Origin of the sequence: Paenibacillus sp. JZ16 (genome assembly GCF_015326965.1) — a bacterium.
Classification (GTDB): Bacteria; Bacillota; Bacilli; order Paenibacillales; family Paenibacillaceae; genus Paenibacillus_AQ.
This window is the reverse complement of record NZ_CP017659.1, coordinates 1153430-1268772: the sequence shown is the minus strand read 5'-3', so window position 1 is coordinate 1268772 and position 115343 is coordinate 1153430. Positions and strand designations below refer to the sequence as shown.

102 protein-coding genes, 4 pseudogenes and 1 riboswitch (2 of these 107 running past the window's edge) are annotated in these 115343 nt (G+C 48.8%); of the genes and pseudogenes, 97 read left to right on the top strand and 9 right to left on the bottom strand.

Translation table 11 applies throughout. The annotated features are described in order from the left end of the window. The 11 genes and pseudogenes from BJP58_RS05585 to BJP58_RS05535 all read left to right on the top strand — a co-directional run. Positions 1 to 748 carry the 3' portion of a hypothetical protein gene (locus BJP58_RS05585; protein WP_194543142.1) on the top strand. 122 nt of this gene lie to the left of the window's left edge, so 748 of the gene's 870 nt are visible here — the last part of the coding sequence; its start codon lies off the left edge, out of view; the stop codon is at positions 746 to 748. Positions 749 to 809: 61 nt separating this feature from the next. Next, positions 810 to 1058: pseudogene (locus BJP58_RS05580) on the top strand (alpha/beta hydrolase); the annotation flags it as partial. A gap of 92 nt (positions 1059 to 1150) precedes the next feature. After that, positions 1151 to 1623 (top strand): annotated as a pseudogene (locus BJP58_RS05575) (GlcG/HbpS family heme-binding protein). A gap of 205 nt (positions 1624 to 1828) precedes the next feature. Continuing rightward, positions 1829 to 2596, top strand: coding sequence for a DeoR/GlpR family DNA-binding transcription regulator (locus tag BJP58_RS05570; RefSeq protein ID WP_194543141.1), 768 nt, complete (start codon positions 1829 to 1831; stop codon positions 2594 to 2596). Positions 2597 to 2613: 17 nt separating this feature from the next. Further along, positions 2614 to 3765 (top strand): N-acetylglucosamine-6-phosphate deacetylase, encoded by a 1152-nt coding sequence (gene nagA, locus BJP58_RS05565; RefSeq protein WP_194543140.1) that lies wholly within the window; start codon positions 2614 to 2616, stop codon positions 3763 to 3765. Positions 3766 to 3913: 148 nt separating this feature from the next. Next, the gene (locus BJP58_RS05560; RefSeq protein WP_194543139.1) at positions 3914 to 4618 is read left to right on the top strand and encodes a hypothetical protein; all 705 of its coding nucleotides are present in this window, start codon (positions 3914 to 3916) and stop codon (positions 4616 to 4618) included. An 11-nt stretch (positions 4619 to 4629) separates the two neighbouring features. Then, complete coding sequence (locus tag BJP58_RS34100; protein WP_194543138.1) at positions 4630 to 5307, top strand: CD3324 family protein; 678 nt, start codon at positions 4630 to 4632, stop codon at positions 5305 to 5307. Positions 5308 to 5851: 544 nt separating this feature from the next. After that, positions 5852 to 8350: a GH39 family glycosyl hydrolase gene (locus BJP58_RS05550; protein WP_336245442.1), complete on the top strand. Its 2499-nt coding sequence runs from the start codon at positions 5852 to 5854 to the stop codon at positions 8348 to 8350. Between the two features lie 206 nt (positions 8351 to 8556). Further along, positions 8557 to 9798, top strand: a complete 1242-nt coding sequence (locus BJP58_RS05545; protein ID WP_194543137.1) for a PTS sugar transporter subunit IIC — start codon at positions 8557 to 8559, stop codon at positions 9796 to 9798. Between the two features lie 19 nt (positions 9799 to 9817). Beyond that, the gene (locus tag BJP58_RS05540) at positions 9818 to 12094 is read left to right on the top strand and encodes a beta-glucosidase family protein (RefSeq protein ID WP_194543136.1); all 2277 of its coding nucleotides are present in this window, start codon (positions 9818 to 9820) and stop codon (positions 12092 to 12094) included. A 278-nt stretch (positions 12095 to 12372) separates the two neighbouring features. Further along, positions 12373 to 13779: an outer membrane protein assembly factor BamB family protein gene (locus BJP58_RS05535; RefSeq protein ID WP_194543135.1), complete on the top strand. Its 1407-nt coding sequence runs from the start codon at positions 12373 to 12375 to the stop codon at positions 13777 to 13779. Between the two features lie 107 nt (positions 13780 to 13886). Here BJP58_RS05535 and BJP58_RS05530 read toward each other — a convergent pair whose 3' ends face one another. Continuing rightward, positions 13887 to 14066 (bottom strand): H-type small acid-soluble spore protein, encoded by a 180-nt coding sequence (locus BJP58_RS05530; protein ID WP_194543134.1) that lies wholly within the window; start codon positions 14064 to 14066, stop codon positions 13887 to 13889. A gap of 11 nt (positions 14067 to 14077) precedes the next feature. Further along, a complete protein-coding gene (locus BJP58_RS05525; protein WP_194543133.1) occupies positions 14078 to 14248 on the bottom strand; it encodes a hypothetical protein in 171 nt (56 codons plus the stop codon). A gap of 147 nt (positions 14249 to 14395) precedes the next feature. On the opposite strand from BJP58_RS05525, the gene BJP58_RS05520 reads away from it, so the two are divergent. From BJP58_RS05520 to BJP58_RS05500, 5 genes are all read left to right on the top strand, one after another. Next, positions 14396 to 15382: a phosphotransferase enzyme family protein gene (locus tag BJP58_RS05520; protein WP_194543132.1), complete on the top strand. Its 987-nt coding sequence runs from the start codon at positions 14396 to 14398 to the stop codon at positions 15380 to 15382. A 35-nt stretch (positions 15383 to 15417) separates the two neighbouring features. Continuing rightward, on the top strand, positions 15418 to 16056 hold the full coding sequence (locus BJP58_RS05515; protein WP_194543131.1) for a hypothetical protein: 639 nt from the start codon (positions 15418 to 15420) through the stop codon (positions 16054 to 16056). 125 nt (positions 16057 to 16181) lie between these two features. After that, positions 16182 to 16916 (top strand): class I SAM-dependent methyltransferase, encoded by a 735-nt coding sequence (locus tag BJP58_RS05510; protein WP_194543130.1) that lies wholly within the window; start codon positions 16182 to 16184, stop codon positions 16914 to 16916. Between the two features lie 179 nt (positions 16917 to 17095). Continuing rightward, entirely contained in the window at positions 17096 to 17641 is a 546-nt protein-coding gene (locus tag BJP58_RS05505; protein ID WP_233355115.1) for an RNA polymerase sigma factor, read from the top strand. After that, complete coding sequence (locus tag BJP58_RS05500; RefSeq protein ID WP_194543129.1) at positions 17638 to 18945, top strand: hypothetical protein; 1308 nt, start codon at positions 17638 to 17640, stop codon at positions 18943 to 18945. Before BJP58_RS05505 ends, BJP58_RS05500 begins: the two co-directional genes overlap by 4 nt. A gap of 230 nt (positions 18946 to 19175) precedes the next feature. On the opposite strand, the gene BJP58_RS05495 is transcribed toward BJP58_RS05500, so the two are convergent. Further along, a complete protein-coding gene (locus BJP58_RS05495; protein WP_194543128.1) occupies positions 19176 to 20777 on the bottom strand; it encodes a sialidase family protein in 1602 nt (533 codons plus the stop codon). 131 nt (positions 20778 to 20908) lie between these two features. Here BJP58_RS05495 and BJP58_RS05490 point away from each other — a divergent pair, with 131 nt between their 5' ends. The 29 genes and pseudogenes from BJP58_RS05490 to BJP58_RS05350 all read left to right on the top strand — a co-directional run bounded on the left by BJP58_RS05490 (position 20909) and on the right by BJP58_RS05350 (position 58693). Further along, positions 20909 to 21964, top strand: coding sequence for a GntR family transcriptional regulator (locus tag BJP58_RS05490; protein ID WP_194543127.1), 1056 nt, complete (start codon positions 20909 to 20911; stop codon positions 21962 to 21964). Between the two features lie 275 nt (positions 21965 to 22239). After that, complete coding sequence (locus BJP58_RS05485) at positions 22240 to 23316, top strand: GntR family transcriptional regulator (protein WP_194543126.1); 1077 nt, start codon at positions 22240 to 22242, stop codon at positions 23314 to 23316. A 118-nt stretch (positions 23317 to 23434) separates the two neighbouring features. Beyond that, positions 23435 to 24817, top strand: a complete 1383-nt coding sequence (locus tag BJP58_RS05480) for an ABC transporter substrate-binding protein (protein WP_194543125.1) — start codon at positions 23435 to 23437, stop codon at positions 24815 to 24817. A 101-nt stretch (positions 24818 to 24918) separates the two neighbouring features. Next, positions 24919 to 25812: a carbohydrate ABC transporter permease gene (locus BJP58_RS05475; RefSeq protein ID WP_071218449.1), complete on the top strand. Its 894-nt coding sequence runs from the start codon at positions 24919 to 24921 to the stop codon at positions 25810 to 25812. A 10-nt stretch (positions 25813 to 25822) separates the two neighbouring features. Continuing rightward, on the top strand, positions 25823 to 26659 hold the full coding sequence (locus BJP58_RS05470) for a carbohydrate ABC transporter permease (protein ID WP_194543124.1): 837 nt from the start codon (positions 25823 to 25825) through the stop codon (positions 26657 to 26659). A 5-nt stretch (positions 26660 to 26664) separates the two neighbouring features. After that, on the top strand, positions 26665 to 29145 hold the full coding sequence (locus tag BJP58_RS05465) for a family 43 glycosylhydrolase (protein ID WP_233354973.1): 2481 nt from the start codon (positions 26665 to 26667) through the stop codon (positions 29143 to 29145). A gap of 37 nt (positions 29146 to 29182) precedes the next feature. Continuing rightward, positions 29183 to 30949, top strand: coding sequence for a glycoside hydrolase family 2 protein (locus BJP58_RS05460; protein WP_194543123.1), 1767 nt, complete (start codon positions 29183 to 29185; stop codon positions 30947 to 30949). A 394-nt stretch (positions 30950 to 31343) separates the two neighbouring features. Further along, positions 31344 to 33461 carry a family 10 glycosylhydrolase gene (locus BJP58_RS05455; RefSeq protein WP_233354972.1) on the top strand — a complete coding sequence of 706 codons (2118 nt, stop codon included), beginning with the start codon at positions 31344 to 31346 and terminating at the stop codon, positions 33459 to 33461. After that, the gene (locus BJP58_RS05450) at positions 33448 to 34437 is read left to right on the top strand and encodes an ABC transporter permease (RefSeq protein ID WP_194543121.1); all 990 of its coding nucleotides are present in this window, start codon (positions 33448 to 33450) and stop codon (positions 34435 to 34437) included. The genes BJP58_RS05455 and BJP58_RS05450 overlap by 14 nt, the downstream gene beginning before the upstream one ends. Positions 34438 to 34502: 65 nt before the next feature. Further along, positions 34503 to 35384 (top strand): carbohydrate ABC transporter permease, encoded by an 882-nt coding sequence (locus BJP58_RS05445; RefSeq protein ID WP_194543120.1) that lies wholly within the window; start codon positions 34503 to 34505, stop codon positions 35382 to 35384. Between the two features lie 147 nt (positions 35385 to 35531). Beyond that, positions 35532 to 37082 (top strand): extracellular solute-binding protein, encoded by a 1551-nt coding sequence (locus BJP58_RS05440; protein WP_194543119.1) that lies wholly within the window; start codon positions 35532 to 35534, stop codon positions 37080 to 37082. A 152-nt stretch (positions 37083 to 37234) separates the two neighbouring features. Beyond that, positions 37235 to 39349, top strand: coding sequence for a beta-galactosidase trimerization domain-containing protein (locus tag BJP58_RS05435; protein ID WP_194543118.1), 2115 nt, complete (start codon positions 37235 to 37237; stop codon positions 39347 to 39349). Positions 39350 to 39458: 109 nt separating this feature from the next. Continuing rightward, positions 39459 to 41795 (top strand): helix-turn-helix domain-containing protein, encoded by a 2337-nt coding sequence (locus BJP58_RS05430; protein ID WP_194543117.1) that lies wholly within the window; start codon positions 39459 to 39461, stop codon positions 41793 to 41795. Positions 41796 to 41848: 53 nt separating this feature from the next. Next, positions 41849 to 42733 (top strand): NAD(P)-dependent oxidoreductase, encoded by an 885-nt coding sequence (locus BJP58_RS05425; RefSeq protein WP_194543116.1) that lies wholly within the window; start codon positions 41849 to 41851, stop codon positions 42731 to 42733. Between the two features lie 125 nt (positions 42734 to 42858). Continuing rightward, positions 42859 to 43191, top strand: a pseudogene (locus BJP58_RS33540) (DUF6157 family protein). 208 nt (positions 43192 to 43399) lie between these two features. After that, positions 43400 to 44413 carry a LacI family DNA-binding transcriptional regulator gene (locus tag BJP58_RS05415; protein ID WP_194543115.1) on the top strand — a complete coding sequence of 338 codons (1014 nt, stop codon included), beginning with the start codon at positions 43400 to 43402 and terminating at the stop codon, positions 44411 to 44413. Positions 44414 to 44435: 22 nt separating this feature from the next. Then, entirely contained in the window at positions 44436 to 45863 is a 1428-nt protein-coding gene (locus BJP58_RS05410; RefSeq protein ID WP_194543114.1) for an extracellular solute-binding protein, read from the top strand. 66 nt (positions 45864 to 45929) lie between these two features. Further along, positions 45930 to 46802 (top strand): ABC transporter permease subunit, encoded by an 873-nt coding sequence (locus BJP58_RS05405; RefSeq protein ID WP_194543113.1) that lies wholly within the window; start codon positions 45930 to 45932, stop codon positions 46800 to 46802. 8 nt (positions 46803 to 46810) lie between these two features. After that, positions 46811 to 47677: a carbohydrate ABC transporter permease gene (locus tag BJP58_RS05400; RefSeq protein ID WP_194543112.1), complete on the top strand. Its 867-nt coding sequence runs from the start codon at positions 46811 to 46813 to the stop codon at positions 47675 to 47677. A gap of 22 nt (positions 47678 to 47699) precedes the next feature. After that, positions 47700 to 49043, top strand: a complete 1344-nt coding sequence (locus BJP58_RS05395; RefSeq protein WP_194543111.1) for a CehA/McbA family metallohydrolase — start codon at positions 47700 to 47702, stop codon at positions 49041 to 49043. Positions 49044 to 49180: 137 nt separating this feature from the next. Beyond that, entirely contained in the window at positions 49181 to 50440 is a 1260-nt protein-coding gene (locus BJP58_RS05390; protein ID WP_194543110.1) for an MFS transporter, read from the top strand. A 357-nt stretch (positions 50441 to 50797) separates the two neighbouring features. Continuing rightward, the gene (locus tag BJP58_RS05385) at positions 50798 to 51073 is read left to right on the top strand and encodes an acyl carrier protein (protein WP_071220754.1); all 276 of its coding nucleotides are present in this window, start codon (positions 50798 to 50800) and stop codon (positions 51071 to 51073) included. Next, complete coding sequence (locus BJP58_RS05380; protein WP_194543109.1) at positions 51060 to 52574, top strand: ATP-grasp domain-containing protein; 1515 nt, start codon at positions 51060 to 51062, stop codon at positions 52572 to 52574. The genes BJP58_RS05385 and BJP58_RS05380 overlap by 14 nt, the downstream gene beginning before the upstream one ends. Positions 52575 to 52596: 22 nt before the next feature. Beyond that, positions 52597 to 53703, top strand: coding sequence for a glycosyltransferase family protein (locus tag BJP58_RS05375; RefSeq protein ID WP_194543108.1), 1107 nt, complete (start codon positions 52597 to 52599; stop codon positions 53701 to 53703). After that, entirely contained in the window at positions 53675 to 54850 is a 1176-nt protein-coding gene (locus tag BJP58_RS05370) for a radical SAM protein (protein WP_194543107.1), read from the top strand. The genes BJP58_RS05375 and BJP58_RS05370 overlap by 29 nt, the downstream gene beginning before the upstream one ends. Positions 54851 to 54910: 60 nt before the next feature. Beyond that, a complete protein-coding gene (locus tag BJP58_RS05365) occupies positions 54911 to 55894 on the top strand; it encodes an ABC transporter ATP-binding protein (RefSeq protein ID WP_194543106.1) in 984 nt (327 codons plus the stop codon). Further along, positions 55891 to 56700 carry an ABC transporter permease gene (locus BJP58_RS05360; protein WP_194543105.1) on the top strand — a complete coding sequence of 270 codons (810 nt, stop codon included), beginning with the start codon at positions 55891 to 55893 and terminating at the stop codon, positions 56698 to 56700. Before BJP58_RS05365 ends, BJP58_RS05360 begins: the two co-directional genes overlap by 4 nt. Before the next feature lie 12 nt (positions 56701 to 56712). After that, positions 56713 to 57516, top strand: coding sequence for an ABC transporter permease (locus tag BJP58_RS05355; RefSeq protein ID WP_194543104.1), 804 nt, complete (start codon positions 56713 to 56715; stop codon positions 57514 to 57516). Between the two features lie 133 nt (positions 57517 to 57649). Continuing rightward, entirely contained in the window at positions 57650 to 58693 is a 1044-nt protein-coding gene (locus BJP58_RS05350; protein WP_194543103.1) for a hypothetical protein, read from the top strand. Positions 58694 to 58841: 148 nt separating this feature from the next. Here the strand turns inward: BJP58_RS05350 and BJP58_RS05345 are convergent, their stop codons facing one another. Then, positions 58842 to 59456 carry a TetR/AcrR family transcriptional regulator gene (locus BJP58_RS05345; protein WP_194543102.1) on the bottom strand — a complete coding sequence of 205 codons (615 nt, stop codon included), beginning with the start codon at positions 59454 to 59456 and terminating at the stop codon, positions 58842 to 58844. Positions 59457 to 59627: 171 nt separating this feature from the next. Between BJP58_RS05345 and BJP58_RS05340 the strand changes: the two are divergent. The 22 genes and pseudogenes from BJP58_RS05340 to ptsP all read left to right on the top strand — a co-directional run. Then, a pseudogene (locus tag BJP58_RS05340) lies at positions 59628 to 60317 on the top strand (MFS transporter); the annotation flags it as partial. A gap of 41 nt (positions 60318 to 60358) precedes the next feature. Beyond that, positions 60359 to 61357 (top strand): phosphotransferase enzyme family protein, encoded by a 999-nt coding sequence (locus BJP58_RS05335; protein ID WP_194543101.1) that lies wholly within the window; start codon positions 60359 to 60361, stop codon positions 61355 to 61357. A gap of 277 nt (positions 61358 to 61634) precedes the next feature. Then, a complete protein-coding gene (locus tag BJP58_RS05330) occupies positions 61635 to 61943 on the top strand; it encodes a hypothetical protein (protein ID WP_233354970.1) in 309 nt (102 codons plus the stop codon). 179 nt (positions 61944 to 62122) lie between these two features. Further along, on the top strand, positions 62123 to 62707 hold the full coding sequence (locus BJP58_RS05325) for a TetR/AcrR family transcriptional regulator (protein WP_194543100.1): 585 nt from the start codon (positions 62123 to 62125) through the stop codon (positions 62705 to 62707). Between the two features lie 146 nt (positions 62708 to 62853). Further along, complete coding sequence (locus tag BJP58_RS05320; RefSeq protein WP_194543099.1) at positions 62854 to 64068, top strand: MFS transporter; 1215 nt, start codon at positions 62854 to 62856, stop codon at positions 64066 to 64068. Further along, positions 64065 to 64409, top strand: a complete 345-nt coding sequence (locus BJP58_RS34235) for an ArsR/SmtB family transcription factor (protein ID WP_194543098.1) — start codon at positions 64065 to 64067, stop codon at positions 64407 to 64409. Before BJP58_RS05320 ends, BJP58_RS34235 begins: the two co-directional genes overlap by 4 nt. Positions 64410 to 64786: 377 nt before the next feature. Next, on the top strand, positions 64787 to 65692 hold the full coding sequence (locus BJP58_RS05310; protein ID WP_194543097.1) for an NAD(P)-dependent oxidoreductase: 906 nt from the start codon (positions 64787 to 64789) through the stop codon (positions 65690 to 65692). Positions 65693 to 65775: 83 nt separating this feature from the next. Further along, the gene (locus BJP58_RS05305; protein ID WP_194543096.1) at positions 65776 to 66720 is read left to right on the top strand and encodes an NAD(P)-dependent oxidoreductase; all 945 of its coding nucleotides are present in this window, start codon (positions 65776 to 65778) and stop codon (positions 66718 to 66720) included. Positions 66721 to 67014: 294 nt separating this feature from the next. After that, the gene (locus BJP58_RS05300) at positions 67015 to 67791 is read left to right on the top strand and encodes a DeoR/GlpR family DNA-binding transcription regulator (protein ID WP_374198196.1); all 777 of its coding nucleotides are present in this window, start codon (positions 67015 to 67017) and stop codon (positions 67789 to 67791) included. 320 nt (positions 67792 to 68111) lie between these two features. Then, a complete protein-coding gene (locus BJP58_RS05295) occupies positions 68112 to 68930 on the top strand; it encodes an MBL fold metallo-hydrolase (protein ID WP_194543095.1) in 819 nt (272 codons plus the stop codon). Beyond that, the gene (locus BJP58_RS05290) at positions 68927 to 70174 is read left to right on the top strand and encodes an MFS transporter (RefSeq protein ID WP_194543094.1); all 1248 of its coding nucleotides are present in this window, start codon (positions 68927 to 68929) and stop codon (positions 70172 to 70174) included. The genes BJP58_RS05295 and BJP58_RS05290 overlap by 4 nt, the downstream gene beginning before the upstream one ends. Further along, positions 70149 to 71111, top strand: a complete 963-nt coding sequence (locus BJP58_RS05285) for a metallophosphoesterase family protein (RefSeq protein ID WP_194543093.1) — start codon at positions 70149 to 70151, stop codon at positions 71109 to 71111. Before BJP58_RS05290 ends, BJP58_RS05285 begins: the two co-directional genes overlap by 26 nt. Positions 71112 to 71470: 359 nt before the next feature. Beyond that, on the top strand, positions 71471 to 75412 hold the full coding sequence (locus tag BJP58_RS05280; RefSeq protein WP_194543092.1) for a polysaccharide lyase family 8 super-sandwich domain-containing protein: 3942 nt from the start codon (positions 71471 to 71473) through the stop codon (positions 75410 to 75412). Positions 75413 to 75672: 260 nt separating this feature from the next. Further along, a complete protein-coding gene (locus BJP58_RS05275; RefSeq protein WP_336245464.1) occupies positions 75673 to 77787 on the top strand; it encodes a BglG family transcription antiterminator in 2115 nt (704 codons plus the stop codon). A 35-nt stretch (positions 77788 to 77822) separates the two neighbouring features. Then, the gene (locus BJP58_RS05270) at positions 77823 to 78266 is read left to right on the top strand and encodes a PTS sugar transporter subunit IIA (RefSeq protein ID WP_194543090.1); all 444 of its coding nucleotides are present in this window, start codon (positions 77823 to 77825) and stop codon (positions 78264 to 78266) included. Next, positions 78263 to 78526 (top strand): PTS sugar transporter subunit IIB, encoded by a 264-nt coding sequence (locus BJP58_RS05265; protein WP_113058962.1) that lies wholly within the window; start codon positions 78263 to 78265, stop codon positions 78524 to 78526. The genes BJP58_RS05270 and BJP58_RS05265 overlap by 4 nt, the downstream gene beginning before the upstream one ends. Before the next feature lie 23 nt (positions 78527 to 78549). After that, positions 78550 to 79845: a PTS ascorbate transporter subunit IIC gene (locus BJP58_RS05260; RefSeq protein ID WP_113058963.1), complete on the top strand. Its 1296-nt coding sequence runs from the start codon at positions 78550 to 78552 to the stop codon at positions 79843 to 79845. A gap of 97 nt (positions 79846 to 79942) precedes the next feature. After that, positions 79943 to 80935: a phosphotriesterase family protein gene (locus BJP58_RS05255; RefSeq protein ID WP_194543089.1), complete on the top strand. Its 993-nt coding sequence runs from the start codon at positions 79943 to 79945 to the stop codon at positions 80933 to 80935. A 13-nt stretch (positions 80936 to 80948) separates the two neighbouring features. Next, the gene (locus BJP58_RS05250; RefSeq protein ID WP_194543088.1) at positions 80949 to 81707 is read left to right on the top strand and encodes a creatininase family protein; all 759 of its coding nucleotides are present in this window, start codon (positions 80949 to 80951) and stop codon (positions 81705 to 81707) included. A gap of 36 nt (positions 81708 to 81743) precedes the next feature. Further along, entirely contained in the window at positions 81744 to 82478 is a 735-nt protein-coding gene (locus tag BJP58_RS05245; protein ID WP_194544834.1) for an SIS domain-containing protein, read from the top strand. A 263-nt stretch (positions 82479 to 82741) separates the two neighbouring features. After that, complete coding sequence (locus tag BJP58_RS05240) at positions 82742 to 83011, top strand: HPr family phosphocarrier protein (RefSeq protein ID WP_194543087.1); 270 nt, start codon at positions 82742 to 82744, stop codon at positions 83009 to 83011. Beyond that, positions 83011 to 84774, top strand: a complete 1764-nt coding sequence (ptsP, locus tag BJP58_RS05235; protein WP_194543086.1) for a phosphoenolpyruvate--protein phosphotransferase — start codon at positions 83011 to 83013, stop codon at positions 84772 to 84774. The genes BJP58_RS05240 and ptsP overlap by 1 nt, the downstream gene beginning before the upstream one ends. Positions 84775 to 84936: 162 nt before the next feature. On the opposite strand, the gene BJP58_RS05230 is transcribed toward ptsP, so the two are convergent. Beyond that, positions 84937 to 85329 carry a hypothetical protein gene (locus BJP58_RS05230; RefSeq protein WP_194543085.1) on the bottom strand — a complete coding sequence of 131 codons (393 nt, stop codon included), beginning with the start codon at positions 85327 to 85329 and terminating at the stop codon, positions 84937 to 84939. A gap of 266 nt (positions 85330 to 85595) precedes the next feature. Between BJP58_RS05230 and BJP58_RS05225 the strand changes: the two genes are divergently transcribed. The 7 genes from BJP58_RS05225 (at position 85596) to BJP58_RS05195 (ending at position 92840) form a co-directional block, all read left to right on the top strand. Beyond that, positions 85596 to 86273, top strand: a complete 678-nt coding sequence (locus BJP58_RS05225; RefSeq protein WP_194543084.1) for a response regulator transcription factor — start codon at positions 85596 to 85598, stop codon at positions 86271 to 86273. Positions 86274 to 86290: 17 nt separating this feature from the next. After that, entirely contained in the window at positions 86291 to 87631 is a 1341-nt protein-coding gene (locus BJP58_RS05220; RefSeq protein ID WP_194543083.1) for a HAMP domain-containing sensor histidine kinase, read from the top strand. Positions 87632 to 87936: 305 nt separating this feature from the next. Next, the gene (locus tag BJP58_RS05215; RefSeq protein ID WP_194543082.1) at positions 87937 to 88893 is read left to right on the top strand and encodes a hypothetical protein; all 957 of its coding nucleotides are present in this window, start codon (positions 87937 to 87939) and stop codon (positions 88891 to 88893) included. 258 nt (positions 88894 to 89151) lie between these two features. Further along, complete coding sequence (locus BJP58_RS05210) at positions 89152 to 89628, top strand: YqeG family HAD IIIA-type phosphatase (RefSeq protein ID WP_194543081.1); 477 nt, start codon at positions 89152 to 89154, stop codon at positions 89626 to 89628. Between the two features lie 548 nt (positions 89629 to 90176). Beyond that, positions 90177 to 91103 carry a S8 family serine peptidase gene (locus tag BJP58_RS05205; protein ID WP_194543080.1) on the top strand — a complete coding sequence of 309 codons (927 nt, stop codon included), beginning with the start codon at positions 90177 to 90179 and terminating at the stop codon, positions 91101 to 91103. Between the two features lie 145 nt (positions 91104 to 91248). Further along, positions 91249 to 91635 (top strand): hypothetical protein, encoded by a 387-nt coding sequence (locus tag BJP58_RS05200; protein ID WP_194543079.1) that lies wholly within the window; start codon positions 91249 to 91251, stop codon positions 91633 to 91635. Positions 91636 to 92363: 728 nt separating this feature from the next. Then, positions 92364 to 92840: a GNAT family N-acetyltransferase gene (locus BJP58_RS05195; protein WP_194543078.1), complete on the top strand. Its 477-nt coding sequence runs from the start codon at positions 92364 to 92366 to the stop codon at positions 92838 to 92840. A gap of 71 nt (positions 92841 to 92911) precedes the next feature. On the opposite strand, the gene BJP58_RS05190 is transcribed toward BJP58_RS05195, so the two are convergent. After that, a complete protein-coding gene (locus BJP58_RS05190) occupies positions 92912 to 93253 on the bottom strand; it encodes a winged helix-turn-helix transcriptional regulator (protein ID WP_071220787.1) in 342 nt (113 codons plus the stop codon). 107 nt (positions 93254 to 93360) lie between these two features. Here BJP58_RS05190 and BJP58_RS05185 point away from each other — a divergent pair, with 107 nt between their 5' ends. The 16 genes from BJP58_RS05185 (at position 93361) to BJP58_RS05115 (ending at position 105237) form a co-directional block, all read left to right on the top strand. Further along, entirely contained in the window at positions 93361 to 94275 is a 915-nt protein-coding gene (locus BJP58_RS05185; RefSeq protein WP_194543077.1) for an arginase family protein, read from the top strand. 259 nt (positions 94276 to 94534) lie between these two features. After that, positions 94535 to 95017: a DUF2975 domain-containing protein gene (locus BJP58_RS05180; RefSeq protein ID WP_194543076.1), complete on the top strand. Its 483-nt coding sequence runs from the start codon at positions 94535 to 94537 to the stop codon at positions 95015 to 95017. A 10-nt stretch (positions 95018 to 95027) separates the two neighbouring features. Continuing rightward, positions 95028 to 95252: a helix-turn-helix domain-containing protein gene (locus tag BJP58_RS05175; protein WP_071220789.1), complete on the top strand. Its 225-nt coding sequence runs from the start codon at positions 95028 to 95030 to the stop codon at positions 95250 to 95252. 356 nt (positions 95253 to 95608) lie between these two features. Next, entirely contained in the window at positions 95609 to 96073 is a 465-nt protein-coding gene (locus tag BJP58_RS05170) for a hypothetical protein (protein WP_194543075.1), read from the top strand. 28 nt (positions 96074 to 96101) lie between these two features. Next, positions 96102 to 96662, top strand: a complete 561-nt coding sequence (locus BJP58_RS05165) for a hypothetical protein (protein WP_194543074.1) — start codon at positions 96102 to 96104, stop codon at positions 96660 to 96662. 304 nt (positions 96663 to 96966) lie between these two features. Next, positions 96967 to 97737 carry a TetR/AcrR family transcriptional regulator gene (locus tag BJP58_RS05160; RefSeq protein ID WP_194543073.1) on the top strand — a complete coding sequence of 257 codons (771 nt, stop codon included), beginning with the start codon at positions 96967 to 96969 and terminating at the stop codon, positions 97735 to 97737. A 22-nt stretch (positions 97738 to 97759) separates the two neighbouring features. Beyond that, a complete protein-coding gene (gene map / locus BJP58_RS05155) occupies positions 97760 to 98506 on the top strand; it encodes a type I methionyl aminopeptidase (RefSeq protein WP_194543072.1) in 747 nt (248 codons plus the stop codon). A gap of 320 nt (positions 98507 to 98826) precedes the next feature. Continuing rightward, complete coding sequence (locus tag BJP58_RS33530) at positions 98827 to 98931, top strand: DUF6254 family protein (RefSeq protein WP_015735743.1); 105 nt, start codon at positions 98827 to 98829, stop codon at positions 98929 to 98931. A 152-nt stretch (positions 98932 to 99083) separates the two neighbouring features. Beyond that, a complete protein-coding gene (locus tag BJP58_RS05150) occupies positions 99084 to 99491 on the top strand; it encodes a helix-turn-helix domain-containing protein (protein WP_194543071.1) in 408 nt (135 codons plus the stop codon). Between the two features lie 113 nt (positions 99492 to 99604). After that, positions 99605 to 100063, top strand: a complete 459-nt coding sequence (locus BJP58_RS34230; protein WP_442953952.1) for a winged helix-turn-helix transcriptional regulator — start codon at positions 99605 to 99607, stop codon at positions 100061 to 100063. Between the two features lie 184 nt (positions 100064 to 100247). Then, positions 100248 to 100715, top strand: a complete 468-nt coding sequence (locus BJP58_RS05140) for a MerR family transcriptional regulator (RefSeq protein ID WP_194543069.1) — start codon at positions 100248 to 100250, stop codon at positions 100713 to 100715. After that, positions 100705 to 101142, top strand: coding sequence for a hypothetical protein (locus BJP58_RS05135; protein ID WP_194543068.1), 438 nt, complete (start codon positions 100705 to 100707; stop codon positions 101140 to 101142). The genes BJP58_RS05140 and BJP58_RS05135 overlap by 11 nt, the downstream gene beginning before the upstream one ends. Before the next feature lie 303 nt (positions 101143 to 101445). After that, the gene (locus BJP58_RS05130; RefSeq protein WP_194543067.1) at positions 101446 to 102093 is read left to right on the top strand and encodes a glycoside hydrolase family 11 protein; all 648 of its coding nucleotides are present in this window, start codon (positions 101446 to 101448) and stop codon (positions 102091 to 102093) included. Positions 102094 to 102315: 222 nt separating this feature from the next. Next, on the top strand, positions 102316 to 103158 hold the full coding sequence (locus BJP58_RS05125) for a formylglycine-generating enzyme family protein (protein ID WP_194543066.1): 843 nt from the start codon (positions 102316 to 102318) through the stop codon (positions 103156 to 103158). A gap of 205 nt (positions 103159 to 103363) precedes the next feature. Next, entirely contained in the window at positions 103364 to 103981 is a 618-nt protein-coding gene (locus BJP58_RS05120; RefSeq protein ID WP_194543065.1) for a TetR/AcrR family transcriptional regulator, read from the top strand. Beyond that, on the top strand, positions 103978 to 105237 hold the full coding sequence (locus BJP58_RS05115; RefSeq protein WP_194543064.1) for a glycosyltransferase: 1260 nt from the start codon (positions 103978 to 103980) through the stop codon (positions 105235 to 105237). The genes BJP58_RS05120 and BJP58_RS05115 overlap by 4 nt, the downstream gene beginning before the upstream one ends. An 80-nt stretch (positions 105238 to 105317) precedes the next feature. Here the strand turns inward: BJP58_RS05115 and BJP58_RS05110 are convergent, their stop codons facing one another. Both BJP58_RS05110 and BJP58_RS05105 read right to left on the bottom strand, forming a co-directional pair. After that, complete coding sequence (locus BJP58_RS05110; protein ID WP_374198236.1) at positions 105318 to 106667, bottom strand: TrkH family potassium uptake protein; 1350 nt, start codon at positions 106665 to 106667, stop codon at positions 105318 to 105320. A 78-nt stretch (positions 106668 to 106745) separates the two neighbouring features. Then, on the bottom strand, positions 106746 to 107462 hold the full coding sequence (locus tag BJP58_RS05105) for a universal stress protein (RefSeq protein WP_233354969.1): 717 nt from the start codon (positions 107460 to 107462) through the stop codon (positions 106746 to 106748). A gap of 77 nt (positions 107463 to 107539) precedes the next feature. Further along, a riboswitch (cyclic di-AMP (ydaO/yuaA leader) is annotated at positions 107540 to 107687 on the bottom strand. Between the two features lie 175 nt (positions 107688 to 107862). On the opposite strand from BJP58_RS05105, the gene BJP58_RS05100 reads away from it, so the two are divergent. Beyond that, on the top strand, positions 107863 to 109227 hold the full coding sequence (locus BJP58_RS05100; RefSeq protein ID WP_194543062.1) for a TrkH family potassium uptake protein: 1365 nt from the start codon (positions 107863 to 107865) through the stop codon (positions 109225 to 109227). 121 nt (positions 109228 to 109348) lie between these two features. Here the strand turns inward: BJP58_RS05100 and BJP58_RS05095 are convergent, their stop codons facing one another. After that, entirely contained in the window at positions 109349 to 110593 is a 1245-nt protein-coding gene (locus BJP58_RS05095) for a cation:proton antiporter (RefSeq protein WP_194543061.1), read from the bottom strand. A gap of 163 nt (positions 110594 to 110756) precedes the next feature. Here BJP58_RS05095 and BJP58_RS05090 point away from each other — a divergent pair, with 163 nt between their 5' ends. The 6 genes from BJP58_RS05090 to trxA form a co-directional block, all read left to right on the top strand. Beyond that, positions 110757 to 111389 carry a TetR/AcrR family transcriptional regulator gene (locus BJP58_RS05090; protein WP_194543060.1) on the top strand — a complete coding sequence of 211 codons (633 nt, stop codon included), beginning with the start codon at positions 110757 to 110759 and terminating at the stop codon, positions 111387 to 111389. Next, the gene (locus tag BJP58_RS05085) at positions 111386 to 112240 is read left to right on the top strand and encodes an ABC transporter ATP-binding protein (RefSeq protein WP_194543059.1); all 855 of its coding nucleotides are present in this window, start codon (positions 111386 to 111388) and stop codon (positions 112238 to 112240) included. Before BJP58_RS05090 ends, BJP58_RS05085 begins: the two co-directional genes overlap by 4 nt. Further along, the gene (locus tag BJP58_RS05080; RefSeq protein ID WP_194543058.1) at positions 112237 to 112959 is read left to right on the top strand and encodes a fluoroquinolone export ABC transporter permease subunit; all 723 of its coding nucleotides are present in this window, start codon (positions 112237 to 112239) and stop codon (positions 112957 to 112959) included. Before BJP58_RS05085 ends, BJP58_RS05080 begins: the two co-directional genes overlap by 4 nt. Further along, positions 112946 to 113671, top strand: a complete 726-nt coding sequence (locus tag BJP58_RS05075) for an ABC transporter permease (RefSeq protein ID WP_194543057.1) — start codon at positions 112946 to 112948, stop codon at positions 113669 to 113671. Before BJP58_RS05080 ends, BJP58_RS05075 begins: the two co-directional genes overlap by 14 nt. Positions 113672 to 114191: 520 nt before the next feature. Then, complete coding sequence (locus tag BJP58_RS05070; RefSeq protein ID WP_194543056.1) at positions 114192 to 115082, top strand: class I SAM-dependent methyltransferase; 891 nt, start codon at positions 114192 to 114194, stop codon at positions 115080 to 115082. A gap of 13 nt (positions 115083 to 115095) precedes the next feature. Then, on the top strand, positions 115096 to 115343 hold the 5' portion of the coding sequence (gene trxA / locus BJP58_RS05065) for a thioredoxin (protein ID WP_194544832.1). 64 nt of this gene lie beyond the right edge of the window; only the first 248 of its 312 coding nucleotides appear in the window; its start codon is at positions 115096 to 115098; the stop codon falls past the right edge of the window.

The following is a 115343-nucleotide window of genomic DNA, read 5'->3' as shown; positions in this document are numbered from 1 at the left end:
TATACGCGTTCCGCACAATGAACGCCTTCATTTGTCCACTGACAAGAAATGGATCGAGCAAGAAGGACATCAGTCTGATCTGATTCGATTGCAATGGACGGCGGAAAGGGCCAAGCCGGCGATCGTCTGGATGGACGAGAATGGAAAGGACAAGACGGCGATCATTTCCCATGATAAGGCAAACAATCCGGAGCAGCAGGATCATAAGCATATCTCGTTCGAGACGACCATGTCCCCGACAGGTCAATACCCCAACCAGCTGTTTACCCGGTTAGAAATTCCATTCGACACCGATATAAGCGAGATCCGAACCCATTCATCCAATTTCAATGTAATGAGCGGTATTTTGCGGGTAGCCGGCGAAAGCGGGACGAACCGGGACATTCAGTTAAGTGCAGTCGGCAAGGATAATGAGACGACACCGAGGTGGGCCGTCCGGGCCGACAGTTTAGAGGAAGCGGGCGGCAATACAGGAGCCAACCTTCAGTTCGTACGATATGGAGATGACGGCGAAGTGCTCGATTCCCCGCTCACCATGCAGCGCAGCGACGGTAGTATCGGGATTGGCACGAGCGAACCCGACACCAAGCTCGATGTAAACGGGGATAAGCTGCGTCTTCGCGAAAAGCATACACCTGCTTCGTCCACTGCTGCCTGCAGCCAGGGACAGATCTCTTGGGACGATCAATATGTATATGTTTGCGTTGCTCAAAACAATTGGAAAAGGACCGAACTATCCTCCTGGTAGTTTCTACGCCGCCGATCTGTATCCAGATCAGCGGTTTTTTTGTGGTAGCTTTGTTCGAATTTCACAAAAGGTTTTGCTGCAGGAAGTCATAGAACATCCGTTGCCAGCGCTTGTAACGAAACTTGAATTATCGTGCTACTTTATCATGGGCGATTATGACTATATGACGTCCTCTCATGCAGCAAAAGAATTTTTCGATAAGCTTGAAGCCAAACAGAAGGAGTTTATCGCGTTTGATCAATCTGCGCATTATCCGCAATTTGAAGAGAAGGAAAAGCTTTTTGAATGGGTGTCCGAGACATTTCTTTAGCATGCATTCCGCAAGTACTGATATTGGGCAATTCACCTATATAGGCAATGGCAATATAATGTAGTATTTCTTTTAAGTAAAGGGGGGCTACCATGTACAAACTCACTTTAACTGCGGCTAAGAAGTTATTGGAAACTGCTGAACATCAGGCTCGACAAATGGGTCTGAATTCTGATGTAGCGATCGTTGATGAAGGGGGAACCTCATTGCCTTTCATCGAATGGACAATGCCAGAATAGCAGGTATCGATATTGCCATCGGCAAAGCTTGGACCAGCGTAGCGATGCAAATGCCGACAGCGAATTTAGCGCAATCCGCGCTTCCGGGCGGGGCTACATTTGGCATTAACACGACGAATCAGGGGAGAATCGTTATCCTTGGCGGAGGAATCCCTTTGGTTCATGAAGGAAGGGTCGTCGGTGGTATTGGCGTTAGTGGAGGAACAAGCGCACAAGATATTGACGTTGCCAATGCAGCAGTACAAGCGTTTGAAAGTATGAGATGTAATAATATTCAATATGCAAACGCACGGATTGGCACGGTACAACAGTCGTTTACTTATTAAAGGCTCTCCTGCTACGATGGTAAGGGCAGGCTGCTTCTATGCAAGAAGCGGCCTGCCTGTTTCTATCAAATCGTGAATATAGGCTCACGATTTGATGATCGGAATAGAAAATTCAAAGTGGCTTACATATACTTATTGATTGTAATCATTTACTTATATACACTTATAAATAAGATGTAAATGCTTAGGCAAGGAGGGATTGGATATGTTCCAAGAGGAACGATTAGTAAAAATTCTCGATTATTTAAAACAACATAAAACGATGAGTGTAGGAGAGATATGCTCGTTCTTTCAAGTGTCGCGGGATACCGCGCGCAGGGACATTGTCAGATTAGTTCAAGAAGGAGTAGTTGTTCGAACGCACGGAGGGGTAGCCTTGCCTGAACTGCAAAAGGAACTGACTTCTTACCAGGAACGGCTTATAGATGAGCCGACGAGCAAGAACGTGATCGGCGAGCATGGCGCTAAACTGATTCGGGACCACGAAACGGTCTTCTTGGACGTATCTACGACCGTACAATTCGTTGCGGAACATATTCAAGCGAAACAGATAACAGCGGTTACGCATTCCATCGATCATGTAGGGATACTCTCCAAAAGAGAAGATCTGAGCATCTACGTGCTCGGCGGTTATCTGCATACCCATAATCGATTATTATACGGTCCTTCCGTCATCGATAAAATCAGTGAAATCCGTGCCGACAAGGCGTTCATCGGCGCGACGGCAATCCAGCCAGACGGAATCTATTATCCATATGAAGAAGATGTCCGGGTGAAAAGGGAAATGGCTCGGCGCTCAGATCAGGTCATACTTGTTGCGGATCATACCAAATTCGCGGTGAAATCGAGGTTCAAGTTAGACTTTGATCATGTGGATATTATTGTAACCGATCAATCGATTCCCATTGACATACAAGAAATAATAGACAACAAAAATATTACGCTTATAGAATGTCAAACTCATAACCAATAGGAAGGAGCCTTATAGTAATGAATAACAAAATCATTCGACATGTCAAAGTCCACCTACCTCATCAAATACTTCCTTCTGCAACGGTCTGGATTTCAAACGGAAAGCTGAAGAGAATAGAACCGTCGCAAGTACTTGATAAAATCGAAAGTGATGCTGAACTGATTGATGGGAATGGAATGTGGCTCATACCAGGAATGATCGATGTTCATATTCATGGGGCCAATGGCTATGACATGATGGATGGAACCGAGGACAGCATTCAAGAAGTATCACGCGCTTGCGCGGCAACCGGATGCACCTCATTTCTGGCGACTTCTGTGAGTTCGACGATAGAGGACCTGCTGAACATGATTCGCAGTGTCAAATCTGTAATCGGACGAGAACAAGGGGCAAGGATCGCCGGCATTCATCTGGAAGGACCCTATTTGAATCCGAAGCGTAAAGGGATGCAAAATGAGAAATATCTTCGCCACCCGAATCTGGAAGAAATGAAGTGTGTTTTTCAGGAAGCGGGATCGCTCATTAAAATGGTAACGATCGCACCCGAATTGCCTGGAGGCTTGGAGCTCATATCCTTTCTGAAAGAGCAGGGTGTTGTGATTGCCGTGGCTCATTCCGATGCCACCTACGAGGAAGCGAAGCTGGCTTTTGCAGCCGGTGCGAGTCATGTAACCCATTGTTTTAACGGCATGAGACCGATTCACCATCGAGATCCCGGACTGATTGTAGCCGCGTTCGAAGAACCGCATGTAAGCCTGCAAGCGATTGTTGATCAAGTCCATCTACATCCAGCCATCGTCAGATTAATGCATCGTCTCAAAGGGCCCGAAGGCATGGTGCTTATTACCGATGCACTTCAGGCGATGGGATTAGGCGATGGTAATTACATATTTGGTGGTCATCACGTCACCGTATCCGAGGGGATTGCAAGGCTTGCGGATGGTACGTTAGCATCGAGTACCGTGACTATGAATGAAGCGTTACGTCTGACCGAAGCTAACGGAATTTCAATGGAGGATGCCGTGCACATGGCTTCAACAACGCCGGCCCGTATTCTAGGTTTATCTCACAAAGGAAAAATCGAGGTAGGATACGATGCGGATCTCGTGCTGATGGATGAAAGGTATCAAGTGCAATGGACGATGATTGAGGGTAAACTTTTTTGTTAGTATTTGAAGTGATCACAAGGGGCGGGTGTAAAGTTGACTAAACCTATTCGTTACCTATATCCGATCCATGGCCAATGTTATCATTACCCCATATCAGGTGCGCAGCTGATGTGTGTATAACAATTGTTGGTGTAAAGGAGATACGAGCATGAGTAAAGACAGTAAAATCAAGTCCCTGCTTTCGGATCAGGTAACCATGACACCCAATGGATTTGTCGCTGATGAAATAAGCCCCGATCAGTTTGCAGATTGTTACGAGTTGTTTTTTGACAAAGTCTTGGAAATTAGTGCATCGGACATAGCGGGAGTAGAAGGCTATGGTGAGTTCAACGAGGATTGTAAAACGGAGTATAGTACCTGCAGGCAATTTCTAATCGACACATTTGCAGAAGATAAAGAAGGATATTGGTTTAATTGGAAGGAACTCTATGATACAACGATTTTAGACCGTGACTTTGTCGAAAAATACTGGATGGAAATGGACGCCAGAATTGATTATTGCGAAGGAAAACGTTATTTGGTAAACAATAACACGTTTTTTGAAATCATGATCACAGATGGAAAAACGACGGTTGGTTTCCCAGATTGGAGCAGATCGGGAATATGCGATTTCCTTTTAGATTTTGCCATTATGGACTTAAATAAGCCTTACTTGCACATACCTGAATTGTTATTCGAGTATTGCAAAAAAAGGAACATTGTCATACCGGATTTTAAAGAAAGATTTTTATGCATGGCTTATTATAAGGGAATCGATGTTTTGCGGTGGCATGCATCAATCGATGATATAGAATCTTGCAATTCTATTATGAAATCTATCGGCCAACTGAAGGATCGAATATACGCCTTATAAAGGGTGATCCTATGAATTATGAAAATGCCAGCGATATCATACCTGAGAATTTATTGAAAGAAATTCAGAAATACGCTGCAGGAAAACTTCTTTATATCCCTACTGGAGAGGAAAAAAGGGGCTGGGGGGAGAAGTCGGGTTACCGAAATCAATTACAGAGGCGTAACATTATGATTCGCAACAAGTATGCCAATGGGGTAACGGTTTCGGAACTTGCGGACGAGTACTTTTTATCTTTGGATTCCATAAAGAAAATCATTTATTCGAAGAAAGATGACCGACAATTCACTTATGCTCCAACTGTGCGATCCGCTGTACAGTATGCGAATATCGGAATGCTCGAAGAATGGATTTATTGTTATATGCTCCATACCCAAAATGCAGTTCCTGATTTACATGATTTTATGAGTAAAGAGTGTTTGTACTTCGGTGTAGTTAAGTTTCCCTTGCGTCTCATCGAACTTGATGGAAGCATGCCTGGGAATGACGGTACCGATGAAGATCCACCGCTTCTTATTCAGTATAAAGAAGGCAAATTTTATTGCATTGAACAGAAGAACGTATTAGCTGCACTAAAACAACGCAAAGTAAATGCTTATCCAACCATAATTATACTGAAAGAAACATCGGATTATAAAAGGTTTATGAGATACTATGAAAACGTTTTGTTTTATATTAATCATGCATGACTTTGCTGGGCTAACAGCGAGTGGAGGAAGGATTCATACGAACAGCATCATACCACAGACAGTGGGGTGCCCCAGGTCAATGGACCTCTTGGGGCACCCTTTTTTTGCAATGAAAAACTTCAATAGTATTTCTGTGGTTTTGGAATAGGTGTAACAGGATGAGAAGAAGTCATCATTGTGTTATCAGAAGAAGGGGCTGGAACAGAGGGGTTCGTCTCATTTAAGGAAGAGGCTGAAGAAGTATAAGTGGCTGCTGCTAATGACACTGCCGGGAATCGTCTACTTGTTCATCAACAACTATGTCCCGATGTACGGTGTGATTCTAGCATTTAAAAACTTCTCCGCAGGCATTTTTATTACAATGCAACGAATCTAGTACCGGATAGCCTGTTTTCTAATGTATGTAAAAGTAATAAACTATACATGCTATAATGATAAGCTTCTATAATTTAAGAACATACTTGTAATCTAAGCGAGACTCTATAATGCATTCGATATGTTGAATCAGGATATATCGTTTGCAGTTCATTTGAAATGAGGGCAAATGATGCGTTACCTATATGAATTTATCGAGCACCAAGAGGATATGCCTTTTAAGCTGTTTGTCAACAGCGTGAAGCAGGTTCCATTTCACTGGCATAAAGAGGTGGAGATTGTCTATGTGCTCCAAGGTTCGGTTATCATGCATCTTGATCAGAAGGAGTATACCCTGCATCAGGACGATGTCATTGTGGTGAATAGCATGTCGATCCATAAGTTTGAGCAGAATAACCATGACAATATATTATTAACGCTTCAGTTTGGCCCGGAATGGCTGCATAATAACGTTTTTATTTCTTGCAACTCAGCGACTGAGGCTGAGCCGATCGGCTTCCGATTTGACACGATTAAGCAAGAGCTTGCCAAGATGGTATGGGAAATGAACAAGAAGTCTCCAGGCTATCGAAGCTTTACCGTGGGAAGGTTGCATACATTATGTGGTCATTTATTGCGATATTTTGCGGAAGGAATCAACCCGGAAGCTGAAGATGGCGGCAAGAGCTATGACTATAAAAGGTTGAATCGGGTTCTTACCTATATCGATCAAAATTACAAAGAGAAAATAACGCTGCAGACGATGGCCGAACAGGAGCACTTAAGTTTGCATTATTTTTCTCACTTTTTCACCGATAAAATCGGTATTCCTTTCCAAAAGTATTTAACGCTGATCCGTTTGGAGAAAGCCCAGTCGGAGTTATCGGGAACTGAGAAGAGCATTACCGAAATTGCCATGGATTGCGGTTTTGCGAATGTAAAGTTGTTCAATAAGTACTTCAAAGAAAAGTACGGCTGCACACCAGGATCGTATCGTGAAGCCGCTGCCTCGCTTCAGGATAAGCCTAATCGAAAACCGCTTACATATGAAGAGTCCTCGAGTGGTGACTATTATGAATTAGATACGATCAATGCGATGGGGGCGTTATATCGATATCTGGAAGAGAAGTCGGTTCAGGAACAGGATAGGGCAAACCCGTTAACGGCGGTTGTTACGGATCATGTGCAATTTCAGATTCAGCCGGGAATGTCGTCAGCATGGTACAAAAAGCACTGGAACGTTACCACAACAGCGGGCAGGGCAATTGAAGGACTGCGCGATGACTGGCGTCGGCAGCTCGCCGAGCTTAAAGGACGAATTCCTTTTGAATACATACGTTTCCATGGCATCTTTAATGATGAGATGATGGTATATAACGAAGAGGATGACGGTACTCCCATCTATAACTGGGCATATGTTGACAAGCTGTATGACTTTCTTATTGGGCTGGGCATCAGGCCGTTCGTGGAGCTTGGTTTCATGCCGACCCTGCTTAGCCGTTCCAACGAAACGGTATTCTGGTGGAAAGGGAATATCTCCCCTCCAGCCGATCAGGCAAAATGGGAGGCGCTTGTTCGTGCGTTCGTTCGGCATTGCTTAAATCGCTATGGGGCTCGGGAAGTAAAACAATGGTACTTTGAAGTCTGGAATGAACCGGATTTATCAGGCGTTTGCTGGGCAGGTAGCAAAGAGGAATACTTCTCTTTTTATGAATCTACCGTTCGAGTGATCAAGTCGGTCCTTCCCGAACTAAAAACAGGAGGCCCTGCTTTAGGTTATGGTTCGATATGGAACGACAGCTGGGCCGAGGAATTTATGGCATATTGCAATAAACGTCAGGTGCCCCTCGACTTCTTTTCCTTTCATATCTATTCGGAATATCCTCAGCTTAAAGCAGAGCAGAACATATTAACGAAGATGATGCCACCAACCTTTTATAAGGAGAGTATCCGTCGATTGCAGGACAAAATGGCGCTTGCGTCTTTCCGCGATATGGAGCTGCATATTACCGAATGGAACTTTTCGCTCTATGACCGGCATCTGCTGCACGATACCATGTTTATGGCCCCGTTTGTGATGTATCATGCGATGAATACATTGGGAGACGTAAAGGCCATGGCTTTCTGGTGTTTTACGGATGTGTTTGAGGAAAGTCTTGTTCCCTTCTCTCCGTTTTACGGAGGTTTTGGTTTAATGAATCGGGATGGCCTTAAGAAGCCGAGCTATTACGCCTTTGAGCTTCTTCAGAGGCTGGGTGAAGAGATCACCGTTAAGGGTGATGGTTATGTGGGCACTCAGAATCAAGATGGGAGCATGCAGCTTCTGCTGTATCATTACGTCCATATGGATCATATGTTTTCAAGCGGGGACTGGTCGGAGATGTCCAATCTTAACCGTTACGGCGTGTTCGAAGAGAAGGGAAGCAAGGTGTTCCAAGTCAACATTCCTCATCTTTCAGGAGCCTATAAATGCACAACTTATCAGATGGACCGGGAACATGGCTCCGTTTTTGACGAGTGGGTTCGCATGGGGGCACCCGAAATCTTGACGGAGGAGGAACTTGCGTATCTTCGCGGAAGAAGCGGCCCGGTCATCCGGACAGAGATATTAGAGAATCAGGGGTGGTATAAAGAGCTCATTCTTCCACCTCATGGTGTCCTATTGCTCACTTTAGAGAAACAGTTTTAAACACTAGAACCTTCAAGAACACCACCGCTCTATAAGAGAGGGGTGTTTTTTGCTGTCCATTCCAGGCAGCTTCGATTTGCCGGCTCCCAAGACGAGAAATGAACAAAAAACGACCATAGACGAGGCAATTTACAACGAGTAAGCGTTAACAATTGAATCTATACTATAGCTATGTCCACAACAGAAACACAGGAGGGAATACACAGATGAAGCGTTTCATGAAATGGATGACGGAATCCTTTGCGCCAAGATTGGATGCGATTACAAATAACATTTGGATAGCATCGATTCAAGAAGCCATTATGGTCGCCATCCCGATGATCTTTATTGGTTCCATTATTACTTTGATTTCAATTTTGCAAGACTTCATTCCTGGAATGCCGGATTTAACGCCAATTACAACATTCAGCTTCGGTCTTCTCGGTTTGTTTATTGCATTTCTAACGCCGTATACGGTCATGGAGAAAAAGGAGAGACACAAGATCAAGCTGCTGGCGGGAATGACCGGCATATCCTTATTCCTCATGCTGCTTAATCCCGTCGTAAACGAGGACGGAACCGTTCAGTTCGTTCTTGAGCGTTTCGGTCCTGCGGGCATGGTAACGGCACTTATTGTCGGCGTGTTCATCGCCGTCATCATGAATGTCTGCGGTAAGTTCTCATTCTTTAAAAAAGGGTCTTCCATGCCAGAGTTTATTATGGATTGGTTTGACTTCCTAGTTCCGATTGCCGTGATCATGGGTTTAGGCTGGGTTCTTGTGTATCAGCTCCATTTTGATATCTTTGGACTGATTGTGAGCGTATTTGAGCCTATTAATGCAATGGGGCAAAGTTTGTTCGGGTTTGTTCTGTTCAACTTTATTGGAGTTGTGCTGTACTCCTTCGGAGTCAGCCCATGGGTTCTAATGCCCATCTGGTATGCTATATGGATTCCGGCAATTGAAGAAAATGCCGCATTGGTGGCGCAGGGACTGGATCCCGTCAACATAAATACCTTTGAAACTTTCTTCTCCGGATGGCTTGGAATCGGAGGGATGGGTGCAACCTTACCGCTTGTGATCTGGTTCCTGTTTGCCAGATCCAAGAAACTGAAAACCATTGGTAAAGCAACTTTGATACCTTCTCTATTTAATATTAACGAGCCTGTAGTGTATGGAGCGCCAGTTGCTTTCAATCCGCTGTTGATGGTGCCTATGTGGATCAATGCTCTTATTACACCCATCATCGTCTACCTAGCTCTTGATATGGGGTTTGCACAAATTCCGAGTAAAATCTTCCAGCTGTGGTATACGCCGATCGGTGTATCGACTTACCTCATGTCCGGATTCAATGGACTTATTCTGCTCGCCGTTGTCCTGCTGATTGTGTTCGCCGTATGGTTTCCGTTTTTTAAACTGTACGATGCGCAGGAATTGAAGAAAGAGCGGGAGTTACAAGAAGAAGCTTGATATGAAAGGATGAATACAAATGAAGGCATCGATTAATGAATTGATAAAGGAAATGTCACTTACTGAGAAAGCATCCCTCTGTGCGGGATTAAATATGTGGATGACCAAGGGGATCGAGAGACTCAACATTCCGCCGGTTCATATGTATGACGGAACGAATGGGATCCGCAAAACGAACAGTGACGATGAAATGGGGATTACGACAGAGAATGTTCCGGCAACTTGTTATCCCACGGGCGCAGCTATCGGTTCTTCGTGGAATACGGAACTGCTGCACGAAGTCGGGGAAGCACTTGGCAATGAATCCAAAGAGATGGGCGTAGAATTGCTGCTCGGCCCAGGAATCAACATGAAACGGACTCCGCTTGGGGGAAGAAATTTCGAATATTACTCCGAAGATCCTTGCCTGACAGGGGAACTGGGCGCTGCTTTCATCAATGGCCTCCAGAGCAAAGGCGTCGGGGCGTCACTTAAACACTTTGCTTGCAACAACCAGGAATTCGAGAAAATGGTGACGAGTTCAGAAGTAGACGAACGGACGCTGCGCGAAATTTATTTAAGCGCCTTTGAACGAATTATTAAGAAATCGGATCCCTGGACCGTCATGTGCTCCTATAATTTGCTCAATGGCTCGTATACCAGCGAGAATGAACACCTATTGCATGATATCTTGAGAGAAGAATGGGGATACGAGGGGGTTGTCATCTCAGACTGGACTGCCGTGAATGATCGGATTCGTGGACTGAAAGCAGGACTTGATCTCGAAATGCCGGGACCTGCCGGTTATAACACGAAAGCGATTATCAAAGCCGTTGAGAGCGGAGCTCTTGCAGAAGAGCAGCTCAATAAAAGCGTTGCCCGTATTCTAAAACTCGTAGAACGTGTAACGGGTATGGAGGAAGCTGTTCCGGCATCCGATATGGAGTACCACAATCTTGCGAGAAAAGCTGCAGCAGAAAGCATTGTGCTTCTTAAGAATGAGAATGGCATCCTTCCGATTCATGCGGAGTCAACCCATTCCATTGCGGTTATCGGTCGTTTTGCCAAAAAACCTAGAATTCAAGGAGCCGGCAGCGCAAAAGTAACGCCTACACGCGTTGATATTCCATTTGAAGAAATGAAGGCGTTGGCTGGAGCTTCCGTTGAGTTGAGTTATGCTGAGGGTTACCCTGAAGATGACTCCGTCCATGAGGAAATGATCAAGGAAAGTGTCGCATTGGCGGCAAAATCTGATGTCGCAGTCATATTCGTTGGCCAGCCTGAATACGCAGAATCCGAGATGCGTGATTTGAAGGGCATTGATTTGCCTGAACAGCAGATTCTGCTTATTCAAGCGATTGCAGCCGTACAACCGAAGTGCATTGTGGTGACCAGCAGTGGAACAGCCTTGGCGATGCGTCCTTGGGTTCAGCATGTTCCCGCTGTCATACACTCATGGCTTTCCGGACAAGGCATGGGCAAAGCGATTGCTGAAATCTTGTTTGGTCAGGTGAGTCCCTCCGGTAAATTGTCCGAGACGTTTCCGGTTAAGCTTTCAGACAATCCTTCACATATGAGGATCCGCGGTGAAAACGGCAAGCTGTATTATCGTGAAGGGCTGTTCATCGGCTATCGATACTATGATAGGAAAGAACTCGCTCCGCAGTTTCCGTTTGGCCATGGCTTATCCTACACTTCATTTGCCTATAAGGATATGAAGGCAGCTCAAACGGAAACAGGGATCACGGTCTCTTTCTGGCTGGAGAATATCGGAAATCGAACAGGGAAAGAGGTCGTTCAGCTTTACGTGCATGACGAAGAGTGCACATGGACGCGTCCAGAGAAAGAATTGAAGGCATTTTCTAAAATCGAGTTGGCTCCTGGGGAGAAACAACAGATCGTCTTTGAACTTGAAGAGAGAGACTTTGCCTATTACAATACCAAATATAACCGCTGGGTAGCGGAGAGCGGTTATTTCCAAATTGCGCTTGGCAGCTCTTCCCGCGATATAAGAATTACGGAGCGATTGTATTGTGATTTTGGAAAGGAAGAAGTATCATTTCATAAATTCAGCCTGATTAGCGATTGGATTAGCGATCCGATTGCGAAATCGGTACTGGAAGAATGCCTCGATGAGATGAACCAGCATGTCGTAGAGAAGATTTATCTCAATGATGAATTCGTCGGATTTTGGGAAGATGGTCCACTCATTAAAATATTGCAAATGTATGGTCAAACTTGGTTGGGTGACCGGTCACCTGATGAGATCATTGAAGAGCTTATAAGAAGAGTTTATGAGCGACGCGTTAACATGTAAGACACCCTCATGAAAGCTTGGGATCCTGTTTAGGATCCCAAGCTTTTTTTGTGTCCAAAATAGCGCAGCCATCTTAAATAGGACTTGTATTACTGAATGTTAGAGAAATAGCTTTGATGGCAGCAGCTGTGGAGTACATGGCATTCATTCCGACAAACTCCTTGCGAAGCTCGTTTTAGATCATTAAAGATTATTTATAATTCACTTGGAACTTTATCCCTTCTTTGAGCGTTATATTGGTCGTAAGCAAGAAGCCATAACAAATGGGAGGGGAATTCATGCTTAACATCAAGAAGAAACAATCAAGTATAAGCCTCAAAGCTCGATTACGACGGCGTCTCATTGCAAGCATCGCTGCAGGCATACTTACTGTCCAGGGCGTATTGGTAGTACCACCTTCGCAAGTGAATGCAGAAACGGCCGATGTTTCGGTACGCAACTGGCATTATTCATCAACAATCGAGGTACCCGAACTGAAGCCTTCCTGGACGGTAAAGGTGGACAATTATCTGAATATGGGCGAGAACGATGTTTCAGGTCACCAGGCAATTGCTGAAGAGGGGAAGGTATTTGCATTCGCGGGAAACAAACTCATCGCCATGGATGCGAGCACAGGCAAGCGGCTGTGGAGCTACGGTAAAGACCTGAAACCTTATATTGTTTATGATAATGGCGTTATTTACGGCCTATCGGCAGGTCAGAAGCCATACGCGCTGAATGCAAAGACAGGCAAATTGAAATGGCAGTCGAACACATCCATCTTTATGGATGCGCACCTGCGAACGGAAGCGCTGGTGCCGACTAATGATACGCTCTATGCAATCAAAGGGAGCGCAACTTTCGCTTTTGATAAGGCAACAGGAAAGCTGCGATGGAAAATGAATGAGCCGTCAGGAGAAGGAAACGGCACGGATTACCTTCAGGAGGCGGATGGAGTCATCCTTCGGACGTTCTATGTACAAGGAGCACTAACATCCATTCAACTGAATGCTTATGACAAAAAGACGGGCAAGAAGTTATGGGACCATTTTGGTCAGGGAGAAGCGCTTCATATCAAAGACAATCTCGTGTATTCGGTTGACTATTATTCTCCATTGCTGGCTGATTATCAGTCGCTTCCGGACCGCAAATGGATCGTAAATGTATATAATCTTAAGACAGGCGTAAAGAAGAGCAGCCGAGAGTATAGCTGGAAGATGACGGGGGAGCCGCCATATGAGTACGGCGGGGGCGGCTTATTTATGAACCAAGGGAAGTTATACATGGATCAGGGCAATAAGGTGGCCGAATACAAATTTGACACCTATAAGAAAGGTGAGGTTCCTCTGCGAACTTTTCCTCGCCCTTATGGGGGCGACTGGGAGTTGATCGGACTGGTTCAGGAACGGCTGATTTTCAATAACAGATCGACTGGTGAGCTGGCCGGTACCAAACTTGCAAATGGTCAACGGATCGGATGGAACGGCGATGCACCTGCTGCGCAGATTGATGTGTATGGGAAAGGATTATACCGGGCACAGCGTAACGGTACACTACTCGGCATCAACTTGATGACATCCCGGCCAGTCTTTAAAGTAACGACTGGATCAGATTTACACGAGTCGACCCTAAAGACGAACGGTATGATCATCATCCAAGCAGAGGGGAAGCTCCTCGGAGTAAAGGTACCGGCATCGTTGAAATAAAGGAATAGCTTGTGTGCTACTAGAATCATAACAAAATCCCACCGACGAGTCTGGATGGGATTTTGTTATTTCGGGTTTGATTATATTAGGGTGAATGTCTTCTATACTTATGGATGCTCGGTGAGACTGGATAAAGGGACGGTCATTTCCTGCTCCGAGTTTCCGATCGGATAGACGCGGGCAGTTTCATCCTCATTGACATGCTGGATAAAGATAGGGGTATCCTGATAAGTTACATTTTTCATAATGGCCGATTTCGAAATTTCAATCGCTCTTTGTTTGTTCATGACATAGCTCCTTATTTTGAAGGGTCTTTCAATGGATCAACCCGGCGTTGAGAGGCTTTTTTTATGTCTTGATCCAGTTTCGATTGTCCTTGAATGTCTTCGGCAGCCTCCATTTGATTATTCAGCTGTTGTTCTACTTGTCCAATCCCGTGCGCTTCTTGATGCTGTTTGCTCTTCGCCAAAACGATCCCTCCATGTTGTGATAACTTTGTAATCTCTGCATTACTACAATGCACCAAACGAATCGAACTTATACGGCTGTTTGCATGCGTTCGCGAAGGGTATCTTCCGAAATCATAAGGATCTTAATAAGAATGGAGGCATTATGAATGGCAAGCTCGAAGATATTGCTTCAAGCCGCGGAATCTTTTGAATTTAATATAGGGACGTTAATCTTCCTGAGTAACTCGACCAATGAAGTATATCGTTTTACTAAGGGTGATCAATCCTATATCTTGCGGTTATCTCAGAAATCACACGAGTATGCACCGAAGATCAGGGCGGAGATGGATTGGCTTTATTACTTAGTAAAGAACGGTGTACGTGCTTCATTACCCATTCATACATGTAATCATGAATCAATGGCCGTGTTCTATGATGAAGATAAGTGGTATATCGCAACTGCTTTTCACGAGGCAGCAGGTCGTTTTTTTGATAAACACAATGAGCAGTTATGGGGCCCGAAGATATTCAGGAATTGGGGAGAAACCATGGGAAGGATGCATAGACTGTCGACATCATATGAACCACCTGACATCCTTGGGAAGAGAGACACCTGGAGTAGAAGAAGTATGAATAATCCTCATCTGCAGCGAGGCCGTTTCTATATGCTTCTTGAAAAATTGATTTCCATGGAAAGTACGATTGATTCACTGCCGAGGGGGAGCGATTCGTTTGGACTGATACATCATGACTTTCATCCGTATAATTTTTTTATCAACAACAGTGAAATAACGGTCTTTGACTTTGACGATAGTATCTATGGCTGGTTTTCGTTAGACATTGCAATAGCAGCCACTCATGCCGTTTGGTGGGGAGTGCATGCAGAAGATCGTGTCACCAAAAGCAGGTTTGCCCAACAGTTCTTGCATGAATTCCTCATGGGTTACGAGAAGGAACACCAGCTCTCCGAATACTGGAAACGAACAATCCCCTTGTTTATGGAGTATAGAAATATTTGTTCTTACTTCTGGTGGTTAAGTGAATGGAATGGTGATGAGAGCAGCTTTACAGAGGACCAACGGAATGCAATAGACTACGCTGTTAAGCTGATTGAAAGAGGTTTGCCTTTTGATGGCTGCGATATTCAAGTGTAGCACCGTCGATAGCATAGATTAAAGGAGGTAGTGCATTGAGATTTAAAGCGTGTATTTTGATTGTCTTCATGATTCTAACGGGGTGCTTTGCAGGAACCAAAGAGCAGATCTCACCTGAGAACAATTCGGCAGCTGCCGAGATCCAATTGACACCCGTGGATTTGTTCCAAGGGGACGCAGCAAAGTTTAAGTTATTCCTCGGTCCGATGACGGGTGCATTTACATTAAAGTATGAGGGAAATAAACCTAATGTCAGCTTGGATATTGATATTTGGAAGAACGGGCAGAAGGTAGATTCGGCAGGGTCGATCGGAGATTTGTTTTACAGTTCGGACGAGCAAAAGGACAGCAACGAAGTAGAACTAATCATATCCGTGGACACGGAATCCAAAGAAGGTCTCGAGGAGTTCAGAAAGATTAAAGTCAACACCAATTCCCATTCGGGATCAAGCCTGACTACCTTTACCATTCCTTGGGACAAAACGTTGATGGCACAAGGATTGATTCAGGATACGCGCCCACGTTCGTTTACGATCGATCAGCCGGTACATGTATTTGGCATGCATGCTACAAGTTCTAATGAAATACATACAGCGGACCTTACAACGGATTCGTTAAGAAAAACGGAGTGGGCACTTGTGTTCACCTTGCGTCTGAATGAAGATATGGAATAAACGGTTTGAGTTAGAATGATTGATCCAAGATCACGTTTAAAGCAGAAACAAGTCTGGCGTTGAGAAATGTAAATAGGCTCAATATAATGGGGTGGAATTACAAAAACGTGAAGGGGAGATTTAAGTTGAAGCAAAACAAGTATGACGATCAGGGATTTTTTGAAAATTACAATCAACTCCCCCGTTCCATCAAAGGATTAGAAGGTGCAGGAGAATGGCGTGCCTTTCGATCGATGTTTCCGGATCTTAGTGATAAAAAGGTGCTTGATCTCGGCTGCGGATTCGGGTGGCACTGCAGGTACGTAAGAGAGCAGCATGCGAGGTCTGTGGTCGGGGTGGATATCTCAAGGAACATGCTGGAGAGGGCAAGATTGATGACCGATGACACGAATATAGAATATGTGCAGTCCGCAATAGAGGACTATGACTACCCTGCTAACGAGTTTGATGTCGTGATTAGTTCGCTTGCACTTCATTACATTCGTGATTTCGAGGATATCTGTAAAAAGGTATATCAGAGTCTAACGGTTGGAGGTTCGTTCGTCTTTTCAGTTGAACACCCAGTGTTTACTGCTGTGGCCGAACAAGATTGGTATTATAGCCCGGACGGGAAGAAGCTGCATTGGCCTTTGGATCACTACCATGAGGAAGGAGGACGTCAATCTAGATTTCTTGATCATAATGTTACCAAGTACCATCGGAATATAGCCACACAGATAAATGCGTTAGTGAAAACCGGATTCCAGTTTAGGGAAATGTCTGAACTTAAACCAGAACGCGAGCAGATTGAGGATCCGGAATGGCATGACGCATTAAGGCGCCCCATTTTCTTATTGATCGCTGCAGATAAGCAGGTCTGACTAGCTTGAGCAAAATAAACAGAGGGACACCTAAACAGGTGTCTTTTTTGGATCATGAAGTAATCGGTTAAGGTGACAGTCATTCATTATGAAACGCCGGATAATATTCATTGGAATTCGGGAACTTTCATCGACCTTAAGGAGTCTGTTTTGGTAAGGGGGCGAACAGCTTGAGGGAGATGCAGATGCAGCGTTCTGCGGAACTGAATATATCGGACATACGGATGCTGATGGAATCCTACAGTGAGGATGTCTGGAATTATGCTTACGTGATCACCAGAAATACATATACAGCAGACGATGTCGCGCAGGATGTGTTTATTAAAGTTTATCAAAAGGTTGCTTTCTTTCGCGGGGAGGCTTCCGTCAAAACCTGGCTGCTTAAAATTACTAGAAACACAGCGCTTTCTTATCTGAGACGAGCGTTTTTGCGCAGAGTGGTGCTGATCGGCGATCATTCGCCGGGTGATGGACTGAACGAGACGACGTCTTCGCCATCTGCCGAGTCGGAGTATTTGAAACAGGAGGAAGCGGATGAGCTGTGGCAGGAGGTTCTAAAGCTGCCCGGTAAATTTCGAGACCCCCTCGTGTTGAGTGTGCATCATCAGCTATCCATAGAGGAAATATCCGGCATTACCGGTCTTTTGCCAGGGACGGTAAAGTCTAGAATTTACAGAGCCAAAAAGAAGGTTGCAGCCAGATTCGGAAGGAGCGAACGACGATGAATGAATGGAAGCCGGATTGGAACCGGAGACTGGCCAGACCCCCTTTTAAGAATCGGCGCTTTGGGGCTGACATGATGGAGGCTGTGGAGAAACGGCTTAAAGTTGTTGAAAAAAATCGATCCCGCTTTGGATGGAGCCGAGCCGCTGTGGTTATCGTTCCCGCTTTGCTGCTTGTGCTCGGCGTTGGGGTCTGGTTCGGAAACCAGGCCCCATCTATTCCCCAACCGGTAGCTCCAAGTCCAGGTAATCTAGTTACACAGGGGGGAGGAACGTTTGAATCCAGCTTCTTACTTGGGGGTGGAGGCGACTTCGATTGGTGGAACCTTGCGAAAAATGAAGTCAAACAGGCTAACGACCGTACGATTGTGACACTGGCCGCAGCACTCTTACAGCGAGAGCTGGGCATCTGGGGAGGCCCATCGCCTGACATATGGGAGCATTCCGAGGTGAAATGGCCGCTTGACCGCTATGATGTGTCCAGCCCTTGGGTGTATGAAGTGCACGTAAAGGAGATAAACGCAGAAGAAGCACAAACTGTATATCAACTTCGTCTGCTGCTGCGGGATTCGATTCCGATGACGTATGAGGAAACGATAGACGTTACCATCCGTAACGATTCGCACAAAATCTCGCTTATTGAGCAAATAGACATAGACGAAACGGGAGCGCCTATGAATGAAATCAAGGCTGGAGACGAACAGGGGAATACCGTGATATTAAAGGAGGATGCGGAGATTGGCCTGAAGATTACAGGAACTCTGGTTCAAAAAGAAGGGATGATCCGCTCCATCCACGTTCAGTATGGCGACATGGAACACACCTTTCATGATTGGAAGAATGTGAGCAACGAAACCTACTATCCGGACGTTGCGTTGCTGCCTGCAAAAAACAACAAGGAGGATGTCCTTGCAATCATTTTGACAACCGGTTACGGTACCAGCATTAGAGAATCGGAGTTGAAACTTCTGACAGAAAATTTTAGACAAGTGATGTCAGCCGATCCGGTGCTTGCGGTAAAATCCAGACTTAGCTATAGTGCGACAGCAGAAGCGGGAAAACGGATCTTTCAATTCACGCTGGACGGGGTAACTCGCACATTTGAATATATGGAGGAAGACGCGGGATATTGGCTGGATCAGCCCGCGCTTGGCAACATGGTTAGGTATTACGTTGAGGGAGGCATCTTATATGCATCGGTGCCGATACAGGTTTCGCCTGGCGAATTCCCGGTCGCGGTCCGGCTGCGGTACGAATACGACGGTACAGCGTTTCTTGTGTCGGAAGCCATGTATGGAGAGATGTAAGCCGGCGAGATCAAGGGATGATCATTCATACAACGAATATTGACATAGGGCATGAAGCAGATTTATTTGCTGACTAAAATGAGAAGGGGCCGTCCTATGTCATCTATGATGACTTATGGACGACCCTGGAACTAAAATAAAACCAACTTTAATGCATCCTTAACTGCTTCCATCGTTGAATGGATTCAGTTCATTTAGACGATTGATTTTAGCCGGAAGTTATATTCCTGTCAGTTTCGGAAGAACTCGACCTGATCGATATCCGCCCATTGGGAAGAGGACGAATTGGATACGTAAAATCCGATCGTTGCCTTTCCGCTCGTCACTTGAATATTGGATATCGTGACAGGCGTCCACGCCGTCGTCACCGGACACCCGGTTTGAAGCATGCTGCCTCCATACTCCTTCACTTCCATGACACAGCTGTTCTGGCCCCCGCTGCTGCGCATGCGTGCTCGCATCGTATACGTGCCGTTATCGAGACCGCTAATCGTCTGTCCGACATATGCGGTCGAAGGTCCGCTTGTGCCTGCGAGACCGACAAAGTATGAGCCTTCGGCAGCGGGAAGTCCAACGCCGTCATTGGCTCCATGAATAAGAATCCGATTCGGATAATCATCGCCGTACGTAGTCCAGCCCGCCACATTGGCTGTTTCAAAGCCGGGATTGTTAACCAGATTGGTTTGCGGCGGTGTCACGGTATGCCCGAAGCGCAGATAGATGCCGTTTGAAGGATAAGTTGCGCTGGTGACGGCAGCAACACGAGTGGAATCAACGGCCATTAGCGCATTCCAGTTGGAGGATTTCGTATCGGATACCGGAAACACGTTGGTTTTGTACTGCCATGACGCGCCGTTATCGGAGCTGATCATCGTAAACATCGATGAGTAAGGATCCCCCGTGTTGGCGCTGCTTTCATCTGTTTGGAATGCAGCCATAAGACGACCGTCGGCGAGCTTAACGACGAACGGAGCGCCCGCTTTTTTGCCATTGCCGCTGGGCACGTACATCGTTTGACGGGGAACCGACCAATTGAAGCCGTCCGGCGAAATTTTATATTTGATGACAAAAGGGTGGCCGGCAACGTCCGAGGATTCGAAAACGGTTATATACCGCCCGTCGTTCATTTGCGTGATGACCGGCATGCCGTCGCGGGAGCCGGCGGCAACTCCGTCACTGACCGTGATCCGGCTGCCCCAGCCGCTTCCGTTCCAGGTCTTCATATACAAATTTTGCAGGCCGGTCGTTCCGACCGCTGCCGGACTGTCGTCCGCATAAAGCACGGCAATCGTGCCGTTGATCATATCCAAATGCGGCTCCCACAAACCTTTAAAGCTGGAGGCGGTTGAACTCCCGATCAATCCGCCCGGTAAATCGCTCCAGGTGTGACCACCGTCGAGACTTCGCCGGACATTAAGCTGGATCTCATAGGTGGAGCCATTCTGAACGACCTGCCGATAGGCTAACCAGATTTCCCCGCTCGGCAGCCTTAACATTTGACCGTTCCCCACATTGCCCGCGGTGCTTGAGACAGCTGTGACCGGAGTGCTCCATGTATAGCCACCGTCCTGCGTTCTGGAGACCACAATGCGCGTGTTGCCACCGCCAGCGTTGGTGTCGAAGGATACGAGCCACTCGCTTGGCGTAAGCTTGAGCAGCCTTGGGTACCATACACCTCCCGATGGCGGTGTATAGATGGCAATCTGCTGCGAAGCCCATGCCATGCCTGATGAAGCGGCATGAACCGGCGACAATGGAATTGCCGTTAGAGCAAGTGCAAGCATAACAATGAACGAAAGTGGTTTCTTCCAGAAGCCTGTGTTCCGTTTCATATGCAATTAACCTCCCAACCCGAATTAGAAAGCGCTTTCTAAAATGGATTGTATCGTAATTAATATCATTTAAGATATACTAAATATATATTATTTTTCATTCGGGACTGACATAAAAAGAGAGGTCAGACATGGAGCAACCGTTATATAAACGTATTCAGAACGATATACGCCAGCGCATTCAGAGCGGCGAGCTGCAAGCAGGAGCCTTGATACCTTCGGAGAAGGACTTGGCCCAGCGGTACGGTGTAAGCCAGATTACATCCAAAAACGCGCTCAACGGATTGGTGGAGGAAGGCTTGTTAGTGCGATATCGGGGAAAGGGCACCTTCGTTCGGGAGCTGGTCATTCCGGAAGAGCCGCATCTTCAGTCGGGTACGAAAAAGACGATCGCGATTATTTTGCCGACGATGAAAACCAAGATCGACCAGCAGCTGCTGGACGGCCTGGAACGCTATTGTGCGGATAGGGGATACGATCTGTTGATTCGCATTACACGCGAGTCGCAAGAGGAAGAATACCGAGCGATCAAGCAGTTCCAGGAACGAGGAGTCGACGGGTTCATCATTTTCCCTGTCGAGCAGGAAAGCTACAATAACGCGATTCTGCGCTTGTCGCTCGACCGGATTCCCTTGGTGCTTGTTGACCGTTTCTTGAAAGAGATCAAGGCGTACAGCGTCAGCTCGGACAATTATGCAGGCGTTCGGGAAGCTATATCCAGTCTGCTTGCTGCTGGGCACATGCGCATTGCCTTCCTGTCTCCGGAAATTACAAATTCGGTTACGGACGAAAGAGCGAAAGGCTTCGAGGCCGCTTTCATGGAACAAGGCTTGCCTATAGACAAGACACTGTGGTGCATGCTGGATTTGGAAACCATAGCAGAGGGGAACGGACAACGGGAGGTCGTTCGTTTCCTGAGCGAACAGCGCGATATCACTGCCGTCTTTGCCGTTAACGCGGAATTGGCCCGCTATGCCCATTATGCCATTCGGGAGATTTGGAAGGGGGCGGGGAACGAACCTCAGCTGGCCGCGTTTGACGATCCGGATCTTGATGGCATTCCTTTCATCCGTCAGCAATTGGATGAAGTAAGTCGGCGTGTCGTCGATTTGCTGTCGGAACAATTGTCCGGTACGCACGAGCCAAGGCGTGAAGTCGTACCAGTCCAGTGGATAAGGCCGGAATGATCTCGACTTCACCTAGTACAATTTAAGAATCAATGAAATAGCCCGCCAAGAAACGGTCTGAACTAAGTTCAGACCGTTTCTTTTTTTGAAGATATCAGAAAGTATAAATTTCGAAGCTTGGGCATTTCCCGATATCGCAAGAAAAAGATCCTATAAAGGCAGTCAGACTCCTTTACGAATCCTCTCGATTGATGTTTTAGTCATTTACAAAAGCGAAGTTATATTATAATAATATACTAAATATACTATTTAAATTATAAAGGTTGTGATGGGCATTGAAATCTCTGCCGCTATACAAAAAAATACAGGAAGATATCAAGCGGCTGATCGCCATCGGTAAGCTGCGGGAAGGCGACCGGGTCCCTTCGGAGAAGGAACTGTCCGAACGTTACCGCGTCAGTCAAATTACAAGCAAAAATGCGCTGGTTGGACTGATGGAGGAAGGCTTGCTCGTCCGGATTCAAGGCAAGGGCACCTTTGTCATGAGCAAGCCGGAGCACGCCACGGCGATTGATCAGTTGGGAGAATGGACGGCAGGTCCGGGCAAAAGCGGGCGGATCGGGTTAGTGCTGCCGACGATGAAAACGAAAGTGGACCAGCGTTTTTTGGATAACATCGAGAAATATGCGTCTGCCGCAGGCTATGAAGTGATGCTGAGAATTACGCGCGAATCCCAGCTCGAGGAATCCAAGGTCATCTCGTCCTTTCTCAAGCAAGGAGTGGACGGCATGATCATTTTTCCGGTTGAAAACGAGACCTACAACGATTCGATTCTGAGGCTCTCGCTGGACCGTTTCCCCTTCGTTCTGATCGACCGGTTCTTGAAGGAGATCAAGACGTACAGTGTAAGCTCGGATAACGTAAACGGCACAAGGGAATCCGTTGAATATTTGCTTAACAAAGGCCATTCGTCTATCGCGTTCATCTCTCCCGAAATTACGAATACGGTGACGGACGAGAGGGCCCAAGGGTTTGAGCAGGCATTTCTGGAGCATGGATTGTCGATCGACAAAAGCTTATGGTGTCTCCTCCCGCTGGATGAGATCGCATCGGGTCAATCCGTCGAACACATCAGAGTGTTTATAGATGACAATCCCCATATTACCGGCATCATTACGGCCAATACGGAGCTGTGCAGAAATGCCTATAAAGCGGCAGTTGCATCGCGTAGGCAGGTGCCGGACGAACTGGAGCTGATCACGTTCGATCCGCCGGATCTGCCGAATGTGCCGTACATCCGCCAAAACGAGGAGGAGATGTGCCGGTTGACCGTAGAGCTGCTAATTGAGCAGATCGAAGGGGCTTTTGAGGCGAGAAGAATCGTGGTGCCGGTCATGCTGGTGAAAGAATAAGCAGAAAGATCGAAGTACAAATTTTATACTAAATATAGTATATAAAATTATATTATTATAAGTTACTATGATTTCGTAAAGCGCTTACACCACATCTTTTAAAGAAGAGGGGAATCGCATGAAATCGAAGAACAAATTCGCAGGCATGATCATGCTGCTGCTGATGTTCGCGTTAACCGCTTGCAGCGGCGGCAATGGACCAAATGACGGGGCTGCACCAACCACCCCGGACACTTCGTCACCAGGCAATGAAGCTTCCGCCGGGAAGGACCCTAAAGAACCTGTAACGATTGAGTTTATGGGCCACGGCAATCCGAACGAAAAAAAGATTTTCGAAAAGCTGATCGCTTCCTTCGAGGAGAAGAACCCGCACGTCACCGTTAAATACACTTCGGTACCGCCAGGCGAATACTCGCAGAAGATGACGACGCTGATCAGCTCCGGCAAGGTTCCGGACGTATTCTACGTCGGGGGACCCGAGTTTTACCGCTTCGCGGAAGCCGGAACGCTTCTCAACATTCAGTCTTATCTGGATAAGACCTCGTTGTTTAATCCCGATAATGTATGGAAGCAGGCGATGGACCGCTACCGCTTTGACGGCAGTAAGGTTGGCGCCGGAGATGTGTACGGACTGCCGAAGGACGTAGGACCATGGTCATTTGTCTATAACAAGGATTTGTTTGACGAAGCGGGGGTGCCTTACCCTTCCGCAACGGCAGGGGAATGGACCTGGGACGACATGCTGGAAGCAGCCCAAAAGCTGACGGTCGACGATAACGGCGACGGAAAGCCCGATCAATATGGTGTAGGCGCTTACAGCCTGGAATCGGCGGTGTGGGGCAACGGCGGTGAATATATCGATTACGCCACCGGCACGGTCAAGGTGAACGAGCCCGAATTTTATGAGGCGATGCAATTTGTTGCTGACCTGAACCTGAAGCATAAGGTCAGCCCGAATCAGGAAGCCGAGCAAGCGATGAATGCTTATACCCGCTTTATTAACGGCCAACTGGCGATGTTTGCGATGGGCCCTTGGGATCAACCTGCATTCTGGGAGCTGCCTTTCGGTTGGGACATTGCGGCGTGGCCGGCAAGCCCGAATACGGGAGAAACGGCGACCTGGCTCGGCTCGATGGGATTTGCCGTTTCGGCGAAATCCAAACACCCGCAGGAAGCGTTCGACTTGGCGGCCTTCCTGTCCCTGGATGAGCAAGGGCAGCGCGAAAATTACCAGCTCGGTCAAGCGGTTCCTAATCTGATCGACATGGCGGAAGGCGAATTTAAGGAAATGGACAAAGGACCTCAGACACGTCAAGTATTCCTCGATATTATCCAAGATTACGGACGTCCGGACGTGGTAGCTTTCTCTAAGGATACGCAATGGATGGATATGTTCAACCAGAACGCGAGCAAAGTATGGAACGGTGAGATGTCGGCGAAAGACTTTACGGCCCAGATCCAGCCGAAGATGCAGGAGCTGTACGACAAAGGCAATAAATAATGCCGTCAGGGCAGGTGGCGTCAATTATTCATATCGGCGCCCCCCGCCGTACGGATATCCTGTCATGTCATAACGAAATACAGGCGAAGGTGGAATGAAATATGGGTACCAAGCTTGGCGGGTATCGCAGAAGAGAGCTGGCGTGGTTGTATCTGTTTGTCGCTCCGCCAGTTCTCGGGTTTCTTTTGTTCGGCCTTGTGCCGATCTTGTTCTCGATCTATATCAGTTTTCACAAATGGGATATGCTTACCGATCCGCAGTGGACGGGGCTCGCAAACTATAAGGATCTATTGAAAGACGAGAAAGTGTTCAAATCGTTGTACAATACAGTCTATTTGATGATCGGCATTCCGCTCGGCATGATACTGTCGATGCTGCTGGCCATATTGATGAACCGCAAATTCGCCGGCATCTCGTTCATGCGAACGATCTATTACCTTCCGGTCATATCGCCGATTATCGCGGTATCCCTGCTGTGGCAGTGGATTTTGAATCAGGATTACGGATTGCTCAACAACTTTCTGTGGGAAACATTCGGCATCACGGGGCCTAACTGGCTGGGCAAGCCGGAGTGGGTGAAGCCTTCGCTCATCCTGATCGGGCTGTGGAGCGGCATCGGCGGGAACATGGTGCTGTATCTTGCAGGATTGCAATCGATCTCCTCGACGTATTATGAGGCTGCGGAAATCGATGGCGCTGGTGCATGGCACAAGCTGACGCGAATTACGATCCCGCTGCTCACGCCGATTCATTTTTTTGTCATCGTTATGGGCATCATCGGTGCGTTCCAGTCATTCAGCCAGATTTACGTGCTTGCGGTGGATGGCGGACCGGAATACAGCGGCGCTACGGTCGTCTACTACATTTTCCAGCATGCGTTCGAGTACTTCAACATGGGCTATGCCAGCGCGGTGGCCTGGGTACTGGGCATTCTCATCTTTATCGTCACGCTCATTCAATTTAAGCTTTCCAATCGATGGGTTTACCAAGACTAGGGGGAAATCTGTGAAACGGGAAAAAATGACGGACCTCTGGTCGCTGCTGCTGTTGTTATGCGGTTCGATCTTTATGGTCGCACCGTTCATATGGACCATATCGACCTCGTTAAAGGATCGGCGAAACGTATTTGAAATTCCTCCACAATGGATTCCCGATCCGTTTACGTTCGACAACTATGCGAAGGTTTGGCTGGAGTCGCCCTTGCTGCATGGATTTATGAACAGCTTGATCATCGTGGTGATCGTCCTGACGATCGGGATGCTGATATCCGCGATGTCGGCCTATGCCTTTGGCAAATTCGAATTTCCTTACAAAGGCATGCTGTTCATGGGTTTGCTCGGGACGATGATGATTCCGTATTCGGTCGTTATGATACCGCAGTATATCGGATTCTCCAGGCTGGATTGGGTGGATACACTGCTGCCGCTCATCGTACCTGGCCTGTTCGGCAACATCGTTGTCATCTTTTTCATCCGCCAATATTTGCAAAGCGCGATGCCAACGGAATTGATTGAAGCGGCGAAAATCGACGGCTGCAGCTTTCCGGGCATTTTCTTCAAGATCGCGCTGCCGATCATGAAGCCCGCGCTCGCCGCCCAAGCTGCCCTCGGCTTTATGGGCATCTGGAACGATTTTCTCGGTCCGCTGATTTACCTGCATACGCCCGAGAAGCAAACGATTCAAGTGCTGATCGCTTCCATGCAGGCGATGTACATTGGCCAGTCGGATTATCCGATGATCATGGCCGCCGCCATCATCGCCATGGTGCCGGTGATCATCGTGTTCTTTTTTTGCCAACGATACTTTATCGAGTCGATGGCAATCAGCGGAATCAAGGGGTGAGACACATGCCAATAAGTATGCCGCGCCTGTCGAAGATCGTTTGTTGTCTTGGCATGTTAGGATTAGCGGCCGGATTGGCATTGTCGGGATGCGATTCAAGAACGAAACCGGAGGCGGTCGATTTGGACATTTACAACGAAAAGATGTACGCCAATCCTTTTCCTTCCCTAGAGGAAGAATGGGAGGATTACGGCAATGGTGACCCGTATATACTGCGGCATGACGGCCGCTATTATCTGTATGTAAGTACAAAGGATCACCGGACGGGCATCAAGGCGTGGATATCGGACAATCTGGTTGATTGGAGGTATGCGGGTCTGGTGACGGAGGATTCCGTATCGACCGGCGCCTACGCACCTGAAGTGATTTACTGGAACGGCTGGTTCTATCTCTATACGTCTCCGGCAGGAAAGGGGCATTATGTGTTTCGCAGCGAATCGCCGACAGGCCCGTTCGAACGGATCTCCGACAACGTTGGGATGAGCATTGACGGCTCGGTATTTATCGACGATGACGGCTCCTGGCTGTTCACCCATGCTGGTTCGTCGGGCATTGTCGGCGTTCCGATGGATGGTCCCGCCGAATTCGGGGTGGGCCAGACGATCCCAGGGCCCTATCTGGGGCATTGGACGGAAGGGTCCATGATCATCAAACGGAACGGAACCTATTACATGACCTATACTGGGAATCATGTATTCAGCAAAGGCTACCGCATTCATTATGCCGTGTCGCATGATTCGGCGCTAGGTCCGTACACCATTCCGGCCAACAACCCGCTCGTCATCAGCACTAAGCCGGACTTTTACGGGCTTGGCCACAGCTCGACGGTAATGGGGCCCGATCTGGATTCCTATTATCTCGTCTATCATAACTTGACGGGAAGATCCCAGGAGGGCCCGCCCGTACGTCGGATGAACATCGACCGGCTTGTATTCAACGGAGACAAGATGGAGATTCTGGGGCCTACGAATTACGATCAGCCCGTCCCGGGAGGGCCGGTCTTTGCTGATAGGCTGGACGCAGAAGCCATCGATCAAAGCCTCTGGGAAGCAGCGGATTCAGGAGGAAGTGCACAAATCATTAGCAAGGTGAGCACGGATGGAGTCTTTACTGCCGAATATAACTTGGTTCCATCGAAGGCCCCCGTTGCCGCGTTGTTTGCGTATCAGGACGCGAATCAATACGGGTTCGCCGAAATCGATCCGGAGCAAAACGGGTTATCCTTAGGCAGAATGCAGGACGGCAGCCGCAAGGTGCTTGCCACGGTGGAGCTTCCCGCAGATACGGATTGGTCCAAGCTGCACACGATTCGCGTCGAGCGCGGAGAAGATCGGCTGCGCGTTTATCTGGACGGCGTTCTGAAGCTGGATCAATCGGCGGTACCGTTCGGACCAGGTAAAATCGGTTATCGATACCAAACCGGCGAGCCGAGCTTTTCGTATACGGCATTCTCGAATCACGCCTCCGGCAGCAGCGACTTCGAAACGGCCAAGCCGCTTCCCGGCAGCATGGAAGCCGTGCACTACTTAAGCGGTGAAGGCAGAGGCTTCTCGGTCCGCCACCCATCGGAAGCAGGCGCATGGCGCGGTTCGGACGGTACGGCGATTAAGATGGCTGAGGATGGAAGCTATTCTGCTTCGCTGACGGATAAAGGCGACTGGTTGCGTTATGCCGTGAACGTGTCGGAATCCGGAACGTATGCGCTGGACCTGACGGTCAAGGCCAGAATGGGGCCGACATCCTTCAAGCTGCTCGTGGACGATAAGAAGGTCGAAAACTATAAAGTTGACGGCAGCCATTACTCGGGTAGCGGTAGCGAACCTTGGGTTAAAATTCGGGTTGGGTCTCTAAAGCTCGAAAAGGGATTACATAGCCTTGCCATTCAATTGGACAGCGACCATACGATGGAATGGAAAACGATGGACTTCGAGCTGGTCGACATGCAAACGTTCAAATTGGAGAATCTTCTGGAACAAACAAGCTCCGAGGATGTTCACGGCCAATGGATCGAAACGGACGGCGGGTATGCCGGCGCAGCCAATTCCGATGCCAAGATGTATGGAGGAAGCCCCCTTTGGACCGATTATCGCATCCGAACGACCGTGAAGCTGGGCGACGATCCGTCCGGTCAGGCGGGTGTGCTCTTTCGAGTGACTAACGAGTCGGATTTCCGGGATCAAGTGAGTGATTCGCTAATGGGATATTTCCTTGCGGTCAGCGCTACGAAGCTTGAGCTGTACAAACATAATTACGATTCCGAATTACTGCATAGCGTCAAGGTTTCGCTGAAAGCGAACGAGCCGGCAAGCTTGCGAATTGAAGCGGTACGAGGCACGATTCGCGTATATGTGCAGGACGGGGAAGAGCCGATCCTGACATATGATGATCCCCGGGCATTCATGCAGGGGAGAGTAGGCCTGCGATCGGTTCATGCAGAGCAGATCGAGCTCGGCGACTTAACGGTGGAATCCATGGGTACGAAATAGAAACGATAAACTAACAGAAGATGGAGAGTGGAACATAATGTCTAGCTCGCACAAATATATTAAAGACTATCCTAGACCGCAATTGGTGCGTGAAAACTGGGAAAATCTGAACGGGGAATGGGATTTCCGTTTTGACGATGCACGGGAAGGGGAGAGCGGCAAGTGGTATGACCGTCTTGAAGCCGACCGCAAAATTACGGTCCCCTTCGCGTTCGAGACGAAAGCAAGCGGCATTGCGGATGAATCATTCCATCCCTGCGTATGGTATGAGCGGATGGTTGCCATACCTGCCAAGGAAGCAGGCAAACGTATCCTGCTGCATTTTCAAGCGGTCGATTACTCGGCGACCCTGTGGGTCAACGGACACAAAGTCGGCACGCATGAGGGCGGATACGCAGCCTTTTCCTTTGACATTACCGAAGCGGTTGAGGTCGGCCGGGAGAACCGGATTACCGTTCGAGCCGTGGACAGCAACAGCTGTACCCAACCGCGAGGCAAGCAGCGGTGGATGCAGGACAACTTCGGCTGCTGGTACGTGCAGACGACAGGGATATGGCAGACGGTATGGATGGAGTATGTGAATCCGATTCATATCAACCGGGTAAAAATAACGCCGGAGCTGGAACGCGGGTCGGCAAACTTCTGTTACGAACTGGGTAACGCTGGGCAGGACTACAACGGATTGACCCTGCAGACCATCATCCGGTTTGACGGTAAGCTGATCCGGTCGACGGAAACGAGCGTAGAGCGCGGCACCGTAGCAGTTGACGTGAGCGTTGTTAACGAGGCCGTGGGCGAGTGGAAGATCAAGCCGTGGCATCCGAACCATCCGAATTTATACGACGTCGAGATGATTCTGAAGCAAAACGGAAAGCCGGTCGACACGGCCTATTCTTATTTCGGCATGCGGAGCATCCGGATCGTAGGCGATCAGGTCATACTGAATCATACGCCGATCTATCAGAGACTGCTGCTGGACCAGGGCTATTGGAACGATACGCATTTGACGCCTCCATCGGAGGAAGCGCTGCTGGAAGACATCGACAAAACGCTGGCCCTCGGCTTTAACGGTGTGCGCAAGCATCAGAAGCTGGAGGATCCCCGGTACTTATATTGGTGCGATCGCAAAGGGCTGCTGGTATGGTCGGAGATGCCGTCAACCTACGAATTCGGGGACGATGCGGTTGAGCGATTCACGAATGAATGGATGGCTGTCGTCCGACAGCATTACAATCATCCTTCCATCATTGCATGGGTACCGTTCAACGAGTCCTGGGGGATAACTGACATCGCCACCGACCGCAAGCAGCAGCAATTTACGGAGTCGATCTATCATTTGACCAAGGCATTCGACCAGATGCGGCCGGTCATCGTGAACGACGGCTGGGAACATACGATTTCGGATATCATTACACTCCACGATTATGAAGAGATAGGCGCTATGCTGGAAGAGCGATATCGGGACAAAGACGCGCTGTTGGGCAATAAATTCGCGCATAACACGCATCGTTATCCATTCGCGCAGGGGTATGGCTATCGAGGCCAGCCTGTGATCATCAGCGAATACGGCGGCATCGCCTTTACAAGCGAAGAGGGCTGGGGCTACGGCAATCAAGTTCGTAACGAGGACGAATTTTTGAAGCGATACGAAGGAATTACGCAAGCGATTAAAAATTTGCCATACGTGAGCGGATTCTGCTATACGCAAATTACGGACGTTCAGCAGGAAGTGAACGGCTTGCTGACGATCGAGCGCAAACCGAAAGTGAATATGGAAGCGATTCGAAGCATTAACTTGGCGTAATCGAAGTCGGAGACGTATTTCGGCTATTCACGCATGATTGAAAAAAAACTCACCCTAGGGTGAGTTTTTTTTCGTTACGAGTATAAAGGAAAAACATACTCAGCGTTTGGATGTTTAACCGTAAACTCGATCGATCATGCAAGCATAATACGCCATACAGAAAATGTTGGAACGGGACATTTATTGCGGTTTTCCTGCAAAACAAGAAATGACCAATAAGCTCCTGCTCCTTACTTCGCGGCACTGTCAGGTATAAGGGAACTCGCGTTGGATTACGCCCCATGCGCGAATCGGACATATTTTTCCTTACGTGTTCATGCAAGAATTGTCCCTGTTCTGCTGCCTTCAGCACCATTATGGTAGACGTACACCATAAGCAAAGGAGGGAATGCTGATGAAATGGTGGTCAACGAACCGTCTCCGATTGATTCAAAATAATCTTCGCGAGACGGACGCCAATATGGATGTGGATCTTTTGATTCGGGAACTCAAGTCGTTTCAAGCGAATGTGCTCATGATGAATGCCGGGGGCATATTTGCGTTTTATCCATCATCGCTTATGCATCAATATGTAACGCCTTATTTAACCAAGGACCTTTTGGGGGAAGCGGTGGAAAAAGCCCATGCTAACGGATTGCGATTTATTGCGCGGTTCGATTTCAGTAAAGCGCACGAATCGTTGTGGTTGCGGTATCCGGAATGGTTTTACCGGGACCGGCAAGGGCGGGAGGTCAATTATCACGGCATCGTTCATACGTGTCTGAATGGAGAATACCAGCAGGTGAAGTCGCTGGAGAGCATTCAAGAAGTGTTGGAGCGTTATCCGGTGGACGGGATATTCTTCAATATGTTCGGCTACCAGCATTGGGATTACAGTGGAAATTTCTATGGGCCTTGCTATTGCCCAAACTGCCGCTTGCGGTTTCGAGAAGCGACCGGCGAAGATTTGCTGGCGTATACCGGGCCCGAACATCCGATGCACGAGCTGTACCGTTCCTTCCAGGAACGGACGGCAAGGGAAGTACTGGAGCGCATCCACGGATTCGTGAAGTCGCTCCGGCCCAATGTGGCCATCAGCACGTATCACCCGCACCGGGTCGATATCGTCCGCAAGGAATCGAATACGTCGCTGACAAGGAGCGGCCCGCCTTGGCTGTATTCAGCCTCGGAGAATGTCGCGTCTATACAAGACAGCTGGGATGACAAGCTGATCAGCAACTGCAGCATTAACGCCATCGACCTGACCTACCGGTTCACAGGAGTATCCGAGAATGAAAATGCAATCCGTTTATATCAAAGCATCGGAAGCGGATCGGGGCTGGATTTCTGCATCATCGGGGCATTCGAAGGATACCCGGACAAGGCAAGCTTCGAAACGGTGAAGGATATTTTCCGATACCATGCGGAGCACGAGGAGCTGTTCGGACAGCTCGGCTCCATGGCTGAAGCGGTGCTCGTCAAGCCAGCGGCCCCCGAAGCGGCAGCGGAGTATCAAGGTATGTTTAAAATGTTAAAGGAAGAGCACGTCCTCTTCGACGTGGTGATGGAAGAACAACTGGTGGCCATGGAGTCCAAACTAATGCATACGCGAGCAATTATTCTTCCCGGCGTTCAGGAATTGTCGGTGGCGGCGGCGCGAGCGCTGAATCGGGCAATGGATGCCGGCGCGGTGCTGGCCGCAACGGGAACGGCGCTGGAGCGGCAGCCGGAGCTGCTTAAAGAATGGTTCGCGGCCTCGTTCACCGGCGTGAAACAATCGGAGCCGGGCGCTTATCTGGACGTTTCGGACAAGTCACATTTCCCCGGATTTGCCCATGGCAGGGACTGGATCGCCGCCGGAGGAAGCTTTGCCCGCGTTGCCTTTGACCCGGATACGACCGAGTGCCGATTGCCATTCATCGAGCCGTCCACGTTCGGGCCGCCGGAGCGAGCTTACGGCCACCGCACCGGAACAGATTACGGTTTGGCGCTGCACAGGCGGGTCGGCAAGGAGGGAACGGTCCGAATCGGCGTGTATATGCCTTGGAATCCCGGCGAGCTCTACTATCGTCACGGGTTTGAGGACTACAGGCAGGTAATGGCGGACGTGCTACATGATATCTTGCCGAATCGGGTTGCTACTACGAACGCGCCTCCATGTCTAGAGTTGTTCATTCACCGATTGAAGGAGGGCGGATGCCTGGTTCAGCTGCTGAATCTCTCCGGATATAACGGGACGACCTTTATGAATCCGCTCCCGTTATATGATGTTCAGGTGGAACTGACCGTTGATCGTGTGGACGAAACCGCTGCAGCGAATGCTTCGTGGTCTTGGCCGCAAAAGTGGCGGCTGCCAAGAAACACGGAAGCGTGGGGCAGGCTGCTCCGTGCCGATTCCGATGCGCTGGTGGAAACCTCGCAAGACCGCGTGGCGGTGACGCTGCCGCAACTCGGCCGTTATGAAGCGATTTGGCTTCAGGCCGTGCCTGTCGGCGATCGAAAGGAGCTGATCTCCCGCGATGCCAAAGCTTAAATCTGCTAAACCTGCCCAAGGAGCCGGACAAGGGGCGGGCGGGGTCATGAAGCCGGGCCTAACGCTTCGCCCGGGCAGTCTCGCATCCCGCATCGTCAAGCACCGCGTCATTTATTTGCTACTGCTGCCCGGGCTGCTCTTCTTCTTGCTGTTCAAAATCGCGCCGATGTGGGGGCTTCTCCTGGCCTTTAAGGATTATAATCCGTTTCTCGGCTTTGCTGGAAGCGAATGGGCGGGATTTAAGCACTTTGCGGATCTGTTCTCGAGCTCCAACTTCTATATCATGCTGCGGAATACGTTTGCGATCAATATGATTGCGCTGATCTTCCATTTTCCGCTGCCGATCCTGCTGGCCCTGATGCTGAACGAAATCCGGCATGAGAGCTTCAAGCGTCTGAACCAGTCCATAGTTTACCTGCCGCATTTCCTGTCGTGGGTCGTCGTGGCCAGCATGACGTTCTTCCTGTTGTCGACGGACGTGGGGATCATCAATAAACTCATCGCCGAAAGCGGCAGGGATACCATTTCCTTTCTGTCCAATCCGAATTACTTCTGGGGACTGCTGACGGCGCAAAGCATGTGGAAGGAGGCCGGATGGGGAACGATTATCTTCCTGGCGGCCATGGCGGGCGTGGATCCCCAGCGCTACGAAGCCGCCGTCGTAGACGGGGCGGGCCGATTCCGACAGATCTGGCATATCACGCTTCCGGCCATCCGGCCAACGATCATCATTTTGCTCATTCTTCGGCTGGGCAGCATGGCGGACACCGGCTTCGAGCAGATTTTGCTGATGATGAATCCGCTGGTGCGTTCGGTGGCGGAGGTGTTCGATACGTACTCCTACACACACGGCATTCTTCAAGGGAAGATAAGCATCGGGGTGACGGTCGGCATGTTCAAGGGGCTGGTGGGGCTCGTCCTGATCGTGGCCGCCGACAAAATCGTAAAGCGGCTCGGCCATGAAGGGATTTACTAAGCCTTCACCCGATTGCACCGCGCCTGCAGTATACCCATTATGCTAAACGAAAGGGGGAATTCCGCGTGAGCTTCGTTATCCGAAAAAAAGGGCTAAGCTTGTTCGATTGGGTCAACTACAGTCTAATCACCTTGTTCTCGGTCGCATGCTTGTTTCCGTTTCTATACGTGTTCAGCGTTTCCTTTACGGATCCCGAGGTCTATGTTCCGCTTAAATTTTATTTGTTCCCCGAGCAGTGGTCCTTGGAGTCCTACAAGTACATTCTATCTACCAATAGCTTTATGAATGCGTTTAAGAGCACCGTTTTCATTACGGTCGTCGGTACCGTGCTCAACATCGTCGTGTCCTTTACGATGGCCTACGCGCTGACGAAACGGTCCATGCCTGGCAACCGCTGGGTAATGGGGCTCGTCATCTTCACGTTGGTGTTCAGTCCGGGCATCGTGCCTAACTACCTGCTGGTCAAGGAACTAGGCCTGTTGAATTCTTACTGGTCGATGATCTGGCCGAGCCTGACCAACGCCTGGAGCTTGATCGTTATCAAAAGCTTCCTGGATTCGCTTCCATCCGAATTGGAGGATTCCGCGAAGATGGACGGCTGCTCGGATATGGGCGTGTTTTTGCGGATGATTATTCCGCTGTCGATGCCGGCGATCGCCACCTTCACCCTGTTCTTTGCGGTCGGGCATTGGAACGCCTATTTTAACGCCTTGATTTACTTATCGGATTCTAGCAAGTGGACGCTACAGCTGTTGATTAAAACACTGGTCATCGATTCCAATTCGGTGGCGGTGGCCCAGGCCGGGGCAAGCGACGAAAATGTGGTGCCGCAGGAGACCATCCGGATGGCCTCAATCGTACTCGCGATGGTACCGATCCTGGTTGTCTACCCGTTTCTGCAAAAGCATTTTGCCAAAGGAGTGATGCTGGGTTCCATCAAAGGCTGATGAAGGAAACGGCGCATGGATGCCCTCTGCATCGGATATGCGGCTGGTTGGATTGAAAGCGTTATCCTCCCGCAAAGGCGGGAAGGAGACAGGACTCTGTTTCAAGAACAATAGATGGATGATGAGCATCCATAAGGAGGGGTTTACATGAAAATTACATCAAGTAAGGGAAGCTCGTACAAATGCTGGACGTTCTGGCTCGCAGCCCTCATCACTGTCGTCATGCTGGCCGGATGCGGCGAACAGGCGGGTGAGAAGCCGCAGACGGCTGGGGGACCGGAATCGGAAGACACGGGCGGCAAGCCGATGACGATCAAAATGTTTGCCGGTCTCTATAACGAAATCCCCGACATGAATAATGATTTTTGGAAGGAATGGGAACGCCGTACCAACGTCAAGCTGGACGTGGAATGGGTGCCGTCGGGCGATTTGGACACAAAGCTGGATTTACTTCTGGCTTCCGGAGATTTGCCCGAGGTCGTGGCTTATCAGAACCCGATCCGTCCCACGCTGATTACGGCGATTCAGAACGGCGCGTTTTGGGATTTGACCCCTTTCCTCGGGGATCTAAGCGAATATCCGAACTTGAAAAGTAACCTTGCGCCAGATGCACTGAAATATTTGTCGGTGGAGGGAAGTATCTATGCGGTGCCGCGGTCCCGATCTAGGATCGACGGCGGGTTGAAAATACGAGAGGACTGGCTGAAGCAGCTGAACATTCCGATCCCTACCGATTTCGACGAGTATAAAGAAGTGTTGAAGAAGATCGTCGATGCCGATCTGGACGGCAACGGGAAGAAGGATACGGTAGGTCTCCTATATATCAATAACCCGCCCGCATCATTCCAGGCTGGTTTCGGCGTATACAATCCGACCTATACCGATGACGGAGGGCTGATGAGTCCGTCCCTTACGCCTCAATACGTCGAGATGGTGGAATGGCTGCGCGGTCTGTACGAAGATGGCCTGATGTCCAAGGAATATGCGGTCATGAAGGAAAGCCAGGCGGAGGAGCTCTTCAAGACGAACCGAGCTGCTTCCTATGGCCGTCCGATCTGGTGGGATCATGAATGGGAGCAGGCGATGAAGAAGTCCGGTCAGCCGGATGCCAAAATCCTGAACGTGACCTTGAAGGGACCGAAAGGGGATTATGCGGTCGGTCTGGAAACCGGCGTAGCCGGCGGGTTCTACATCTCCAAGAAGGTGCCTGAGGAGAAGGTGAAGCAGCTGCTCAAATATTTCGACCAGACGGCGTCCCAGGAAATGACCGATTTTGCCTATTACGGCATTGAAGGCGTCCATTACACCGAAAAGGACGGGCAGAAGGTGCTGACGGAACAAGGGGTCAAAGAAGTCAATACGACGAGCAAGGGAGCGGGCGTACTGGCTTATGCCAAGTGGGGCAAGGTGATCAGCGCTTCCGGCGATAAAGCCTTTAACGATGCCAAAATCAAAGAGGTGGAAAATTACGACGAGATCGGAAAAATCGACCACTATCGCGTCATCACGTCCGATGGCTGGCGCAGCACCTGGCCTAAATACAGCGACGAATATGCTTCCATGGTGACAAAGGCGATTGTCGGGCATATTCCAATGGAGGAGTTCCGCGCATACGTTGATCAGCTGAACAACCAGCCGGACATTCAGGAAGCGTACCAACAAATGGCCGAAGCATACAAGCAGTTCAACGGGGAGTAACGGACAGTCGGCTCGGACGGTCTCGCATTTTGGAGCGAATATGTTGAAGAACGGGAGGAGACAGCATCGTTGAAGTCTCTGTTCAAACCGGCTGTCTCCGCCTTGTGAATCGACCGTTTGTTGCCAGTTTGAAATGAGAAGGAGGTAAGGCAATGACGAAGGTTAATGAGGAACGCTTCTGGTGGCACAAGCCGCTGCGCGTCATCCAGCCCAATATGCAGGTCCAGAATACCGCCTGCATCGACCCCCCACGGCTTGCCGCGCAGCTGAAGGAGATGGGGGCGAATGCGATGGTCTTCAATACAGGCGGCATATATGCCTGGTATGACACGCAGGTTCCGTACCATACCGTGAACGGATATCTCCCTGAGGGGCGCGATTTGCTCGGGGAGCTGATCACAGCCTGTCACCGTGAGGACCTTCGCTTTATCGCCAGGTTCGACTTTAGCAAAGCGGGTGACAGTGCGTATCTCCGAAGGCCGGAATGGTTCGTCCGCAAGGAGGGCGGCCGCCCGGAGATCATCGGGGCTGAACGGCCCGGACCGTGGCCGCTCTTGATGTCCACCTGCATCAACGGCGGCTACCGCAATGCGGATGTCGCCGCTCCGGTGCTCCGCGAAGCGTTGTCGCGGTATCCGATCGATGGCATTTTTTTTAACAACCCCGGTTATGTGTTCTGCCGATGCGAGCGATGCAGGCGTAAATACGCGGAGCAGTACGGCAAGGAATTGCCGGATTCCTCGCGGGAGCTGGAGCCGGATTTCGCGGCGAGATGCTTCGATGACAATTTGGAAGCGATGTATGACCTGATCAAGTGGGAGAGGCCGGAGGTGCCCATGATTCTATACTACAACCTCCACCGCGACAATCTGTCGAAGCGCGTTCAGAACACTGACATGCTGTGCACGGAGCCGCAGGACGTACTCTCGCTCGGCCATGCTCGGATCCCTGAATTCTGGAAGCCGGCTCTCAGCATCAAGGTGGGTCGGTCGGTTCCGGGCAGGCCGGCTCCGTTTGGCATCGTGCATTCCTGCCCGGGCATGGACTGGCGCCATACCGGGCTTCCGGTAGCGGAATACCGCTTCTGGCTGGCTCAAATTCCGGCCAACGGCGGTCAGATCTGGCACTCCGTCACGGGCATACCCGATACGATCGAAGACCAGCGGATTTTGAAAACCGTAGCCGAGCTGAATCATCATGCCGCCAAGCTGGATGCCTATATGGACGGGGCCGTATCGGCTGCGGAAACCGCCCTGCTCTGGAACGAGCGCGGCGAGGCGCAGAGCTGGGCCGAAACGCTGATCAACCGGCAAATCCCCTTTGACGTACTGCTCCCGCAGAGCCTGCACGATTGGGATCTGAGCCGGTACCGGGTGGTGTTGGCCCCTGAAGGAACGGAATTCACCCCTTTGTTGCTCCATGACTTGCGTAGCTATGTGTATGGCGGCGGACAGCTGCTTGCGGAAGGTCCCCTTCCTTCCGTTGTCGCCGATGCCGCCGATGCCGCCGATGCCGGCGTCAAGCCGCTCCATGATCTGCTCGGCATTTCGGCCGAAGTCTTCGCAAGCGAATACCTGACGGCCTCGTATTTGCGGTTTGAGGAACTGCGGGGGAAGGGCAATCCGCTGCAGCAGGGAATGGAACGGACCGCGCTGATCGCTCACCGCGGCCATGTCGCTTATGTTCAGCCGTACAGTGAAGCGGTTCGGGTACTGGCGACGCTGGTGCCGCCGTTTTCTCCACCGGAAAGCGTGGGAGCGCCGCCGGAGCGGGCTTCGCTGCCCGTTTCCCGCACCGATCTGCCGCTGGCTTTGGAGCATTCGTGGGGTGCCGGCCGCGCTATGTATTTCACGTTCTCACTGGGTGTGCTTCTTCGCGAATTCAAGCTGCCTGAACACGAGATGCTGCTGGCTAACGCGATCGATCATTTGCTCGATGGGAAGCCGCAGCTGTCGGTAACGCCGTATCCTGGACTGCAGGCGACCCTCTTCCGAAGCGGCAGCGATCTGCTGCTCCACTTCGTGAACGGAGCCGGCCGCAGGCCGCTTGCAGCGACGATTCCTCTGCATAATATCGAGGTCCGGTTGAGACCGGGGACTAGATGGCCTACAGGAAGCGGCTTTAAACTGGAGATGTTGATCGGCGGAGGCTGTATAGAAGGATTCGCAGTGAACGACGTATTGAACTTCACCCTGCCGCGGCTGGAGGTTTGGGAGTGCATTCGGATCCCGCTGAATCCCACCGTTACCGCTGTTGGGGAAGGATAGAGGAAGCCGGAGGACGAAGTATAACAGGTGTAGGATCATCCGTAGAGAGTTGCGGATGCACAGTGATCCGCAGGGCAGTTCCTGCCGCGGGAACCGGAGGTGAAAATTCGTGAAGTCTCTTTGGCAGCATATTCAGACCTCGTTCCTCCGCTGGTTCTCCGCGAACCGCTATCTGAAGCGTCTGATTTGGCTCGGATGCCTGTCGGCTATAATTCCGGTGATCCTAGCCGGAAGCGCCTACTACCATTTCTCCATGAAAAAGCTGACGGTCCAGTTCCAGGAAAATAATATGGCGTCCTTGATGCAGCTGAAGGACCGCGTCGAAAATATCATAACAAGCATCGAGCATGAATCGCTTCAGCTTGCCAGCGGTCCGCTGATTCGCAGCGCGCTGGAAAATCCCGAATATGAGACGGACTACATGCAGCAATTGGATATGCTCAAGCTGTTTCAGCTGCACAAAAATACGAATAACCTGATCGAAGACATCCTGTTTTACGATGTTCGGCACCGGCTGCTGCTGTCGCACTCCTATGGCCTGGTCCACCTGGACGGGTACAAGGGAAAAGAAGATATCGAGCAAGCCGTGGGGAGGGAAGGCGGAGCGAGGTGGATGCACCTCCCGAAGTCGACGGAGAACGGATACGTCTCTTACGTCCGCCATCTTCCTGTTATGGTGCTGGGGCAACCGAGAGGCACCATCTTGATACAAGTGAAAGAGGAATCGCTTCGCAGCCTTTTGAACAACTATACCCTTTCCCTGGAGGAGCAGTCGCTGGCCATTCTGGACTCCGATCACCGGGTCCTGCTGCATACGGATGGACGCAGCGAGATCGGCAAAGCCGTGGAAGAAGACCCCATTTGGGTATCTCTGGTAGAGAGCGGGGAAACGTCCGGCCATGACGTGCTGACCGGGGAGGACGGCAAGGAACTGGTCGCCTTTTACAAGACCTCCATGGGCCGTCTATATGTGTCCCGGATGCCGGAGCGGGAGATGATCGAGCAATTGAGGTGGATCCGCGTGCTGATCGTCATGTCGGTGTCCGTCTTCATGCTGATCGCGGTATTGCTCACCTGGTTCTCGTCCAAAATAGCGTACAATCCGATCCAGCAGCTCCTTCGTTACGGGGAGCATTTGAGAAGAAACGGCAGGAGCGGGGCGGATAGCTCCGTCAAAGAGAATGAAATCGAGTACATCCGCTCCTCCCTTAGCTACTTGAACGAGCAGGCGGAATCCCTGAACAGCTACATTCGAAAAATTCAACCGGATTTACGGGAACGGTTCCTGCAGCGTTTGCTGCTGTCCGGAAGCTCGTGGCGGTCCGGCACGCTGGAGGAGGGGTGCGCGAAGCACATGATTCCGATGAGCGGACCATATGCCACGATAGTGGTGAAAGTCGAGAATCCGGTAAAAAAGCGATTTTTGCCTAACGAAGGCCCGGTCATCGTGTTTGCGGTCAAAAACGTCATGTCCGAGCTGCTGGCAAACAACCGGCAGTTGGAGGGTTACGTGGTGGACCGGGAGGACCGGGAAGCTGTGGCGCTCCTGAGGCCGGGAGAACCCGGGGTTTCCTCCCAGGAGCTCCGCAGCCTCCTCGCATGTTATGCGGAATCCGTCAGTCAGTCGCTGGCGCGCTATCTTTCTTTTTCCGCGTCCATCGGCATCGGCAATACTGGAACATTGAGTCGGGCGGCAGAATCCTATAAGGAGGCGCAGCTTGCTCTGCAATATCGTCTGTTCCATGATGCGGATACCGTACTGTTCTATGAAGACATGATCCGTATCGAGCGTAATCCCGTGTTCATGTATCCGAAAGACATCGAATCGGAGATGATCGAATATTTGTGGAATGGGGATCTGCCGCAGGCTGAGGCGTCGCTGCATGAATTTTCCCGGCGGATTCGGGTGTCGGAGTCGTACAACGTGACCTTCCAGAGCTATTACGTGCTGCTCTCGGCCATTGTCCAGTCGATGGAGGAGAAAGGTCCCGGCGTGCTGGAGTTGCTGGGAGGTAATCTGTTCGACCAACTGAAGGAGAACCAGACCTCACGCGAAATGCATGACTGGTTCATCGGCGCCCTGTTCCCGCTATACCAGGAAATAAGTCATGACCTGCGTACCCGCTCCACCCGCCTGATCGTTCAGCGGGTATGCGGCCATATCAGCCGTCATCCCGATGGTGCTCATTCACTGGCGGACTGTGCCGAGCTGGTGGGGGTGAGCCCGTCGTACCTCAGCCGGCTGTTCAAGAAGGAGATGGGCGTATCCTTTGTCGAATACGTCATGAACTCCAAAGTGCAGAAGGCGAAGCAGCTGCTCAAGGACACGGATTACACGGTCATGGAGATTGCCGAAATCGTCGGTTATTCCGAACGGAACCTGAACCGGGCCTTTCAGCGTTTTCTGCAGATGTCTCCGCGGCAGTATCGACTGTCGGTAAGATAGGAAAACCAATTATACAGGCTTAGGCTTATACAGAAAAAGGAGAGGATCACATAATGACAATCGCACCGAAACAAACGACCGTAGGCTTTATCGGCTTGGGCGTAATGGGCCACAGTATGGCAGGGCATATTCAGAAAGCCGGCTACGCGCTGCACGTTTACACGCGAACCGCCTCCAAGGCGGAGCGGCTGGTGTCGGACGGCGCGGCTTGGCACGATACCCCGGCAAAGCTGGCGCAGGCCTGCGACGTAATCATTACGATGGTGGGCTACCCGAAGGATGTCGAGGAACTCTATTTAGAGCCGGAAGGGCTGGTGGCGCATGCCAGGGAAGGGGCATATCTGATCGATATGACGACGTCCAGTCCGCTGCTTGCCCGCCGTATCTATGAAGCCGCCTCGTCGAAAGGGCTCCATGCTATCGATGCTCCGGTCTCCGGCGGTGACGTGGGTTCACGTGAAGCGAGGCTGTCCATTATGATCGGCGGGGAAGAGGGAGACTTCAAGGCGGTGCAGCCGCTGCTGTCAACGATGGGAAGCAATATCGTTCATCAAGGACAAGCCGGCGCTGGCCAGCATGCGAAGATGTGCAACCAGATCGCCATTGCCTCTAACATGATAGGAGTCTGCGAGGCGCTGGCCTATGCGGAGAGCGCCGGGCTTGATCCCGAAACCGTGCTCAAGAGCATCGAGAGCGGAGCGGCGGGCAGCTGGTCGCTTAGCAATCTGGCTCCGCGCATGATTGCCGGGAATCTGGAGCCGGGATTCTATATCAAGCATTTCATCAAGGATATGGGAATTGCGCTGGAATCCGCTAAGGGAATGAACTTGGTTACGCCGGGCTTATGCCTCGCCGAATCGCTGTACCGCCAGCTGGCAGAGAAGGGATTTGAGGATAAAGGCACGCAGGCTTTGATTAGATATTATACGGGTGAGTGAGATTCAGTTTCTTTTTACTGATCTAAGTCCTCAAAGGACCATAACATGCGTATGATGCCAAAGAACAAACGGGTACGAAAAGTCGCAATAGAACATAACAGTCTCGATTTCTCCGGTAGGACAGATTGAGGCTGTTATTAATTTCGGGACATAAGGAAACTTATCATAATAAAGTCAACGGTCTTCGAGACCTGTCTAAGACCATACCGATAGTTCAGTATGAGATGCTGTCGAATCACCCTTACCGATACACGCAAGAGGATGTGTTATTCGAAGTGTTTGCGGAGCGCAATCAAATCTCGAAGAAGGAAAGAGCAACCGCACGCGAGAAGTTCTTCTCCAAAGGGCAGCCTTGATTCCGAACCTCGTCCTTGGGCAAGCGTTATGGCTGGGGTATTCATCATGACGCTCAACCCGCACTCGATAGCGTTGGGTCTCATCAATTACATGTATACTAAGTCGCCTAGTTGGCGACTTTTTTTGGTTTGTCGGGAAAAACGAGAGCAGCATCCTTCATCGAGCTGGTGCAGAGATTTTAATTTTTAATTAACAAAAACCTGCATTCTATTAAATTATTCTTTTTTACAATCAATGGCGTAGGGTTATTAAACCGGTTTAATGATCCAGCAGGCAATGAGAATTTGCTAGAGAAAGGAACAACCATAGATGGCTACCATTGATGACGTTGCCAAGAGGGCTGGTGTATCCAAGGGGACCGTATCCAGTGTGTTCAGCAAAAAAAGGCCGATCAGCCAGCAAGTGACGGAGCGGGTACTAGAGGTAGCCCAAGAGCTGGGATATTTCCCGAATCAACTGGCCCGAAGCCTCGCGATCAAGAGGACGATGAGCATCGGCCTCAAGATCCCTCTCCCGCCTGATGGGATGATGACGGCCTTCGATACTCAGTTGATTAACGGTGTCATCAAGGAATGCTCCAAGCAGGGCTACCGCTTAGTGCTCGATACATTACCCGAGCAGGATGATCCTACGATGTATTCGCAGGATCCTGTCGATGGCGTCATTCTGCTCAACCCGCGAAAGAATGATTTACGCATCCAACGGTATCTGATGATGGGCACACCTCTTGTGCTGGTGGGTCGGTCGGATCCATATGACGATTCGATCAGCTACGTGGATAATAACAACACGAAAGTGGCTCATCAGGTAGGAGATTATTTGCTTCAAGGAGGACATCAATCCATCCTCTTTCTGAATGCAGCCTCCGATATGACCGTGTCCTATGATCGAAAACATGGCTTATTGGAAGCTTATCGCCAGTACGCTCTGCCGATGCGCGAAGAGTACGTGATGTACTATAACCACAGGCTGCATGCCAACGGTACGGAATACGGATACATGTCCATCATGAATACCTATGGAAACATGAACTATACGGCAATCATTACCGATACGGACAGAGTAGCTCTTGGCGTGCTGAGGGCAGCCAGGGAGCTGGATATTGAGGTGCCGGAACAGCTATCGGTCATCGCCCTCAGCAATGATGCGATTTTAGCTCAAGGTATGAACCCAAAGCTGACATCCGTGGAGTTGTCGGCAGAGACGCTTGGAGCTGAAGCAGCCAAGCTGTTGATCGAGAAAATAAGCGATAAACGTGTCCACAGGCAAATCATCATCCCCGCACAGCTGGTAGTGAGGGATTCCTGCAAAGTTCTTTCCTAATGACGAATAAGGAGTGGTTAGCTTGGTAAAACGAAACAAAATCATGATCGCGCTCATGGCTGTATCTCTGTTCGGTGGGCTGCTTGCGGGCTGTTCCTCAAGTCCAGGCAGCAGTAATCAGGAGGGCAGCAATGCCGCATCGCAAGCTGCATCGAAAGAAGAACGCACCCTCAAAATCATGACGGGGGTCATCGGCGGCAAAACGCCTGAAGAGAATACGCAGTTCGAGCAGGAAATCGAGCGTCTAACCGGCATCAAGGTAACGATGAACAAGCCGGCAGCTGACTATGACCAGAAGCTGCTTGCAGCAATCGCCTCAGGTGAAAAGTTCGATCTGCTGCAAATCAGCAAAGAGAAGATGTCCACCTTCGTTGAACAAGGAATTCTTACGCCGCTGACCGATCAAGTGAACAACTCCAAGGTGCTGTCGGATCCAAACGTCATTCCCGCGAATGAGTGGGAACAAGTAAAGACGAAGGATGGCCAGATCTACGGCGTGTTCACCAAGTACCAGGGAGGAACGATGCCGATCGTTCGCAAGGACTGGCTGGACGAATTAAACCTGCCGGAGCCTGCAACGCTGGACGATTATTATAACATCCTCAAAGCGTTCACCGAACAAGATCCGGACGGAAACGGCAAAAAAGACACGTACGGACTCAGCACGGCCGGCATGTATGAACTGCAGGGCTTCTTCAGCGCAGCGGGCTTGAAACAACGATATGTGGAAACGGCGGACGGCAAGCTGGACGTTCCATATTCTACGGATGCGGCCATCCCGGTTTATGAATGGCTGAACAAGCTGTTTGAGGAAGGCATTCTGGATCCGAACTTTACCACGAATGACACCGGTAAAATGCGAGACCTGTTCCTGACCGACCGTGTCGGCATGATTACGTACTGGGACGCTTGGGTAGGCATGCTGAACAATACGCGCCACGAACAAGATCCGAATACGAAATTCGAAGCAAAGGGCTTGCCTGGTGCAGCCGACGCAAACGGCAACCACATGCTGCGCAGAGGCGATCCGGATGTGTGGGTTATTCCCGTCAATGCGGAGCATCCGAAAACAGCCATTGAATTCATTGAATGGTGGCATTCCGAGGAAGGTATCACGCTGGGCAGTTTAGGCATAAAGGATGTGGATTACACGGTTGACAACGGCAAATACGAACTGACCCAAACCGGTAAAGAGCATGCTTCCGACCATGGCGTTCCTTTCTGGTATAACCGCAACGTCGAACCGCCTTTCGGTAAACTGCCGGGCGTCCAGGAAGCGCAGGATCTCGTCGATCAATACGCTTCCTTGGAATTAACGCCTCCGAATTGGGCGAATGCCGAGAAGATTATCAATGAATATTCCTTCAAAGCGATCATGGGCGAAATGCCGGCTGCCGACGCCGTAAAGAAAATGCGAGAAGAGCTTAAAGCAGGCGGACTTATCGATTAAAGCATGAGGAGGGGCGGTGATGGCGGCCGCGCCCTTCTTTATTTTTTAATAAGGGGGCGAAATTCCGTGAAAGCCATATTCAAATACAAAACCCTATATTTTATGATGCTTCCTATCCTGGCCTACTTCCTCATCTTTTCCTTTTATCCGCTTGCCCGAGGACTTGTTATCAGCATTCAAGATTACCGGCTGATCGGAGATCGTCCGTTCATCGGCATCGATAACTATCTGAGTGTGCTAAAGGATCCGGCTTTTTGGGAAGTTTTTCAGAATACGATCGTAATCGGCGCCGGAAGTTTTATCATCAACTTCTTGTTGCCGCTGATTCTTGCGCTCTCCTTAAATGAAGTGGCTTCCGCCTGGTTCAAAAAAATGACCCAGATGATCGTCTATTTACCTCATTTATTCTCTTGGGTTGTCGTAGGCGGGATGTGGACTCTACTGCTGTCTCCGGATACGGGCATCGTGAACCAAATCATCCAGCTCTTTGGCGGTCAGCCGGTCGGGTTCCTGTCTTCGGACCGTTATGCCCGCTCCGTCATGATCCTGACTTCTGGCTGGAAGGAAATGGGGTATACCTGCATTATGTACCTGGCCGCCATCGTAAACATCAATCCATCGCTGTATGAGGCTGCGAGCATGGACGGAGCCAGTCGCTGGCAAAGGATACGATATGTAACGATTCCGATGCTTCGCTCCACCATGAAAGTGGTCATTATGTTGAACGTTTTGGGAATCCTGCGTTTGTTTGATCAAATATTCGTGATGAGTAACGGCGCCATTGCCAATAAAGTCGATGTCATTATGATGTACACCTACCAAAAGGGGATATTGGAATTTAGCGTTGGACCTGCTACGGCGGCCGGCTTCCTGGTGATTATGGCAACATTCGCGCTAACGTACGTAACAAGAGCGGTGATCCGCTACGATGAAGGGTGAGTCGGTATATGAAACCAACGAATAAAATCAGCTTGCCGGGCCGTGTGTTTGATGCGGTCAATATTCTGTTCCTCCTTCTGCTCGTTTCAACCATGGTAATCCCTTTTTTAAATTCGCTTGCGCTTGCATTTTCATCGAATTTTGCTTCCATGCAGCCCGGGATCGTACTGTGGCCTAAGGAATTCAGCCTGGAGGGATTCTCCACGGTATGGAACCGCATGAAGCTTTATTTGCCATTTACGAACAATGTCATTGTGACCGTTGTCGGTACCGTAGGTCATGTGTTCCTAAGTTCTATGGCAGGCTATGTGCTGATTCAAAAAGGGCTTCCCGGAAAAAAGTGGATGTTATCCGCGATCCTGTTAACGATGATGATTCCGAGCGAGGCGATCATGATCCCGCTGTATATCGTGAATCAGGATTTAGGACTCCTGAACACGTTGTCCTCACTCATACTTTCCGGCTTCGTATCCGGCTTCAGCGTCATGCTCATGCGAAATTTCTTTTTGAGCGTCCCTTACGAGATGTCGGAATCGGCGCGGATCGACGGAGCCGGGGATCTTCGGATTTTCTTTACGATGTACTTGCCGCTTGCGAGCGCAGGGCTGGCAACAGTTACGCTGTTTGAATTTGTCAGCCGCTGGAACCAATTCACGCCAGCCCTCCTGTATATAAATGACTCGTCCAAATATACGCTGCAGATCGCGTTGAAATCGTTCATTGTCGATACCGATTCGACCTCGAGCAATTTTCTTATCACGACCAATGTCAGAATGGCAGGGATCGTCATTGCGCTTCTTCCGCTAATCATCATCTATCCGTATGTGCAAAAGTATTTTGTTAAAGGAATGTTTGTCGGCGCAAATAAAGAATAAGCAGAATTGAGGAGGCAGTCGTATGACTAAACGAATCGAGCGGACGAACACATTAGCTTTCAAACGATATATTGAGCATTCGGAACAAAGTACGTACATCGAAGTACCGTTTCAAATGCCGGAGCGTGTCGAAGAAATCCACGTGAGCTATCAGGTGGAATCCCACGGCGATGAAGCCGCAAAAGCCGTCATTGATCTAGGGATCCGGGACGCCGAGAGAGTAAGAGGCTGGAGCGGAGGGGCACGTCAGGAACTTAGCATCGGTCTGAATCAAGCGACTCCAGGATACCTGCCAGGACGGTTGGCCCCAGGAGATTGGGCTATTCTCCATAACGCTTACAAGGTTCCCGCTCAGGGTTGTACGGTCACGATCGAAATCGAGTTTACCTACAAGATATCGCGCTGGCTGAAGGGAGATCTTCACACGCATAGCGTTCATAGCGACGGCACTTATACCCTGGAAGAGAATGCGGCCATGATGGAGAGTTTGGGCTGCGATTTTATAGCCATGACCGATCACAATACGATCAGCCAAAACCTTGCGTATCCCCGCGGGACCTCGGTACTGATGATACCGGGTACGGAGTTTACGACGAATTATGGTCATAGTAATTTTCTCGGCGTGACGAACCCCATGGATGATTTTCGCGTATCGGGAATATCCGATGTGCACGAGAAGTTTCGAGTCGCCCGCGAACGGGGAGCTAAGATTGTGCTCAACCATACGCACTGCGATAACTGCCCGTGGGAATGGGATTTCGATGTGGATTACGATTGGGTAGAAATTTGGAACGGCCCTTGGAGAGAGCACAACAGACGCGCGCTTTCTTGGTGGCAGGAGCAGCTCGTTACCGGAAGACGTCTGGTAGCCGTAGGGGGAAGCGATGTGCATCGACCGGACTCATATGTGAAGCATGCGATGCCATGCGTATGGGTCTGGACCGATGAAAAAACGGTGGAAGGCGTGCTGAACGGTATTGCGGAAGGCCATGTCGTTATCACTTATTCGCCAGATGGCCCTTTTGCCACCCTTCAGTGCGGTGAATACGGGATTGGTGATGAAGTGCCCTATGGGCACGCCGATCACGAGGTGGTCGTTCAACTGGATGATTTGATTCCGGGCGATTTGATTCGCCTGTACAGCGAGCGCGGTCTTGAGGAAGAAACTTCTGTTGACTCGGACGGAGGCGTTACACTGATGGTTAACGCCATGCATAGGAGATTTTTGCGGGCTGAAATTTGGCGGAATCTTGATCTGGCCGACGGCTTGTCGATGGCGGCACTGACAAACCCTATTTATTTTGCTTCAAAAGAAGATATGCGATCATCGAATCACGAGGGTTACAGCATGTTTCAGTCCGTCTGAAGCCATTGTCCAATCGTGCCGATCCATTGAGGCGAATTATAAATCGATAAAATGAGCAATTAAGAAGAAATATCGCATTTCATTTTAAGTTAAAATGAGTATAATTCGCCTAAGATCATACACGAAAGGGTGGGACGATGTCAGAAATCGTAGATGACAAGAAAATCCATTGGAAGAGAAACATCATTCTCTTCTTAAGCAGCCAGACACTGTCGCTGTTTGGTTCTGCCTTGGTGCAATATGCCATCATGTGGTACATTACACTGACTACGCAGTCAGGCCTCATGATGACGCTGTATATTATTTGCGGATTCGTTCCGACGTTTTTGCTGTCGCCGTTTGCAGGCGTTTGGGCGGACCGCTACAACCGTAAATCACTCATTATGATTGCGGATGCTATGATCGCGGTGGTTACGCTGATATTGGCCATTACGTTTATGCTTGGCTACCAAGCGGTTTGGCTGCTGTTTGTCATTTCTGCCGTACGCGCACTCGGGGCAGGCATTCAGACACCGGCGGTCGGTGCGATATTGCCTCAAATCGTGCCGCAAGAGAAGCTAACCAAAGTTAACGGCATCAACGGCAGCTTACAAGCGCTGACTATGTTCGTAGCGCCCATCGTCAGCGCGGCTTTGCTCATCATGGCAACGATCGAGGTGATCTTTTTTATCGACGTCGTTACGGCTGCGATCGCGATATTCACCTTGTTTGTCTTTCTCAAAATTCCGCTGCACAAAAAGGCATCTGATACGCAAAGCACAGGCTACCTGGACGACTTCAAGGAGGGCTTGGCGTATATTAAACAGCATGCCTTTTTAAAATCCTTTTTTATCTTCTTCGCTATTTTCTTTGTGCTTATGGCACCAGCTGCCTTTCTGACTCCGCTGCAGGTTACCCGCAGCTTCGGTGACGACGTATGGCGCTTGACGGCAATCGAGATCGCGTTTTCCGTCGGCATGATGGCAGGAGGAGGGATCATCGCGTCATGGGGCGGCTTCAAAAATAAAGTGTACACGATGGCGATTGCCAGCCTCATCATGGCGGTTTCCACCTTTGCGCTCGGCATTGTCCCTGTATTCTGGATTTACTTAGCCATCATGGCCGTGTTCGGAGTAGCGATGCCCATATTTAATACGCCAACCACCGTCATGCTGCAGGAGAAGGTGGACGAAAATTATTTGGGACGGATATTCGGTGTCTTCGGGATGATCTCGACTTCCATGATGCCCATCGGGATGCTGATATTCGGACCGCTTGCCGACGTGGTCAAAATTGAATGGCTGCTGGTCGGTACCGGACTGTTTATACTCGTGCTTACTGTGTTCTTCGCACGCAACAAACGCTTGGTTGAAGCGGGCATGCCGCTTCCGAAAGAGCAAGAGGCCGCGACGGATTAAAGCTACAATGCCTGGACAGAAAATGGACATACCAAAACGAAACATTAAAATAGTGTCCCAGGCTGGTTTCCTGTTGCCAAGGCACTGTAACGCATATGCTACGTCATAAGTAGAAGGAGCTAGTGACCTTTTGAGGTTACAGCTCCTTTTTATCGTGAGATCAGGCGCGGCATTCGGCCATGTTTACTCTATCGAATCCAGTTATATTTTTGGTTGACAGATTTTAACACCGGGAAGATAATAATTGTAACTATGGAAAAAGGAGGGAATTGTCTAAAGAGTTTGTATTCATATGGAATCTCTAATCGTAAGGATTCGGTTGTACCTCGTATATCAACCCTTTAAAGGAGTGTAGTCATGTACGATAAAATCGTAGACATTTTGTGCTCTATCAAGGAAGACCAACCGGAACTCCGCCAAAGCCTGTCCCCCGAAACGGATCTAAACAACGATATAGGCCTCGATTCTCTGCAAATGATCCAGTTTATGCTCAAAGTCGAAGATCAGTTAAACGTGGTCATTGACTATGACCAATTCGATTACGAACACCTCCAGTCGATCGACACATTTATCACTTTCCTGAAAAGCTGCCAATCGCAGGAGCAGCCTCTGTACGAAGATGTCAAACCATGAACCTGGTGTGATTCCGAAAATCGTGATGGGTACCTTCGATCCCGAAACGCGGTGGAGGGATCCGGTGCTGGCCCGGCTGCCCGCGATGCCCGATAAGGACCGAGAATCGATTGTCCTATGTATGGACGAGCTGCTTTTTCCATTTTGCGGGCCGGACGACGTCCTTTACACGCGTTGCAAAATCGATCCTGCGCTGCACGAATACCTGAACGGACTGGGTTTTTCTTTTCGGACCCGTTATCACTTTGATTTGAACGAAGAGGATAAACCTTTACCAGGATCGGACGTGTTCAAACAGTGTTTGTTCAGCCTTGCAGCCGAACAAACCCAGGACATTTTTCCGGCAAACAGGATGCTGCAGACTGCCGCTGCCGGTTATTCAAAGGGTGTGGTCTTGCCGGAATCGATCCCTTCCATTTATGCCGCTAACGATTTACGGCAAAGGCAATCACCGGATGAGACTTTGTTCTCCAACGCCGCACACATTTTATCGCCCTACGCTATTACAGCAGAAACGGAAGCTTACCTTCATGCTGCCGAACCGTTTAATTCATTACCGGACATGGAGACGGTTGTACGTGTGAACTCCAAAATATACTCGAGCAGGCTTCTGACTAGAATTGGCGAGAAAAGCTGCGGCGTGGAGGCAAACAGCGCTGCGGAAATAGAGGTAATTGGAACTGCCCTTCTGAAACGAGGGCCATATTTGCTGAAAGACCCTTTCGGTGTTTCGGGCAAGGGCAATCTGCTCATCGACAGCGAATCCATGCAGCGAAGGATCGCGGAGCACCTGCATAAACAGGAGGGGAGCGGATTGCGGGTTCAATTCCTGCAGGAGCCCTTGCTGCCAAAGGTGACCGACTTCAGTTCCCACTGGTTCATCCGGGAGAATGGAAAGACGGAGTTCATCTCCGTACAGCGGATGATGAATCACCAGCAAAACTACAGCGGGTCTATCAAAGCCGATGAAGCTTTTACCGGCATGCTTGAGAACGCCGGTTATTTTACCGTGATGGAGAAAGCGCTCCGGGCTTTGGTCGAGGACGGCTATCACGGCTTCGTCTGTTTTGACTCCATGATACTGGAAGACGGAGAAGTCGTTTCCATTGTGGAGATCAATGCCCGCAAGTCCATGGGACTGATTAACGCCTATCTCGATAAATGGTCGGAACCATACGGCCATACCGGCTGGCTTACGTTTTTCTCTCTCGGTCTTCCGGAAGGCTTCACATTCGGGAAACTCCTGCAGGCTCTACGCGAATCCGGTCTTTTGTTGACAACGCCCGGGGATTACGGGATCGTACCGCTATCATCCAATACCGTCATGGTGAACGAGATTCTGAACCGGCGCCGTATCGCCGAAGGAGCACAGAACAACCGAGGCGTACCGAAGGGGCGGCTGTATGTATCGGTGGTGGGCTGTGACGACAGACACCGCAGCCAACTGGTCGAAAGCCTGCGGCAGGTGCTCGCCGACTTGTCCGTTAAAGTGTACAACTAAAACTGGAACTTGGAGGCTGCCCATGAATTCATCTTCGGTTACCTTGCTGGCGTCCGGGAATTCTCTTGGCGCATACATTCCGGCTATGCATCTACACATGTACCTGCAGAGCAGAGGTGTCGGAACAGACGTTCAAGTTCTGGAGAACTTGTATCACGAAGAGGTCCGGCACAAGATTCGGTCCACCAAAAAAGCATTCCACGCGGATTTCTCCGTTGCCCGTATGGGGCATAAGCTGGCCAAGCCCGTTGACTCTTCTCTGGATGAGGAGACGGTTCGGAGGATGCTGGAAGGCTGGAAACGGGCCGGTGTCACCCGCTTTGTGGTCTTTACCGGCTTCTGGCTGCCGATTCTGGAGCGTTATAAGGAAGCTGCGGAGATCCCCCTGGACATCCGACTGATTCGGCTGGATGCGATTGATACACCGTCTTATAAGGTGCACAAGCAATTATACCTAAGCTACGACAACATCTGGTTCTACGATCCTTCAAAGCTCTCGCCGGGCAGCTACCTTGCTACGGACGAAGAAGCACCTCTGCCTTATGCGCAGCGTACCGGACGCATTCTGATCCATGGCGGTGGCTGGGGGATCGGGACCTATGCCGGGACGATCTCAGAACTTCAAAAGCTAGGTCACAGCCTTGATGTGATCGTATATGATCCCTCCGAGGTACAGGAGGACGACGGGGTTACACGCTTCTTCGGAACGGAGGCCTCTTGGGATCCGTGGAGCAAGGATGCGCAGGGGTGTCACACGTTTCCGCCGATGGTCCGTTATGTCCGGCAAGATGGTGTTCTTCGGGAGTTTCCGCTCGGGAGTTATTCCGCTTACACGGACCTGATGCGTAATTGCGCCGCAATCATCAGCAAACCGGGGGGAGCGACCCTGAACGACTCGCTGGCATTCGGAATCCCTTTTGTTATGCTGGAACCGTTCGGCGACCATGAGCTTCACAATTCAGCCTATTGGGAATCCCGTGGTTTCGGTATCCGTTTTGCGGAGTGGAAAGCCCGGGATTTTTCAAAACCTAAACTGCAGGAGATTTGCAGATGTTTGCTGGAGCAGCGATCCAAAATCAACCATTATGGGAGGAACATCTATGCAGCCGAAAACAGCAGTTACGTTTGATAAACTGACATTCCGCAATATGAAAAGAACCCTGGTGCCGCTCGCGGAAACGGGAAGGAAGCTCAAGGAGGATCCGACATATGCGTCCCCCGTGCCTTATGAGATCGGGATCAAGCTTAATAACGGCTGCAACCTGCGCTGCAAGCACTGCTTCGAATGGAATCCGGAAGGCTTCCATCACGGCTTTGCCAAAGAAGTAAAGAACGACGAAATCGAGATTCCTGTCGTGGAGAAGCTGTTGGCCGAAACGAGAGAACGCAAATCGCGCGTATTTCTGTGGGGCGGGGAACCGCTGTTCTACTCCAAGTTTGATGAACTGGCGGAGCTGCTGGCCAAAGAAGACCGTTACACAACGATTTGTACGAACGCGATCCTCATTGAAAAGAAGCTGGATTCCATCTTGAAAATGTCAGAAAATCTGGTCATGCTGGTCAGCCTGGAAGGCTTCGAAAAAGAGAATGACGCGATCAGAGGCAAAGGCACGTTCAAGAAAGTGATCCACGCCATAGAGCTGCTGCTGGATTTACAAAAGCAGGGACTGTACAAAGGCAAAGTGTCCGTAGCTCTGACGGTAAATGACCAGATGGTCGGCCAGCTATACAGCTTTATGGAATTCTTCGAAGAGATGGGCGTAGATTCGGTATATTTCTGCTTCCCTTGGTACATCCCTTCCGGGACGGCGGAGAAAATGGACGCCTACTTCGATGCTCATTTCCCGCACCTTGCCTCCCGCTTCGCGGACGACCACAAGAACAGCTGGCACTCCTTCACGTTCCATATCTCGCCGGACCATTTCGACACGCTGATTGAAGAGCTGAAACGTGTCAATTCGCGTGTATGGAATGTACGGATACGCTATCAGCCCGCACTGGAGCCCGAAGAGGTGGAAGGGTTTATCCGGGGAAGCGAGAAACCGGCCATGAACCGTACGAAGTGTTTCTCGATCTCGAACCGGATGGACGTAATGCCGGACGGCAAGGTGAATCCGTGCAAGTTTTTCCCGGAATTCAGCGTCGGCAATCTGTATGAAGATAGCGTAGCGGATATTTTTCATGGTGAAGATCTTCGGAAACAGCGCGAGGTGCTGGCCTGCGGTCTGATGCCGATTTGCTCAAAATGCGTACTTCTTTATAACAATGGAGTTTAAGCGTTTAAACTTTATGCCGTTCAATCAGGCAAATCAGGCAAACGTTTGGGAGGATCGGAGATGGATTTTATCCGTGTGCGGGAGCTGCACAAATCGTTTGTGTATTACCGGAAACAAGCCGGGCTCAAACATTCATTAAAAAATTTATTTGCCCGCAAGTCACTGGTGAAGGAAGCGGTTAAATCCGTTTCCTTCGATATCGGTCCCGGCGAGTGTGTCGGATTTCTCGGGCCCAATGGGGCGGGCAAGACCACAACGCTTAAAATGTTATCGGGCATTCTATATCCCACGAGCGGGGAAGCCGTTGTACTCAGCTATGTGCCGTGGGAGCGAAAGAACGAGTTCAAACGGCTGTTCTCCATTGTGATGGGCCAGAAAAACCAGCTTTGGTGGGACCTTCCCGCCAGCGAGTCGATTTATTTGAACAAATGTATTTATGACGTGGACGATGATCTCTACCGTCGGAGTCTTGCCGAGCTATCGGAAATGCTCGATGTGCAGGACCTTCTGGATGTGCAGGTGCGCCGGCTGTCCCTTGGGGAGCGGATGAAAATGGAGCTCATCGCCGCTCTGATTCACCGCCCTAAGCTGCTTTATCTCGATGAGCCGACGATCGGCCTCGATTTCCCCTCGCAGAAGAAGGTCAGGGAGTTTCTGAAATACTACAATGAACAGTTCGGTGCGTCGATCCTGCTGACGAGCCACTACATGAAGGATGTGGAGGACCTGTGCAAGCGGACGATCATTATTAATGAAGGCAGTATTCTGTATGACGGTGATCTTCACAAAATCAACGATCTTTTTGACGAGCAGAAAATTATAAGGCTGCATTTCTCCGAACCCGTTACCGAGCAGCGGTTGGCCAAATTCGGGAAAATCGTCAGCGCAGACGACTACAACGCTGTTTTGGAGCTGCCAAAGTACAGGTTGAAGGAAGTGTCGCGTGCCGTGCTCGATTCCTTTCCGATCGTTGACTGGACGATCGAGGACGTGGCGATCGAGGAGAGCATTTCGATGCTCTACCGCAAGGAATCCGTCGGATGAACAGACGCAAATTGTATAAGGCTGTGTTTTCAATGGGCGTCCAGCATTCGATGGAGTACCGTTTTCATTTTTTTCTTGGTCTAGTGGGGGCCGCGTTTCCGATTCTTGTCCAGTATTTCATCTGGACGGCGGTGTACCGGCATTCCGGTCAGGCTGCGCTGTTCTCGTATTCGTACGGTCAAATTATTTTGTATACGATCTTGGCGGGATTGGTGTCCAAGCTGATCGCGACTCAGTTCGAGCACCAGATTGCCGACGATATCAAAAACGGCGGTCTTAACAAGTATTTGATCAAACCGGTCAGCTATTTCGGATATCGGCTGGTATCTTTTTTCGGTCAGAAGGCGATCTACTACGGGATTACGGCTTTGCTGCTCTTCGGAATTATTGGGTTCGCATCTGCAGGTGGCGTGCTGGAGCTCCAGGCCATACGCCTGATCTTGTTCGCGGTTACGCTGTCGGGGGCGCTTTTGCTCAATTTTCTGATCGCTTACTGCATCTGCGCGAGTGCATTTTATCTGCATGAGATCTCTTATTTTTTTGTCATTACAAGTTTACTTGTCAATATTTTAAGCGGAGGCATGTTTCCGCTCGAGATCTTCGGGGAGTCGGTTGTGAAGGCACTTCAATACACGCCATTCCCGTACACGATTTATTTTCCGGTCAATATCCTCAGCGGCAAAGCGGAAGCGGCGGCTATGTACCAAGGGCTGCTCGTCCAGTGTGGGTGGATTCTGCTGTTCTTCTGGTTATCCCGTCTGACGTGGCGCATTTCCATGAAGAAATATTCGGCAGCAGGGGGGTAGCGGACGTTGCATATGTTTAAAATCACGAGGAAATACATGCGTCTGTACGGTTTATTCATCAAAAATTGTCTCATCGCCCAAATGGAGTTTCGGGGCAATTTTATGATGAGCCTGCTGGTCGAATCCGTCTACCTGCTTGCCAAGCTGCTATATGTGCTGGTCGTGTTCCGTACCGATCTTCATGTTGATGGCATACCGCCCGAAGGGCTGCTTCTATTTATAGGCATGCACACGGTGGTGACCGGAATTTATGTCGGCCTGTTTTTTACAAATTTCATGAAAATTCCGGAATATGTTAAAGACGGCTCGCTTGATTTCATGCTGACGAAGCCGGTATCCCTTCAGTTCATGGCTTCCTTGCGTTACGTCGATTTGGCGCTGCCGATCCCTGATATTCTGGTTGGGTTCGTCATGATCGGCATCGGCTGGCATGCGATGGATATTCCGCTGACGTTCCTGCAGCTAGCGGGGTTTGCCCTGCTGCTGCTCGTCTCCGTTGTCATCACTTACTGCCTGATGATTATCCCGGCGCTGCTTTCATTCTGGTTCGTCCAGACGGGCTCTGTGTCGGAGATCGCGCATTCCGTTTGGGACGCCAACAATTTCCCTATGGCTATATACCCGGCCTGGGTCCGGCGGGTCGGGACTTTTGTTATTCCTCTGTTCCTTATTACCAATTTCGGACCAATGTTTCTGCTTGGGCAGATTAACTGGCTCCATGCGGGCTTGGCGCTGATCGCTTCGCTTCTGCTCTTTGCAGCTGTTCGGCTGCTCTGGAAACAGGCCGTGAAAGGTTACAGCAGCGCGAGCAGTTAATCCGGCAGTTTGGTGGGGCGAAAAAGCTGAGCTTGCATTCTCGCATCAGAGAAGGAAGTAGATGTGTCGGGTTAAATCGTCGGAAGACTGCTATCACGATTCCGGATCACTTGTAAGAAAGGAGGAGAATCAGATGAACGCGTTTCAGCTACCGGTGGTGAATCCGCCGCTTAAAGGATTTTTGCGGTGGGCCTACACACTTTCCATCACCAGCATCCATGAAGAAACGAAGCCTTGGTTTTACAGCAATTTTATCCAGCTGTTCTGCAAAAAAAACTTTCTGGAGGACGGCAGGCAGTACTACTTTGATTTTTTTCGGGGCAAGCCCAACGAACTGAATTTCAACAACCCGTTTCTTCTCACCTGCTCCGTCAATTATACGATTCTGGAGAGTTTGGCATTGGACGCTTGGCCGAAATTTTTCGCGGATCAGATCCGAAACGGCTATTATTGCGTTGTGTTTTTGGATGAAGCCAGATTATCGCCTGCGGCCTCCTATCAGAGAGAGCCGTTCCCGCATCATCTTTTCCTATATGGTTACGATTGGGACGAAAGGATCTTCAATGCGTCGATGTTCGATCGTACGGGAGTATACCGCAATTTGCAGATCCCGTTCCGGGAGTTCCAGGACGCCGTTCAGTCCATGAGGCATCTTCTAAAGGAGAAGCTCACGGCCGATCATCATACTTACTTTTATAAATACGAGCCGCATTCTCCATATCCTTTTGATAGAACGGCCGCGATTGACCAGCTGCGCGACTATCTAAACGGAGAGACCCGTCTCAACCGGATCAATTACAATTCGGACAACGAAGAAGCATTCGGAATCAAGGTATACGACTATTTACGGCTGTACTATGATGCCGCAGAGGGCAACGATTCCCGGCTCGGTGACCGTAACGATGTAAGACACCTTCATGTGCTCTGGGAACATAAAAAAATGATGAGCGAGCGGATCGGATACTTGGTGGACGAGGGGATCATCCCGTATGACGAAGAGCTGGTGGCTGGCTACAAGGATATCACCAAAAGGGCGATGAAGCTGAGAGATCAGTGCATTCGTCATGAACTTCGCGAAGACCACGAAATGTTTGATCGGCTGAGGCTTCGGTTCGATGAATTCCAAAACGAAGAGCCTGTTCTCCTGCAAAAGCTCATTACACTGCTTGATGGCTGAAAAAATACGGGTGAGCATACGCGTCATGGATGCGATGCTTTCTGAAAAGACCGGGTTTTCAGCAACAGATGAAGCATGGTTAGAAAACAAAACCTGCTAGCTATGGCTAGCAGGTTTATTGTTCATTAATGGTTAAATGATGCTCTCGTTAGCCTGACTGCGTCGATAAGGCATCCCATACGCTCATCAGTTGAGTGATGGCAGCATCCATTGCTTCGTATGAAATACCGTCCCGGGCTTGCGTTGATATTCCTTGCAGAAATGTTTCAAATAAGGTTACCAGCATGGGGATATCCGTTGAATCCGGCAACTCTCCATTGGCTACGGCCCGCTCGATACAATCTTTTAGCCAACCATGGACTCTGGCCCGTTCCTTGGCAAGCATCTCGCGGATATGTTGTTGCTCGGGTGAACAGTTCACGGCGGACAAAACCAACAGACAACCGGGAGGATGGGAACTTTCTGTCTGCATTCGAGCCGATCGTCGCAGTCCTTGTTCGATAGCCGTTTTTGATGTCAGGTTTGTATCCCTGAAACTTTCAGAGACTTGTCCATAAGTAGAGATATATTGATCCATCACTTCTCGGAACAGGGATTCTTTTGATTCGAAAGCGGCATAAAAACTCGCTGCAGAAATATCGCCCATGGCAGCACGCAACTGAGCTAGCGAAGTGGATTCGTAGCCGTGTTCCCAGAACAGAAGCATGGCGGCAGCAACTGCCTCGTCACGGTTAAAAGCGCGTGGACGTCCCGTTCGTGCCATATAAATGCCCCTCCTTTATCTAATTCTATACTAATCGATCCAGAAGTCCTTGACAAGAGAGAAGGGTCAATCTAATATGTGGAATGATCGATCCATAATTAATTTGCTCTTGAGGAGGAAACTATTTTGCCACAATTATCATCTTCTAAGGGTACGGCACAAACGGGCAACATGCCCGTCGCCAGGCTTCCTTGGTTAGCACTGCTCGCGCTTGCGATGACAGGATTTATTTGTATTTTTACAGAAACCATTCCGGCGGGTTTACTGCCGCATATTGCGGGAGGTTTGAATATTACGACAGGGATGGCCGGGCAACTCGTCACTTCCTATGCTTTGGGTTCCATTGTGGCGGCAATCCCGTTTGCGATGTTTACCGGAGGGATGAGACGACGTTCGCTTCTGCTTGCCATTATTGTAGGTTTTTTGATCTTCAACTCGATGACCGCATTGTCTAGCAGCTATGTATTGACTTTGGTCGCTCGATTTTTTGCCGGCGTATCTGCGGGTGCCGCATGGGGGATGATTGCCGGGTACGCACGGCGTATGGTTCCGGATGCTTTAAGAGGCCGTGCCTTAGCAGTCGCGATGGTTGGCACTCCGATAGCTCTTACACTCGGTGTGCCGGTGGGCACCTTGCTCGGTGACCTCATTGGTTGGCGTCTTGTATTCGGACTCATGTCTCTGCTGACTCTCGTATTAAATGGATGGGTTCTGTGGCAGGTGCCGGACTATCCCGGGCAGCCTGCAAATCAAAGAATGACCATCCGTCAGGTGTTTGTCATGCCCGGCATCCGTCCGATTCTTATGGTGGTATTGACATGGATGCTGGCTCACAATATTTTATATACGTATATCGCGCCGTTATGGAGCATAAGAATATGGATTCGCATACAGGAGGGCGTATGGACCAAAACGTAAAATTAATGTTCTTGGACGAACATGCCATTGAAGGTGCAGCGCGGTTCGGAGTCAGCTCCAAGGAGCTGACCTTCCTTGGAGGATTTCAAAACTTTATATATTCCTATGATCGCAATGATATGAAATATATCCTCCGTTTCACAGCGAGCACTCATCGCACAGGAGAAGAACTTGCAGCTGAAATAGAATGGATTCGTTATCTATCAAAGAATGGGCTGGCGGTCTCAGACTCGTTATCTTCGATGAATGGAAACGACTTCGAACGAATCCGAGGAACTCATATTGATTTCTACGTGACCTCTTTCAGATATGCGCCTGGTCGTAAAATCGGATACCCGGAATGCCTAGGCAATCCCTTACTTTACGAGCAATGTGGACGCGTGACTGGCCGTCTCCATGAATTGTCGAAGCGTTACAAACAAAAGGTAAAAAGGCACACTTGGGAAAACAATGAATACCTCTTACAGGCCCAAAAATATATACCGGAAGAGCACCTACCCATGCTTCTTGCGCTTGATGATCTTAAGAGACAGTTGTCCAGTCTCCGTATTACTACTGATAATTTCGGTTTGATACACGGAGATATCAATGTAGGAAATTTTATGGTTGATGAATCAGGGGAATTAACGCTTTTCGACTTTGACGAATGTCAGTATAGTTGGTATGTCGAAGACATTGCGATCCAGTTATATTACCTGCTGTATGTATTTGGTGAAGATTCCAAAGTTGAACGAAAGGCGCAGTACGAGCTTTTCATGAAACATTTTGAGCGAGGCTATACAGAGGATAACCGTCAAATGCCTGAGGGCTGGAGGGATCAGTTGGGAGTTTTCCTGAGGCTGCGTGAAATTATCGTAGTCGTCGGCATGCACCGAAGCTGGGATTTAAGTCAACCAGACGATTGGACTCGCGACTTTTTAAGAGATAGCAGGATGCGGATTATACAAGGGGTTTCGTTGATCGACGAATTCCAGTCATCCTAAATGGCAGGATAGGATAGAACAAGCATGGTTATATGTTGTTTACATATGGTTGGGATATTGGATAATTCTGGGCTGTGATTGGTGTTATAATCAAAGTGGACGCTTTATTTCGAGACGAGGGAGGAGATGGCGGCTGAACAAGCGTACATGGTATATCTTTCTGGCAATTTGTGTCCTGATTCTAATCAGCGCAACGATATATTCGGCGTCTCAAAACAGAACATCGTTTAAGGAGCTGGTGCTCGATCAATTGATTGAGCCTAAGACCATAAGCCATATGAGCGTCAGGAAAAATCGATTCCGTTCGAACGAGCAAGAGATACAAATTACAGATCCTGCGGAGATTGAGCGGATTATGAACAGCTTTTCTGAAGTCAAACTGCGTAAAACCAGCAGAGTGGATTACGGTAGCGAAGAATATGAAGTTTGGTTTCAGGGCCGAAATGGCCCGACCTTCTCTATGTACTTCTTTAGCCCTGACCACGTTCGAATCCATAACGGTTCGAGCAATCACAAAAGGTATGGCAAGGAATATAAAATTGTAAACGACTTCGATCGTGGGGTCATCGAAAATCTATTTAAATAGACGAATGAGGGGAAAGGTCATCGGGACGATGACCTTTCTCTTTTTCATTGTGGAAAACCAAGGCCGTTTGAAGATCATCTCAGTCCGTATCATTTTGATCGTCCTCTGCTGTTTAAAAATAAATACTGGAATGTTCGTTCCGATTGGTATATACTCATGTAGAAAAGGAGGGAGTATCGATGGGACGGACCAAAGAATTTGACCGGGAGCAAGTGCTGCGCAAAGCCATGATCGTTTTTTGGGAAAAAGGATATGAGGCTGCAAGCATACCGGATTTATTGGAATCCATGGAGTTGAGCAGATCCAGTATGTACGAAACGTTTCAGGATAAACAGACGCTGTATTACGAAGCCATCCAATATTATAAAAAAATGTCGCAAAAAAAACGTGATCAAATGATACATGCAACTTCTGCGATCGCGGGAATCCGCCAGTATTTCGAGCTGCATATCATGAACGCTTTTGCCACGCACGGCGAAGCTTTCCCTAATGGATGTCTGATTACGAATGCTTCCGTTGGTTTGGATACGGTGGATGAGCCTTTGCAGAATACGATTCGCCAAAGCTTTACGGAATTGGAGCAGCTGTTTTATGAGACGTTAAAGAAAGGGCAAGAAACGGGAGAAATAGCCCCGGAGAAAGATATTAAAATGTTATCGTACCTGCTCCTGAACCTCAACCATAGCATTAACGTAATGGCCAGAATCAAAAGCGATATTAATAAAGTACATGGTATGATGGATGCGGTCTTCGAGATGCTGTAAACCTATTTTTTTTTAGGAAACTGGAATGATCATTCCTGAAAAAGATTAACCCCTTGCGTATAGCATAGGGGGCAAACTATCCCCATACTGGAACGATCGTTCCTGTATTATTAACGCAATAGTTCATAAAAAAGGAGTGTTTATCAATGTCTGAAAACGAAAAGGAAAGAGTGGAGAAATCCGTATCAACTTGGATTACGCTGATTCTTGCTGTTGCCTGTGGGTTGATCGCTGCAAATCTTTACTATACTCAACCTTTAATTGATTCGATTAGTTCGGCCATCGGGTTATCTTCGGAAGCCGCAGGGTTGATCGTGACGCTGACCCAAATCGGTTACGGGATCGGCTTGTTATTTATCGTCCCTTTGGGGGATTTGCTTGAAAACCGCAAATTGGTGGTTATGCTGCTGATTCTGACGTCTATTGTTTTGATCATCGCGGCTGAAGCCCGAAGTGCGGCTCTGTTTCTTGCCGCTTCCTTGTTTATAGGTGTCGGGGCCGTTGCGGCCCAGATCCTAGTTCCATATGCGGCGCATCTTTCCCCTGAGGAGACGCGTGGACGTAATGTAGGCAACGTAATGAGCGGTTTGTTATTGGGTATTATGTTGGCCCGTCCGGTTTCGAGTATGGTAGATACATATTTCGGCTGGCATGCCATCTTTATGATTTCCTCCGCTATGCTCTTGGTACTGGCTCTTGTATTGGCAAAAGTCCTTCCGGCAAGGCAGCCGCAAACGAAGGACAAATATCCGGTTATCATCTCATCCATGCTGCATCTGCTCAAGACAACGCCGATTCTGCGGCGCCGCGCACTGTATCACGCGTTTTTGTTCGGCATGTTTAGTCTGTTCTGGACAACGGTTCCGCTCGTTTTAACGAGTCCGGTGTTTCATTTTTCTTCAACAGGTGTAGCACTTTTCGCTTTGGCAGGGGTTTCTGGTGCGGCGGCGGCTCCTATTGCTGGCCGTTTTGCAGATAAAGGCCTGATACGTTCGGCAACGGGATTGTCCATCGCGCTGGTGATTCTATCGGGTCTTTTGCCGATTATGTTTCCTGGAGGTTCTATATTTTCTATCGTTATCCTCGTAATTGCTGCTATTCTGCTCGACATGGGTGTGTCCGCCAATATGGTGTTGGGACAGCGAGCGATTTTCGCTTTGGGAGCTGAGGTGCGCAGTCGGCTGAACGGCATGTATATGGCGATCTTTTTTGCGGGTGGAGCCATTGGCTCCGCAGCCGGGGGTTGGGCGTACGCCATGGGCGGCTGGAAAGCGGCGATGTGGGTTGGCGTTCTATTTCCGATCCTGGCATTACTGTACTTTTTTACGGAAAAAAGAGGGGCTCACGGCGATATGAGATGAATGATGGTCAAGTCTTTCGTGAATGCGACATGGAGTTCAAAAACAACCAAAAGGTTCTGATCGCCATCGGTGATGAAACAAGACAAGCTATCCTTAAAACATTGATAGAGGGACCGCAAAATCCCGGTATGCGAGTGGGAGAGATCAGGTTGAATACTCATCTATCTCGTCCAGCCGTTTCTCATCATTTGAAGATTTTAAAAGATTTCGATTTTGACCTAAGCGAGGAAGAAATGGACCGAATCCGGCAGCTAGACACGGGTAAAAGATATTCCGTTAACCCGACTGGCTACATGATAAATCCGATTTACGTCCAGTTAATGAAGCTATTTGTAAAATAGGTCTGGATGGATTTTAATTTTAACTATGTGTTAACCGACTGATGAATGAATCTATATGACTAAAATGGTATGTAGAGGATATAGACATTGAAAGCCGCATAAAATGCGGTTTTTTTTGTTTTATATATAACTCTCCAAAATTTACAAAAACCTGAGTGCTCGGCTTGAAAGATCATGAACCAATCAACTTTTATAAAAGTGTAGCAATTATGATAACAAACAGGATACTCAGACCGGGCGCAAGATCACTATTGACCTTGACGCTAGTGTTAAGGTCTAGAATAAAGTTCGTAACCGCCTAGATTGAACGATATTCTACTCCAATTTGTTCAGGGTAAGTCGATATTTCATTGATAATAGGGAGGAGCATTTACACAATGAGTTACGATCAAAGCAAGAGAGAAGAACGCTCGCCTGTGACCGTCATTGGTCTTGGCGAGATGGGCCAGGCATTAGCTGGCGTTTATTTGCGGAACGGATATCCTACGACGGTATGGAACCGTACGGCAGCGAAGGCAGATACCTTGGTGAAGCAAGGAGCTGTACTTGCCGCCACACCTGCTGAAGCCGTGCAGGCAAGCCCCGTCGTGATCGTATGTGTTCTGGATTATGATGCCGTGCATGAAATCCTCGATCCTCTGGGTGATATACTTAAGGATCGTGTTGTGTTCAACCTCACGAATGGCACACCTATGCAGGCTCGCAGTACCGCCAAATGGGCGAAGGAAAGAGGTTACGATTATATCGATGCGGGTATCATGGCCGTACCGCAAATCATCGGAACCGAGGCAGCCTTCATCCTCTATAGCGGAGGAGACAAGAAATCCTTTGACACCAACAAGAAGTTGCTAGATGTCATGGGAGCCGCCAATTACGTTGGTGCAGATGCCGGATTGGCCTCCCTGCTTGATTTAGCCATGAATGGGGCGATGTACGGTATGCTCGGCGGTGCCATGCATGCCATCGCGGTTGTTGGCACTGAGGGCGTTAAGGCACAAGATTTCTCGTCCGGGCTCCTGATTCCCTACCTCACCGCCATTACCGGTATCATCCCTAACCTCGCACGCCAGTTCGACACAAGAGAGTTCTCGGTTGGGGTCTCAGCCAAACTTGCTATGCAGCAAGTTGGTTTCAGGAATATTCGGCAGGCCAGCAAAGATCAAGGAATCAGTACGGAGCTGCTTGACCCCATTCAGTCTCTGATGGATCGACGCGTCGCTGCTGGCTTTCCTGATGATGATTTCTCTGCCGTCACCGAGCTTTTAAAAGAGCAAATGACCTGATCGCGATAGCAGTGAAGATCGATAACGTTAACCATATCAAGTCAACCCTCTCGGTTGGCTATCCTTCTAAAGGAGTTATTCTAATGAAAACCAATAACGAACGTGAGAACATCAACAAGTCAGTTCGAATTGGAACTGAAAAAGATAATGGGAAGGACTCATCAGTGACGGTCATCGGGCTAGGACCTATGGGCAGGGCGATAGCGAGCGTTTATTTGGATAACGACTATAGGGTGACCGTGTGGAATCGAACTTCAAGCAAAGCCGACGAGCTTTTGGCAAAGGGTGCCACTAAGGCGCCCACGGTCAAAGAGGCGGTAGCCTCTAACAAATTGATCATCATTAGTCTAACAGACTATAATGCGATGTACGCTATTCTCGAACCGATTTCGGAGTATTTATCCGGCAAAGTGATCGTCAACTTGAGTTCAGATACCCCAGACAAGGTCCGTGAAGCGTCGAAGTGGTTGGCTGAACGCAACGCCCGGCATCTCACCGGCGGTGTATTGGCTTCACCTCCTGGTATCGGTAATACTACAGAATCCGTCACACTCTATAGCGGCCCTAGGGAAATCTTCGAGTCGCAAAAGAAATTCCTGGATGTACTAACAGGCACAGACTATAAGGGTGAGGACGCAGGGCTTGCCATGCTGTACTACCAGATACAGATCGATGTCTTCTGGACCACCATGCTTAGCTATCTTCATGCTGTTGCAATAGCGGGAGCGAATGGAATCACGGCTGAACAATTCCTGCCATATATCTCGGACACCTTGTCATCTCTGCCGAAGTTACTTGAGTTCTACACCTACAGGATCGATACGGGCAAGCACCACGGTGACGTGGAAAAACTTGCTATGGGTTTGGCGAGTGTCGAGCACGTGGTTCAAACATCTAAAGAAGCAGGTATAGATCCTTCTCTGCCAACCGCTGTTCTGGAAGTCTTCAAGCGCGGTGTTGCTAAAGGACATGCTGGCGATAGCTTCACCAGTCTAATTGAGATGTTCAAAGAGTCTGTAGTAAAATAACCGGTTTGTATCCGGTCCATAAAGCTGGTAAGAACGATATGTAAGTTATATTGCTAAATTTACAATGGAAAGTCCCATCAAGCGCTTATGATGGGACTTTTTTATTCCGGTTCTCGTTGAGATTGCCCTTAAGCATTAAAAGGCCAGTTGCCCAAGTCATATTACGCTGGCATATAAATCGGGGAGTTATTATCATCCCTAAATTCGCCAAATTTGACTCCAGAAAAGGTAGAACAGGAGGATTACATGCTTTTTATGGTAAACTTCTAAATAAGAAGTTTAGGCAAGTAAGGAGTGGAGCAGTTGTTTGCTGAGCAGCGGCATCAAATCATTATTCAGAAACTGAATCAGGACAAATCGATCCGAGCGTCGGAGCTCATGGAGCATTTCGGAGTTTCGTTTGAGACGATCAGACGTGATCTGGAATATTTAGAAAGCGAAGGCTACCTGCGGCGGGTGCACGGCGGGGCGATTCTGAAGGAGCCCGACTATAGCCGCGAAATCCCGCTGCCGATCCGCGAATCGATATATATGGAAGAGAAGGCGGAGCTTTCTCAAATCGCGGTACGTTATGTGACCGAGGGGATGTCCATCGCGCTCGATCCCAGTACGACAAACACCCAGATAGCGAAGGCGCTGAAAGCCAAGTTCGATCGATTAACCGTGATTACGAACTCGCTTCCGATCGTCAACGAACTCGTTTCGATGCCAGGATATACGGTGATTATGACTGGGGGCGTTATTCGTCATGAAGAGCAAAGCATCATCGGAGATTTGGCGGAAGAGTTTTCATCACGCTTCCATGCGGATTTGTTCTTTATGAGTATGAGCGGGGTTACGTTGGAAGCAGGGATTACAGATTACGGAGTCGGCGAAATTCAAGTGAAAAAAATAATGCTCGCGAACGCGAAGCGCTGCATCGCCCTCGCAGACAGCAGCAAGTTCGGGCAAAATTCATTTATCAAAGTATGCGGGGCAGCGGAAGTCGAACGGTTTGTGACGGATTCCAAAATCGACCGGGATATCGTTGAACAATTTCGCAAGAACGGCATCGAAATCGTATACAAATAATAAAAATCCGTATGAACGATTCTTGGTTTCCACGAACCAGGAATCTTTTTTTTATATATTTGGAAGGTGCTTGTTATGGAGTTGTATTTGTGTGTGTTTGTATGTTTCTAATATTCCGACATGGCTCACACAGTTCTACTGTTCTTCCGACCAGACAGTTTATCGATTAACTAGAGTATTTATACTCAACAGATTCCGGCAGAAAAAGAGTTGCACCTAATTAAATAATGTATGTGATTGATTGTGTATATGTGGTATTATTTGTATCAAATCAAGGAACCGAGAAATGAACCATTGCTTTTCAAAAGGAGGAGAAACCAGTGAAGATTCATTTTCTAGGCACAGCCGCAGCCGAAGGATTTCCAAACCCGTTCTGCCGCTGCGATGCCTGCAGCAAGGCGAGGTCGCTTGGAGGAAAAAATATTCGAACCAGAAGCTCTATTTTGATCGACGATTTGATCAAGGTCGATTATTCTGCAGATTCCCATATGCAGGCGCTTCGTGATCGGATCGACTTGGGTGCGGTTGAGCACCTGTTGTTTACGCATACGCATTACGACCATTTTCAGCCGTCGGATCTGTACAACCGAGTTGAAGGATTTGCGCACGGTATCGATCATCCCTTACATATATATGGCAACGATGTTGCCATTAGCCAGACCGTTACTGCACTGGGGCCGGACGCTGGAGGCAGGTTTGCCTTTCATTTATTGCGCCCGTTCGAGACGATTTCATTGGGCGATACACGAGTCACCCCTTTGCTTGCGAATCATGACCCCATGGAAACTTGTTTGCTGTTTTACATAGAAAAAGGGGGCAAAACGCTATTTTACGGCAATGACACCGGATGGCTGCATGACGATACTTGGGAATGGCTTAAACGCAAAAGGATCGATATGGCGATCCTTGATTGTACGCATAGCTATACGAACAATAAGCGAAATCCAAATCATATGGGGATTGAGAGTGTGCTGGAGGTTCAGCGCGTATGGCGGGACGAAGGTACGCTTGGGCGTGACGCTCTTATATACGTGACTCACTTTACACACAATTCCGATTTTCTGCATGATGATTTTGAACGCGCTTTCGAGCCCGCGGGCATTAAGGTGGCTTACGATGGCCTGATCGTCGACCTATGACGAGTGACAGCAGCAACGCGATAGAACAGCGCCAGATTAGGATTGTCGGTATCGTAACGGCGCTAACCCTCTTCGGCGACTCGATGCTGTACATTGTCCTCCCCGTGTATTGGAAGGAAGCGGGACTGGACGCCCTTTGGCAGGTAGGCGTGCTGTTGTCCGTAAACCGACTAGTAAGGCTGCCCCTTAATCCTGTCATTGGCTGGCTGTATCATCGCATGTCGCTTCGAACCGGTCTGTTCATCTCTGTGTTGTTAGCGGCGCTTACCACAGTAGGATACGGCGTCTTCAAAGGGTTCGTGCTTTGGATAGCTTTGCGGGCGGTGTGGGGAATTGCATGGTCCTTGATGCGAATGGGCGGATATTTGACCGTCATTCGTTACTCGGACGATACCAATCGAGGGCGATTTATGGGAACGTATAACGGATTGTGGCGCCTGGGCAGCCTGGTTGGCGTGCTGTTCGGAGGGTTTCTCGTACCCATGCTCGGACTGCAGTCCGTCTCGATCATCTTTGGTTGGATGGCATTGGCTGGACTTCCGTTGATCGCGGCATCCATAAGTCCGGGAAAAGCGTCCGGCTCACATCAACTGGAATTACCTCCCGGTAAGACAAAAACGGTATGGTCGCTGCAGGTAAAGAAAATCGTGATAAGCGGACTAATTATATCCTTGCTGCACGCCGTGTTCGGCGCGACGCTTACGTATCTCATTGATACGAGTTATCCAAAGGGAATCCCGTGGTTCGGTCTGATCATCGGCAGCACGGTGTTGGGCGGCGTATTGACAGCGCTTCGCTGTGCTTGGGAGCCGTTCTTGGCCCGATGGTTCGGACAGCGTACGGATGGGCCGAGAGGAAGGCTGCCTTTATTCATGCTCTCGCTTGCGGGTGCGGCAGCGGGTTATGCGTTACTTCCGTGGCAGCTGCCGCTCGGTATATGGATTGTTATCGTTATTTTTGTCATGATCACAAGCACTGCGCTTGGCACCATTATGGACGCCATGGCTTCTGACGCTGCGAAGAGTACTTCCGTTATTACAGTCATGACTGCTTATTCCGTATCTACCGATTTAGGGGCGGCGATCGGCCCGACGTTAATTTATTGGGTGGTCGGCTCGCAGTATGGCGTGACATCGATGTATTTGGCGTGCGCTGCTGTATTCGTTTTGATCGGGTTATGGTATTGGAAGGAATATGTGACAAAGGGGCGGGTATATCTTGGAGAAAAAGCTGAAGTTTCGTGAGGATGGAACGTTTGTCATTGTACAGTTTTCTGATGTAGAGTTTATTGACGCTGAGGATCACGATCCGGAGACGCCGCTTCTCGACTCGATGACGAAGGCGACGATGGAGAGAATCATTGCGATTGAGCAGCCGGATCTTGTTGTGTTTGCAGGCGACTTGACGGCAAGCGCTAGAAGTAAAGATCCGCTGCAATCGTTCCGCAGCGCTGTCGCTGTCGCTGAGGAAAACCGCGTAGCATGGGCGGCTGTGTTTGGCAATCATGACTCGGAAGGAAGCGTACCGCGTAAAAGGATGCATGAGGAGCAGCTCCTGCATGAATATTGCGTAGCCAAACCGGATCCACCGGGCGTAAGCGGAGCCGGAAATTATGTGCTGACGGTTGACGATTCCAAGGGAAGGCCGGCAGCTTCGTTGTTCTTCCTAGACAGCGGTGATTACTCACCGATGGATGCGGTGGGCGGATACGATTGGATACGCCGGGATCAAATCGAATGGTATGCATCTGAATCTCGGCAATTAGCCGAGCGAAATGGTGGAGAGCCTTTGCCTGCACTGGCTTTTTTCCATATTCCGCTCCCGGAATACAAAGAGGTGTGGAAGACGAAGGTGTGCGAGGGCCACTGCAGCGAATGGATCAGCTCGCCTGAACTGAACTCCGGCTTGTTCGCCGCCATGGTGGAGATGGGCGATGTTATGGGCACGTTCGTCGGACATGATCACTCGAATGATTACTGCGGGACACTGCATGGCATTCGTCTTTGTTATGGGAGGTCTACTCGTTACGTTAGTTATGTAGACGGTGTGCGCAAAGAAAAATTTCCGACGGGCGCAAGAGTCATTCGATTAAGAGCGGATGAGCGACAGTTTGAGACATGGATCCGCCAAAGCGACGGGCTTGTCGCGGAAATGCCGCTGCATGAGCCGGATGCTCGGTAAGTTACCTTTTCCCACGCAATTTCTCTTCACCAATATAGAATTCCAAAAATGTTCTGAATAAGCTGCGAATATTCTTCCGTTCAAACTGAGCCATATTCAATCTACCTCGTTCTTTGAGAATGTTGTTGTGATGCACCATGCAACCTGGGGATTTGAATGTGGCTTTTTCTCGATCTCGTATTTTGCAAGTTGATATTTTATAACAAAACAAGGATTGTCGTTGTCATTAAAGCCTGAAGTGGATCATTCGGATGGCGTTAAAGCCGGGAGGGGGGTGATGAAACAGACGGAATTCATGCAAAAGGATGCTGGGGCTAACCATTGGCAGTCTAATTTGAATGATGGAAGGTGGTATTGTGATGAATTTACGTTGGCGGAAATGCATGGTGGTTTCTCTTCTCACCAGTTTCATGCTGTATCCCATTTTGTTGTTTACCGGACCGATACAAGCATCAAGCGCTGCAGACGAGTTCGATTTGCTGAGGGAAAGGTGGCATGTATATTTGACCGGGGGGACGGCAATCGACACGTCGGACCCGGAAATTGCAGCGAAAATCAGCCAAATCGAAACCAACGCGAACAAGCACTGGTCAGCGATGAACACAAACGCCGGACGAACTTATCTGTGGAGCGATCTGGCGAATTGGAGTGTCTCCAGCACGATCTCATCCAACTATGTAAGGCTGAAGGAAATGGCTCTGGCCTATTCCACAACAGGGTCTTCCCTCAAAGGGGATAAGCAGCTGGCTGCAGACATCCTAAGTGGCCTGGACTGGATGTATGCGAACAAATATAACGAAACGAAGAGCGAGACAGGAAATTGGTGGGATTGGGAAATCGGCGTGCCGATGAATCTGACGGATGCGATGGTCTTGATTTATGATCAAATGTCCGCAACGCAAAAAGCTAACTACACGAAGGCTTTGGACAAATTCGTTCCGGATCCAACCTATCGCACAAATTCTCCTTCACTCCGGGAGACCGGTGCGAATCGGCTTGATAAAGCGCTAATTGTCTCTTTGCGCGGCGTGCTGAATAAATCGGATGCCAAGATTGCGCAAGGCCGTGACGCGATCAGCCAGGTGTTGTTGTATGTACAGAGCAGGGACGGCTTTTACGAGGACGGTTCATTTATCCAGCATGACTATGTCGCGTATACAGGAAGCTACGGTGCCGTTCTGCTCGAAGATATGGCGAAGCTGCTGTATCTTCTAGGAGGTTCGAGTTGGGATGTGACGGACCCGAATATCGCGAATGTCATTCGTTGGGTAACGGAGGCTTACCGCCCTTTTCTGTATAAAGGCGCGATGATGGATACGGTGCGAGGGCGTGCGATATCGCGCGAAAGTTCACAGGATCACCAGGCGGGACGGAAAATCCTGGCTTCACTCGTCATGCTGGCCGACGGCCTGAACGCTCGGGATGCCGCAACGGTTCGCCAAATTGCCAAAGGCCAAATGATGTCGGATACAACGTTCCCGAGTTATACGGAGGGGCTGTCCATTTTCAGCATCGGCAAAATCAAAGCACTGCTTGGCGATCCATCCGTTGAACCCGCAGGCGATATGATCGATACCCATGTATTCGCAGGGATGGATCGCGCCGTACACTTAAGGCCTGATTTCGGCCTGGCGCTTGGTATGTTCTCGACGCGGATTTCGGCTTTTGAATACGGCAACGGCGAAAATACCAAGCCATGGTGGCAAGGCGCAGGCGCAGCCTACATGTACAATGCGGACCAGACGCAGTTTTCGGGGGCCTATTGGCCAACGATTGATCCGGTGAGATTACCGGGAACGACTACGGACGGCTCTACGGGGAGCGTGGGCTCGTTCAGCTTCAAATTCAATACATCGAATTGGGTAGGCGGTTCATCGATTGATGGCCCTTACGGTACGGTCGGCATGCAATTTTCGATGTCGAAAAACACGGGTACTTCGTTATCCGGCAAAAAGTCATGGTTTCTATTCGGCGACAAATATATAGCGCTCGGATCCGACATTTCGAGCACCGGAGGTCGATCAGTAGAGACGATCGTTGAAAATCGCAAGCTGAACGAGAACGGTTCAAATACGTTGACGGTTGATGGAACGGTTAAGCCTGCGGCGACGGGGTGGACGGAGGCGATGACAGGCGTACAGTGGGCGCATCTGTCTGGAAGCGAGCCCGGAGCGGATATCGCGTACGTATTCCCTGGAGGGGCGACGGTCCATGGTCTTCGAGAAACGAGATCCGGCTCCTGGAAGGATATCAACACCGATGGAAGCGATAAGCTTCTATCCGCGCAATACGCCAGCCTTGCGCTAAATCACGGTATCGATCCGGTGCAAGCTTCCTATGCCTATGCCGTTTATCCGGGGGCGACAACGAGTGAGGCGGCCGGTTATGCGGCGAACCCGGGCTTTACGGTTTTGAAAAACACGGGAAACGTACAGGCGGTGATGGAGACCACCGATCAAATGGCGGTCGGAGCCAACTTTTGGAAGGATGCGGTTGAAACCGTTCAAGTGAACGGAGCCGATTACTTAACTAGCAATAAGAAATCATCCGTCACCATCGTTGAGAGCGGAGATGAGCTGCAAATCGGGGTTTCAGATCCGACCCAAGCAAACGGAGGGACTATTGAAGTCGAAATTCACCGTGCGACAACCGGCACGTTGCGGCTCGACCCGGGGGTTACAGTGAAGCAGTTTGCACCGACGACGGTATTGGAAGTCAATACGGCGGGAGCGATCGGGAAAACGTTCCTGGCTAAGCTGAGCACAGGGTCAACGACGCCGCCAGTGGCGCCACAATTGATCGAAGCCTTGCCAGGACCCGGTTCAGCTGCGCTGAAATGGTCCGCAAGCGCAGGAGCAACAGGATACCGAATTGATTACGGGACAGCGCCCGGCAACTATACGAATACTGTGGATATATCCGCAGTCAGCGGAAATAACCAGTATACCGTCACAGGGCTAGCCGACGGGGCAACGTATTATTTTACGATAAAAGCACTTAATGGCGCCGGTAACGAAAGCGCCGCATCCAATGAATTATTCGTAACGCTTGGATACGCAATCTTGCCTTCCGACGATGTCTACGTACGCAGCGGGTCTTATGCAAACACGAACTTCGGATCTTCCGATCAATTGGTTATCAAAAACGATCCCAACGCAGGTTATCACAGGTACTCCTATTTGAAATTTGATTTATCTCATCTGCCGGATCAGGTCAAAAGCGCGCAAATCCGCCTGGTTCCGACAAGTGCCGGACTTGCCAACACACAAGGCGTCGCTTTTGAAGTTAGCAATCATGCATGGACCGAAAGCAGCATGACATGGAACAACAAGCCTGCCGCCGGCAGCCTAATCGGAAGCTGGACCGTCCCGGCAGCGGGGACGCCGGCAACCTTGGATGTAACGGCACAAGTGAATGCGGCCATAGCTGGTGATCGTACAATCGCCGTTCAGCTGGCTCAAACGACCAACTATGGCTCGACCGGCTGGGTGATGTACGGCTCTAAGGAGCATACGAATGCAGCTTACCGGCCCGTGCTTCTGTTCGAGCCGCAGGATACGGTTCCGCCAAACACGCTGGCGACATTATCCCCGGAGAAGCCGGACGGCGATAACGGTTGGTATGTCCAGCCTGTAACGCTATCGTTGGCCGCGGAGGATTCATTATCAGAAGTAACCGCATCGGTATACAGTCTGGACGGTGGAAGCTCATGGCAGCCGTACACTGGACCTGTTACATTCAGTGAAGACGACAAATATACAATAAGCTATCGATCAAAGGATGATGCGGGTAACCTAGAGCCCGCGAAGATGATTGAATTTAATCTGGATACAAAGGCCCCTCTTATTACGTTTGGCGATCCGGCAGCAGAAAGCTACGGTATTGATCAGGACTTATTGCCGCAATTTGATGTAAGCGATGATTTGTCCGGCGTCGATTCTAAGAAGATAACTTTGTTGCTTGACGGTCGGCCTCTGGAACAAGGCGCAACGATTCCACTGTTTACATTGCCAGTGGGCAGTCATTCATTAGAACTTACAGTTTACGATTCAGCAGGAAATATGGGGAGAGCCAGTGTGGATTTCCAAACGACGGCGACTACAGAATCGCTCAAAGCGCTGGTCGCAAGGTTTGAGAAGGGCGGATGGATTGACAACAACGGCATCGCGAACAGCTTGAGGACAAAGCTCGACCAGGGTGAACTGAACAGTTTTATTCACGAAATTCAAGCACAGAGCGGCAAACATGTCCATAGCGATGCTGCACGTTACTTACTTCAGAATGCAGAGGCATTGATTTAACATAGCAATCGGGAAGCAAACCAAATCTTGCATGGGCCCTTTTCGCCTGTGCTTTTTTTTTGTGCATATAACCTACTTAATTGAAAAGTTCGCGGAGTTATTTAATGAAAAGTATGTTGACGGTCTACATAACTTTAAACACTTGAGTTCATTTTTGCACAAAAGGGTCTCCATGAATTGAACTGTCTTTCATGAAATGCCTGTGGGTATAATCGAATTGCAAAAGGTACCACACTAAACGGCAAAGGAGTTGATGCCGTATTCTGGACGAAAGAAGTACCCGGATTTTGACGCTGCTTCATGAAGCAGCCGATTATGTGTCGCTGGAAGAACTGATGCAGAAGGTCGGTATCTCCAGACGAACCGTCTATTATGATATGGAAAAAATAAACGACTACTTGAAAGCGGTTCATCTTCCGCCGGTCAAATACGTCAGGACAGTCGGCTATTATTTGCCGGATGAAAGCCGGTCCGGTCTTCCGCAGTCGACCGGGAAGCCTCAAACACAGCAGTATTATTTGTCCCCACGGGAAAGAATGGCTTGGATGTCGCTTTATCTGTTATCGGCGGAGGCTCCGCTCTTTGTTCATCATTTTACGGACCTTTTGCAGGTTAGCCGAGGGACCGTACTCAAGGATTTGAATATGGTTCGGTCGGACATGAAGATCTCGAAACTTAAAGTAACCTACGACCGCAAGCGGGGCTATGGCGTACATGGGGAGGAACGTGACAAGCGGAAGGCCCTGAGCCAATACTTCGGACAGATTTTCGGTCATGCCGGCTGGGAACAGATATTTAACCGGAATCCGGAATCGGAAAGTCCGGATCTCGCCCAAGTCTTATTTCCCCCTATGAAGTCAGGTCACCTGAAGCGGGTGTATCGCCTGATTTCGGATAGCGAAATAACGCTGGGCGTAGATTTGACGGATGAGATGTTATTTCATTTGACGGCACGGTTCCTGTTATATGTAAGGCGGATTCAGACCGGACAGTTTATCTCGATAGATGAAGATGAACGAAACGTGCTGCGGAGGAAACCGGAGTACGAAGTTGCCGCAGGGCTTGCCGAAGGTCTTGGCCAAATGTTCGGCGTCTCCATCCCGGACGAAGAGATTTGCTACTTTACGATGCATTTACTGGGAGCCAGGGTTAACCGGATGGAACAGATGACCGGATCCGAAGAGGTGCTTAAGCAGCTTCGGCAAGTGACCAGACAGATGACGGATGATTTTCAGCGTTATGCCTGCGTATTCCTGCCGAACAGAGAAACGATGGAAGAGAATCTGCTTGTTCATTTGAAGCCGGCTTATTATCGGATCGTATACGGACTCGGTCTTGAAAATCCGCTGCTCGAAAATATCCTATCCAAGTACAGGGAAGTGTTCGAGCTGACCCGCCGATCCGCGGCTCCGTTCGAACAATTGGTTGGGCGTCAACTTGACGACAACGAAATCGGATATCTCGCGATGCATTTCGGCGGCTGGCTGCGCAGAGAGAACACGAAGCCGGCCGTACGGCGACAGGCAGCCATCGTTTGCGTCAACGGCATTTCCGCTTCGCGAATGCTGAAATCGCAGCTGGAGAACCTTTTCTCGGCAGTGGATATTACGGCCGTGCTCTCACTGCGGAATTACGAGTCCTTTGATGAAGACCATGTTGATTTTATTTTCTCAACGGTCCCATTGCCGGATAGCAAAGTGCCCGTTCTCTTAGTGAATCCGATTCTCAGCGATAAGGATAAGGAGCACCTGCTGAACCAGGTCAACATGGTTGCCGGCCGTAATTCTAAGACCCCGGCGTACTCGGTTCAAGCACTGCTCGATATCGTCCATAAATACGCCGTGGTTAGGGACGAAGCAGGTCTTACGGAGGAGCTGAACCATTACTTGTCCGTTGGGAAAACATGGCTGAGTGAAGCACGCAAGCCATCTCTATCGGATCTGCTCACCGGACAGATGATCCAAATGAAAAGAAAAGCTGCCGACTGGCGGAGCGCTGTACGCGATGCCTCCGAGCCCCTGCTGAAGGATGGGCGCATCGATGAAGCCTATATTGATGCGATGATCTCCAAAGTCGAGGCGCTAGGCCCTTATATCGTCGTTGCTCCGGGTATCGCGATTGCGCATGGCAAGCCGCAGGATGGTGTCCGGCGGCTGGGCATCAGTCTGCTGCGGCTGGAGGAACCTGTCGCCTTCTCAGAAGAAGCAAGGCATCAAGTTCAGGTCATTCTGGTACTGGCTGCGATTGACGGCGAATCCCACCTCAAAGCGCTGTCGGAGCTGACCATCCTGCTCAGGGAGAAGGAGAGCCTGATCCGTCTGAAAGAGGCCAAGACGAAAGAAGAGATACTGCAGCAATTACACACCGGTCTTTAGCATCGATTAGAATACCGGATTTGGGAGAGATGAGAATGAAATTTTTGGAACCGTCGCTAATTGCCTTGGATGTTGAGGCCGAGACGGCCGAAGAAGCGATCCGCTTAGCGGGAGAACTGCTGGCGAAAGCGGGTGCGGCGGAAGAACGTTATGCCGACGCCATGGTGAAATCTTATCGTGAAAGAGGTCCGTACTTTGTTCTTGCACCCCATATCGCACTTCCGCATGCCCGTGCGGAGGATGGGGTGAAGGAAGCGTCCGTCTCGCTGATTAGATTGAAGAAACCGGTCGTATTCGGCCATGCGGCCAACGACCCGGTACAGCTTGTATTTGCGCTTGGCGGCTCCTCAAGTTCGGAGCATATCGCCATGCTGCGCAAGCTGACCACCTTGCTGAGCAGCCCGGGCAGCATTGAACAATTCATGCATGCAACGGATGTTGAGACAATCCAACAACTCATTAGGGGGAACGAACAATGAAAATTTTATGCGTATGCGGTCTTGGACAAGGAACGAGTTTGATTCTGAGAATGAATGTGGAGAACGTCCTGAGCGGTATGGGAGTAAGTGCCGACGTGGAGCACACGGACGTGTCAACGGCATCCGGAACCGCAGCCGACTATATCATTACAAGCAACGAGCTGGCCCAAAGCCTTCAAGGGCATGCGGCCCAAATTGTGATCGTCAACAACTATTTCGACACTAACGAAATCAAACAGAAGCTGGAAGAAGTGCTGTAAACCATTAGAAAGGGAGAGGGCATATGGACGTACTTTTTTGGATTGCCACCAACATTTTTGGAACGCCCGCCATTCTGCTCGGATTCATCGTTCTGGTCGGCCTTCTGCTTCAGAAGAAATCAACGAGCCAGCTTGTAAGCGGCACCTTTAAAGCGATTATCGGCTTCCTCATCATCGGTGCAGGCTCTGATGTTATCGTGAAAGCCTTGAATGTATTCGAGCCGATGTGGAAGGAAGTCTTCGGATTGGAGAGCGGAACCCTCGGTACCTTCATGGGGCAGGAGGCATTCAATTCCAAATTCGGCAGCGCCGTTACGCTCGCCATGCTCATCGGCTTTCTGATCAACGTTCTGCTGGCACGCTTCACCCGGTTTAAATTTATTTACCTGACCGGACACATGATGTTCTGGACGTCGACCGTTTTTGCGGGCGTGATCGTTCATGCGGCCAGCGGCATCCCGATCTGGAAGCTGGTACTTATGGTCGCTGTCGTCCTTGGTGTGTATTGGACATTCCAGCCGGCGCTGGTTCAGCCGTTCCTTCGTAAAATTACGGGCAACGATAACATTGCGCTTGGTCACACCTCGGCCTCGGTTGCCTTGCTAGCTGCCTTGTTCGGTAAATTATTCGGCAACAAAAACAACGATTCCGAGAAAATCAAAGTACCCAAAGGCTTCGAGTTTCTTCGCGATTCCAACGTCATCACTGCACTCAGCATGGGGGTTTTGTTCCTGATCGGAGCCATTATTCTGTCGACGAAGGGCACGCCGGCGGCTGCGGAGCTGATGAAACAATCGGGTGACCAGAACTTTATTATCTACTCCATTATCCAATCGTTCACATTCGCAGGCGGAATCGCCATCGTTCTGATGGGGGTCCGGATGTTTGTCGGCGAGCTGGTTCCGGCCTTCAACGGGATCGCTACTAAACTGGTACCAGGCGCCAAACCGGCACTGGATGCGCCGGTTGTATACCCTTACGCGCCGAATGCGGTGGTTCTTGGCTTCCTGGGAGCTTTCGCCGGAGCGATTATCTGGCTGCTTGTACTTGGCAACACCGTATCATACATTTTCGTGCCAACGATGATCGTCTTATTCTTCCACGGGGCTACGGCGGGGGTATTCGGGAATTCGACAGGCGGTGTCCGCGGAGCTGTTATTGGCGGCTTCATCACTTCAACCGTGGTCGCTTGGGGACAGTTTCTGATGGTTCGCTTCTTTATCGCCTCGACGGTGCCGGATACGGCCATGTGGGCAGCTGATTCCGATATGTTCATCATTGGGCCGATTCTGCACTTCCTGGCGAAGCTGTTCTTCTAGAGGTTATTCAAAAAGCAGCTGACTTTTTGAATGTTGAACACGCATTTTTAGAGATCTGGCCAGGTTCCAATTTTATAGAGAGTGGAGGAGAAACGATATGGGCTTTATTCGTACTTTACATGGAGATATCAGCAAAGAGAAACTGGGCTTTACGTATTCCCACGAACATATCGTATGCCGTCCGGCCTACTGGCAGGAACGGGGCGAGGACGATTTGCTCCTGGACGATAAAGAGAAGTCCAAGCTCGACGTTCTTGACTTCAAACAACACGGCGGACGCTCGATCGTGGACGCTACAGCCATCGATTATGGACGAGATGTTCAAGCGGTACAGGAAATCGCAGTTGAAACCGGCATTCATATTGTAGGAACGGCGGGCTTCAACAAAAGCTTTCTGTGGGACGCCAAAATCAAAGAGGAGCTTAAACCGCTGATCGGCCACTATGAAACCTACGCCCAGTGGATTGAAGCAAAAAGCATCAACGAGCTGGCGGATTTCGTCATCCGGGAGGTTGAAGAAGGGCTGGAGGGAACGTCTTTCAAAGCAGGCCAGGTTAAATTCGGGACAGGCTATAACCGCATTACGCCTCTGGAGGAGAAGACGCTGCGTGCTGTAGCGCGCGCTCATCATGAGACAAAGGCGCCCATTCATTCCCATACCGAGGTTGGCACCATGGCGCTGGAGCAAATCGAGCTCCTGAAGAGCGAAGGTGTGGATCTGTCTTTTTTGAGTCTGGGGCATATGGACCGCAATCCCGACCCGTACTATCACGAGCAGATCGCCGCAACGGGGGCCTTTATGAGCTTCGACGGTATCGGCAAGATCAAGTATGCACCGGAAAGCACCCGAATCTCGCTTATTCTGGAGCTTGTCCGCAAAGGCTTCGAAGATCAAATCCTCATCAGCGGAGATACCGCCCGGAAAACCTACTACAAGCATTACGATCAGGGTCTCGGTCTGGAGTACATTATTTCCAAATGGGTACCGCGCTTTGTGGACGAGGCGAACCGAAACGGCTTTGACGGACCAAAGCTGGTGAAGAAATTTTTCGTAAGCAACCCGGCCAACTGCTTTTCATTTAAAAAGTAAGGGGGGTGCCACTATGAAATTCGAACTCGAAAATTCGGATGAGGTGAAGGATAAAATACGCCAATTCCGTGCTGCCATCCTTCCTATTGGTGCCGTTGAAGCGCATGGTCCCCATCTGCCGCTGGGCACGGATAACCTGCTCGCGACCAGACTCGCGGACAAATTAGCCGAACGGACAGAGAGCTTCGTTCTGCCGACCCTCCCCTATGGCCAGGTGTGGAGCTTGCGCAATTTCCCGGGGAGCATCAACGTCTCAAATGAAGCACTCATCCGGCTGTTAGCAGATATCGGCGAAAGCTTGTACCAGCAAGGATTCCGCATTTTCGTCATGGTGAACGGCCATCTCGGCAATGCGGTTGCACTGAAGGAAGCTGCGAGAGTGTTATACGAACGGGTGCCCGCACTAAAAGTGTTCTACTTCTTTTACCCTGGCACGAAGGAAGTAACGGCTTTGGTACGAGAAGCTTCGGCTGCGCACGCGAGCTATATGCATGCCGATGAAATCGAGACATCCTATATGCTCTATCTCGCGGGCGAATATGTGGACATGAGCAAGGCGATCGATGGTGCCCCGCAGATCCCGATCGAAGCGGATTGCACGCCAACGCCGTGGGAGGAAATGACTTCCACTGCCGTGCTTGGGGATGCAACGCTGGCAACGAGGGAGAAGGGGGAGAAAATCATCGAGCGCAGTTTGGAAGTGATGGCCGGGATGGTTCTCCGAGCCAAAAGTGCTTTGTCAACCGATGATCAACCGGAAGAGAACAGATAGCATTGCAATTACAGGAACAACGAGGTGAAAAAGACGATGATGAACACCTATTTTGATGTGATTGGCGGGTTGTTGAACAAAGTTCGAACCGAGCAGGCCAAGCCGATCCGTGAAGCGGCGGAGAAGGTAGCGACTTGTATTCAGCAGGGCGGGATTATTCACTTGTTCGGCTGCGGACATTCACATATATTGACCGAAGAAGTCTTTTACCGGGCAGGCGGGCTTGTACCGATTCGTCCGATTCTGGTTGAGAAGCTGATGCTTCATGAAGGCGCGGTCCGGTCGTCCGAGCTGGAAAGACAAAACGATCTTGCTGTTGAGTTTATGGAGAAGCAGGATATTCGCGAAGGCGAGATTGTATTCGTATTGTCCACTTCGGGGCGAAATCCCGTTCCTGTAGATGTCGCTTTGATGGCGAAGGAGAAGGGGGCCTTTACTGTAGGCATTACCTCTCTGGAATATTCCAAAAGCATGCCCTCCCGACACAGCAGCGGCAAGCATCTGGCGGATGCCGTTGATCTGGTGATCGACAATTTCTCGGTCAAGGGCGATGCCGTATTGAGCCATCCGGGCCTCCAGGTACCCTTTACGCCGAGCTCGACGGTGATCGGGGCCCTCATTTTGAACTCCCTGTTCGCCGAATCTATTGAGATTATGATTGAAAAAGGCTTCAACCCCCCCGTATTTCTCAGCGGAAATATCGATGGTTCCGATGAACACAACAGAGCGCTGGTTGAGGCTTATAAAGGACGGATCGCTTTACTGGCATGATAAGAATGAGCTTAGCGAGAAGTAGCTTAGCTTCCGAAATGAACGTAAGTCCGAAAACGAATATCATCCTACCTAAACGGGAAGCAGTCATTATTAGCATATATACGAATTGCCCATGAGCAGGATCTTGAACAATAAATAAAGCAGGCCGCCTGGCAAAGATCAAGCACGCGAACGTCAGGGATACGGAAGAGTGAAGCCGTAACTGCGATTTCTGCAAGAAAATTGTCTCGGCAGGCCGTTACAGGATGAGGAGGAAAGACATGTTCACACAAACCGTAACCATACAGAATGAGCAGGGCTTTCATGTCCGTCCGGCTCAGCTTTTCTCGGAAAAAGCGGGACAGTTTGGAGGAGAGGTTCATCTGAGAACTAGCGAAGGACGCTCCGCGGATTGCAAAAGCATGCTGGAGCTGATGACGCTCGGCATTGAACAAGGGGCTGTCGTGACCATCGAAGCTAACGGAGATGGAGAACAAGAGGCAGTCGAAGCTCTGGTTCAGCTAGTCGAAAGCAAGTTTGGTGAAGCCTGATGAAGAAGCTGCAAATTCAAGGAGTCGGCGTATCGGAGGGAATCCGGATCGCAAAGGCATACATCTACAAACCTTCGCAGGGGGCAAACAGCGACAGCAGCCCCGATGAGAAGGATATTCCCGATACACCGGCCGCTATCGATGCCGAGCTTATCAAGCTCCGTGAAGCCAAAGCCAGTTGTGCGGAGCAATTGGATGCGCTGACGGAAAAAGCGAAGGAAGCCGTGGGCGAAGAGCAAGCCGGTATTCTTGCGGGGCAGCGGAAGCTTCTGGAGGATCCTGCCTTCTATCCGAAGATGGAGACGCGGGTTCGGGAGAATCTGGAGCCAGCGCCAAAGGCCGTTGCCGAAATTGTGAGTCAGGTCGCTTCCATGTTGGAAGGCATGAACAATGATTATATGAAGGAACGCGCCGCAGACATACGTGACATCGGCAATCGTCTTCTCGCTTGTCTGTCGCCAGGGCATTCGCGCGGCTTTACGGGTATCACCGAACAGGTAATTTTGGTTGCCGACGATTTGGCACCATCGGATACGGTTCAGCTGGACCCTGACTTGGTGATCGGTTTTATTACTCGCACTGGAGGAGCGACCTCGCATACCGCTATTCTCGCACGGTCGCTCGGGATTGCGGCTATTGTCGGCGCTGGGGACGGCGTCGACGGCATTGAGGACGGCGACACGCTCGTCCTCGACGGATCCGCCGGGCTGTGCGTTGCCCGGCCGGACAAGGCAGAAGCGGAGCAGTATCGGCTCCGCATGCTGCAGGACCTCGAGCGCAGGCAGTCGCTCGAGGCGTACGCGGCGCGCCCGGCAGTGACCGCCGACGGCGCGCGCGTGGAACTCGCGGCGAACATCGGCAGCGCCGCGGAAGCCGAGACCGCCGTCCTGCAGGGCGCGGACGGCGTAGGGCTGTTCCGCACGGAGTTCCTGTTCATGAACGCCCCGGCCATGCCGGGCGAGGAGGAGCAGTTCCGTGCCTATCAGGAAGCGGCCCGGACGATGGAGGGCCGCCCCGTAATCATCCGCACGATGGACATCGGCGGAGATAAGGAGCTTCCGTATCTGCAGCTGCCCAAGGAAACGAACCCGTTCCTGGGCTACCGTGCGATACGGGTAGGGCTTGTACGCCAGGAGCTGCTTCGCACGCAGCTGAGGGCGGTGCTGCGGGCCAGCGCCTTCGGAACGGTAAAGGTGATGTTCCCGATGATCTCCGGCCTGCAGGAATGGAGGCAGGCAAGAGCCATCCTGACGGAAGTGCAGGCGGAATTGAGGCAGGACGGCATCCGGTTCGACGAGCAGATGGAAGTTGGCATCATGGTTGAGATTCCCTCAACGGCCGTGTTGGCGGAACGATTCGCGAGCGAAGTCGATTTCTTCAGCATCGGTACGAACGACCTTGTGCAGTACACGGTCGCGGCGGACCGCATGAATGAACATGTCGCGCACCTGTACGATTATTATCATCCAGCCGTGCTTCATCTAATCCGCACGGTCATTGAGGCATCCCACACGGCCGGTAAATGGACCGGCATGTGCGGAAGTATGGCGGGTGATCCGCTCGCGGCACCGCTCTTACTCGGACTCGGGCTCGACGAATGGAGCATGGAGGCAAGTGGTCTCAGCCGGATGAAGGAAAGGCTCGCTACTCTGGATCGTCAGGAATGCCGCGAGCTGGCGAAGCGCATACTTCGTCTCGATACGCCTCAAGCCGTACGTCAAGCGCTGGAGGAATTTCATCACGTGAAACAGGCAGTGGTATAGATTACGGATTCACATGACTTGTCCAACATAGCAGGTGTTGGGGGTTCTCAGAAGTGGCATACCCGTATGCGTGATCGTAGTTGGGGTCAAATAGCTGCTGCATATAAAGAAATGGCGGTGCAGGGGGTTCCCCTATGCCGCCATTTCTTTGTTATCGACTATTTACCCTTTACGACGCAGTACATTGGCAATTACGCCAACGATTAAGCCCCAAACCGCATTTATTGCAAAGACACTTATCATTGCCAGCGGATTCGTTAATGGACCTTGCAATGTTCCATCGATAAGGGGAGAGGTAATCCCGCTGATAATGATAGCAAATAAGGCATAACTCAAACCCGCAAAAACAAGAATGACAACGGGATAAGCCGTTCTTTTGAATAGAACGAGCATGAGCCAGGCCAAAGAGATGAGAACCGTCATCAGAATGCTGCCGAATGCTTGGCCGATCAGCTCCATGATCCCGGTCATCTTCATGATGGGTCTGACAAGCGCTAAAGCGCCGAGACCGAGAATGAAAAGCAGGTTTTCTTTTACGATATCAATTGTTTTCATATCCAATCCGTTCCTTTCCCATGTATGTGTTAATCTGTCGCCTGATGAAGTCGATAAGACCCCGTCCGATTCATCCTCCAACTTGTATGAATATTGCCAGTGCCTGCATTGATTTTCCCGGCTGTTGATAACATTAACAAATCCATGTTGTGAACTTATGACGATGCTTGGTGATTTACGTGAATTTTTCCGATGGATTTCCCGATCTCCTGACAGCCATAATATGCTAGACTACCTATATATTACTTTTAGGAGTCCATCATACGATGAAGACATTTACTATTTTGTACATTGAAGACGATCAGGAAATCGGTTCCTGGTCCAAGGAGTTTTTAATCAGTCAGGGCTATGAGGTGATATGGAAGAGTTCAGGCTATGATGTGGAAGCAGCAATGGAACATTGCGATCTTGTCATTTTGGACATCATGCTTCCGGGTCTGGACGGATTCACGGTCGGTCAGCGGCTAAAACGAATCAATCCCGCTGTACCCATCCTGATGCTTACGGCCAGAACCGCAATCGAGGATAAGCTTACCGGACTGTCTTTTGCCGATGATTATATGACAAAGCCGTTTCATCCGGATGAGTTGGCCGCCCGGATTCAAGTCCTGCTCAGGCGCTCCGTCACTACGGAACCGGAACAGCTTCTGATCCGGCATTTAATCATCGACCGAACAGGAAGCCGTATATGGAATTCCGTAACCGGGGAAGAGATTGTGCTTACAGGTAAGCAGTTTCACATATTCATGTATTTCCTGGACCATCTGAATCATATTTTGACCCAGAAGCAGATTTATGAAGCCGTATGGGGCGAGCCGCATCTGAACGGAGACAAGACGTTGAATGTGCATATCCGGCATCTGCGAGAGAAGATCGAGCTGGATTCCGGCTCCCCCCAAATTATCGAGACCATCCGCGGCGTAGGATACCGGGTGCGATCATGAAGATCCGCGGCTCGTTAATGAGCAAATACCTGATCCTTATTTTGACCGCCTTATTGCTATGGCCGATCATTCCAGCCCTGTTTTATTTACCTGGTTATATGTTTAGCGATCATCCAGTATATCGTCCGGAAGAGATAACCCGCATGTGGCAGCAGGAGGCAGACAACCTGGACGGTGCAGGTAGGGATAGGATTATTTCTAGACTGGGAGAGTTGAACGAGGACTATCCGGATGCTGAAATATTTTGGGTGGACCCGTCAGGGAGGACGAATGCAGTCAGAGACCTCTCGGAAGATATACCTGAGCAATGGACTTATGAGGATATTCTCTCGATTCGAGCGCAAGACCGTTATCAAGAAACGCTGTTCTTAACCTCCCTCATCGGAAACGATCCGAAGCAAGGCTTTATGGTGATGCGGCTCCCGGATTCCCATATCCTTGATGCAGAGATGTCGCTATCGGGAAACCTGCCGCTCATCTTTCTGTTTCTAATGATTTGTGTATGCTTCTTTATGCTGTCATGGCTGTTCTTCATTAAGCTTCGCAAAAGACTGATCAGGCTCCAATCCGCGATGACCGTAAATGGATTGAAAGAAATTCCCGACGAAGTCACGATTATGAAGAACGACGAGATTGGAGAACTCGAAGGCTCGTTTAATCGGATGGTGAAGGAGCTCAAAGAAAGTCAACAACGGGAGCGGGAGGAGGAGGAACTGCGCAAGCAATTCATTTCAACGATTTCCCACGATCTTCGTACCCCGTTAACTGTCATCAGGCAACATGTCCATACGGTTCGCAATAATCCTGCTTCTCCCCAGGGACAGGTTTCACTTTCTGTCATCGAGCATAAGCTGGACGACATCAGTAATCTGATGGATAATCTTCTGTCATACACACTGTTATCGGCGGGGAAGTATCCGCTGCACAAACAGCCGATTGATATCGTAGAAGAAGTCCGGAATCGAGTGGCTCAGTGGTATCCAGTATTCGAGGCTAAGGGATTTGATGTCTTTGTCGAGCTTCCTGATGAGACGTTATTATGGGATGTGGATCCATTGTGGTTTAACCGGATCCTGGACAATGTGTTTCAGAATGTAGTACGCCATGCGGGAGCGGGTCGCTACATCGGCATTCAAATGATTGATCGTGAGAAGCAGCTGATGCTGGTCATCAACGATAAGGGCCCTGGCGTCTGCAACGAGACGCCTGAAAAAGGCGCAGGGATCGGTTTGTCCATTGTATCGATGATGGCCAAGGAGATGGGGATGCAATGGGAAATGAAATCCGACGCAGACGGAAGTGCGTTTTATATTTGGATTGATAGCAGTTGCAGTGTTATAACTCACGAGACAGATTAAGCTATGAGAAGGTAACTGTATCTGAAACGAATGCGAGTTCGTTATCGATTTTATATTTGTTATTGGAATATATGTAACCTTTTCTTTCAAAGACCAGGGAAGAAGCTGCGTACAAGTCGCTCAGAGTGACTTATACGCAGCTTCTTTTTTGAGCGTTGACTTACCTATCCAGGATAGAGAGTTTACAGCTTCACGTAAACGAAATTAACCCAAACTTAAACTTGAGGTCACTTTGTCTTTCGATAAGGGAGGTAGAATGGGGTTTAAAGTGAAGGCTGAGTTATTAAGGAGGTAAGTTAACCAACATGAAGATTGAGCATAAAAAAGTTTCAGCAGAGCTCCAGACAGCGCGATGGATAAAGATGCGTAGAATTTGTGGTTATGGCGCTGCCATAGCGGTGACGCCGTATTTGTTGATTAAACTGGCATGGACCCTCGGTTACTTCATACCAACCGAGCAAATGGGAGACGATAGTTGGCGTGCGATCAACGCAGCTACCGCAGTGCTTGCGGCGATCGGAATTCTACTGGCATTGGCGTTCACCAGGCCGTGGGGTGAACGCCTGCCTGCATGGCTGATTGCCTTTCCCGTATGGGTTGGCACGGGTCTGCTCGTTCCCATGCTGGTCTTGGCACCGGTGCTAGGACCGGCAGCTATGACTCGGGATCAGGAAGCGGGGGCAGCCGATGTTTGGGTGTACGAACAATTCTTTGTCATGGTCTCGCTCGTTGGCATCGGCATTTGTCTGCCTCTCGCCTTCGCAGGGTATGCGAAGACACGGTGGCCGGAGGCGTTCGGTGATTCGATTGACTATAGCAGGTTTCCTGGTAATACTTGGAGACTGCAGCATACATTGTCCAAGCTGGTTGGAGCCGGCTGTATCCTGCTAGGTACCATTAAGGTGTTCTGGGCTGTTGGAGGCACCCTCGGCATGGATCCGGCCAGATTGGACGATCGTGATGTGTGGTGGCATCTGCTGACGTTTAGTACCGGAGCGTGGTCCATCGCGGGGGCGTGGGGATTGCTGGTGCTAACTTCCCGGCGTGGGTCGCAGCGTTTTCTGTACCCGATGGCATTGGCTTGGATTTCGTCGGGCATGCTGTTCTCTTATAATCTCTTTTCCGCTATTCGTACCGATTCGCAGTTCTCGCCAGAGTACCCGCTGCTGCGGATGCTGACCACAGAGGCCGGTATCATCTTAGGTGTAATGATGATTATGATCATTCTGCTCGTTCTGCATGATCGACGTCGTGCCTTGTAGACGATTCGTTGGAACACGTCATGTGTAGTGCGATATCGATTCGGAACATTACGTCGTTCAGGCAGCGAGTATCCTTACCTGTCGGAAGGAAAAAACAAACATGCTTATGAAGTCGCGGAAATCGCGGCTTTTTTGTTTAGGTGAAACTAAACATACAGACCATCCAAGAGAAATGATTGTTCAAAAGTATGATTTTAACAGAATGAAGGCAATCTATACACGATTGGCTCACTTATATCAAGGTAGTGGAGGATATGTATGTCTATTTTTAAACCATCGAAAATTGCGCGCTCGATATATGAGATTGACGGAGAAACACTCCAGCAGGCAGGTATTAAAGGGATCATCCTTGACTGGACCAATACCATAACGACGAAAAATGCTGAATCCTTAACCGATTTGATGAAAGATTGGCTGAATAACATGCAGTCCCGATACGGAATTAAGGTGATCATCGTCTCTAACAGCAAACCACCGATGCATGGTCACGGACAGATCCATGAGATTCCAGCATTGTTCGAAGCCGGTAAACCGAAGAAAAAAGCGTTTTTAGCTGCATTGAATCTACTCGGAACGCGCAGTAACGAGACAGCCGTTATCGGAAACGGCATCATTACCGATCTATGGGGAGGAAACCGTCTGGGGATGTACACGATTTTCATATCTTCTTCATGGGCGAAACCTCAGATTTTAGGCGTAGTCAAACGACTACTCGTAAAAGTGCTCCGAGTATAAACATGCGTGCTACAGTTGGAACATAATTGATGTGATTTGAGGGGTGAAGGGATTGGATTTTTTGGCCGCGTTCACTATTTAAGATATTTTAATATTTCTCCACTTTTTACTTAAATTATCTTCCCTAAACGGTAGACGGCTATTTTGTGGGTTTCGATAATTACGTAGAGCTGCTGGGAAGTCTTCCTTCCACAAGGCGGCATTTAACACGTTTTACTTCAGCGCGGTCAGCGTTCCGCTCATGGTTATGATGTCACTCGGCTAAGCGATGCTGCTCCATAAAAGTACATATTTTCAAAAATGGCTTCGGACCGCTTATAGAATGCTGCTAGGAAGTGAAAGTTAACCATTTACTTATGAAGAGGATCAGGGCTAAAAGAATTGATAGCGCTTAATCGTATCAGCGACATATAAACATGTTATTATAGACTGCAACCCCGAAGATATATTAGGTTCGGGGTTGTTTTTTGTTACTTCATTCAACTAGCCAAATGAATGATCAAGCAATAAGCTAAAGATGTATATTGCTTTAGAAGGAGCATGAATCCATGAGAGTATTACCTGAACCTACGTGGGCACGACTAGGCTTTTCAGAAGCTCCGGATTTTACGGAATCCGGGAAAAACATGGGTATCGTCATCATTGATACAATTACCCCTCATCCTGCACTTCAGCATTTAGGCGATCGATTACAATACGTCACCGTTCATGACGACTTCTCCATTACATGCCGAAATATTGCTTTAGAAGAGTCCCTTGAACATGAAGACGCTAGTGGTGAGCATGGGTTGATGACACTATTGGCACTATCTCATAAACCTTTTGTTTTCCAAGGAAAAACGCATATAGGCATTGCACCGGCGGCACATTATATCGTGCTTAATCATGGGGCGTTCAAGATTGGGGAAGGAGAACGATTAAAAGCCGGGATCGAGTGGATATTGAATAAGCAGAAAGAATGGAATATTCGAATCATATTAAGTACGGGATGGCATGCACTAGATCATCAGGTATATCTAAAAAGCACAAGCAAAAACAGCACGGTTCAGGCACTAACTTCAGCCGTTAGAAGTGGGGTTCTTGTGGTCTGTGCAAATGGGAATACGAGAACAGCGAATATGTTGCCGCCTCGCGAATATCTAGCCGTGGGGGGATACAATGACCGAGGCCACGCAGAGCGCCACATCCATGTACCATTTCCCGATGAACCGTATGGACGAAATGCCGAGGGGCACTTCAGGCCTGACGTTCTAGCACCACGAGTATACTTGACCGTTCCTTTTTGTGAATTCATTAAAAAAGCAGATGTCGTTTCCTATTATGAGGGAACATCAGGCGCAGCAACACTCGTAACCGGAGTCGCAGCATACCTAATGTCTACATTTCAAGGTTTAGATGCAGCAACTCTACGCACTGCGTTGACGACATACGGTGATCGTATACATGGCTACGATAATCTAGCCCCCCAGGGTTAACGTCGCCAAAACAAAAACCGCAATTGAATTGGGTCAGATAACGAATCAACCCCAAGTAGCTTTACAGTCCCTGCGGATCAGGGACACACATATCGCACTACATTCCCAAGATGACATCAAAAGGGCGGTATCCCTATCTACTCTCGTGGAAAGGCAGCTTTGCTCACGGAACCTTTTATGGCAATATTCATTCGATCGCTCGCCAATCGTAAGAAAAATCGCTGTTTGTGCTTTGGAAAAGCCCATAAACGAATATGAGCGAGAGGTTTTCTGGGAGCGATTAGCTCAGGAATCGGAAGGCGGCGTCCGTGGTTGGTATGCCTATGCATTATTGCAAGACGCAAGGAAAAATGAAGGTTCCAAGTGGATTCCATTGTCAACGGATATCAATTGGACGGTTCGATGGTGTGTAAGCGAATACCTTGCCATGTTTCCTGACTTCTTTCCGCAATTTGAACCGACGCATGATCCAGATTCTATAATTTCAAAAGCCTCTCCGCTAATACAATGGCTAAGCGGACAGACTGAATAAGAGGATAGAATGGATAAGCGCGGAGCCCCATTTTCCCGAAAGAGCTGGAATCCGATTCATTAATGTGAACGCGTCGGACAATTGATGGATAGTGTGCAAGGATGTATTGGTGCATAGCTGTATGCGGACAGGAGATCCGCTATTTCCCAACAACTGTACCGAAATCACCGATTCGCGGACACAGAATCCGTTATTCTCGGATTTTTCTTATTATTGCTGTGATTTGCAGGCAATAGCGGAACCTGTGTCCGCCTAACCCTATGTTCAGCACCTTTTCTTACAAATAGCGGAACCACGGTCCATACGGAGTTGGTTAAATAGCTTCTTCCTCATAACCCCCTAAAGATGATTAGTTTCCCTTATGGGTTTTCAACAATGTCTGCTTTAAGGGGATTCACTTAATTAAATGTATCTTCAGCCTCCGCCTCTATATATCCGTCAGCAGAAAGTGGTGTAACAGATGTATAAGCGGCAACGATGAAAATGGGATACCGTTCATCTGGTTGATCCATCAACATGAATGCTAAAACGCAGCTTATATGAGCAAAAAAATAAAACCGGCACAATAATGTGCCGGTTAATTCATACTAACCTAAAAAAGGCATGGATACATAATATTCTATAAAAAATTTCTATATAAGTCTATTACTTTTTTTGGATAAATTGTATGTTATATAAGCGACCGCGGCGCAACGATCAACCCAAGATAATGAAGGGAGAAACCTTGCATGATAACACTCAGGAAAATCACGTTGGAAAACCGACGTGCCATATTTAATCTGGAGGTCTCAGAAGATCAACGGCGCTTCGTAGCGTCCAATTTATCGAGCGTGGCTTCGTGTTATGTCCTTGCAACCAATGGGGGGCAGCCATTTCCATTTGCCATTTACGCGGATGAGCAGCCGGTTGGTTTTGTTATGATTACCTACAGAATCACCGGATATGAACTTCCGACAATCGCAGACGACAGCTATTGCATCCTGCGGCTGATGATTGACAAGCAATTCCAGAACAGAGGCTATGGTCGGGAAGCCATGAAAAAAATCTTGGAATTTGTCCGTACCTTTCCTGCGGGGCCTGCACATTACTGCTGGATTTCTTATAAGGCTGATAACGCAGCCGCCAAAAAGCTTTATGAAAGCTACGGCTTCCGTGACAACGGCGAAATCGAAAACGACGAGCTAATAACCGTTTTACGACTTTAATTCTCTGCTTCAACGGATCAACCCTTGAAAGCCGCATTTTATGCGGCTTTTTTGCAACAAGAAAATAGGGCTCAATGATGTTGGTTCTTTACTCCCCACTCACATAGCTGTTCCAAAATGGGTAATAGAGTTTCCGCTTTATCTGTAAGACTGTACTCGACTTTTGGCGGAACTTGAGGATATTCTTTGCGTGTCACCAGACCATCCGCTTCCAGTTCTTTGAGCTGTGAGCTCAATGTTTTGTAAGTGATCGCTCCTATTTGTCTTTTCAGATCGTTAAAGCGAACCGTTTGGTTTTCAGCCAAGAGGTACATAATCACCATTTTCCATTTGCCGCCAATAATCGAAATGGTATAACCAAAAGGTGTGTCTTGGACATTCTTAACTTTACCTTTAAATTCCTCCATACTCATACTGATACACTATCCTTTCGGGTAGTACCTATCATAAATGTGCGTACTACTTTTATATTTGTGCTCAGTCTATACTAACCTTACTTTGATGTAAAGGAGAGAAACAAATGACTAAAAAAACAATACGTCTGTTAATGCCACAATGGCAAGGAGGAAACAACCCGAACTACTCTTTTGGAGCCGAGCTGCTTGCTTGGCTGGCTCCGGACAATGATCAACCCCTTATCCGTGTACCTGTTCAAGCTTATGATGGAACTCCGCTCGAAAACGAGAACGGTATGAATGGAAGACAACAGCTGCTTGAACAGCTAAAGGCTGCTCATCATCTTATTGAGGCTCATCAGCCGGATCGCGTTATCATGTTTGGTGGTGATTGCCTAGTTGAACAAGCTCCATTTGCCTATTTAAACGAACGGTACGGTGGGGAATTAGGTTTGGTATGGATCGATGCTCACTCTGATTTGGTCAATTATGTCGGCTATGATAACGGGCACGCAGTACCTCTCGGGAATCTTTTGGGAGAAGGAGATGAGGAGTTCGCAAAACATGTGAAAACCCCGCTAAAACCTGAAAATGTCTTTATTGCGGGATTAGCGGCTCCTACAGAAGAAGAAGTTGCTGTAATTTCTGAAGCGTTTCAAAGATTAGGTGTAGCACCTACAGAACCGGACACGGAAATGATTCAAAGGCTTGGTATTCGAACGGCCGGAACGAAGGAGTTAGCGAGCAGCACAGAATCAATAAAAGAATGGATCAAAGAAAGCGGCATTAAACATCTGGCTATTCATCTTGATTTAGACGTGCTTGATCCGAAGGCTTTTCGTTCGGTATTATTCGCCAACCCGGAAGAACCCTTTAATTTATCTCCTAAGGGAACCATGCAATTGCCTCAACTACTGCGTTTGATTAAAGAACTATCAGAAGAAACCGATGTCGTTGGGTTAGGTATAACAGAGCATTTGCCGTGGGACTCCATCAACCTGAAGAAACTCCTTGGAGAAATACCCATTTTAAATAACTAAAGGCATCCATGAACTTATATAGAAAAATGAACTGAATAATCATAAAAATACACCCACGTATTTTAGGGTGTATTTTTTAGGTGGTAGTAAGGGGGGCAGTAAGTGAGGTGATTCAGATTGATTTCGTTTCAATGTAAGTATTTCCTTGGAGATATCAGTATAACAATATAAATATAATCATAAACATTAATTATTTATTGCAAAACGATAAATAAATTGCTAAAATCAATTTCATAATCATGAAGTGAGGTGCTTTTTTATGAAACGAGGGTCCACATTATTTTTAAGGATTGCTGTAATTCTTATTGGAATTCCAGTTCTAGCTCTGTGCATATTTGTGGTACCAGAGATAGCGGAATTTATTGCAGAATTGTATCCAGATCATACTTATTTGAGATATCTTGTTTTCATCGATTTGTATGCAACCGCGATACCGTTTTACTTTGCTTTGTATCAGGCGTATAAGCTTCTAGGCTATATTGACAAGAACAAAGCTTTCTCGGAATTATCCGTACGCGTTCTAAAGAATATAAAAAACTGTGCAACCATAATCAGCAGCTTGTTTGTGGTAGGCATGCCGCTCTTTTATCTGATAGCGGAGAAAGACGATGCCCCAGGCATCATAATCATCGGAATGGCCCTGATTTTTGCGTCCATGGTGATTGCCGTTTTTGCTGCTGTTCTTCAAAAGCTTTTAAAAGAGGCAATTGATATAAAATCTGAGAATGATTTGACGGTCTGAGGTGATAACTATGGCGATTATTATCAATATTGATGTGATGCTGGCTAAACGAAAAATGAGCGTAACCGAGCTTTCGGAGAGAGTTGGAATAACCATGGCCAATCTGTCTATATTGAAAAACGGAAAGGCAAAAGCCATTAGGCTTTCAACGTTGGAAGCTATTTGCAAAGCGCTGGAATGCCAGCCTGGAGATATTTTAGAATACAAAAGTGACGAGAACACGCAAGAATCATAAAGCAGGGATCTAAAAAGTCGCCATTTCGGCGATTTTTTTGTGTTTCATAAGCAATCTTGATGATTGTCTGACGTGAAACAGAATCGAATCATAAATGGACGGTCAGGATTGTCGTGAAGCAGGTTATGCTCGTGTTTCCTAATACGTGGTAAAATGGTTGTCAAGAACCATAGAAGAGGGGTTGGAATTTTGATTCGGGGAGTCATTATCGAAGGGGTGTCAACTGCTGGAAAAACATCATTGTTTTCTGCAATCAGGGGAATACATAGTCAAGCGAATAATGTTGAAAATCGATAATTGCAATAAGTGAACACTATTCGCAAGTTTTGCATTCATACCAAGGCGTCCTGAGATCCATGGATAAGGATGAACATATTGACCTGTTAAATCGTCATGTTGATTATCTTGAGCTACAATACAATTGGATTGATTCACTAGGCCATACGAAACCATCAAACGGAATATTCTATCTTTTGGAAAGATTCCATTTAAATCATCGAGCGGCATTTTCAAATTCTTCAGACATTGAGGTGTTAGAAAAACGCTTATTAAGACTGAATGCTCATTGTGTGCTTTTAACACTTTCTCAAGATGCAGTGGAGTCAAGGTATATTGAAAGTCGTGGCGACGCTTGGAAATCATATGTGATGAACAATCACTCCACAGTTACGGAGGCTTGTCAGAAGTTCTTAGAGGACCAGAATCAACTTCGCATGTGTGCGAAACAATCGCTTATTCCCACTCTAGAGATCAACACAGATGAAGCAGACTGGAATGCTTACGCAAAACAGATACTCATGGGAATCAACGATGCAACTTAAAGTAATTAAGTAATGAAGGGGAGAGAACATGATTTTACTATTAAGAACTATAATGATTGTACTATTCGTATCTTTAATCGGGTGTCAGCAAAATACGAGCTCAATAGAAAACCTCACTGCTGAATCAGATCTAGCAGGTTTTGTAGAGCCAGAGCCGTCGGATTGGGTGAAATATATAACGCCAGTCAGAGAGTACATGTATTATAGAACGCAAGCCGTGGTTAACAAGGATATACATATTTTATGGGACCATTACCCGGATCTTAAAGAGAATGTTGACCTCAAACTAGGAATCAATATAGAGAAAAATGAGGTTGAATCCTTAAATCAACATGTTCATTTGTTGGATGCCAATTACAACATTGAAGGTTATGAACGAATGAAAGTGAAAACGATAAGTGATCATAAAGTGGAAGTTCTCATTCATGCAAGTATAGTTTATATGAGAGATGATTTTGATGAGTCTGGAGGAGAGCATTTAATTAAGCTCTACTTAGAACATAAGAACAATCATTGGGCTGTCGTAAAAACGGATGAATATACTTTACCGGAATACAAAGAATGGATGAAGGAAAAGGAACAACTCTAATCTATTGCTAAGCTATCCTAAGCGAGCTGGAACGATAGCTGAATAATGCGTTGAAGGCAGCCGACCAGTATGAGCGGCTGCCTTTTAAGGTTTGAAGCTTGCATCGTTTTTGGGCCGATTAAACACTATGACAACCGTTAGTGTAGCAATGTTGAACCAGGTCGCTCGTTCGAGGTTAACCCGTTGGTCAAACACCGATTTCAAGGTTGAGCCTGAAATCCTACACTAATCACTTGTTATTCGTAAGCTGATGTTTTATATTGACATAAGAGTAGGTCAAAAATAAATGAGGTGACGAGACTAGATGACTCCACGCACGAAGGAACAAAACGAAGAGATCCGGCTGCGGCGTCTGGCGCAAATCCGGAAAGCCGCTGCCGATGTGTTTTTGGATAAAGGTCCTTTACTGGAAATCCGGGATGTGGCCGCGCAGGCGGGACTCGGCTATGGCACGGTATATCATTATTACAGCAATAAAGGCGATTTACTCCACGATCTGCTATGGGATGCGTTGGAGCGGGACGGTGGATGGCTGAAGGCTCCGCTAGATGCTGCGTTAGAAGCCTTGGTGAAGAATCCGTCGAAAGTCCCGCTTGCATCGGCTTCGGGGGAGGTGCCATCGGGCGGGCATTTCGGCTTGGCTGCTGCGCCGGACACCGGAAAGTCGGCTGCCGCGGATTCCCGTATGAGAAGCCACGAATCGGCCGCTGCCGCTGAGCTTGGCCCCGTCGCGGTAGCCGGCGTCCGGCTGCTGCAGCTTTGGGCGGAGGACCATGCCCTGTACCTGCTGCATAAGCTGGCCGGTGAGAGCTTTGCCTCGCTGCCAGAAGCGCGCTCGGCCCCGCTCCTGGCCACCTTTCGCCGGGAGGTGCTCACGCCTCTTGCCGAGCTGCTAGAAACCGGGCGCGCGGAGGACGGGGCTGCGGCTTCCGGCGGAAACGCGGCAGAGCCGCTGTATCGGCTACAGCGCGCGGAAATGCTGCTGGCCGCCTTGGTCGGCTGCGCCTCGCTTTCGCTTCGCCGCGGTAAGCTGCACGAAGAGGCCAAGGATATCGTCATGTTTTTAAAATTATAGTATAAGGAGTGAATAAACATAGATGATCATCTTAAAATCACCTAGGGAAATCGAGGAGATGAAGCCGGCGGGCCAAATCGTTGCGGACTGCTACCGTGAGGTTGCCAAACTGATCGAGCCTGGGATCACCACCCGCGAAATCAATGACTTTGTTGCCAGACACATCACCAAACTCGGCGGCAAGCAGTTTACGAAAGGGTATAACGGTTTCCCCGCAGAAACCTGCACTTCGGTTAACGATGTGGTGGCCCACGGCATTCCTTCGAATCGTGCGCTTATGGACGGCGATTTGTTGAAGCTCGACATCGTCGTGGAATACGGCGGTTGGTTCGGCGATTCATGCTGGTGCTATGCGGTGGGCAATATCCGGCCGGAAGCACAGAAATTAATGAAGGTGACAAAGGAGTGCTTGGATCTGGGGATCTCCCGGGCAATCCCTGGAGGCCGGCTCGGCGACATTACGTCGGCGATTCAACAGCATGCGGAATCGAACGGGTACTCCGTCGTACGCGATCTGCTGGCGCACGGGATCGGGCGGAGCCTGCACGAGGAGCCGAACTACGAGCATATCGGCGTAGCCGGCAAAGGCATTCGATTAAAGGAAGGCATGGTGTTTACGATTGAACCGATGCTCAACGAAGGTACGTTCCGTATCACGATCGACGACGATCAGTGGACGGCGAGAACGGCTGACGGCAAGCTGTCGGCGCAATATGAGCATACAATCGCAATCACGTCGGACGGACCGCTGATATTAACGGCCCAGTAAGAATAGAGGCGAACGGACGGCAATGCGGATATAAGTCGCCAACCCGGTAAGCAAGATCACCCACACTCTCGACCTCAAACGTGACTCCGGGTGGTCTGCCGGACGCTTTCCCCAACCGATTAGTGAAGCTAAATGGGCTGTTAAGGAAATCATAGGCCGCACACCTTCTCCGATCATGACCTGTATAAGAGAGAAGCCATCGAGTACATAACTGTTTTTAAAACAATTGACTCTATATGATTTCCATGAATGAACCGAGCTGAGGAATGACAATATAAGTAAGTGGTATACAATTCAGTTTCCAAAGGAGGATATCTGTCATGGCTCACCAGAAGAGAAGGAAAGAAGCTGCCTGGAAGTCGCGAAAGCAAGAACAGCATCCCCATGGTAAAATCAAATCGCTTAAGGAATTGTCCAGCGAATAGGATGAAGAGTATACTGCTTGGAAGATAGAAAGACTGTCGGCCTCTAATGCCGGCAGTCTTCTTTCTTGTATCATTCATTAGATATCTCGGTTTACTTACCTCTAATTATCACTTAATATATGGATAACAAGAGATAAGGGAAGGTGTTTAAAATGAATGCTAAAGAAGCAGCGTTATTACTTGGGGTTCATTACAAAACGATTCTTAACATGATAAATGATGGGCGCTTAGCCGCTTCGAAGAACGACTCTGGAGATTGGGTAATTAGCGAGAGCGATTTGGCTGCCCGTGAGCAGCGGATTGATGATAAGGAATTTGAGACGATCTACACTCATATGGCCGTACAGATGATTGAAAAAGCTCATCATCGTGCGATAAACGCAGCAAAAGAAGAGCTGATTCACGTGGCACGTGCAATGATAAAGGTCAAAGACAATCGAAACGAGTTGAATCAGCAAGTAAAACGCCTTCAAAATGCATTAGATGCATATAAAGCAGCGGAAGCATTCACTCTCACTGTGGATTCAATCAAAAAACAAGCGGAAAGTGAAAATCACTAGTACTTGCTAAGTTAAGGTCATAGCCCAGTCAGTTGTTTTACACTTAATGTCTTAAAAGGGCAAAGGATGACCCTGGCGATTGCAGTTGAATTTCACTAATCACACATGCAAGCATGATTGATTCTTGTAGTAAGCTTTGCCGAATATCACCTAAATCAACGACCGTTGTCCAACCGAGATCGTTAAGAAGAACCCTGACCTTATGGATAAAAATGGGGGGCGAAGTAATGCCTGTTCAACGAAATGAATGTCCCGTTGAGATCGTATTTTCCATGTTAAGCGGGAGATGGAAAATTCCAATCTATCGATTTTTGTATAAAAACTCAATCCCCGTTCGGTATAGCGAATTGCTGCGACATTTACCATCCATTTCGAAAAAAATATTAACTGAACAGCTTCGTGAGCTTGAGCATGATGGAATCATCGATAGAACATCGTATCCGGAGCCTCGGCCTAGAGTAGAATATACGCTGACACCGAAGGGTCGAACCATGATTGAACTTCTGGATTCGATGAGTGGGGGAAGAAGCACATCCTATCTGAATGTGAGATGTCAGCCCCTAATTAGTTAGACGCGGATAGGGCAGATGATCTCATTGACGCGGGCGCGAAAAGGGCAGCAACGATGAGCGTAACAATTGAGACTAGCCTACTGGAATATCATATGCCCTCATGCCAACGATTGCTTGATTGCTCTGATAATGAAATTACATTATGACTTGACATTGGAGCTTACTCCAATGTTATTTTGAATTCATGGAAAAACTTTATTCTATACAAGAAGTTTCGCAGCTGCTTGGGATGCCAAAGGATACGCTTCGCTACTACGACCGGATAGGAATCGTATCACCATCCCGTGAAGACAATCGGTACCGCAGGTATTCGAAGAACGACCTCATCGATTTGATGAATATCCAAATCATGCAGTATGCGGACTTTACGCTTGACGAGATCAAGGGAACGATTGGATTCCACAGGAAGGAGAAGCTAGATCCTGCTTATTGCCGTGAGGTTGCTTCGTTCCTCGATGCCAAGAATGCAGAAACGCGCAAGAAAATGGCCCATCTGGAAAAGGTCAGTCAGTTGCTTGACGTAGCAGCCGAAACGCTAAGGGACTTTAATCATGAAAGCGACCAACGACTGGCAGAAATCGTTCGCGAGCTTTACCGCTCTATTCACAAGAAGGAACCGGAAATATCTGAGGAGGGATGTCATGGGCATTAAGGTTAGGAATTTTTATTTTTTGACTGCCGGCCTTCTGGCGATACTGTTTGCCTTTACGCACGCATGGAACGGGCAATCCATTGTGCTGCCAGTGCTCCATGTGAGTGCGATAGCGATGGACACCCAAACAGTATTCATGTATGTATGGCACATCATCACGGCGGAAAATCTGATTTTCGGCTTTGTGTTCATTCTTATGTCATTCCAAAGTGAACGATCAAAGACCCACTTCGCCGCCTGGACCATCGTATCGCTTCTGATCGTCCGGCTGCTGGTCATTCTTGGTATAACGGCATTACAAAACATATCGGCGCTTACGGATACGTTAATCGATTCGATTGCGATCGTAATCTATCTCATCTTCATCATAATGGGCATAAGAAGAAAGCCGAAGGGGTTCGGAGGTCAGACGAGCGACTATTCATGAAAAGACTGTCCATTCATCGGGTGGAACAAGGGAAAAGGATAAGGGGGATACTACTTTTGTGAAATAGAAGGACTGACGGTAATATTCCGGCAGTCTTTTTTTATGATCTATCCGCCCTCGCAAGTTCCTAAAATTGTAAAATAATCTAGATATCATATTTAATTTGCTAAGTGTTTTGAAACCGCTATCATTCTATAATTTACTTGGAAAGGAGGTAAAAGGAAAATACAAGGGAAATCGCATGCTAAGCACAGCCAAGAAAATCAACGCAAGGTACAATTCAACAATAAGAGGAGGTAGATTATGTTTAAGTTTAAGTTTAAGTTTAGTAAGAAAATGGTGACGGTTATTCTTGCAGCTACCATGAGTTTTAGTATGTTTGCAACAACCTCAAGTGCAGCGACCGACTATTGGCAAAATTGGACCGATGGCGGCGGAACGGTGAATGCTGTTAACGGCTCCGGCGGTAATTACAGCGTGACATGGCAAAATACCGGAAATTTCGTTGTCGGCAAAGGCTGGAATACCGGATCGCCTAACCGAACGATTAACTACAATGCCGGCGTCTGGTCACCGTCCGGCAATGGGTATTTGACACTCTACGGATGGACGAGAAACGCACTCATCGAGTATTACGTCGTAGATAGCTGGGGTACTTATCGCCCTACCGGAACACATAAAGGGACAGTCACAAGTGATGGAGGCACATACGACATCTATACGACCATGCGATACAATGCACCTTCCATTGACGGAACACAAACGTTTGCCCAGTACTGGAGCGTTCGACAATCGAAAAGAGCGACGGGGGTCAACTCCTCCATCACTTTCAGCAACCACGTGAACGCATGGGCAAGTAAAGGAATGAATCTGGGGAGCAGCTGGTCTTATCAGGTGTTAGCAACAGAGGGTTATCAAAGCAGCGGAAGCTCTAACGTAACGGTATGGTAGCCAATCGCCATCCGTAAACTCAACTAACGGACACGGAGGGGAGCATCTCTTAGGAAAACGGAGTTCGGCTATCCGATTGACCGTTCCCTTCGTTTAGCCCTAAATCCGGATACGTTGCGGGTCGTTTTTCGCGGAGACGAACGGCCTTCGACGTAACGGGCAGGCAAGTTGCGGGCAACAATGGGCTCTCATTTTTTTATTAGCTTAAAGGAGAAATTATCAATGAGAAAGCTAATAATGTTCCTTTTAATAGCAGCAATGGCTGTGATCAGCGCTTGTTCGCAAGATCAGCCTGAAAAGAAGGATGATTTGGTATTGGTGAAAGGCGGGACCTTTAAGAACAACCAGTCTAACTATGCTGATAAAAAAGAAGCCTTATCGAACTTTTACATCGGCAAATATGAGGTCACCCAAAAAGAGTGGGTGGAAGTAATGGGCAGTAATCCATCTGCATTCAAAGGCGATCATTTGCCGGTAGAAATGGTGAGCTGGTATGACGTTGTGGAGTATTGTAATCAAAGAAGTATCCAGGAGGGCTTGAATCCGTATTACAACATAGACAAGGTGAAAAAGGATGCGAATAATAAGAACGATAACGATGATATCAAATGGACCGTCACGATCAATGAGGGAGCTAACGGTTACCGGTTGCCTACAGAAGCGGAATGGGAATACGCTGCGGGCGGAGGTCAGAATAGCAAGGGTTACATGTATAGCGGAAGCAATAATGCCGATGAGGTCGCATGGTATTGGAAAAACGCCGGAGACAAATACCTATCTGGGGATTGGAACTGGCCTATCATAGAGAGCAATCAGAACCAAACAAAATCGATCGGTACCCAGAAACCCAACGAGTTAGGAATTTACGATATGTCTGGAAACGTAAGGGAATGGTGCTGGGACTGGCACGGCGAATTGGATAGTCCAAGCGGTTCCTTCCGGGTAGTGAAGGGCGGCGGTTGGATCGGCGACGTTACCAACAACGAGATATCCTTCCGAGGGAAGTTCGATCCCAATGGCTTTGGCCCCGATCAAGGTTTTCGTGTCGTTCGCGGAGAAATATGACATTTCATGTCATGTTTCTTTTTTTATTCCGGATTTAGTTTGTGAAGTTGGTGTTTATCCGTGAGTCTTACCGCAAGGTGGCCGCTGATTTCCTGGCTTGATGCAAGCAAGTCACCACACTATTGACCAGGTGGTCAATGTGTAATACAATTTGGTCAAAATGATATTGACCAGGTGGTCAATCGGTGGGGTGGCGTACAAACCAATGGAGCCAGATAAAAAACAAACCATTTTGCAAGCAGCTTTAGTGGAGTTTTATCACAAGGGCTATGAAGGAGCTTCAACCAATCAAATTACCAAAGCAGCTGGCGTATCCAAGGGAATTTTGTTTCATTATTTTTCGGATAAAAGAACGTTGTATTTAACGGTGGTGGATGAATGCTTAAAGCATTACTACCATTCACTGACTTCGTCACCTATGGATCTCTCCGAGGATCTGTTTCAGGCGATAGAGCAATTATCTCAAAAAAAGATGGATGTATTTAAAAGTGACCCCATCAGGTTTGGATTTATGGCTAAAACATTTCTGATTATGCCGGAAGAGCTGAGAGCGGATCTTCTGCTCAAACAACAACAGATGAACAAGGATTCCATACACCTCCTGGCAAGCAGGATCGATCAGAGCCGTTTTAGGGAAGGAATCGATCCCAAGCAAGCAATCGAATTCGTATTGCTTTCCCTTGAATCTCTAATTACGAAGCAAATGACCAAACGGTACGACGAGAAATCTACAGGAGAACTCGAGGCAAGTGCGGCTTTAGACACGAAACCCTATTTGGACATATTAAGGTACGGCATTTATCGTAAGGAGGGAAAAGAGTGAAAATAAAGTTGCTCACCATCGGAACAAGGGGAGATGTACAGCCGTTCATTGCCCTTGCCCGAGGTCTCCAGAACAACGGACATGACGTGGTTATATGCACATCGCAGGATTTCGAAGGCTTCGTTCGAGGGCATGGTGTCGGTTTCGCGCCTATACAGGCAAATATTATGAAACTAGCCCAATCTGCAGAAGGGAAACGCATGCTGGGCAGCAATCCCTTCGAGATTATGAAGCAGATGAAAAAGCTTATATATCCTATGATGCAGCAAATGCTCGATGACCTGTGGACCGCTTCTCAAGATGCGGACTGCCTCATCTACCATCCCAAAGCATTCGCTGGATATGATATTGCCCAAAAGCTGAATATTCCCGTATTTGCGGCCCATCCAATTCCGATCATTGCACCGACAGGCGCTTTCACCAATCCCTTTTTACCTTTCACCTTCAGGAATCGATGGTTAAATGAAAAAAGCTATCATCTCAACCGTTTCATGCTGTTATCCTTCAAAAAATTGTTGAATACATGGAGAAGAGATACGTTACATTTACCTCCACGAAGTCTATTCTCCGATGATCTGCACGTAAATGGACGCGATATTCCGGTGCTTTACGGTTGCAGTCCTTCGATTATTCCATTTGATCCGAAATGGAAGGATCGCGTCTGTATGGAGGGGTTTTGGTTTCTGGAAGATACCGATTGGGACCCACCAAGGGAGTTGGAGTCTTTTATCGCGTCAGGATCCCCGCCAATTGTTATCAGTTATAGCAGCATGCCTCTAAAGCATCCGGACCATGTGCTCGAGATGACTATGCAGGCTTTACGACAAACGGGGCAACGCGGCATCATTCTGGTTGGCTGGAGTGGAATGCAAGTATCCGGTAATGGGGCCGAGAACATCCTGTGTATACAGGAAGCACCGCATGCATGGCTGTTTCCGCGAGCTGCAGGCGTTATTCATCATGGTGGAGCAGGGACGACAGCGGCCGTTTTGAGAGCAGGTAAGCCGATGACCATATCCCCGTTCAATGCGGATCAACCCTTCTGGGCCAAGCGTATGTATGAGCTAGGTGTATCGACAAAGCCGATTCCTGAAAAATCAATGTCAGTAGCCAGTTTGGCTGAGCGAATAGCGGAGCTAACCAGTCATTCAACATTGACAGCCAATGTAATGGCACTGTCAGATAAAATTTCAGAGGAGAGAGGTGTTGATCGAACTGTAGATTTTATTGAGAGACGGCTACACCATCACTTTTGAGAGAATTCCTTTAACAAGGGATATGTGTCCAAAAGTTAAGGTGTTAATGGACAAGAAAATTCTTGATTGGGAACCCTGAGTTACCCAATCAAGATATGATCTTCCGCATAACCAATTTTGGATGTGCGTTTTTTCTGAGCCAATGCGTAAGCCAGTGTTAAGGGACCCAGACGACCGGCAAACATCGTTATCGTTACAATGACTTTCCCTACGGGGGACAATTCACTTGTCAATCCCATCGACAAACCGGTGGTGCTAAATGCTGATGTCGCTTCAAACAACACTTCCAAGAAGTGTTCTTCGAGCATACCTTCGGAGATGGTCAGCAACAGGGAAACGCCCAGCACGACCACCAAAGAACTCATGACAACCGCCAGGGCGCGCATGACGGTTTCTCCTGCAATTTTGCGTTTGAAGGCATGGATTTGACCGCCCCCGCGAAAGGTTTGGATCGTAGCTAGGATGAGTACAACAAGCGTATTGATCTTAATACCGCCGCCTGTTCCTCCGGAAGCAGCACCGATGAACATCAGAATAATAATGAAAAACTGAGAAGCCGCCAGCATGCTACCGATATCTATCGTGTTAAACCCCGAGCTTCGAGGCGTTATGCCTTGGAAAAAAGCAGCCAGCACTTGTTCGCTTTCGCTCAATTGGCCAAAGGTTGACGGATTCCAGCTCTCTAAAAAGTATATAAATAGAAAACCGAGCAGGGACAGCGTTCCTGTTCCGACTAGGACAACCTTGGAGTGAAGCGAAAGCTTCTTCCATGAACGTTTTTGGAATACATCCACAATGACGATATAGCCGAGGCCTCCAATGATAAATAGCAGGACAATCGTAATATTGACGATCGGATCGCCGACAAAGGGAGAAAGGCTGTCAGACCACAGGGCAAATCCGGCATTGTTGAATGCCGAAACGGAATGGAAAAGTGCGTAGTAGGCTGCCTGTCCCCACCCGACGTCCTGTTGCCAACGGAGCGTAAGGACAATCGTAGCCAAGGCTTCAAACGCGAATGCAATGAGTACCATATACATGGATAATTTAACCAAACCTTGTGCCGAGGTCGAATGCGTGGTTTGCTGAATAATCATTCGTTGCTTCAAGCCAATCCTTTTCCCCAGAACAATGGCAACCATAACGCCAAAGGTCATAAAGCCGAGCCCGCCAATTTGAATCAAGATCATGATAATGACTTGTCCAAAAGTTGAAAAAACACTACCGGTATCCAAGACAACGAGCCCGTTTACGCATATTGCTGAGGTGGCTGTAAATAAAGCATCCAGCAGACCAATTGACCTCCCGGTGGAGGAAGAGTAGGGCAGCGCGAGCAATGTGGTCCCGATTATTATTAAAGTGAAAAAGACAAGCATGACGAGTTGAGGGGGACTCATATTTTTTTTAAGCTTGTTGATAAACAACTCCATTGTGTCAGGAGCGGAATGTTGTGTATTTCGATCTTTTGAATTCATAAATGTTCTTCTCACAAGTTCCACCCCCATTCTTTATTGATCGCCGGGTTTATCAAAGAATTTTCTGTTTTGGAAAAAAGACGACTCTACCACTTTTCCGTGACTTATTTTCAAATATTGGATCTCGTGGTCTGTTTTTATTTTCAGCAAGCCGGTGTCAAAATCGGTATTTAACTCTTTGAAAAATAGACCTTCGGCTATTGGATCGCCCCCGGATTCCTTACCGCCAAGCAGATAATGAGAACCCTCCCTGAACACAGTGACTCGAATTCCCCGTTCATGGGTGTCAGCCATTTGATCATCCATCCTTTGAACCGCTACAATGTGCAAATCCGTTTCGCCGATCTGGTTAAGGAGTTCGTTGACAAACGAACCACGCGTAATTTCTTGCCACCGCGTTTGACCGGATTGTCCGATGATTAGCTGGGTAATTTGATGATTCTTGGCGGTTTCCGCTATGATTTCCGAAGCTTTGCGATCTTCATTCGTTTTGACAATGAAGGTTGCCCCATACTCGTCGCATTTCATTTGCCACTCAGCCATATACCTTTCTTGTGCCTGATCCAGCTCATCTTCACGCAAGGGTATAACGCTCAACACAAACAGGGGACACTGAAGAAGTCTGGCTAATTCGCCGCCTCGACGGATGAGACGTTCTCCGTTTGGACCGTAATACACGCATACCAGTATCTTTTCATTGTTAAGCAGAATAATCATTCCTTTCTTTTCTAAACACAACAGCTTTAACAAAAAAGGCCTGGAGGCAGAGAAAAATCTGCTTCTAGGCCTTGGCTGTACGGATCATGGACAAGTCAAAGTAGTAAGAGTGTTCTTTCCCAAGACGCTGACGAGGTTAGCTGTCGGATTCGGGATTGAGAGTTCCCGTTCCTTCTTATCCAGAAAGAATTCACCCCTAAAGCTTAGTCGCTTTGTTGGTTCCCCCGTTCCTCATAGAGGATTAAGCATTCATGCGTATGAAATTTATCGTAATAAATATTATGCTAAAACATGCTGAAAGTAAACAGTTAGCGATCAGTCAACAACATCATATCATTGGATTGCAGCAAAAATTATGCTTTACTATGGTATATACTACGCAAAGAAGTCTACGGGGTTTCATGGTCTGTCGTATCTGAAAGGGGAAAATAGGATGGCTAAAGGCAAATCGGAGCCGCTAAAATCATTAAAACAGTTTAACCTATCATCTTCACGACTGATCCTTCTTGGTTTCGCCGCACCGATTGTAATCGGCGCGATCTTGTTAGCCTTGCCCATATCATCGTCATCAGGTGAAGGTGTAGGTTGGTTAAACGCTTTGTTCACCTCAACATCTGCAGTGTGCGTAACCGGATTGGCCGTAGTGGATACAGGAACCGACTTTTCCCTTTTTGGTCAAATCATGATCATGTGCCTGATTCAAGTCGGCGGTCTTGGTTTCATGACCTTCGGAGTTTTGATCGCCGTTGTGCTTGGAAAGAAAATTGGACTGAAAAATCGACTGCTCCTCCAAGAATCCACTAACGCATTATCAACGCAAGGCGTAGTGAGGCTATCGCTAGGTATTTTTCTGATTGCGCTCATTATCGAGTTCGTCGGAGCAGCCTTGTTAATTGTTCGTTGGGAGGAGGAACTGGGCTTGGGGCAAGCTATTTATTATGGGGTGTTCCACTCCATCTCATCATTTAATAACGCTGGCTTCAGTCTTTGGTCAGACAGTTTGAGCCGGTATGTGGGAGACCCGCTGGTCAACATCGTCATCACCCTGCTTTTTATCATTGGTGGGCTTGGATTTACTGTTGTTCTGGACTTATGGAAGCATAGAAGGTGGAATAAGCTGTCCCTTCATTCAAGAATCGTTTTGTCGACTTCAGCATGTCTATGTTTAGCCGGGTTTATCGTAATTTTCATTATTGAGTTGTTCAACTCCCGTACGTTCGGCTCTTTGAGCTGGGGAGAGCGAGTATGGGCGGCTTATTTTCAAGGCGTGGTGACTCGTACGGCCGGGTTTAATACCATCGACATAGCCGCGATGATGACGACTTCTCAGTTTTTCATGATTTTCCTTATGTTTATCGGTGCTTCCTCCGGATCCACAGGAGGCGGGATCAAAACCAATACATTTGCCGTACTGTTATTCACATTGATTAGTATTATTAAGGGGAAGCAGGACGTGCAGTTGTTAAATCGACGCATCCCCCAATCGATTATCCTCCGATCCATAGCCGTCATGGTGATCTCAGTGAGCGTTGTGATTGTCGCTACATTCTTGTTAACCATAAGCGAGCATAGCTTGCAAAAGGACTTTATGGAAGTTCTGTTCGAAGTGACCTCAGCCTTCGGCACCGTTGGCCTATCGATGGGATTGACGCCTGAGCTGTCTCCTTTTGGTAAAGGAGTCATCATTTTGACCATGTACATCGGCAGACTCGGCCCCTTAACGCTGGCCTTCGCGCTGTCGCAAAGAGTAGTCAAACAAAAGTACCGGTTGCCTGAAGAGAAAGTGCTTATTGGTTAAGAGTGGTCGATCTGCAAATCGGGATACGAAAAAATAAGGTTCAGCTGGAGTCGTTTAATTCGATCTCCGGGGCTGAACCTTATACTCGTTTTATGTTCTGTTTTGCTTATACGGAGGGTTCTTACATATCTGCCCCGTCTTTTTCCTTCACGGGGCTGGCTAATCCAAACTTCTTAACCAAAGGTTTGATGGTTAACCCCTGAACGAGAAGTGAGAAAAGGACAACGCTAAAGGTGAGAACGAGTATATCATCGCGTCCGTCGAAGGTTGGGGGCAAGCTTAAGGCGAGAGCGATTGACAAGCTGCCCTTTAACCCTCCCCAATTCAAAACCACCTTCCATGAAGATGGGAAGGATTTCAGGAAGTACAAGCTTACGTAGACGGCCAATGTTCTTCCGAGTAGAACGATAAGAATGGCTGCTCCGATTAACGCCCACTTGTCCGCGAAGTTAATATGCTTGATTTCTAGACCGATCATTAAAAAAATCAATGAATTTGCGATTAACGTGATGACGTCCCAGAACGAATTAATATTCATCTTGGTTGTATCCGACATCCCGATGCGCGCTCCGTAACTGCCAAAAATCAAGCCGCCCACGACAACGGCAATGACGCCAGATACATGGAAATGTTCGGCAATAAAGAAACTTCCGAAGAACAGGAGCATAGAGAAAGCTATCTCCAGCGGATAATCATCATAGAAGCGAATGAGCTGTGAGAACAGATATCCTAACACGCCTCCAACAGCGATACCGCCAATACTAAACTTCAAAAAGAGCAATACACCGCTGCCTATTCCCGCCCAACCCATTTCCATGTACGTGAGCAAATAAACAGAGGAGATCTGAAATAACACAACGGCAATTCCGTCATTAAACAGCGACTCCCCTTCGATGATGGTTACAATTTTCTTCGGTACGCCTAATGATTTGAAGATGGAGATGACACTGATCGGGTCCGTGGCACTCATCAATGCTGCAAAGGTAAATGCAACAATCAAAGGCAATCCCATAAACCCATACATGGCTAGAGCTATAAGAAGGAAAGAGAGCAAGGTGCCGCCAAACGCGAGGGCAATCACCGGCTTTCCTTGTTTACGAAGATGCGAGAACGGAAGCTTTAATGTTGCATCTCCAAGAAGGATAGGAAGGAACAGGGAGATAATGATTGCCTGAAACACATTCGATTGGGTTATAAACGATTCGGCTTCATCCAACACAGGCACATGGATCAAACCAAGCAGCAGGCCTACAATAACAAGTGCAATAGAGTAGGGCTGATTCATTTTTTTGGCTATCGAGATAACACCCATCGATATCGCAAGCAAAATCAGCAACTGCACGAAAACCTCATTAAAATGATGCATACGGCACCCCTCATCAAAGGATTAAATCTCCATTTATTGTAACCTAAAGACTCCCTAACACCAAATATATTGACATATGGGGATTTAGGGAGTACTTTTATGAATATAAAATAAAATTATTCACAGGATCACAAACGGCCTGATTAAGGATGTGATATGCAACATGCCCAAAAAATTCTCGGATGAAGAACGTGAATGGATACGCCAAAAACTGCTGACGGAGGCACGCCATCATTTCGAAACGGCGGGCCTTCGCAAAACGAGTGTTGAAGATCTGACGAAGGCCGCCGGCATTGCCCAAGGCTCGTTCTACATGTTTTTCGGATCGAAAGAGGAATTATATTATGAACTGATTCTGGAGGAGGAGCAGCGAATTCGCAATGCCGTTCTTGATTTATTCCCTCCTGAAGAGGTCTGCAGTAAGGAAAGCATTAAACGGTTTCTCTTATATTCACTGAGGATGATGGACGAGAGCCCAATGCTTCGCCAGATGATGGATCGCGGGGAGATGGAGTTGTTGTTCAGGAAATTGCCGAAAGACTTGCTGGAGCGTAACTTTACGGAGGATCAAGACGCGCTCTTGCCTGTGATTACGGCTTGGCAGAAGGCTGGCATTTTACCTGGTACGGCACCCGAATCCATCGTGGGCATGATCAGATCCTTGGCACTGCTTACGCTGCACCAAAAAGAGATTGGAGAGGAGCAATTTACATCTACGATCGAATTGCTAGTCGAGTTATTATCTGCCGGCATGCTTGCGGTGTCTAATGCGCTGAAGGGAGATGGAGCGTTGTGATCGAAGTAAGAGGGCTTCATTACACGTATCCGAATCGAAAAGAGCCCACCCTGCATGGGCTTGATTTTGTCATCCCGCCTGGCGAAATCTTTGGCTTTCTCGGCCCGTCCGGCGCTGGTAAAAGCACGACGCAAAAACTGCTGATCGGTGTTCTGAAAGGTTATCAAGGAAGTATAAAAGTCATGGGCAACGAAATCAGGAATACCGGTCCCGATTATTATGAGCGAATTGGAGTAGCTTTTGAATTCCCGAACTTCTACAGTAAATTTTCGGTTCTTGACAATTTAAAGCTCTTTCGTTCCCTTTACAAGGGGGAGACGGAGGATCCCATGAAATTGCTGGAACAAGTCGATCTAACAGATGCCGCAAATATGAAGGTTTCCCAGCTATCCAAGGGCATGAAGATGAGGTTGAATTTCTGTCGGGCGTTACAGCATGATCCAGAAATCCTATTTCTGGATGAACCTACTTCCGGATTAGACCCGGTCAATGCCCACCGAATGAAGGAATTGATACTTGCTAAAAAGGCTGCCGGCAAGACGGTTCTAATAACAACGCATAATATGCAAGCGGCAGAAGAACTTTGCGATCGGGTAGCCTTTATCGTCGACGGTGAAATCAAATTAATCGATTCACCCAGAGAGTTGAAACTTCGTAAGGGAAGAAAGGAGGTCCGAGTCGAATACAGTAGGGATGGCGAATTAAAGGGAGCGGTATTTTCTCTGGATGGCATCGGTGAGAATAACCAATTTCTTAAGCTGATACAGGATTATCCCCTCGATACCATTCATTCGCAAGAGGCGTCGCTCGAACAAATTTTTATTGAGGTAACCGGGAGGCAGCTTGTATGAAGGGCCTAAGCTTATTTGTATTCGATCTGCGTTTCCAGTGGCGCCACGGATTCTATTGGGTTTATATGTTTGTCTGTACCTGTTATTGGATTTTGCTCCGATTCGTACCCGAGGCCTACCAGGAGACAACAGCGATTGTGTTGACATTCAGCGATCCCGCAGCCCTGGGGCTTATCATGGCAGGCGGTATGGTCCTGCTGGAGAGGGACCAGGGCGTCCACGATCCGTTGTTTGTAGCGCCGGTACACATTCGGGAATATTTGCTGGCGAAGGCTGCGTCCCTGTCGGTGTTATCCCTTGCGGCAGGCTGGGTGATTCATATGGCGACCGGCAGTCTCCCGGAATATCCGCTTGCTTTTTCTGCCGGTATTGTATTAACATCAACCTTCATGACCTTGCTGTCGATTGGCGTGGCGGCACGCCAACGGACAATTAACGGTTTTATTCTGATGGTGCAGGTCTACGCGCTGCCATTCATCCTTCCATTGTTAAGTTTTCTTCAATTGTGGCATGAAGACCTGTTTCTCGTCCTTCCAACCGAAGGAACTCTCCGGTTACTTGTGTCTCCCAGTGACGGCTTATCTATTGGCAGCGTTCTATATTCCATATGTATTCTGTTGATTTGGAACTTTGCGGCTTACATCTGGGCGCAGCGATCCTATACTCGACATGTGTTGATGCGCGTAGGTGAAGGAGGGGGCATTAATGGAGAGATATAAAGCCCTCATGATCATGGATCTACGGCATGCGTGGAAGGATCCCGTTCTGATGGCAGCTATGTTCGGTCCGCTGCTGCTTTTGTTTCTATCGAGGTTTGGATTCCCGGTTGCCGTTAATTGGCTCGATGTAAACTATTCGTTTCATTTGGAGCCGTATCGCGGCTTTGCGGCATCGTTATTAATTGTTACGATCCCCATGCTGACAGGAATGCTCACCGGTCTCCTTATTCTCGATGAACGCGACGAGAATGTGATTGCATATTATGCGGTGACCCCACTAATGCGTAAAGGTTATTTGCTATATAGAGTGACGCTTCCTTTTCTGTTATGCACCGTATTATCCATTCTATATCTGTCCTTTTCGACTTTATCGGATATTCACTGGGCTAAATTGGGTGTTTTGCTGTTGCTGGCATCGGAAGCTCCAATATTCTCGTTGTTCCTTGCCGCTTTCTCAGCGAACAAGGTAGAAGGATTAGCCTTATCTAAAATAGGAGGGCTGTTCATAGCCGGACCTGTGGTGGCCAACTTCGTTCCAGGAGCTTGGCAGGTGTTAGGCGCTTGGCTCCCAACGTATTGGCCTGCAAAAGTGCCCTATCTGATCACGCAGAATGAACCTATGTTGGCAATCGTTTTCTTTTCGGTCGGATTGCTGTTACATGCCGCCTACTTATATTTTATGGTATCTGTGTTTAACAATAGACAATCTTAAATGGGGCGACCAAAGTATAGGTTCATGTGACATCTGAGCATAAAGCAGCCGATCTGAATGATCGGCTGCTTTTGCTATGGTCTAACAATCGGTTATACCATTCAGCCCCCGAAGTAAACGTTACGTTTTTGATGGGTACATCGAAAGTTAGATTGTTAAATGTTCAATGTCAGCATAAGGCAGAAGCAGACTATGGCTAAAAAATGGTATTGCATATTGAAGTTGACTCGTTTATTATGGATATTATACATCCATAATAATAGCAATCTTAAGAAGAAGAGCTAGGAAGAGGGGAGGGGACATGCTGTTCTCCAGAAGTACAGCAGGCTCAGGAACATTCGGGAAGTGAGCGTATACTAAACAATAAGGGATACATGTTTTGCATCATAATTATGGATAATATAGATCCATTAATGAAAAAACCAATGAATCAACCAACTTTCGATGTGGTGATCATTGGAAGCGTCGACGGGTTTCACAACCGCAACCAGAAACTATAACGGAAAGAGAGATGGAAGTTATGAATGATTTTTTTAATGAGGCTATTTGGGAAAAGGCTTGGAAAGAACATGGCGAACGTGTTGTGAACAAGATGAAAAAGGCCGGAACCGACCCGACCCGTGCCTTTGATCACAAGGCGAAGACTTTCAATGAGCAATCGTTTAATGAAGAGGGAAGAAAACGGACCACACGGATCATGAATTGGATTGAAGGACAAGGAGTTCAATTCAACAACGCGTCTGTGCTGGACATTGGCGCCGCTTCGGGAGTATTCTCGGTGCCGTTTGCAGAGCGGGGGGCCCGCGTTACTGCTGTAGAATCCTCTCTACCCTTGATCGAACTGCTGAAGGAAAATATCACAAAATTCGCCGATGACCAGGTAAAGATTGTGCCCGAACCTTTTGAAGATATTGACGTGCTGGCTAGAGACTGGAGTAATGCCTTTGATCTGGTTTTTGTCTCGATGTGTCCGGTCATTCTGGATTGGGATAGCATCGAAAAGATTCTACAATGCGCCCGGGATTATTGTTATATCAGTATGCCGGCAGGCTCCATGGAAATCAGTTTGGTGAATGAAATCTGGCCGCTCATCACCGGTCAGCCCTTCCAATCGAAGCACTTGGAGTTCGGATATTTGCTTCATCTGCTGTATCTCAAAGGCTATTCCTATGAGTCTCTTATAACACGGGAAACGAAAATGACGGAAGTTACAAGAGAAGCGGCGTTAGAGGAAATGATGAACTGGCTTCGCAGTCACAGTCTGGCTACAGATGAGCAGAATCGGAAATTAGTTGCAGACTATTTGGAACAAGCGTACCCGTCCGGCAAAGTAACGGTTCGACAGAGTGGTCGTTATGGCAAAGTACTGGTTCGAATGCAGGATCTAAGTATGTACACAAGAAAAATTTGAAGGGATGATGATGATGGCGATTCAACACGCAACAGATTCTACTTTTAAAGGGATGATCCAAACCGACGGAGTAACCGTAGTGAATTTTTGGGCTTCCTGGTGTGGTCCGTGCAGAATGTTTGCACCTGTTCTTGAGGAATTTGAAAGGGAGGCAAAAGATTCCATTAGAGTAGTTAAGGTAAATGTAGACGAAAACCCGGCGACGTCTTCCCAATTTCAGATTATGAGCATACCGACCACCCTTGTTTTCAAAGATGGGAA

Excerpts from the sequence above, each read along its gene's own strand:
- BJP58_RS05225 (WP_194543084.1), top strand. The coding sequence starts at position 85,596 with ATGAAGACATTTACTATTTTGTACATTGAAGACGATCAGGAAATCGGT.
- BJP58_RS05505 (WP_233355115.1), top strand. The coding sequence starts at position 17,096 with ATGCAGATGCAGCGTTCTGCGGAACTGAATATATCGGACATACGGATG.
- BJP58_RS05320 (WP_194543099.1), top strand. The coding sequence starts at position 62,854 with ATGTCTGAAAACGAAAAGGAAAGAGTGGAGAAATCCGTATCAACTTGG.
- BJP58_RS05345 (WP_194543102.1), bottom strand. The coding sequence starts at position 59,456 with ATGGCACGAACGGGACGTCCACGCGCTTTTAACCGTGACGAGGCAGTT.
- BJP58_RS05400 (WP_194543112.1), top strand. The coding sequence starts at position 46,811 with ATGAAACCAACGAATAAAATCAGCTTGCCGGGCCGTGTGTTTGATGCG.
- BJP58_RS05180 (WP_194543076.1), top strand. The coding sequence starts at position 94,535 with ATGAAACGAGGGTCCACATTATTTTTAAGGATTGCTGTAATTCTTATT.
- BJP58_RS05090 (WP_194543060.1), top strand. The coding sequence starts at position 110,757 with ATGCCCAAAAAATTCTCGGATGAAGAACGTGAATGGATACGCCAAAAA.
- BJP58_RS05080 (WP_194543058.1), top strand. The coding sequence starts at position 112,237 with ATGAAGGGCCTAAGCTTATTTGTATTCGATCTGCGTTTCCAGTGGCGC.
- BJP58_RS05205 (WP_194543080.1), top strand. The coding sequence starts at position 90,177 with ATGAGAGTATTACCTGAACCTACGTGGGCACGACTAGGCTTTTCAGAA.
- BJP58_RS05175 (WP_071220789.1), top strand. The coding sequence starts at position 95,028 with ATGGCGATTATTATCAATATTGATGTGATGCTGGCTAAACGAAAAATG.
- BJP58_RS05220 (WP_194543083.1), top strand. The coding sequence starts at position 86,291 with ATGAGCAAATACCTGATCCTTATTTTGACCGCCTTATTGCTATGGCCG.
- BJP58_RS05070 (WP_194543056.1), top strand. The coding sequence starts at position 114,192 with ATGAATGATTTTTTTAATGAGGCTATTTGGGAAAAGGCTTGGAAAGAA.
- BJP58_RS05535 (WP_194543135.1), top strand. The coding sequence starts at position 12,373 with ATGCTTAACATCAAGAAGAAACAATCAAGTATAAGCCTCAAAGCTCGA.
- BJP58_RS05095 (WP_194543061.1), bottom strand. The coding sequence starts at position 110,593 with ATGCATCATTTTAATGAGGTTTTCGTGCAGTTGCTGATTTTGCTTGCG.
- BJP58_RS05500 (WP_194543129.1), top strand. The coding sequence starts at position 17,638 with ATGAATGAATGGAAGCCGGATTGGAACCGGAGACTGGCCAGACCCCCT.
- BJP58_RS05270 (WP_194543090.1), top strand. The coding sequence starts at position 77,823 with ATGAAATTTTTGGAACCGTCGCTAATTGCCTTGGATGTTGAGGCCGAG.
- BJP58_RS05350 (WP_194543103.1), top strand. The coding sequence starts at position 57,650 with ATGAACGCGTTTCAGCTACCGGTGGTGAATCCGCCGCTTAAAGGATTT.
- BJP58_RS05370 (WP_194543107.1), top strand. The coding sequence starts at position 53,675 with ATGCAGCCGAAAACAGCAGTTACGTTTGATAAACTGACATTCCGCAAT.
- BJP58_RS05465 (WP_233354973.1), top strand. The coding sequence starts at position 26,665 with ATGCCAATAAGTATGCCGCGCCTGTCGAAGATCGTTTGTTGTCTTGGC.
- BJP58_RS05540 (WP_194543136.1), top strand. The coding sequence starts at position 9,818 with ATGAAGGCATCGATTAATGAATTGATAAAGGAAATGTCACTTACTGAG.
- BJP58_RS05425 (WP_194543116.1), top strand. The coding sequence starts at position 41,849 with ATGACAATCGCACCGAAACAAACGACCGTAGGCTTTATCGGCTTGGGC.
- BJP58_RS34230 (WP_442953952.1), top strand. The coding sequence starts at position 99,605 with ATGATTGATTCTTGTAGTAAGCTTTGCCGAATATCACCTAAATCAACG.
- BJP58_RS05190 (WP_071220787.1), bottom strand. The coding sequence starts at position 93,253 with ATGAGTATGGAGGAATTTAAAGGTAAAGTTAAGAATGTCCAAGACACA.
- BJP58_RS05245 (WP_194544834.1), top strand. The coding sequence starts at position 81,744 with ATGATGAACACCTATTTTGATGTGATTGGCGGGTTGTTGAACAAAGTT.
- BJP58_RS05305 (WP_194543096.1), top strand. The coding sequence starts at position 65,776 with ATGAAAACCAATAACGAACGTGAGAACATCAACAAGTCAGTTCGAATT.
- BJP58_RS05330 (WP_233354970.1), top strand. The coding sequence starts at position 61,635 with ATGAGCGTCAGGAAAAATCGATTCCGTTCGAACGAGCAAGAGATACAA.
- BJP58_RS05480 (WP_194543125.1), top strand. The coding sequence starts at position 23,435 with ATGAAATCGAAGAACAAATTCGCAGGCATGATCATGCTGCTGCTGATG.
- BJP58_RS05475 (WP_071218449.1), top strand. The coding sequence starts at position 24,919 with ATGGGTACCAAGCTTGGCGGGTATCGCAGAAGAGAGCTGGCGTGGTTG.
- BJP58_RS05170 (WP_194543075.1), top strand. The coding sequence starts at position 95,609 with ATGGATAAGGATGAACATATTGACCTGTTAAATCGTCATGTTGATTAT.
- BJP58_RS05195 (WP_194543078.1), top strand. The coding sequence starts at position 92,364 with ATGATAACACTCAGGAAAATCACGTTGGAAAACCGACGTGCCATATTT.
- map (WP_194543072.1), top strand. The coding sequence starts at position 97,760 with ATGATCATCTTAAAATCACCTAGGGAAATCGAGGAGATGAAGCCGGCG.
- BJP58_RS05495 (WP_194543128.1), bottom strand. The coding sequence starts at position 20,777 with ATGAAACGGAACACAGGCTTCTGGAAGAAACCACTTTCGTTCATTGTT.
- BJP58_RS05450 (WP_194543121.1), top strand. The coding sequence starts at position 33,448 with ATGCCAAAGCTTAAATCTGCTAAACCTGCCCAAGGAGCCGGACAAGGG.
- BJP58_RS05390 (WP_194543110.1), top strand. The coding sequence starts at position 49,181 with ATGTCAGAAATCGTAGATGACAAGAAAATCCATTGGAAGAGAAACATC.
- BJP58_RS05355 (WP_194543104.1), top strand. The coding sequence starts at position 56,713 with ATGTTTAAAATCACGAGGAAATACATGCGTCTGTACGGTTTATTCATC.
- BJP58_RS05325 (WP_194543100.1), top strand. The coding sequence starts at position 62,123 with ATGGGACGGACCAAAGAATTTGACCGGGAGCAAGTGCTGCGCAAAGCC.
- BJP58_RS34235 (WP_194543098.1), top strand. The coding sequence starts at position 64,065 with ATGAATGATGGTCAAGTCTTTCGTGAATGCGACATGGAGTTCAAAAAC.
- BJP58_RS05280 (WP_194543092.1), top strand. The coding sequence starts at position 71,471 with ATGAATTTACGTTGGCGGAAATGCATGGTGGTTTCTCTTCTCACCAGT.
- BJP58_RS05125 (WP_194543066.1), top strand. The coding sequence starts at position 102,316 with ATGAGAAAGCTAATAATGTTCCTTTTAATAGCAGCAATGGCTGTGATC.
- BJP58_RS34100 (WP_194543138.1), top strand. The coding sequence starts at position 4,630 with ATGAATTATGAAAATGCCAGCGATATCATACCTGAGAATTTATTGAAA.
- BJP58_RS05255 (WP_194543089.1), top strand. The coding sequence starts at position 79,943 with ATGGGCTTTATTCGTACTTTACATGGAGATATCAGCAAAGAGAAACTG.
- BJP58_RS05135 (WP_194543068.1), top strand. The coding sequence starts at position 100,705 with ATGGGCATTAAGGTTAGGAATTTTTATTTTTTGACTGCCGGCCTTCTG.
- BJP58_RS05120 (WP_194543065.1), top strand. The coding sequence starts at position 103,364 with ATGGAGCCAGATAAAAAACAAACCATTTTGCAAGCAGCTTTAGTGGAG.
- BJP58_RS05215 (WP_194543082.1), top strand. The coding sequence starts at position 87,937 with ATGAAGATTGAGCATAAAAAAGTTTCAGCAGAGCTCCAGACAGCGCGA.
- BJP58_RS05365 (WP_194543106.1), top strand. The coding sequence starts at position 54,911 with ATGGATTTTATCCGTGTGCGGGAGCTGCACAAATCGTTTGTGTATTAC.
- BJP58_RS05230 (WP_194543085.1), bottom strand. The coding sequence starts at position 85,329 with ATGAAAACAATTGATATCGTAAAAGAAAACCTGCTTTTCATTCTCGGT.
- BJP58_RS05290 (WP_194543094.1), top strand. The coding sequence starts at position 68,927 with ATGACGAGTGACAGCAGCAACGCGATAGAACAGCGCCAGATTAGGATT.
- BJP58_RS05335 (WP_194543101.1), top strand. The coding sequence starts at position 60,359 with ATGGACCAAAACGTAAAATTAATGTTCTTGGACGAACATGCCATTGAA.
- BJP58_RS05265 (WP_113058962.1), top strand. The coding sequence starts at position 78,263 with ATGAAAATTTTATGCGTATGCGGTCTTGGACAAGGAACGAGTTTGATT.
- BJP58_RS05395 (WP_194543111.1), top strand. The coding sequence starts at position 47,700 with ATGACTAAACGAATCGAGCGGACGAACACATTAGCTTTCAAACGATAT.
- nagA (WP_194543140.1), top strand. The coding sequence starts at position 2,614 with ATGAATAACAAAATCATTCGACATGTCAAAGTCCACCTACCTCATCAA.
- BJP58_RS05570 (WP_194543141.1), top strand. The coding sequence starts at position 1,829 with ATGTTCCAAGAGGAACGATTAGTAAAAATTCTCGATTATTTAAAACAA.
- BJP58_RS05455 (WP_233354972.1), top strand. The coding sequence starts at position 31,344 with ATGAAATGGTGGTCAACGAACCGTCTCCGATTGATTCAAAATAATCTT.
- BJP58_RS05415 (WP_194543115.1), top strand. The coding sequence starts at position 43,400 with ATGGCTACCATTGATGACGTTGCCAAGAGGGCTGGTGTATCCAAGGGG.
- BJP58_RS05185 (WP_194543077.1), top strand. The coding sequence starts at position 93,361 with ATGACTAAAAAAACAATACGTCTGTTAATGCCACAATGGCAAGGAGGA.
- BJP58_RS05435 (WP_194543118.1), top strand. The coding sequence starts at position 37,235 with ATGACGAAGGTTAATGAGGAACGCTTCTGGTGGCACAAGCCGCTGCGC.
- BJP58_RS05550 (WP_336245442.1), top strand. The coding sequence starts at position 5,852 with ATGATGCGTTACCTATATGAATTTATCGAGCACCAAGAGGATATGCCT.
- BJP58_RS33530 (WP_015735743.1), top strand. The coding sequence starts at position 98,827 with ATGGCTCACCAGAAGAGAAGGAAAGAAGCTGCCTGGAAGTCGCGAAAG.
- BJP58_RS05460 (WP_194543123.1), top strand. The coding sequence starts at position 29,183 with ATGTCTAGCTCGCACAAATATATTAAAGACTATCCTAGACCGCAATTG.
- BJP58_RS05210 (WP_194543081.1), top strand. The coding sequence starts at position 89,152 with ATGTCTATTTTTAAACCATCGAAAATTGCGCGCTCGATATATGAGATT.
- BJP58_RS05165 (WP_194543074.1), top strand. The coding sequence starts at position 96,102 with ATGATTTTACTATTAAGAACTATAATGATTGTACTATTCGTATCTTTA.
- BJP58_RS05490 (WP_194543127.1), top strand. The coding sequence starts at position 20,909 with ATGGAGCAACCGTTATATAAACGTATTCAGAACGATATACGCCAGCGC.
- BJP58_RS05375 (WP_194543108.1), top strand. The coding sequence starts at position 52,597 with ATGAATTCATCTTCGGTTACCTTGCTGGCGTCCGGGAATTCTCTTGGC.
- BJP58_RS05560 (WP_194543139.1), top strand. The coding sequence starts at position 3,914 with ATGAGTAAAGACAGTAAAATCAAGTCCCTGCTTTCGGATCAGGTAACC.
- BJP58_RS05075 (WP_194543057.1), top strand. The coding sequence starts at position 112,946 with ATGGAGAGATATAAAGCCCTCATGATCATGGATCTACGGCATGCGTGG.
- BJP58_RS05260 (WP_113058963.1), top strand. The coding sequence starts at position 78,550 with ATGGACGTACTTTTTTGGATTGCCACCAACATTTTTGGAACGCCCGCC.
- BJP58_RS05250 (WP_194543088.1), top strand. The coding sequence starts at position 80,949 with ATGAAATTCGAACTCGAAAATTCGGATGAGGTGAAGGATAAAATACGC.
- ptsP (WP_194543086.1), top strand. The coding sequence starts at position 83,011 with ATGAAGAAGCTGCAAATTCAAGGAGTCGGCGTATCGGAGGGAATCCGG.
- BJP58_RS05360 (WP_194543105.1), top strand. The coding sequence starts at position 55,891 with ATGAACAGACGCAAATTGTATAAGGCTGTGTTTTCAATGGGCGTCCAG.
- BJP58_RS05545 (WP_194543137.1), top strand. The coding sequence starts at position 8,557 with ATGAAGCGTTTCATGAAATGGATGACGGAATCCTTTGCGCCAAGATTG.
- BJP58_RS05130 (WP_194543067.1), top strand. The coding sequence starts at position 101,446 with ATGTTTAAGTTTAAGTTTAAGTTTAGTAAGAAAATGGTGACGGTTATT.
- BJP58_RS05385 (WP_071220754.1), top strand. The coding sequence starts at position 50,798 with ATGTACGATAAAATCGTAGACATTTTGTGCTCTATCAAGGAAGACCAA.
- BJP58_RS05160 (WP_194543073.1), top strand. The coding sequence starts at position 96,967 with ATGACTCCACGCACGAAGGAACAAAACGAAGAGATCCGGCTGCGGCGT.
- BJP58_RS05310 (WP_194543097.1), top strand. The coding sequence starts at position 64,787 with ATGAGTTACGATCAAAGCAAGAGAGAAGAACGCTCGCCTGTGACCGTC.
- BJP58_RS05520 (WP_194543132.1), top strand. The coding sequence starts at position 14,396 with ATGGCAAGCTCGAAGATATTGCTTCAAGCCGCGGAATCTTTTGAATTT.
- BJP58_RS05530 (WP_194543134.1), bottom strand. The coding sequence starts at position 14,066 with ATGAACAAACAAAGAGCGATTGAAATTTCGAAATCGGCCATTATGAAA.
- BJP58_RS05140 (WP_194543069.1), top strand. The coding sequence starts at position 100,248 with ATGGAAAAACTTTATTCTATACAAGAAGTTTCGCAGCTGCTTGGGATG.
- BJP58_RS05240 (WP_194543087.1), top strand. The coding sequence starts at position 82,742 with ATGTTCACACAAACCGTAACCATACAGAATGAGCAGGGCTTTCATGTC.
- BJP58_RS05100 (WP_194543062.1), top strand. The coding sequence starts at position 107,863 with ATGGCTAAAGGCAAATCGGAGCCGCTAAAATCATTAAAACAGTTTAAC.
- BJP58_RS05150 (WP_194543071.1), top strand. The coding sequence starts at position 99,084 with ATGAATGCTAAAGAAGCAGCGTTATTACTTGGGGTTCATTACAAAACG.
- BJP58_RS05440 (WP_194543119.1), top strand. The coding sequence starts at position 35,532 with ATGAAAATTACATCAAGTAAGGGAAGCTCGTACAAATGCTGGACGTTC.
- BJP58_RS05110 (WP_374198236.1), bottom strand. The coding sequence starts at position 106,667 with ATGGAGTTGTTTATCAACAAGCTTAAAAAAAATATGAGTCCCCCTCAA.
- BJP58_RS05380 (WP_194543109.1), top strand. The coding sequence starts at position 51,060 with ATGTCAAACCATGAACCTGGTGTGATTCCGAAAATCGTGATGGGTACC.